The sequence below is a fragment of the Vibrio sp. 10N.286.51.C3 genome (genome assembly GCF_003050065.1).
In the GTDB taxonomy this organism is placed as follows: Bacteria; Pseudomonadota; Gammaproteobacteria; order Enterobacterales; family Vibrionaceae; genus Vibrio; species Vibrio crassostreae.
The window spans coordinates 1-115343 of the sequence record NZ_PIGC01000017.1 but is presented as its reverse complement, the minus strand read 5'-3'; the positions used below and the strand labels follow the sequence as shown (position 1 = coordinate 115343).

Here is a 115343-nt window from a genome sequence, read left to right as displayed (position 1 = left end):
TGTTGTTGATATGGTCGCTAGTGCCGTTCCGGGAATGAAAACCTCACGTATTACGGTAACCGATCAGCATGGTCGATTGTTGAGCTCAGGCTCTCAAGACCCAATGTCTGCAGCGCGTCGTAAAGAACACGAGTTAGAGCGCAATCAAGAACAGGCTCTACGTGAAAAAATTGATTCTATTCTGATTCCTATTCTTGGGTTTGGTAACTATACCGCTCAGGTTGATATTCAGCTCGACTTCAGTGCAGTGGAACAAACCCGAAAGCGTTTTGATCCGAATACACCTGCGACTCGAAGTGAATACACCTTAGAAGATTACAACAACGGTAATACTGTGGCGGGTATTCCTGGAGCTTTGAGTAATCAGCCACCTGCTGATGCCTCAATCCCACAAGATGTTGCTCAGATGAAAGACGGCGCAATGACGGGGCAAGGCTCGGTTCACAAAGAAGCGACCCGAAACTTTGAGTTAGACACCACCATCAGCCATGAACGTAAACAGAGTGGCACGGTGAATCGCCAGACGGTATCGGTAGCGATCAAAGACCGTCAATCGTTGAACCCAGATACGGGCGAAGTGGTTCATACTCCAATCCCTGCCAGCGAAATCAACGCGATTCGTCAGGTATTGATTGGTACTGTTGGATTTGATGAAAGCCGCGGTGATTTACTGAACGTGTTAAGCATGCAGTTCGCACCACAAGTGACAGATGTTGTGGCAGATGTGCCTATCTGGGAGCATCCAAACTTTAATGATTGGGTTCGTTGGTTTGCGAGTGCCTTGGTTATTATTGTGGTGGTATTAGTACTTGTTCGCCCTGCAATGAAGAAACTGCTTAATCCTGCAGCTGACAATGATGATCAAATGTACGGCCCTGATGGCATGCCAATTGGTGTCGACGGCGAAACCAGCTTAATTGGTGGTGATATTGAAGGTGGTGAGCTGTTTGAATTTGGTTCAAGCATTGACTTGCCAAACCTTCATAAAGACGAGGACGTGCTGAAAGCAGTACGTGCACTTGTAGCGAATGAACCAGAGCTAGCAGCTCAAGTAGTTAAGAATTGGATGGTAGATGGCTAACGAAATAGTTCCACAACAAACTGAAGGCGGTGAAGTGCTTGATGTCTCTAGCGTGGATATCGGCTCTATCTCAGGCGATGAGCGCGCTGCGATCTTGTTGCTCAGTTTAAACGAAGAAGACGCTGCTGGTATTATTCGTCACCTAGAGCCAAAGCAGGTTCAGCGTGTCGGTAGTGCGATGGCGCGAGCTACGGATTTATCTCAAGAGAAAGTCGGCGCAGTGCACCGTGCTTTCTTAGATGATATTCAGAAGTACACCAACATTGGTATGGGCAGCGAAGACTTTATGCGTAACGCATTGGTGGCTGCTCTGGGTGAAGACAAGGCGAATAACCTTGTCGATCAAATCCTTCTCGGCACAGGTTCGAAAGGTTTGGATTCGCTTAAGTGGATGGATCCTCGTCAGGTGGCGAGTATCATCATCAACGAACACCCTCAAATTCAAACGATTGTTTTGTCGTATCTCGATGCCGATCAATCGGCTGAGATTCTGTCACAGTTCCCAGAGCGTGTTCGTCTGGATCTAATGATGCGTATTGCGAACCTTGAAGAAGTTCAACCGTCAGCTCTTGCTGAACTGAACGAAATCATGGAGAAACAGTTTGCGGGTCAAGCGGGTGCTCAAGCTGCCAAAATTGGTGGCCTGAAAGCTGCGGCTGAGATCATGAACTACATGGACAACAACGTAGAAGGTGTCTTGATGGATCAAATCCGAGATCAAGACGAAGACATGGCAACCCAGATTCAAGATCTTATGTTTGTCTTTGAAAACCTAATTGAAGTTGATGACCAAGGTGTTCAGCGACTGCTGCGTGATGTTCCACAAGACATTCTACAGAAAGCGCTTAAAGGTGCTGATGATGGTCTACGCGAGAAGATCTTCAAGAATATGTCTAAACGTGCTGCCGATATGATGAGAGACGATATTGAGGCGATGCCGCCAGTGAAAGTCTCTGATGTGGAAGCGGCTCAGAAAGAGATTTTGGGTATTGCGAGGAAGATGGCAGACAGTGGCGAGATTATGCTGTCTGGTGGCGCCGACGAGTTCCTTTAATACAGAAACCTCAAAAGCCCCACACTGTTGGGGCTTTTCTTTATCCAATCTCGAACCACAGATTAACTCCGTTTAACTGTTTGAATTTACAATGCAGTTGGATGCACTCATAGATAGGTACTGATATGTCAGGTGATAGAAAACGCGGCTTCCTTCGCCCTGAAGAAGATAATACGGTTGCCCAACCTCAGAAATGGGGGCTACCTGACTATACCTCTGATGTGAATAAACAAGCCAAAGAAACGGCCTTTAACTACGATCCTGGTTGGATGCCAACGGTTGAAGAAGCCATTGAAGATGAAGAGCTGGTTCTAACTGAAGAGCAGATCGAGCTGATCAAACAAGGTGCTTATCAGGAAGGCCTTCATCAAGGGCAAGAGGCTGGTTTTAAACAAGGTTACGAAAAAGGCAAAGAAGAAGGGTTTGCCGCTGGCCATGAAGAAGGCAATCAAGCTGGTAAGCTTGAAGGCGTGACCGCTGGCCAAGAGTACATTCAGCAACAAGTGGCCATCTTTATGGGGCTTGCCAACCAGTTTGCTCAGCCACTAGAGCTGATGAATGCTCAGGTTGAGAAGCAGCTGGTAGACATGGTACTGACCATGGTCAAAGAAGTGGTTCATGTTGAAGTGCAAACCAATCCACAAATCATATTAGATACCGTCAAAGAGTCGGTAGAGTCCCTGCCAATTTCTGGTCATGCAATTACATTGAAGCTTAACCCGGAAGATGTGGCGATCATTCGCTCTGCATATGGTGAAACAGAATTGGATTGCCGTAATTGGACGTTAGTTGCGGAGCCCGCACTTAATCGTGGTGATGTACAAATCGAAGCGGGTGAGTCGAGCGTTAACTACCGCATGGAAGATCGCGTGAAAAACGTCATTCAAAACTTCTGCGGCGCAAACCGTCACCAAGGTCATGAGTAATGCTTGAGTTAGCGAACCGTCTCAGTCAGTACAAAGTCGAAGGGCTAAAATCGCGACCAATTGCATCTGGTAAGTTAGTCCGTGTTGTTGGCTTAACGCTTGAAGCGACTGGCTGTAAAGCACCAATCGGCAGTTTGTGTTTAGTTGAAACTATGTCTGGTCAGATGGAAGCCGAAGTTGTCGGTTTCTCTGGCGATAATCTATTCTTGATGCCGAGCGAACAAATCACCGGGATCTTACCTGGCGCTCGCGTCACGCCAATGACCACCGAAAGTGGTATCCCTGTCGGAATGGAACTGCTTGGTCGAGTGATCGACGGCGTCGGTAATCCACTCGACGGCCTAGGTCCAATCTATACCGAGCAACGTGCTTCATTCAATGCTGAGCCAATCAACCCGTTAGCACGCAAACCGATTTCTGAACCCCTTGATGTTGGGTTAAAAGCCATTAATGGATTGTTAACCGTGGGTAAAGGACAGCGTATCGGTCTGTTCGCAGGTTCTGGTGTCGGTAAATCCGTAACTCTGGGCATGATGACTCGAGGCACAACTGCGCAAGTAGTGGTCGTAGGCCTAATCGGTGAGCGTGGACGAGAAGTTAAAGAATTTATTGAAGAGATTCTTGGAGAGGATGGTCGTAAGCGATCTGTAGTGGTCGCGGCTCCTGCTGATTCATCGCCATTGATGCGACTGAAAGGCTGCCAAACCGCACTGGCCGTCGCCGAGTATTTCCGAGACCAAGGCTTAGATGTTCTGTTGTTGATGGACTCATTGACCCGTTTTGCTCAGGCTCAACGTGAAATTGCTCTGTCTGTGGGTGAGCCGCCAGCAACCAAAGGTTATCCGCCATCAGTATTCGCCAAGCTTCCTGCGCTGGTGGAACGTGCGGGTAACGGCAACGATGAACAAGGCTCTATCACGGCTTTCTTTACCGTGTTAACCGAAGGCGATGACTTACAAGATCCGATTGCGGATGCGTCGCGAGCGATTCTCGATGGTCACGTTGTATTGTCGCGTGAGATGGCCGATGCGGGTCATTACCCTGCGATCGATGTCGAGAAATCCGTCAGTCGTGTTATGCCGCAAATTACCACTGAAGAACATGTTTTGATGTCGAAAGCGGTAAGGCAAGTGCTGTCTATTTGTCGTAAAAACCAAGATTTGGTTTCGATTGGTGCTTATAAGCCAGGAACTGACCCTGCAATTGATAGTGCCTTCACTTTGAAGCCGAAATTGGACGAATACTTGCAACAGAAGATGAAAGAAACTGTCCCGTACGACATGTGTGTCAACATGTTGAAGCATGTATTGGGTGGCTAACGAGTGAATAAGGTTAGTCATGGATAACGCATTAGAATTTTTGCTCGATCAAGCTAAAGATCAAGAGAACCAAGCCGTACTTGCGCTTAACAAAGCGAACTCTGAGCTGCAAGGTTACTATGAGCAGGTTGCGCAGATTGAAAAGTATCGACTTGATTACTGCCAGCAGCTTGTCGACCGTGGTAAGGCTGGCTTAACGGCGAGTCAATATGGTCACTTGAATCGTTTCTTAACCCAGTTAGATGAAACATTATCCAAGCAGCGAGAAGCCGAGCACCACTTTAAAAATCAAGTCGACAATTGCCAAAACTACTGGATGGAGTTACGAAAAAAACGTAAATCCTACGAGTGGTTGATGGAGAAAAAGCAAAAAGAAAAAGCAAAGTTGCAAGACCTAAGAGAGCAAAAGCAAATGGATGAGTTCTCGACGCTGTTATACAGCCGAAAAAAGATGTGATCCTAAGCCACGAATGACGCAGGTGCTGCTCTCGATATTGTGAGAACAGAACTTATAGGCATGTTTCTTGCTCCGGTTTATATAAAATTGCGCGTTATGCCCACCAAAGGCATAAAAGCACCGACTTTCTTTTTGTTGTCTGATTCATGGCAGCAAAGCTAGTAGATAGAGCTCGTATATATGAATGTTAGTCTTTCCTCAAATTCAGCGGCCAACAAAACGTCATCGTTGTTGGACACCGGTTCTGCCTCTTCCAAGGTAGAAGAAACCGGAGACTCTAAAGGTTTCTTTGAATCCTTTAAGGAAGCGCTCGGCTTTGAAGAAAGTGACAGTAAAGCTGCAGTAAAAGACTCAGAAAGCACCACAAAATCTGATGCTAAACAGGCCTCTACCGAAGGTGAAGCGTCAGCTGAAGCGGATAAAGGTGATTCAGCCGAATCAAAGGCTACTGAGGAAGTGAGCGAAGCGCAAAGCAAGCAAGCAGCTTCAGGAGTAGAGGGTGACAAAGCCACAGATAAAACATCTACAGAGGCAGCGTCTGATTCCGCGGCTCAGCTCAAAGCCCATTCGAGCGCTGATAGCACTGTCGCTGATAACAATGTCGCAGATAAGGCGGTTGGTAAAGACGCGCAGGCTACGACTAACGATTCGAAAGAACAGGTTGCTCAACCCCAAGAGCAGGCTTCATCTGCGGTAGATGAGTCTAAGCAGGCATCGCAAGCAAGTGCCGCGATGAATGAAGGTAATAAGTTGCTTGGCCAGTTGGATGAGGCAAATAAAACGCTGAATCAGACTCCGAACGGCAAAGCCTTGCCACAACAGTCTCAGTTCAACCAAGCTCAAGGTAATATCCCAGGAGCTTCAGTTGCTGGTCTTTCAGTTGCAGGTGAAGCGGGTAAGCAAGTGAGCCAAGCCAATGCAGCGAATCAAGGTAGTGCGCTAGAAGTTGATTCTGAAATCGCTGTACTTACCGGAGGTAAGGGTGTTTCTCAGCTGACTGATGATGAAATCCGACAGTTGATGGATAAAGGCGTCACTCCAGAACAAATTGAAGCCAGTATGAGCCGAGAGCTGAGCCAAAAGAATGCAGCTAGTGCGGTTGCTGCCGATCAGAGTCAAGCATTGTCAGCCGCGGATATTGAACTGGCAAAGCAAGTAGATGCCCATACCAAAGCGCTAAACCAATTGAATGGACAAATCGAATCAGAGCAGTCTGTTGTCGATAGCTTGCTTCACAAGCAACAAAGTGGTGCTAAGTTGACGGTTGATGAGCAAGCCGCTTTGGCTAAAGCGACCTCTAACCTAGACCTGTTGAATCAACAGCTCGCAAACGTTCAACAACAAGCAACAGCTCTGCTAAGTCAAGCTCCGGCTGCGAACAGTGCGTCTGGTGAACCCGCTGCTATCGATTGGGATAATACGGATTCAAGCGAAACTAAAGCCTTAGCTGCGGCAGCATCAACAGCAGCTGTAGCGACGGCGGCACAACAAGTGTCAGCGCAGGCCGCTTCTCAATCAGCAAACAATGCTCTTACGGATAAGGCGGCAATGCTGCACGCCAATAATGCGCACGCGGCCCAACAGGCAGCGGCTCAACAAGCCAATCTTTCTTCACCTCAACAGCAAGCTGCGTTAGACCCTGCTTTAACTGCACAAGGGGTGGCGATGAATGCTGCGCCTGCCGCGACCAAAGCAGGTTCAACGGACATGTTACTTAAAGCCGGAGCTGGTGCAGCGGCACTGTCTGGTCTTGGAAAAGCGAGTGCTAAGGAAGATTCTAAAGATTCGACCTTTGCTCAGCAGATCGCTTCTGCTGCGGGTGTTCAAGGCGCTGCCACCGCGGGTTCTGCGCCAACTCGAGCTGAAATTCAAGCTGCTCAACAAGCGCCTTTGCAGCTTACTAAAGAACTCGCGAACGAGCAGGTAGCGGAAAAAGTACAAATGATGATGTCTAAGAACCTTAAGAACTTGGACATCCGCCTCGACCCACCAGAGCTGGGTCAAATGAAAATTCGAATGACCATGAATAATGACGTGGCAAACGTGCACTTTACTGTGAGCAATCAGCAGGCGAGAGATGTGATTGAACAAACCTTACCTCGGTTGAGAGAGATGTTGGCTCAACAAGGGATGCAGCTTGCTGATTCGTCAGTTCAACAACAGAACTCTGGTCAGGGGCAGGAGAGGTACAACAGTGGTGAGCAACAATCCGGCGCTAACCGCACAAATGATGGTCAAGGTGACGAAAACCTTGATAGTGGCAGCAATCTTGAATTGAATGTCTCATCAAAGCGTGATGGAATTAGTTATTATGCCTAGTATCAGGCTAAGAAGACTAAGTTAATAAAAACATCAGTTAATAGAAAGAACCGTTAGTTAATAGAAAGAACAGGAAGTTAGAGTAAGATATGGCCGAAGAACAAGATGCACCTAAAGGGAAGAGTAAGCTCCTCATCATCATTATAGCGGTAGTCGTTTTACTGCTTGGTATCGGTGGTGCGCTGTTCTTTTTCTTAGGCTCCGATGATAGTGCCTCTGAATCTCAGTCTCAGCCAGCCACTGCTGTGGTCGCTGCAGAGCCCGTTATGTATGTTAATATCCCTCAGCCCTTCTTGTTCAATGTGACAGGTGATAAAAAAGATCGCCTAGTGCAGATAAAAGCACAGCTGATGGTACGAGGCAGCAAGAATGAAGACTTGGCTCGCTATCACTCTCCTCTGGTAGAAAGTACGCTACTAGCAACGTTCGCTTCGGCAACGGTCGATCAATTGCGCTCTCCAACCGGACGAGTTGAACTGCGAAACAAGGCGACTGAAGATATTAAAGCAAGTCTGGCTCAAGCTGTTGGCCAGCCTGTGATTGAAAAAGTGTTATTCACTGACTTCGTAATTCAATAGGTAATTTGTGACCGATTTATTAAGCCAAGACGAAATTGATGCGCTGTTACATGGCGTTGATGATGTTGAAGACGTAGAAGATGTCTTAGAAACCGAGAATGACAGTGCGGTCAATTTCGACTTCTCATCTCAAGATCGAATCGTCCGTGGTCGAATGCCGACCCTTGAACTTATTAACGAGCGCTTCGCACGTCATATGCGGATTAGCTTGTTTAATATGTTGCGTAAAACGGCTGAAGTGTCGATCAACGGCGTACAGATGATGAAGTTTGGTGAGTATCAAAACACATTGTATGTACCCACCAGTTTAAACATGGTGCGTTTCCGTCCGTTAAAAGGTACGGCGCTGATCACCATGGAAGCACGTCTTGTTTTTATTCTTGTAGAGAACTTTTTTGGTGGTGATGGTCGTTTCCACGCCAAGATTGAAGGCCGTGAATTTACGCCGACTGAAAGACGTATTATCCAGCTGCTGCTAAAAATTGTTTTTGAAGATTACAAAGAAGCTTGGTCTCCAGTGATGGGGGTTGAGTTTGAATACCTGGATTCTGAAGTGAACCCAAGTATGGCGAACATTGTGAGCCCAACAGAAGTGATCGTCGTGAGTTCATTCCACATTGAGGTGGATGGCGGTGGTGGTGACTTCCACGTGGTTATGCCTTATTCAATGGTTGAACCGATCCGTGAATTGCTTGATGCGGGTGTTCAATCAGACAAAATGGAAACTGACGTTCGTTGGAGTACAGCACTGCGTGATGAAATCATGGATGTGCCGGTTAACTTTCGTGTGAACCTTCTAGAGCAAGATATTTCTCTGCGTGATTTGATGGAGCTGCGCCCCGGTGACGTCATTCCAATGAACATGCCTGAGCACGCAACGATGTTTGTCGAAGAACTGCCGACCTATCGTGTGAAAATGGGGCGCTCTGGTGAGAAGCTCGCAGTACAGATTTCTGAAAAAATTCAAAGACCCCATGTGGTTAAAACTGATCTCGCTTTTCTAGGCAAGGACTTAATGTCTGAACTAGAAAACAGCGATGATGACGAATAGAAAATAGATAAAAGTATAGGAATTGGTAATGGAACCTAGTGAAGATCAAAAGCTAGCAGACGAATGGGCTGCAGCACTTGGTGAAGATCCTTCAGCACCGTCAATTGATGTTGATGACGTGCTTGCGGCACCACTTGATGAGCTAACTGATTCATCATCTCCGATTTCTGAAGATGAGCGTCGTAAGCTGGATACCATCATGGATATTCCAGTGACTATCTCAATGGAAGTTGGCCGCTCTCAGATCAGTATCCGTAATTTACTTCAGTTGAACCAAGGTTCGGTCGTTGAGCTAGATAGAATTGCTGGTGAATCACTGGACGTAATGGTCAACGGTACCTTGATTGCTCATGGTGAAGTGGTTGTGGTGAACGACAAGTTTGGTATTCGTTTGACTGACGTTATTAGCCAAACAGAACGAATTAAGAAGCTGCGTTAATGAGCTTTTTGTCTCAAAGACTGGCGAGCTCTTCTCTCGGAATGACAAAGCTGTTAAGAGGGGGCTTGGGAGTAGGGCTATTAATTGTTCCCTCCATTGCCTTTGCTGCAACGCCGCCATCTCTCGATTTAGCGACCACTTTTGGGTCGCTAATTTTCGTTATAGCCTTCATCTTATTTATTGCTTGGCTACTCAAGCGCATGCAAGTGCCTGCAATGTCGAATCAGCAAGGCTTGGCGATTGTTAGGCAAATTCCTGTAGGTACTAAAGAACGCATCGCTATTGTTCAAGCGGGTGATGAGCAGTTCTTAGTCGGGATTACCACGCAATCTATTCAGCTAATTTCTAAGCTCGATAAACCTCTTACTCAGGAGATGCTGGAAAAAAGTACATTTTCAAGTCAGCTTTCCCAGCTAATAAAAAAAGATGCAAACAAGTAACGGACTTTTGAACTCATCTTACGTTTGCCAAAACGGAGCTTTCCGAATGGTTAAAGTGTTGTTGGTTCAGCTCACTCTTCTCTGCTCACTCGTATTCAGTATGTCGGTATTTGCACAGACTGAAGATGGCACCGTCATTCCGGCGAATACCGCTGGCTCAGAGTCGGTAACCATCAGCACGATGGAACAAGACCAAGCCAAATCGACAACCATGACCACGGGCAGCTTAACCGGCAATGGTGGCGGCATACCTGCCTTTACCATGACAACCAATGCTAATGGCGGTGAAGACTACTCGATAAACCTTCAGATCTTGGCGTTAATGACCATGCTTGGCTTCTTGCCAGCGATGGTGATTTTGATGACCTCGTTCACCCGTATTGTGGTGGTGATGTCTATTTTGCGTCAGGCGATGGGTTTACAACAAACACCGTCTAACCAAGTGATTATTGGTATCGCAATATTTTTGACCTTTTTCATTATGTCACCGGTAATCAATCAGGTTAACGAACAGGCGGTTCAACCTTATCTCAATGAACAGATATCGGCACGACAGGCATTCGATGTTGCCCAAGGTCCGATCAAGTCTTTCATGCTCAAACAGACTCGAATCAAAGATCTTGAAACCTTTGTTGAGATCTCTGGTGCGGAAGTGACCAACCCTGAAGATGTCTCTATGGCGGTTCTGATTCCTGCGTTTATCACATCGGAATTAAAAACGGCTTTCCAAATCGGCTTTATGTTGTTCTTACCGTTCCTAATCATCGACTTGGTGGTGGCATCGGTATTGATGGCCATGGGTATGATGATGTTGTCACCGATGATTGTATCGCTGCCGTTTAAGTTGATGTTGTTTGTTCTTGTTGATGGCTGGAACTTGATCCTCTCCACACTCGCCGGCAGTTTTGCCTTGTAGCTGGGGGAATAATGAATCCTGAAATATTCGTAGAGTTGTTCCGAGATGCCCTTTGGATGGTACTCATCATGGTTTGCGCCATTATCATCCCGAGCCTGCTGATCGGTTTAGTTGTCGCTGTATTCCAAGCGGCGACCTCTATCAATGAACAAACACTGAGTTTCCTGCCGCGTTTGATAGTAACTTTGTTGGCGTTGATGCTATTTGCACACTGGATGACCCAGATGATGATGGAGTTCTTTTTCGAACTCATCGAACGCTTGCCGCAAGTTCTGTATTAGACCGATATGGAATACCCAACGAGCCTTGTACTAGAGTGGTTAGCCAATTATTTTTGGCCATACACTCGCATCTCAGCGATGCTGATGGTGATGACGGTGACAGGGGCACGCTTCGTGTCGCCGCGTATTCGTCTGTATTTAGGTTTGGCTATCACCTTTGCCGTGATGCCCGCAATTCCTGCTGTTCCCAAAGAGATCGAACTGCTCTCTTTCCAAGGGTTCTTAACGGTGTTTGAGCAAATCGTGATTGGTGTTGCCATGGGCTTTGTTACTCAGTTTATGATTCAGACCTTCGTCATGCTCGGCCAGATCTTGGGTATGCAATCTAGCTTGGGCTTCGCCTCAATGGTTGACCCCGCTAACGGACAGAACACGCCAGTACTTGGTCAGTTGTTCATGTTGCTTGCGACCATGTTTTTTTTGGCGACCGATGGTCACTTGAAAATGCTGCAGTTGGTGGTGTTCAGTTTTAAGACTTTGCCGATTGGCAGTGGCTCTCTGACTTCGGTCGATTTTCGAGAACTCGCGTTGTGGCTCGGTATCATGTTCAAAACGGCATTAGCAATGTCGTTGTCGGGCATTATCGCGCTACTAACGATTAACCTTTCTTTTGGTGTAATGACGCGTGCTGCACCTCAGTTAAACATCTTTTCTTTGGGTTTTGCATTTGCGCTACTCGTGGGTCTGTTACTTTGTTGGTACATCCTTGGCGGCTTGTATAGTCACTATGAGCTATTCTGGATGCAAGGCGAACAACAGATATGTCGTCTAATCCGGTTAGATTGCTAGGAGACTGAAATGGCAGAGTCAGACGGTCAAGAACGCACAGAAGACGCCACGCCCAAACGCTTGCAACAGGCCAAAGAAAAAGGGCAGGTTGCAAGGTCGAAAGAGCTAGCGTCGGCGTCGGTACTGATAGTAGGTGCGATTGCATTAATGTGGTTTGGCGAATCGATGGCGAAGGCGTTGTTCGAGGCTATGCAACGTCTGTTTTCTCTGAGCCGCGACGAGATTTTTGATACCAATAAACTCTTCGAAATTGCCGGTGGTGCACTGGTGAATTTGCTGTTTCCGCTGTTTTTGATCCTGATAACCTTATTCGTTGCAGCAGTCATTGGTGCGGCGGGTGTCGGTGGGATTAACTTTTCAATGCAAGCCGCGATGCCAAAGGCGTCTAAGCTCAATCCACTCAGTGGTATCAAGCGTATGTTTGGCCTACAAAGTTGGGTTGAACTTCTCAAATCTATTTTGAAAGTAGCTCTTGTATCAGGCATGGCCATTTATCTGATTCAGGCCTCTCAGCATGATTTAATGCAGCTGAGCATGGATGTTTATCCGCAGAATATCTTTCATGCTTTGGATATCTTGCTCAACTTTATTCTTTTAATCAGTTGCTCTCTGCTTATTGTGGTGGCGATTGATATCCCGTTCCAGATCTGGCAACACGCCGATCAATTGAAGATGACCAAACAAGAAGTCAAAGACGAATTCAAAGATACTGAAGGTAAGCCGGAAGTGAAAGGGCGAATTCGTATGCTTCAAAGGGAAGCGGCTCAACGTCGAATGATGGCTGATGTTCCTCAAGCGGATGTGATTGTGACCAACCCAGAGCACTTTTCCGTGGCATTGCGCTATAAGCAGAATCAAGATAAAGCGCCGATTGTGGTTGCCAAAGGTGTCGACCACATGGCGATGAAAATCCGAGAAATTGCGCGCGAAAACGACATCTATATTGTTCCAGCGCCACCATTGGCGAGGGCGCTTTATCACACCACTGAGCTAGAACAACAAATTCCTGACGGTCTGTTTACGGCGGTTGCGCAGGTACTTGCATATGTTTTCCAGCTTAAGCAGTACCGAAAACGAGGAGGGGAGAGGCCAAAACTGCAAGATTCTAATATGCCGATCCCACCTGATTTACGTCATTAGATCAATTGCTTGAGCTCTGCGTGATGAACCTTGATAATAGCGATCTAGCTAATCTTCTTTTTATTGAGGTGATGGCGATAATTTGACGTGAGATGTTGGTACAGTGTTTGCTGTAGTAAGCCTGAACATTATAAGCCCATAGCAAAACAGCCCTGACTAAGATCTAATCCACTTCTTCAGAGAGCTACAACATAGCGAAACTGTCTAGATTTATGAAATTCTCCCTGCCTTTTGCGGACAAGCTACCTAAAATCCCTAACCGTGCCATGCCTGCGATTGGTGCGCCTGTTATGGTACTTGCCACGCTTGCTATGGTGGTGTTGCCCATTCCAGCTTTCTTGTTGGATATGTTCTTCACCTTTAATATTGCACTGTCTATGGTTGTGCTATTGGTTTCGGTTTATACCCGTAGGCCATTAGACTTCGCTGCATTCCCGACCGTGCTGCTGATTGCGACTCTGCTTCGATTGGCCTTGAATGTTGCTTCAACACGTGTGGTATTGCTCCATGGTCATGAAGGTGGTGACGCTGCTGGTAACGTGATTGAAGCCTTCGGTAACGTGGTTATCGGTGGTAACTATGCTGTCGGTCTAGTGGTGTTCTTGATTCTAATGATCATCAACTTCATGGTTGTTACCAAAGGTGCGGGTCGTATCTCGGAAGTAAGTGCGCGTTTCACCTTGGATGCGTTACCGGGTAAACAGATGGCAATCGATGCCGACTTGAACGCAGGTTTGATCGACCAAGACCAGGCGCGTCTGCGACGTTTTGAAGTAACCAAAGAAGCCGACTTCTACGGTTCGATGGACGGTGCATCTAAGTTTGTTAAAGGCGATGCGATCGCTGGTATCTTAATCTTGTTCATCAACATCATTGGCGGTTTGAGCATTGGTATGGCTCAGTTTGACCTTGGTTTTGGTGAAGCAATCGAAATCTACACGCTACTGACTATCGGTGATGGTCTGGTTGCACAAATCCCGTCACTGCTCCTTTCTATAGCAGCTGCAATGATGGTAACGCGTCAAAATACTGATGAAGACATGGGGCAACAGCTCGTCTTCCAGATGTTCGACAATCCAAAAGCCTTGATGATCACCGCCGCTATCCTTGGCATCATGGGTATTGTTCCGGGTATGCCACATTTCTCGTTCTTGAGCCTTGCTGTTATTGCGGGCGCGGGTGCGTATTACATCGATAAGAAAAACAAAAAGAAGGCGGAAGAACCTAATCTTCCGGCGACCGTTGAAGCGAATGGAGAAGCAGGCTCTCAGAAGGAGCTTTCTTGGGATGATGTTCAACCTGTCGATATTATTGGTTTAGAAGTGGGTTACCGTTTAATTCCTTTGGTTGACAGAGACCAAGGGGGCGAACTGCTTGAACGTGTTAAAGGTGTGCGTAAGAAGCTGTCTCAAGACTTTGGTTTCTTGATCCCAGCGGTACACATTCGCGATAACCTAGAGCTGACACCAAACAGCTACCGAATTACCCTGATGGGTGTCGCAGTAGGTGAAGCTGAGATCAAGCCTGACATGGAGCTCGCGATTAACCCGGGCCAAGTGTACGGTATGATCGATGGTGAGGCGACAATCGACCCTGCATTTGGATTAGAAGCGGTATGGATTCGTGAAGAGCAGCGTGAACACGCACAAGCTCTAGGTTATACCGTTGTCGATTCTTCTACAGTATTGGCGACACATCTTAGCCAACTGCTTACCAACAACGCATCACAGCTTATTGGTCACGAGGAAGTTCAGAACTTACTTGAGATGCTTAGCCGATCAACACCTAAGCTGGTGGAAGGTTTTGTACCGGATCAATTGCAGTTGGGTGTGGTTGTGAAAGTGCTACAGAACCTATTGAATGAAGCTATTCCAATTCGTGACATTCGAACTATAGTCCAAACTTTGTCGGAGTATTCAGGTAAGAGTCAAGAACCTGACATACTTACTGCGGCGGTTCGTATCTCATTGAAACGATTAATTGTTCAAGAAATCAATGGTATAGAGCCAGAGTTGCCAGTGATAACCCTAATTCCTGAGCTGGAACAAATCTTGCATCAAACCATGCAGGCATCCGGCGGAGAATCTGCTGGTATTGAACCTGGTTTAGCCGAACGTTTACAGACCTCCCTCAGCCACGCTACGCAAGAGCAGGAGCTGAAAGGTGAACCAGCGGTGCTACTGACCTCTGGTGTGTTACGCTCGACTCTGGCTAAGTTCGTGAAAAACACGATCCCAAGCTTGAGAGTCTTGTCTTACCAAGAGATACCGGACGAAAAACAGATACGTATAGTACAAGCTGTTGGTAATTAAGCCGCCTAATTAGAACGGACGATCGAATTGAAAATTAAACGATTTTTTGCAAAAGATATGCGAACGGCGCTGCTCCAAGTTAAAGAAGAACTTGGCTCAGAGGCGGTGATCATGTCTAACAAAAAGGTCGCAGGTGGCGTGGAAATTGTTGCCGCTATTGATGGCGAATCTAGCCCTTCAACAGCAAGCCAGAGACTAAATAAACCTCAGCAGCCTGCACAAAGCCAATATACGCAAATGGCCGCGCCCGCAGCTCCTGCAGGGCGACGTCAACTAGACGATGACAAGGTTAGCCTGCAGTCGAATGCTGAAGGTGGACGCTCAATGACTAAGCGCTTTGCGAATATGCTAAAACAATACAGTCATGGCGCCGAGGATGAACCACAACATCGTGCTGAAAATGAAGATTCATTGTCAGCATTGCTTAATCGCCAATCAAGCACGGGTCATAACCCTCATAGTCATCAGACTCAAAGCAATCTGCAGTCTCATGGCCATCAGCAGTCTCACGGTAACCAACAGTCTCACGGCAATCTTGATTCAGCATTTGCTCGTGAAACAGGTTTGTCTAAGTTGATTGCTGAAGACCGCAGAGTCGAGCGTCCAGCACCTCGCTTGGATCCTACTCGTTATGATCGCGGTCGTGAGAACACTCACTCGAAAGGCTCTGATTCTGAAATGGAAACGATGCGCGAAGAGATGACCTCAATTCGTCGTCTGTTAGAACATCAAGTATCTGGATTAATGTGGCAAGAAGTTGAGCGTCGTGAACCGCTCAGAGCGATGCTTATTAAGCGCCTTGAGCGTATGGGTGTTTCTGCAGAGCTGGCCGATCAGATGGCTTGTTACATTCCTGAAGATACCAAACCAGCGCGTGCATGGAAGGCTTTGTTAGCACTGGTTGCTGACCAAATCTCTGTCACTCAGAAAGATATTTTAAAACGCGGCGGTATTGTGGCTCTACTTGGCCCAACCGGTGTGGGTAAAACGACAACTGTTGCAAAGCTAGCTGCACGTGCTGCCATGGAATATGGCGCAGATAACGTCGCACTAGTGACAACTGACACATATCGTATAGGTGCACATGAGCAGTTATCGATCTATGGTCGAATTATGGGTTGTCCTGTAAGAGTTGCTAAAGATTCTAGCGAACTGGCCGATGTAATATATCAGTTACGTAATCGTCGCCTGATTCTGGTCGATACTGCAGGCATGGGACAACGAGATGTTCGCCTATCTGAGCAGTTAGACACATTGATGCAAGAGAGTGGTTCCGTTATCAATAGCTACCTTGTGTTGCCAGCAACTGCACAACGCAAAGTGCTACAAGAAACAATTGAACACTTTAGAAGAATCCCGTTGTCGGGATGCATCATGACTAAATTGGATGAATCCCTCAGTCTTGGTGAATTCATCAGTGTCGTAATACAAAATGCATTACCAGTTGCTTACATAGCAAATGGTCAACGAGTTCCTGAAGATATCGTTATAGCTCAGCCAAAGTACATGATTGCTAAGGCTAATGAGTTATTAGAAAAATCTACAGAGAATGAACCTCATTACTGGAATAGCGATTCTGAAGGGCTCTAGGCGGCGGATAAATATGAATGAAAATATGATACATGATCAAGCTAGCGGCCTCCGTCGCTTAACCAAGCCTTCACTCACAAAAGTTATCGCTGTCACCGGTGGTAAGGGAGGCGTTGGTAAATCCAATGTGACGTTAGGTATGGCTATTTGCATGGCGCGCCAAGGCAAAAAAGTCATGGTGTTAGATGCCGATTTAGGGCTAGCTAACGTCGATATCATGCTGGGTATTCGTTCTAAACGAAACCTTGGGCATGTGTTGGCTGGCGAATGTGAACTTAAGGATGCGATTGTCGAAGGGCCGCACGGAATTAAAATTATTCCAGCGACATCGGGCACACAAAGCATGACTGAACTTTCACACGCACAGCATGCTGGTTTGATTCGCGCATTTGGTTCGCTTGAAGACGAGATGGATATCTTGTTGGTTGATACCGCTGCCGGAATTTCGGACATGGTGATCAGTTTCTCAAGAGCGGCGCAAGACGTGGTTGTTGTGGTATGTGATGAACCTACCTCAATCACAGATGCATATGCTTTGATTAAGCTTTTGAGCAGAGAGCACCAAGTTCAGCGATTCAAAGTTGTTGCAAATATGGTCAGAAGCTACCGAGAAGGCCGAGAATTATTTGCAAAGTTGACTTTGGTCACAGAGCGCTTCTTGAATGTGAGCCTCGAACTCGTAGCATGTATTCCTTTAGATGATAAAGTACGTCAATCAGTCAAGAGACAGAAGATCGTAGTAGATGCGTATCCTCGCTCTCCAGCTGCGTTGGCAATCAGCTCTTTGGCTAATAAAGCATTGACCTGGCCAATACCAAAAACACCAAGTGGGCACTTGGAGTTCTTTGTTGAAAGGCTGCTGAATCGTACTGAATTTATAGAGGAACCATTTGGTGAATAAAGCGCTTACTTACGACCAACATGCTAATCACAATAGCCAACAGGCTTTTTTTGAGAAGTATTCTGTGTTGGTTAAACGTATCGCTCATCACTTGTTGGGGCGATTACCGCCTAATGTATTGGTTGATGACTTAATTCAAGCTGGCATGATCGGCTTGATTGAAGCGCAACAAAACTATGATGGTACCAAAGGCGCAAGCTTTGAGACGTATGCTGGTATTCGGATTCGTGGGGCAATGTTGGATGACATTCGCCGCGGGGACTGGGTACCGAGATCGGTTCATAAAAACAATCGAGAAATCAGCAGTGCAATCGCGGAATTAGAGGGTATCCTCAACCGCGACCCGAGTGATGCCGAAGTGGCAAAACATATGGGACTCACTTTGGAGCAGTACCACAGTGCTTTAACTGATATTAATTGCTCAAGACTGGTTGGGATCGAAGATTTAGGCGTCTCAGATGATGTAATATCTCCGAATGAAGACTCTCAAGATAACACGCCTTTTCAAGGGGTTGCTGATGAGTCATTCCGCCAAGCTCTGATCGACTCGATAAAACAACTTCCGGAAAGAGAAGGCCTTGTGCTTTCGCTTTATTACGACGAAGAACTCAATTTAAAAGAGATTGGGGAAGTGCTAGGTGTCAGCGAATCTCGTGTCAGCCAAATACTGAGCCAATCTATGCAGCGTTTACGCACTAAGTTAAGTGCTTGGACACAGAACGACTAACAACACTGATCCTATTCAGTGGAGGCTAATTTGAACAAAAACATGAAAATTCTCATTGTTGATGATTTTTCAACGATGCGCCGAATTGTTAAAAACCTACTTCGCGATTTAGGTTTCAACAACACTCAAGAAGCAGACGATGGCTTGACCGCGTTACCTATGCTGAAAAAAGGCGAATTTGATTTCGTGGTAACTGACTGGAACATGCCAGGCATGCAAGGTATTGACTTGCTTAAACACATTCGCGCAGATGCAGAACTTAAGCACCTTCCAGTGCTTATGATCACAGCAGAAGCGAAGCGTGAGCAGATCATCGAAGCAGCGCAAGCGGGTGTTAATGGTTACATTGTGAAGCCTTTCACTGCTGCAACGCTGAAAGAGAAACTTGATAAGATTTTTGATCGCTTATAAGCATCAATAAGTTTTAGGTACTTCTAGATAAACGCTGACTGATAAGTTATCTGTTTATCTCGATAGCCTAAGCGCACAAAGTATGCGGAGTAAGGCCGAACTCAGGATGATTTCATTAGAACAAGCAAAAAAATTAGTAGAGCTGCTTGAGAACGATGAGCAGCAAGATGCTGATTCTCTTGTTAGAAGCATTTATGAAGATAATTTTAGTCTTCAAGACAATCCAATGCTTCAAGAAATAGGAAGTCTGACTCGCGACCTCCATGACTCTTTGACTCAATTTAATTTCGATGAGCGCATTAGCGTTATCGCAAATGACGAAATCCCCGATGCAAGGGACCGCCTTCAGTATGTCATTGATAAAACGGAAGTTGCGGCAAATAAGACGATGGACGCTGTCGATCGCTGTATGCCAATTGCAGACAACCTACACGAGTGTTTACTTCAAGTAAGGCCTCAATGGAATGAACTGATGCATGGCCGCATTGAGCTGGCACAATTTAAAGCTTTATGTCACCGCATTGATGGATTGCTTGTCCAAGTAGAGGGCGATAGTACCGAACTACGTGGACAACTGACTGAAATCTTGATGGCTCAGGATTTCCAAGATTTAACTGGGCAGATAATTAGCAAAGTTATTACCTTGGTGAATGAGGTTGAAGGACGCTTAGTTGAGATTCTCACCGTATTTGGTGCGAATCAGACTGAGCCAACTCCAAAATCAGAGAAGAAAGCATCGATTGCTCCAGAAGGGCCAATCATGAATCCAGAAGAGCGCGAAGACGCTGTTGCTTCTCAGGATGAAGTCGACGATTTGTTATCCAGTCTTGGATTTTAAAGGTAACGTATGAGCTACGATTTAGACGAAGATATTCTTCAGGACTTTTTAGTCGAAGCAGGAGAGATCCTTGAACTTCTATCAGAGCAACTGGTAGAGCTTGAGAATAACCCTGACGACAAAGACCTATTAAATGCTATTTTCCGTGGTTTCCATACAGTAAAAGGTGGTGCTGGTTTCTTAGCATTAACTGAGCTGGTGGATACTTGTCATGGTGCCGAGAATGTGTTCGACATTCTACGAAACGGTCAGCGCAGCGTAACATCAGGCTTGATGGATACTATGCTGCAGGCGTTAGATACTGTTAATACACAGTTCCAAGCCGTGCAAGATCAGGAGCCTTTAGTACCAGCAGACCAAGCTTTATTGGATGAACTTCACCGCCTCTGCAAACCAGAATCAGCGGATGAAGTTGCACCAGTAGAAGCGCCAGCACCTGTTATCCCAGAGCCTGTCGTTACAGCCCCTGAACCGGTTGTCGAAAGTTCAAGCATCAGTGCCTCATCTGTGGATGATATCTCTGAAGACGAGTTTGAGCGCCTGCTTGATGAACTTCACGGTAAAGGTGGTTCACCAACAGCACCTTCTGCACCCACACCGCCGCCAGCACCAGTTGCACCTCAGCCTGTTGCTGACAGTGGTGATATTACTGATGACGAATTTGAGAAGTTGTTGGATGAATTGCACGGCGCGGGTAACAGCCCGACAGCGGCAAGTTCAACGCCTCCTCCTCCGGCAGCACCTGTTTCGGCGATGTCTGAAGGCGATGACCTGATGACTGACGAAGAGTTCGAGAAGTTACTGGACCAATTGCATGGTTCAGGTAACGGACCTTCGATTGAAGAGCTCGATGCTGCGACTAAGCCTGCAGAAGTGAAGTCTGCGGCAGTTGCACCACAAGCTGCGCCTAAGCCTGCTGCTCCGGTTGTGGTTAAAGAAGAACCGAAACCTAGTGCTCCAGCAAAAACTGAAGTTAAAGCGCCAGCGAAGAAGCAGCAAGCTGAAGCTACAGTTCGTGTCGATACATCAACACTGGATACCATCATGAACATGGTGGGTGAACTGGTATTGGTGCGTAACCGACTTGTCAGTCTTGGCCTAAACAGCAATGACGAAGAAATGTCGAAAGCTGTCTCTAACTTAGATGTTGTTACTGCAGACCTACAAGGCGCGGTAATGAAGACTCGTATGCAGCCGATCAAGAAAGTATTTGGTCGCTTCCCACGAGTTGTCCGTGACCTTGCGCGTAGCTTGAAGAAAGACATCGTTCTTGAAATGCGTGGCGAAGAAACTGACCTTGATAAAAACTTGGTAGAAGCACTTGCTGATCCCCTGATTCACTTGGTGAGAAACTCTGTCGACCATGGTATCGAAATGCCGAACGACCGTGTTGCTGCGGGTAAATCACAAACGGGTAAAGTGATTCTGTCTGCCTCTCAAGAAGGTGATCACATTGAGCTGGCTATCGTTGATGACGGTGGCGGTATGGACCCTGATAAGCTTCGTGCTATTGCGGTCAAACGTGGCCTGATGGATGAAGATGCAGCGTCTCGTTTATCAAATAAAGAGTGTTTCAACCTGATTTTTGCTCCTGGCTTCTCAAGCAAAGAGCAGATCTCGGATATCTCTGGTCGTGGTGTAGGTATGGACGTTGTGAAAACGGCGATCAACACACTGAACGGCTCTATTGATATTGATTCAGAAATGGGACAAGGCACCAAGATCACCATCAAGGTTCCACTAACCCTAGCTATTCTACCAACCTTGATGGTCGGTGTTGCGGGTCACCCATTTGCATTGCCATTGGCATCGGTTAACGAGATCTTCCACCTAGACTTAAGCCGCACAAATGTGGTTGATGGTCAGCTAACGATCATCGTTCGCGATAAGTCTATTCCGTTGTTCTACTTGCAAAACTGGCTTGCTCCTAAAGCGGGTATTGTTGAACTGCGTAAAGGGCACGGCCATGTTGTTATCGTACAACTTGGTAGCCAACGAGTTGGTTTTGTTGTCGATACGCTTATCGGTCAAGAAGAAGTCGTGATCAAGCCACTTGATAAGCTTCTGCAAGGCACGCCAGGAATGGCAGGCGCGACAATTACAAGTGACGGACACATTGCATTGATTCTAGATGTGCCGGACTTGTTGAAGCAGTACGCAGCTGCGTCAAGAATTTAATTTAAGGATAAATATGGCGATTAAAGTATTAGTCGTTGATGATTCGAGTTTCTTTCGTCGTCGCGTTAGCGAGATTATCAACTCAGAGGCTCGCCTAGAAGTCATTGATGTAGCAGTAAACGGTAAAGAAGCCGTTGAGAAAGCGAAACAGCTAAGACCTGACGTAATCACGATGGACATTGAAATGCCTGTCATGGACGGCATCACTGCCGTTCGTGAGATCATGGCCGCGTCTCCAACGCCTATTTTGATGTTTTCATCGTTAACGCATGATGGAGCGAGAGCAACGTTAGATGCATTAGATGCAGGTGCTCTCGACTTCCTACCTAAGAAGTTTGAAGACATCGCACGTAACCGCGATGATGCGGTTGCATTGCTTCAACAGCGTGTGATTCAGATTGCTGCAAAGCGTGCGTTTATGCGTCGTGCTCCTATTGCACCGAGAGCGACAGCAACGACTTCAACATCTACGCCATTACGCCAACCGATTTCAACAGCAGCTGCGACTTCGACAGCGAAGCCAGCGGTTGCATCAACGGCAAAATTCAGAGCGTCAGGTAAGAAATATCAATTAACGGCAATTGGTACGTCGACTGGTGGCCCGGTTGCGCTACAGAAGATTTTGACGCGCATCCCTGCTAACTATCCACATCCGATTGTGTTAGTTCAGCATATGCCAGCAACATTCACAGCTGCTTTTGCTAGTCGATTGAACACCTTGTGTAAGATTGAAGTCCGTGAAGCGCAAGACGGTGATGTGTTGAAACCAGGAGTGGCGTATCTTGCTCCGGGTGGTAAACAGATGATGGTTGATGGCCGTGCAGGGTCTGCACGTCTAAGAATTATCGATGGCGGCGACCGAATGAATTACAAGCCTTGTGTGGATGTCACATTTGGCTCTGCAGCGAAGATCTACGGTGACAAAGTGTTGTCTATGATACTGACCGGTATGGGCGCAGATGGTCGAGAAGGTTCGCGTATGTTGAAAACCGCGGGCTCGACGATTTGGGCACAAGACGAAGATAGTTGTGTTGTATATGGTATGCCTCAAGCTGTAGCAAAAGCTGGCATTTCTACTGAAGACCTACCTCTCGACCGCATCGCGGAAAGGATTTTGGTTGAAGTTGGGTTAGCTTAGGTAAATCGAAATGATTGTTTGGAGTGTTGCAAACCAAAAAGGTGGTGTTGGTAAAACGACCACGACCGTGACTCTAGCAGGTTTACTTGCGTTGAAGGGGCACCGTGTTCTGTTGGTTGATACTGACCCACATGCATCACTGACCACCTATCTGGGTTACGACTCAGATACGGTGGAATCGAGCCTGTTTGATTTGTTTCAGTTGCGTGAGTTTAACGCGCAGACAGTAAGACCTTTGCTTTTACAAACGGAAGTTGAAGGTATCGATATTATTCCTGCGCACATGTCTTTGGCCACATTAGACCGTGTAATGGGAAATCGAAGCGGCATGGGGTTGATCTTGAAGCGCGCTTTGGCCGCTTTGAAAGGTGACTATGACTATGTGTTGATCGATTGCCCGCCAATTCTGGGTGTGATGATGGTCAATGCATTGGCTGCGAGTGACCGTATATTGATTCCGGTACAGACTGAGTTTTTGGCGATGAAGGGCTTAGAGCGCATGATTCGCACTTTGACCATCATGCAGAAGTCTCGCAAAACACCGTTTAAGGTGACGATTGTCCCTACCATGTACGACAAACGAACCAAAGCCTCACTGCAAACATTAACGCAGCTCAAAGATGATTATCCAAACCAAGTTTGGACGTCTGCTGTGCCGATAGATACTAAGTTTCGAGATGCGAGCCTAAAACGCCTACCAGCATCTCATTTTGCATCGGGTAGCCGTGGTGTATTTGCTTATAAACAGTTGCTTATTTATCTCGAAAGGTTGGCGATAAATGAGCGCGAATAAAGAATCAGTATTGGCGCAGCCAAGTCTCTCCAGTGAACAAGCACTGGATGACTACTTTACTGCGTTATTAGGCGATGAAAGCTTTGAATCTGACGATTTTTTTGTTGACGAGTCGAGCGACGAATCACAATCTGAAGAGCCAGAGCCAGAGCCAGAGCCAGAGCCAGAGCCAGAGCCAGAGCCAGAGCCAGAGCCAGAGCCAGAGCCAGAGCCAGAGCGCCAATTTTCGAGTCACCACTCAAGTTACGCAGAAATACGCGCGGCTGAGTTTGAGGTTCCTAACCTTGAGGATGTTCAGAAGCTACTGAGTCGTTTAGAGGCGACCAATGTTGTTGATGAACTGAACCTTGATGAGTTGATGGATCAGAACACCCAGAAAATCGCCCAGCAAGCAGATATGCAAATGTTTGATGCCGCGGTTGAATCTGTTCAGGTGTTTGAAGAGCCAGAGATTCAAGATTGGAATCTTCCACAACCTGATTTATCAATTGCTGCAGAGCCACTGGTTGAAACGCAGCAATTTGAAGAGTTACAAGCTGAATCGCTGGAGATGGAACAAGTAGAAGTTAAGGCTGTTGAACCTGAACTTGACGTCCCTAAGCCCGAGACAGTTATTGAACCTGAAACTCAAGCAGGAGGTGCTGACCAGTTTACCTCTTGGGAAAGTACGGTTCGCACAGAAGACTTTCAAGTTTTGTATTTTGATGTAAACGGCGTGACCTTTGCGGTGCCACTTGATGAGCTTGGCGGCATCCATCGCCTTGAAGAGTTAAGCCATATCATTGGTAAGCCAGCTTGGTATTTAGGTTTACAAACCGACCGTGATAGTCAGCTAGATGTGGTCGACACCGCAAAATGGGTGATGTCTGAGAAACTATCGAGTGACGAATACAAAGAAAACTATCAATATATAGTGATGCTTGGAGAGAGCTTGTGGGGGCTTGCAGGTACCGAGTTAAAAGGCACCGAGCTACTTAATACAGATAAAGTACGTTGGCGAGAAATGGCAGGGAAACGCCCATGGCTCGCTGGTATGGTAAAAGAAAAAATGTGTGCTTTGATCCATGTTGAAGCATTAATCGCCATGCTAAACGCAGGGCTAGATGTAAAAGCATTAAGCTAGTCATAAGCATTAGGCTAACAATAAGCGTCAAGTTAATAATAGTGGTCGGTAACGACGGCAAGAGGATTATCTATGTCTCATATGAGTGAAGTTGAAGTAAGAAAAGATCCAACCAATGATGAAGTACTTCAATGGGTGACATTCCAGCTAGAAGAAGAAACTTACGGCATCAATGTAATGCAAGTACGTGAAGTACTGCGTTACAGTGAAATTGCTCCTGTACCGGGTGCTCCAGACTACGTTCTAGGTATTATCAACCTGCGTGGTAATGTTGTTACTGTTATCGACACTCGTTCTCGCTTTGGTTTGATGCAAGGTGAAATCACAGATAACACTCGTATCATCGTTATTGAATCTGAGCGTCAAGTTATTGGCATTCTAGTAGATAGCGTTGCTGAAGTGGTTTACCTACGTTCTTCTGAAATCGACACAACGCCAAGTGTTGGCACTGACGAAAGTGCTAAGTTCATTCAAGGTGTCAGTAACCGTGATGGCAAGCTGCTTATCTTAGTAGATCTAAACAAACTACTAAGCGAAGACGAATGGGATGAGATGGCTCACCTGTAATGTTTGAAGCGCTTCCTTTAACCCCTGTTGCTCTGATATCAGGCGTTGGGGTTTTTACGTTATTCATCGTGATTTTGATTAGCAAAGTAAAACGTGCGATTCAAAAGCAGCTCGATCAGTCACGTCTGCAAGTTCGTAATTTGGACAAAGAGCTTCAAAAATCGAGTAAGCAATTACTTGAGGTTCGCTCGGTTGTGGTTGGCCTGGGCCAAAAAGTAACTGAACAGCAAGATCTGATAAAGCACTTGAATGAGCGTATTGTTGAGTTGGAACATGCTGACACTGATGGCCGCTTGTACACACGTGCAACGAAAATGGTTCAGCTTGGTGCCGGGATAAACGAACTGATTGAAGAGTGTGAACTACCTAAAGCGGAAGCTGAGCTAATGATGTCTCTACAGAATAAGCTCGCGGGTAAGGAGAAAATCCCTTCGTTGAGAAGTAACCCTTCATCGTACGATGATCAACCCGATGCCTCTCGCGATCGCAGAGACCCGTCTCGACGTCGTTAAATTGAGCGCTTAATTCGTATTGAATAATTGATGTTTATTACGTATTCCTTTTAAAAGAAGCTTCGGCTTCTTTTTTTTATGCCTGTTCTATCTATATAGAACGATGTTTATAAGTGCTTGTATCTAAGGCAATATCTTGTTTGTTGATGAAAATGTGTAAATTGTGATGCGGTGGTAACAGTTTCTTACCGACTTTGTTCTATCGAAAACGCCTAGTCCTGTTTTGTCACCATGTTGGTGTGCTACTATAGCCCTCTCATTACTCGACTAAATTTACCTATGCTAGAAGTCTCAAATTTAACTGCTATTCGTGACGACAGGGTTCTATTTGAATCGTTGTCTTTTCAATTGAAACCAGGTGAACTGGTTCAGGTTGAAGGTCGTAACGGTACCGGGAAAACGACACTCCTTAGGATTATTACTGGCTTAGGTGATCGCGATGACGGCACTATCTCTTGGGATGGTGAGTCTATCGAATCGAGTCGAGACGTGTATCATCAAAATTTGCTTTTTCTTGGTCACCAAACTGGTGTGAAGCGCGAGCTAAGTGCCTATGAGAACCTGAGTTTCTATCAGTCGATTCACAGTGGTGGTACGAGCAAAGAAGAGCTTTACCACGCGTTGGCTCAAGTCGGGCTTGCGGGCAGAGAAGACGTACCTGCGGGGCAACTTTCAGCGGGGCAACAGCGCCGAGTCGCATTGGCTCGTCTTTGGTTGAGTAAGCAAATGTTGTGGATTCTCGATGAACCGCTGACTGCGATTGATAAGCAGGGCGTGAAAGTTCTCGAATCTCTTTTTTCTCAGCATGCAGACAACGGTGGCATTGTGTTATTAACCACGCACCAAGATATGTTTGCTGATAGCCCGAAACTAAGAAAAATAAAGTTGGGTGAGTAATATGATCTCTTCTATGACCACGATTATCCGACGTGAGCTGCTTATCGCATTCCGACGTCAAGCGGATATCTTTAACCCTCTGTGGTTCTTCATCATTGTTATCACGCTTTTCCCTTTAAGTATCGGCCCTGAGCCAAACCTACTTGCACGTATTGCTGCGGGTATTGTTTGGGTGGCCGCTTTGCTCTCGGCATTGCTCTCTTTAGAGCGCCTTTTCCGCGATGATTTTCAAGATGGTGCCCTTGAGCAGATGATGCTGATGCCCATCCCGTTGCAGTTGGTAGTCTTGTCCAAGGTCATAGCACACTGGTTGTTGACCGGGTTACCATTGATTTTAATCAGCCCATTGTTAGCTGTTTTGTTGTCTTTAGATTTTGATACATGGCTCTCAGTTGTGTTGACCTTGCTGGTAGGCACACCCGCATTGAGCTTTATTGGTGCGATTGGTGTTGCGTTGACCGTTGGGTTACAGAAGGGCGGAGTCCTATTAAGCCTGTTAATTCTGCCGCTTTACATCCCCATTTTGATTTTCGCGACGTCAGCTATTGACGCTGCGGCATTGGGCGTTGCATACAACGGTCAGTTGGCGGTGCTTGGGGCGATGTTAATGGGGGCGATGACTCTGACACCTTTTGCGATCAGTGCCGCACTTAGAGTGAGTGTGAACTGATAAGGGTTCCGTTATCGTATAGCTAATGTGAACCAAACGTGTCGATTGGACTCATAGAGTCAGTAAAACTGAAAGCAAGACAAATAAAATTATTATAATTATAGCTTTAATAGCTGTAAGCAATATGAAGTAAGAGTGAGATTACAACATGTGGAAATGGCTCCATCCCTATGCCAAAGCAGAAACCTCTTATCAGCTTGCTGGTAAACTTTTGCCATGGTTTTCGATCCTAGCGCTATTGTGTCTATCCGTCGGTACCGTGTGGGGGCTTGCATTTGCGCCTTCAGATTACCAACAAGGTGATAGTTTCCGAATCATCTACATCCATGTTCCGTCTGCCATCTGGTCGATGGGCGTTTACATGTCGATGGCGATTGCTGCCTTTATCGGTTTGGTATGGCAGGTGAGACTATCTGATATGGCCGCATTGGCGATGGCGCCGATTGGTGCTGTATTTACCTTCATTGCACTGCTAACCGGTGCGGTTTGGGGTAAACCAATGTGGGGTGCTTGGTGGGTTTGGGATGCACGTTTAACCTCAGAGTTGATTCTTCTATTCTTATACTTGGGTGTGATTGCACTTCACCACGCATTTGATGACCAAAAAACAGCCGCTAAAGCAGCAGGCATTTTGGCAATCGTTGGTGTCATCAACCTACCTATCATTCACTTTTCCGTAGAGTGGTGGAACACACTTCACCAAGGCGCGACGATCACTAAATTCGACAAGCCTTCTATATCAAGTGACATGCTATGGCCGCTTCTTCTTAACATCTTCGGCTTCGCCTTTTTCTTTGGTGCTGTGACTATGGTTCGTTTCCGTAACGAAATCATCAGTAAAGAGAGTCACCGTCCATGGGTTCGCAAGCTTGCGGCCGAAAAAGCGTAGTAGGGTAGGTAATTATGTATTTTGAATCTTTGAGTGATTTCTTTGCCATGGGGGGCTACGCCTCATATGTATGGAGTGCATTTGGAATCACATTTCTCGCGATGATCATTTTACTGGTCGTAAGCGTTCGTCGTGGTAAGCAATTACTAAATGAAGTACAAGCTAAGATTGATCGTCAGGCTCGTATCGATGCAGCAAAAAATATGGAGAACACTCTATGAACCCAAGACGTAAAAAGAGGCTGGGCATTGTCTTAGCGATCTTTTTTGGTATCAGTGCGACTGTTGGATTGATGGTTTACGCACTTAACCAGAACATGGATCTGTTCTACACACCAACTGAGCTGGTCAACGGCAAAGATGGTAAAAAACCTGAAGTTGGTCAACGCCTACGTATTGGTGGCATGGTCGTAGTCGGCTCTGTAAGCCGTGACAATGAATCACTACGTGTAAGCTTTGATTTGCAAGATGTAGGCCCTAAAGTAACGATTCTATACGATGGCATCCTTCCTGATCTTTTCCGTGAAGGCCAAGGTATTGTTGCTCAGGGTGTGCTTAAAAATGCAACGACAATCGAAGCGTTTGAGGTGTTGGCAAAGCACGATGAAGAGTACATGCCTTCTGAAGTTGCGGAAGCAATGAAGAAAACCCATGAGCCTTTGCAATACACGACTGAACAAAAAGAAGGAAATGCTCAATGATAGCCGAGATCGGCCATTTTGCGATGATCCTGTCCTTGGGACTTGCATTGCTGCTAAGCGTGCTCCCATTGTATGGAGCCGCTCGAAATAACACATTATTGATGAACAGCGCACGACCGTTGTCGTGGGGTATGTTCGGATTCTTAGCGATTTCGTTCTTTATCTTGTGTTACGCGTTCTACACCAATGATTTTACGATTCAATACGTAGCAAGTAACTCGAATAGCCAACTGCCTTGGTACTACCGAATTACGGCGGTTTGGGGCGCTCACGAAGGTTCATTACTGCTTTGGGTTCTTATCCAAGCGGGTTGGACAGTTGCAGTAGCGACGTTTAGCCGTGGTATGCCTCAAGAGTCTGTGGCTCGCGTACTGGCTATCATGGGTTTGATTACTGTCGGCTTCTTGCTGTTCATTATCGTAACGTCTAACCCGTTCCTACGTACATTGCCTTTCTTCCCTGTAGATGGCCGTGACTTGAACCCACTACTGCAAGATCCGGGTTTGATTATTCACCCGCCAATGCTTTACATGGGTTATGTAGGTTTCTCGGTAGCGTTCTCTTTCGCCATCGCTTCTCTAATGAGTGGTCGTTTAGATACGGCATGGGCTCGTTGGTCGCGTCCTTGGACAATCGCAGCTTGGTTATTCCTAACAGTAGGTATCGCACTAGGCTCTTGGTGGGCTTACTACGAACTTGGCTGGGGTGGCTGGTGGTTCTGGGATCCAGTAGAAAACGCTTCATTCATGCCTTGGTTGGCTGGTACTGCGCTGATGCACTCACTAGCGGTAACAGAAAAGCGTGGCACATTTAAAGCTTGGACAGTATTGCTGGCTATCTCTGCATTCTCGCTAAGCTTACTAGGTACATTCTTAGTTCGTTCAGGCATCTTGGTATCGGTTCACGCGTTTGCGTCGGATCCTGCTCGCGGTATGTTTATCCTAGGTTTCCTAGTCTTCGTTATCGGTGGCTCACTGCTGTTGTTTGCTGTTAAAGGCGCATCGGTTCGTGTTCGTGGTAACTTCGATCTGGTTTCTCGTGAAAACGCACTGCTTGGCAACAACATCTTATTGATTGCAGCCCTAGTGGTTGTGTTAGTAGGTACGTTATTACCACTAGTTCACAAACAGTTAGGCTTGGGATCGGTATCTATCGGTGCTCCATTCTTTGACATGCTGTTCTTTTGGTTAATGATTCCGTTCTCGTTCTTGCTTGGTATCGGTCCTCTGATCCGCTGGAAACGTGACAACCTGTCTAAGCTTGTTAAACCAATGCTGATTTCAGGTGCATTCTCACTGGGCTTGAGTGCGCTAATGGTTGCTCTATTGGCTGACCGCTTCAGTGGTACTGCGTTTGCTGGCTGGGTAATGGCATTCTGGATCATCTTCATGCACGGCTTTGAGCTGCATGAACGTGCGACTCACCGTCATACGTTTATGAAAGGTCTAACTAAGTTGCCTCGTAGTCACTGGGCGATGGTGTGTGGTCACATCGGTTTAGCTGTGACAGTGATTGGTATCGCGATGGTGCAAAACTACAGCATCGAACGCGATGTTCGTCTGGCACCTGGTGAAAGCTACCAGCTTGAAGAATACAGCTTCCTGTTTACAGGGGTTCGTGACAAAGATGGTCCTAACTACGATGGTTACATTGCTGACTTTGAAATTACTAAAGAAGGCAAATACATCAACACGCTTCACGCTGAAAAACGTTTCTACACCACCGCTAAGTCTATGATGACGGAAGCAGCGATTGACCGTGGTGTAACGCGCGATCTTTACATCGCGATGGGTGAACGTTTAGACGACAACAAATCTTGGGCTGTACGTATCTACTACAAACCATTTGTACGTTGGATCTGGGCAGGCTCTTTGATCATGTCGATTGGTGGCGCTATTGCTATCAGTGACCGTCGTTACCGTTTCCGTAAGCCAACCAAAAAGTCGGCTGAAGAGCAGGAGGCTTAATCCGAATGAACAAGAAGATTTTATTCATTCCATTGATTGCGTTCATGGTTCTAGCTGGAATCTTTGCAACGCAATTAATGCGCAACCAGTCGGGTGATGACCCAACTAAGCTTGAATCCGTATTGATTGGTAAGCCTGTGCCTGAGTTCGGTCTAGAAGACTTAGAGCAACCAGGTAAGCTGCATGATCAAGCTATCTTTAAAGGTGAGCCGTTGCTTCTTAACGTATGGGCGACTTGGTGCCCTACTTGTTATGCAGAGCACTCTTACCTGAACAAACTTGCTGGTCAAGGGGTTAAGATCATTGGTCTTAATTACAAAGATGATCGCAATAAAGCGGTTGGTTGGTTAAAAGAGCTGGGTAACCCGTACCTAATCAGCCTGTTTGATGGTAATGGCATGCTAGGTCTTGACCTCGGCGTGTATGGCGCACCTGAAACTTTCCTAATTGATGCTAACGGTGTGGTTCGTTACCGCCATGTTGGTGATGTGAACCCGACCAACTGGGCATCGACGCTTGAGCCGATGTATCAAGAGTTGTTGGAGGAATCGAAATGATTAGAAAGGCATTGATTACTCTATTTGCTACGTTCGCAATCTCAGCGACGGTTTCTGCTGCACCTATCGAATTTCATGAATTTGATACCGTAGATCAAGAGCAGCAGTTCAAAGAGCTAAGCAATACATTACGCTGCCCTAAATGTCAGAACAACACGATTGGTGATTCGAACGCTGAGTTAGCGGTCGACTTACGTCAAAAAGTGTACGAGATGACAAAAGACGGTAAGTCGAAGCAAGATATCATTGATTACATGATTGCTCGCTACGGTAACTTTGTGACTTACAATCCACCACTGACACTAGCAACATCGATCCTTTGGATTGGTCCGTTTGCGGTGGTTGTGTTTGGATTTGGTTTGATCATTTTGCGAAGCAGAAAGTCAAAATCGAAAGCGGCAGTAGAGTCAGATAAAGACTGGGATGCAGACAAAGAAGCTCGCTTAAAAGCGTTACTCGATGAAGAGAACGACGGAGATAAGAAGTAATGACTCTATTTTGGATTTCTACCATTATCCTTTCGCTAGCGGCAATTTTCTTAATTGTTCTGCCTTTCATTAACAAGAAGGCAAACAATGACGAAATGCTTCGCGACGAGTTGAACAAAGCATTCTATAAAGACCGTCTTGTCGAGTTAGAAGTAGAAGCAGAGGAAGGTCTTGTTGATAACCAACAAGAACTGATCGATGATTTGAAACAGTCTCTGCTTGATGATGTTCCTGCACAAGAAGAGATGAAGAAGACTCAAATCTCAACGGTTGGTGTGGTTGTACCGTCGATCATCCTTGTCGTCGTTGTGACTTATGGTATGTACTTTAAGTTCGGTGCGTTGGACAAAGTTCAACACTGGCAAGAAGTGAGCTCGAACCTTCCTGAATTGTCTAAAAAGCTAATGTCATCGGAAGGTGGTGCACTAACGGATGATGAGTTGGAAGATTTGACTCTAGCGCTTCGTACTCGTCTGCATTACCAACCAAAAGATTCAACAGGTTGGTTGCTACTCGGTCGTATTGCACTGGCTAACCGCGACGCTGAAACAGCAAAAGATTCTATGGAACGAGCTTACAAGCTTGAACCTAAGAATGAAGATGTTCAGTTAGGTTTCGCACAAGCACTGATGCTTTCTCCTGATGAAGCTGATCAAAACCAAGCTCGTTTGATTTTGAGCCGTTTGATTCAAAACGATTACGTTGACCTTCGTGTGTTCTCACTGCTTGCGTTTGATGCGTTTGAGCGTCAAGACTACCCAGGTGCGGTGAAGTACTGGAGCATCATGCAACAGATGATTGGTCCACAAGACAGTCGCTATGAAATGCTTTCGCGCAGTATTGAAAGTGCTCAGAAGAAAATGGGCGACAATATGGGTGTCGACCAAGGTAAGACTGTTGCTGTAACGCTCGATCTATCTGCAGACGTGAATGCTGACCCTAACTCAGTGTTAATTGTTTCAGTACACAGAGCAGATGGTTCTCCAATGCCTATCGCAGCCGCTCGTTACCCACTAGGGACTTTCCCTCGTACTGTTGTGCTAGATGACGGCAACAGCATGCTGGAAGGACAAGAGCTGTCTAGCCTTGAAACTCTGATGGTTAGAGCTAGGCTTGATACAGACGGCAACGTTTCAACTCGCGAAGGCGATTGGTACGGTGAAAGTGAAGTGGTTGAACTGGGTGCTCCAGTTACCATTGATATCAATAAGCAATATTAATCATCACTTTGCATAGGTGTTAGCTATTCCGATTTGCAGATAAACGGTATAGACTTAGCCAAACAATTGAGGCCAGCGATTGCTGGCCTTTTTTATTATTTGAATTCCTTATGGAAAAGGTGATATGTCTGTCAGTGTTTTAAGACTCTCGAGTTTACTTTTTATCGCAAGCTTAACGGTTGGGTGTTCAAGTGCGCCGGACGAAAGTGTTAACGATGATAACCTCGAAACCTCTGAATACGTCGAAGAGTCCCACCCGAATGATCCTTTTGAAGGCTTCAACCGAGCGATGTGGGATATCAACTACGAATATCTAGATCCTTATTTAGTTCGCCCTGTTTCCCTCGCTTATGTTGACTACACCCCTGTGCCAGTACGTTCTGGTATATCCAATTTTCTAGCCAACTTAGACGAACCATCAAGCATGGTGAATAACCTTATTATGGGCAATGGTGAAAAAGCACTCGACCATTTCAATCGTTTTTGGATTAACTCAACGATTGGTTTGTTAGGCTTAATCGATATTGCCAGCGAAGCGGGGATCACTAAGTACGATGATAAGTCGTTCTCTGATGCGATTGGTCATTACGGGGTAGGGAATGGTCCCTACTTCATGGTGCCGGGTTATGGCCCAATAACAACGCGTGAAGTAACTGAAACCGTTGATGGCTTGTATGTGCCTCTGTCGTTTCTGAACTTTTGGGCTAGCTTAGGCAAATGGGCATTTGAAGGCATGGAAACACGTGCTCAATTAGTGTCACAAGAAGCGCTGTTGGATGATTCCCCAGATCCATACGCATTAACCCGTGATGTTTATATTCAACGTCGTGACTTCAAAGCGGAGATTGAACCTGAAGAGGTCGATCTTGAAGAAGAGGACTTCATCGATGGTTATCTAGAAGATTACTAGAAAATCGATAAAAGAAAGGCTCGATGTTGAAAACAACATCGAGCCTTTTTAATGCTTTCTACTTTCAGAGGAGTAGATTAGAAACGGTAGTTAGCTTGGATACCAACTAACCAGATGCTACCTGTCACTTCACCTTCGAAGTTGCCACCAAATAAATCCGCTGCAGCATCGGTTTCATGCATTTTAGCGTCTTTCGCTAGGATGTAAGTGAAACCAGCATCTAGAGTTAGCTGCTCAGACCATTGGTAGCCTGCACCAATACTCAGCCAAGTACGATCTGTTTCAGGGATAGTCGCAGTGCGGTGCTCTTCGCTTACTGCCGAAGTGTCGTAAGCAATACCAGAACGCAGAGCCAGTTTTGGTGTCATTTGGTAAGTCGTACCAATTGCAAAGCGGTAGTTGTCTTCCCAGTTCTCTTGTTTGATCTCAACGCTGTTTTCACCAGGGAAATCCGCTACAAGTTCTTTAAAGCTGCTCCAGTTTGTCCAGTTAACACTCGCGTGAACTGCAACTTTTTCTGTTAGCTGGTGGAAGCTCGCAAGTTCTGCTGTTGCTGGAAGTGCAAGATCCATTGAACCATTTTTGTGCGCCGCCGGGTTTGCCTGGTTGAAACCAAAGCCTTGTGCATAACCTTCTAGAGTTAGATCAACTTCTGACTTGTAAGTAAAGCCAAGGCGGTTGTTTTCATTAATCTGCCACGCTGTACCAATTTGCCAGCCCCATGCAGTGTCATCACCTTCCATATATTTTAAAGGAGTACCTGCTGGTAATGGAACAAGCGAGTTTGCTGTAGATACCGCACCAAAGCTACCTTCAGCCATGATGTAGCGAATACCGCCACCTATAGATACACTTTCAAGTACTTGGTATGCAGCGTTTAGGTTTAGCTCCATTGTAGTAACACTTGCTTCGTTACCATGGTTAGCGCCACCAAAGTCTTTCCCTAGGTCTGTTTCCATACCGTAGTTAGTACCCGCAGCAAAGCCTAATGCGAACTTGTCGTTGTACTTATGAGAAACATAAAAGTTTGGAATTACTGCGCTATGTGCAAAATCGCTAGAGTTAGATGAGGACTTAGCGCCAGTAAAAGCAGACGTAGAAGTGCCATCGATATCAATGTTAGGGTCAACATAGATAGCGCCAACAGAAACTTGTGTGCCTTCTAGATAAGTCAGCATTGCAGGGTTACGCCATTGAGCATCTGCACCGTCAGCCATTGCTGCTTCACCAGCGTATGCGCGGCCTAGGCCTGTTGCCGAGTATTCTGCTAGTTGAAAACCTGCCGCGTGAGTTACGGTAGAAGTCGAAAGTAGTCCAACTGCCACAGCAGCAGATAGAAGAGTCTTATTCATTTTCATTATTATGTTCGCTGAATCATAAGTATTTAGTGGCGTGATTCTACTTTTAGAGTCATTACTTTAAAAATGAAATTCGAATAAAACAGTGTTTTAGGGATTTAATGAGTAAATGTGTTTAATTATTAGAGAAATAATCTAAATGTTTCGGCTGTGTTGCGAAGTTTGAGCGTACACTTGTAGTCATATATTGACCTTGCAGGCTACAGTTGTAAGCTTAAATTGATTTGAGTCAGTGGTTTAGGCAATAAAAAAGGGTCGCATAATGCGACCCTTTTAGACTAGTTTTAGCAGAAGCTAGAAGCTAGAAGCTAGAAGCTAGAAGCTAGAAGCTAGAAGCTAGAAGCTATAGCTGTATTGAATACCAGCTAGGATTGCGTCTGCGTGAGTAGTTGCTGTTAGAGCACCATTACCCTCGTTTACATCTACATCTTCACCTAGTAGGTAAGTAAAGCCGAAGTCAACTGTATGCTGTTGTTGGAATGCGTATGTGAAACCTGCAGAGAACCATTGACGATCTGAATCAGGTACAGAAATCGAAGTTACTTTATCTTGAGCTGCTGTGTCGTACATGTAACCAGCTCGTAGAGTCCAAGCATCATTTAGGAAGTAAGTACCACCAATAGCGTAGTGCCAACCGTCTTGCCACTGGTAGTTACCAATTTCTTGCTTACCAGCAACAGAATCCGCTTCAAGGGTGTCAAATGTGTTCCAACCAATCCATTGTACAGAGTAGTGAACCGCAAATTTAGTATCTTTAATCTCATGGTAACCAGAGAACTCAGCCATGCTTGGTAACGATAGGTATAATGTGTCTAGCGGAAGAGCTCCACCTAACGTCATGTCCCCGTCTGCTTCAATTTCAGGACTGTAGTGGTAAGAAAATCCGAAGCGGTTTGCTGAGTCTACTTCATATACTGCACCAATGTTCCAACCCAAACCAATACCATCAGCATCGATAGATGCTAAGTTAGTTGTACTAGTAACACCAGTAGCAGGGTTAGTGGTTGTTAGATTTCTCTCTAGTTTACCGCTACCTTGAATGATATCTAAACCAGCACCAACAGAGAATTGCTCATTTACACGGTACGAAGCTGATAATGCATAGTTGATGCTTTTGATTTCAGTAGTACCGCCATATGCTGATAGACCTGTGTGTGCACCACCTAAAGCGCTGCTTGAACCAAAGTTGCTATCAAAATTATTGGTTGTACCAAAATTTGAATATATACCAGCACCAAATGCCCATTGGTCATTTAGTCGGTGGATATAGTAGATATTAGGAACCGGAGTACCACTGCTATTATTCGCACTATCTACAGGCACTGCACCGCCAGCGGTTACATTTGTTACATCGATGTCAGTCTCGATATAGTTGATACCAGCAGAGAACTGAGATGAATCAAACAAAGCCATTGCTGCTGAGTTACGAGCCATAACAGAAGCATTATCTGCGATTACCGCATCACCAGCAAAAGCACGACCAAGGCCGGTTGCTGATTGTGAGTTAAGTTGGAAACCTGCTGCCATCGCTTGCGAAGACGCCAGTGTAATTGTTACTGCTAAAAGAGACTTTTTAAACAGACGCGTGTTGTTGGTAGTCATTCATTTATTCCTTTATATATCCGCCTCTACAGGGCGATTAATTTGAGCAATTGCTCAATGGTGGCTGATCCTATTCGGAAGTATACGATATACAAATCCGACCATTGAGAAATTTGAGTGGAAAATTATGGAAATGACGCCTATCTGGCACGAAAATGGTGCGAAATGCTATTTTTTAGAGTTTTAACTCTAGAGTTATTGGTTTTGTGAATGGTTTGGTGGGTTATTTATAAACAAAGCCCAGCAATATCAGTGATATAATTGCTGGGCCTTTTATGACGGGGCTTTAAGAGCGAATTAGCTCATCGGTTTGATCATTTTTGTCAGCTTTTCGGCGATTTTGGAAACATCCTCACCATTTTCACCAACAAGGATTAAGCTGCTGCCATCTACGGGTGTTACCGAGCCGGACATGCCTTTTTCATCAAAGTCGATAGGTTTGTCTGTCGGAATACCGGTTAAAAACAACGTTACTTTGCCTTTTGCGCCTTGGAAGACCATATGCACTGCGTTGGATTTACCAAAGCCACAGTGGTTTAGGTAATAGACGTGGTAAGGGAAAGCATCATCAAACTGAAAAGCAAATGGGTTCATTTTTGCGTTGATTTGCTGCGATGTGACCTGTTCATCGATGGAACTAACAAAACTCTTTTCATCAACAACATGCTTCATCGCTGTATCAACCAAACTAGCTTGAGCTGGTGAAACGAATGCGTTGCCCCAATTTACTTGGCCAACTAATAAGCCTGCAACGAATGCTACCGAGGCAGCCATTGCCATTGCTCTTCTCGCAAACGTAGGTCTTACCACTTTGCTTTCTTCGCTTGAGGTCTGATTGAACAGAATGCGATCAGCAAGATCGTCTGGCACATCCACATTCATCGCAGAGTGGATCTGTTTATCTAGCGCTAATACATCGTCTAAGAAATTACTATTGGCTTCGCTATTGGCGGTTGCATCAACAATATCTTGTGTACGTTGTTTAGGTTCCGACAATACACGACGACGAAATTCCAAATCATCCATTATGTTGCCCCCTCTCTGCCTCTTCTGTATCCAACAGCTCTTTCAACTGATTTCGAGCTCTGAATAAACGTGTCATCACCGTGTTTTTGTTGAGATCGAGAATATCGGCAATCTCATCACCACTAAAACCACCAATCACTTGCAAGAAGAGCGGTTCACGGTAATCGATTTCAAGTTTCATGATCTGCGCTTGCAACCACTGATGCTGATGGTGCGGGTCATCGCTGACACTAGCATCATTACCGTGATCGTCGATATCAACCAGATCAAACTGTTTGCGTTCAAATCGTCGAGCGTTCTCGCGTCTCAAGATAGTAATCAACCAAGATTTAGCGGCTTTTTCATCTTGAAGGCTATCGAGTGACTTCCATGCACGAAGGCAAGTTTCTTGAACTAAGTCTTCGGCAATGCTTTTGTCTTTGCATAACCAATAGGCGTAGCGAAAGAGGTCACGATGATAGGCACGCACGAGTGCTTCGTATTTTCTTTGTTTGTCCATATCAGAGTTGACCGGACGCTTGGCTGTTTTCTTTCCAAACATTTTTATTATTGACACACGAGCCTCCATAATTGCTCTGCGTATAGCTGTCCTCTATACGTTGTGCTTTGTTTTTATATTTTTAGAGCTAACGATCGGCAGGAAATCGTAAAATCACATTAAAATTGATCTACTTCAAAATCTAAGGCCTCGAACAAGCTATAGTACACCTTGTCGTCTAGTTAGTCATTCGTGGCTAGCATGTTGAGCAAGACGACACTTCCTTTTGAAGGCTGACTTTACTTTCTCCTAATCAGGAAACTGATTATTTCAATTGGCGTTAAGTTAATTGCTTTATATACATTCCGACCACACAGCTTTGTGTGGTTTTTTTTTACCTCAAGAAAACCATTCCCTACAAAGCGATAACAGTATTTACTTACAATAGTTTAGTCTCTTACGACAACCTTTCCCCCAAAAAGGTTCGCCTGAATGTGCAGTTATATTTTCAAACAGTGAGATACTCGTATCACGTTTATTTAAACGCTCGTTTGATTTAATTAACAACTTCTTTACAATGCTTCAGGTCAGACCTCTTAACTTTAAGGAGAAACCATGGGCAAACAGGAAGTCAAAACGCGTTCTGGAGAACGTGTTGCCGTTGTCGCTGGATTACGAACCCCATTCGCTCGTCAGAGCACAGAATTTAGCCAAGTGCCTGCGGTTGACCTAGGCAAAATGGTTGTGAGCGAAATGCTTGCAAGAACGGATGTCGATCCTGCGCTTATCGAACAAGTTGTGTTCGGCCAAGTCGTGCAAATGCCAGAAGCGCCGAACATTGCGCGTGAAATCGTGTTGGGCACAGGCATGGACATCAATACCGATGCCTACAGTGTCACACGAGCATGTGCGACCAGCTTCCAAGCGGCAGTTAACGTGACCGAAAGCATTATGGCTGGCACGATTGATGTCGGTATTGCGGGCGGAGCGGACTCTTCTTCTGTATTGCCTATCGGTGTTTCGAAAAAGTTAGCGGCAAATCTATTAGCGCTGAGTAAAACGAAAACTATGGGTCAAAAGCTGAAGATTCTTAAAACGCTTTCAGTAAAAGATTTGATGCCAGTGCCGCCTGCTGTTGCAGAGTACTCGACCGGTTTATCCATGGGACAAACGGCTGAGCAGATGGCGAAGACACATGGTATTACTCGCGAAGCTCAAGACGCACTTGCTCACCGTTCTCACTCTTTGGCTTCTCAAGCATGGAAAGAAGGCAAGATCAAAGACGAAGTGATGACAGCATTCCCGGCGCCTTACAAAAAGTACCTAGCGGAAGACAACAACATTCGCCACGACTCAACAGTTGAAGGCTACGCTAAGCTGCGCCCTGCTTTTGACAGAAAGTACGGCAGTGTAACGGCAGCCAATGCTACGCCCCTTACCGATGGCGGCGCAGCAGTGATGTTGATGCGCGAAGGCAAAGCGAAAGAGCTAGGCTTAGAAGTGCTTGGCTATATTCGTGGCTACGCATTCTCAGCGATTGGTGTTGAAACGGATATGTTGATGGGGCCGACTTACGCGACCTCTCAAGTATTGAAGAACACGGGTCTAGAGTTGTCAGACCTAACACTGATCGAGATGCATGAAGCGTTTGCAGCGCAAGTTCTTGCGAATGTAAAAATGTTTGCGAGCGATGAGTTTGCTCAGAAGAATCTTGGCCGTGACAAAGCGATCGGTGAGATTGATATGGAGAAGTTCAACGTGCTGGGTAGCTCAATTGCTTACGGACACCCGTTTGCGGCAACTGGTGCGCGAATGATGACTCAAACATTACGTGAACTGAAACGTCGCGGTGGCGGCTTGGCACTTAACACAGCGTGTGCGGCTGGTGGTTTAGGTGCAGCAATGATCTTGGAGGTAGAATAATGTCTACGACTCTTGATGCAACAACAGAAAAAGAAACAGTCGCTCAACCAGATTCAACGTCTGCGACTGAATCAACCCAAAAGAAAACGACAGCATTTTCTCTTAACATCGATGACCAAGATATTGCTTGGTTGGCGATTGATGTGCCAAACGAGAAAATGAACACGCTACAAGCGGCTTTTGCTGAAGAAATGAAAGCGATCTTCGAGCAACTCAAAGAAAAGCAGAGCCGAGTTAAGGGCTTAATCGTTCATTCTCTTAAGCCAGATAACTTTATCGCTGGCGCTGATGTAAGAATGCTGGATGCTTGTAAAACCGCTGATGAAGCGCAGTCTTTAGCTCGCCAAGGTCAAGAGATGTTCCAAGCATTATCTGATCTTCCATACCCAGTTGTTGCAGCGATTCACGGCCCATGTTTAGGTGGTGGCTTAGAGCTCGCACTGGCGTGTGATTACCGTGTATGTACTGATTCAGATAAGACGCGTCTTGGTCTACCTGAAGTGCAACTAGGTTTATTACCAGGTTCTGGTGGTACGCAGCGTCTTCCTCGTTTGATTGGTTTGCTACCGTCACTCGATCTAATCCTAACGGGCAAGCAACTGCGCGCTAAGAAAGCGAAATCACTTGGTGTTGTGGATGCTTGTGTCCCTGATACCATTTTGCTTGAAGTAGCAAAAAGCTTTGTTGAAAAGAATACGGGCAGTAAAAAAGGTAAGCGTCTGGCGTCGAAAAGCCAAGCGTCGACTAAAGAAAAGCTGATTTCACGCACGGGTCTTGGTCGCAAAGTGATTTTTGAACAGGCTTCAAAGAAGACGAATCAGAAAACACGCGGAAATTACCCAGCAGCAGATGCGATTCTAGACGTCATTCGTTATGGCCTAGAGAACGGCTTTGATAAAGGCCTTCAGTACGAAGCGAAGCGTTTCTCTGAACTAGTGATGACCTCTGAGTCAAAAGCCCTTCGTTCGATTTTCTTTGCAACCACCGAAATGAAAAAAGAACATGGCGCAGACGCAGAGCCAAAGGCCGTTAAGCGTGTTGGTGTACTGGGTGGCGGCCTTATGGGCGCAGGTATTAGTCATGTAAGCGTTGCAAAAGCGAAAGTACCGGTTCGTATTAAAGACGTATCAAATGAAGGCGTTCTGAACGCGCTGAACTACAACTTCAAGTTGTTCGATAAGCAGCGTAAGCGTCGCATTCTGAGCCGAGCTGGTCTTGAAGGTAAGATGCTTCAGCTTTCTGGTGGTATCGACTTTACAAGCTTTAACCACACCGATGTGGTGATTGAAGCGGTATTTGAAGATCTCGACCTTAAGCAATCAATGGTTGCGGACATCGAAGCCAATGCCAAGCCAGACACGATTTTCGCGACGAATACTTCATCACTGCCAATCCATAAGATTGCAGAGAAGGCGCAGCGACCAGAAAATGTGGTTGGTCTTCACTACTTCAGTCCTGCTGAGAAAATGCCACTGGTTGAGGTTATTCCTCATGAGACAACCTCAGAAGAGACGATTTCAACGGTTGTAGCATTAGCGAAGAAGCAAGGCAAAACGCCGATTGTTGTTAAAGATACGGCAGGTTTTTATGTGAACCGCATTCTTGCTCCGTACATGAATGAAGCTGCGCATTTGTTACTAGCGAACGAGCCGATTGAAAAGCTCGACAGCACGTTATTGGACTTCGGTTTCCCGGTTGGCCCAATTACCTTATTAGATGAGGTCGGTGTGGATATCGGCGCGAAGATTATTCCTATTCTAGTGAATGAACTTGGCGATCGTTTCCAAGGCCCAGATGTGTTTGATATTCTATTGAATGACAACCGTAAAGGTCGTAAGAGTGGTAAAGGTTTCTACACCTACAAGGGTAAGAAGAAGGAAGTCGATAAGTCAGTTTACAAGCTGCTTAAACTGCAACCTGAACCTAAGTTGAGCGATAACGATATCGCAATGCGCTGTGTGTTACCGATGCTAAACGAAGCGGTTCGTTGTCTAGATGACGGCATTATCCGTAGCGCTCGTGATGGCGATATTGGTGCTATTTTTGGTATCGGTTTCCCTCCGTTCTTAGGTGGTCCGTTCCGTTACATGGACCAAATCGGTATTAAGTCACTGGTTGAGATGATGAACGACTTTGCTGTGAAGTACGGTGATCGTTTCGCGCCATGTGATGGCCTACTGACACGTGCTGGTTTGGATGAGTCTTTTTACAAGTAACTCTCTAGTTCGCTAGTTATTGAGCCCGTATCAAGCAATTGATGCGGGCTTTTCTGTTTAATTGGCGAGTGAAAGGAATGAGATTCCCGACTCAGTCATTCTTCCTTCTCGGGAATGACGAAAGACAGATGAAAGTAAGCTATTAGTGTTAATAGGGAAATCATGGCTAAATGCATTGCAATTGAAACTAACGTCATCTCCTAAAGCGACGAAGGAGCGTAATAGGAGATCTGCTTTTATGTTCGACCAATAAAAAAGGTTGATGCTTTCACATCAACCTTTGATTTCTAAAACACTCTTATCAACCAAGCTCAGTATCTTTCGGGCGCAACTGAAACTCATCAATAGAGCCAATCTCCACACCTGCCGACAACTTCTCTTCCTCATAATGGGCATTACCGTGCGCATGCATAATCAGACGATTTGCGGTGCGTGGTTTTAGTTGGCTCACCACAAAACGCATCATGTCTGAGCGAGTTAACCCTTTAAGATCTTCCAACACACGCTCTCTCTGATTGAATTCCAAGTCCTTGTTGCCTATCGCAACCCATAAGCGTTGAGCACGTCCTCGCAAAGTCGTATCTGGTGTCGAAATCTGATTCCAGAGACCGCGTTTACTGCTGTGCCATTGGTAGTCGTTAAGCTCTAACAACACCATATAGAAGGCATTGAGGAACTCATCTATCGAGGCTAATAAGTCTGCTGGAGCAGCATTCGGTGATTGTACATACAACACAATACCTGGGTGTCGGTTGAGTGGCATATTACCTGTGCCGACCATGTAACCTAGCTGCTGCTTGGTACGGATCTCATGGAAGAAGGTGGCTGACATCAAATGGTTCGCCAATGAATACAGCGCAATGTTTTTAGGAGAAATATCAGCGCACTGGTAATAAACCACGATTGCCGAATCATCTTGGTTACACACCACTTCACGCTGGAAGCTGCCGTTTTCACCTAGCATAATTAACGGGCGCAATGACTCTTCGTAGGCTTGGTCTTGAACGCGTAGGGCATCTTTTAGCGTTTTCGCCATTTTATGTGCGTCGGCTTTTTTCCAGTCGCCATACACAAACATTTCTACGTGCAGTTCAGCCAAGATTGCTTGAACAAAAGAAGAGAGTTCATCGACCTCTATCGTTTCCAGCGCTTCAATTAATACAGAATAGGGCGGGTTATTTGGCTGAAGTATCCCTGTCATCGCATTAAACAGCTGCGAAATAGGGCGGTCTTGCGACGCATTATTCCAGTTTCTTAGCAATTGATGCTTAATCGTTTCGAAGCGTGTTGGACTAAAGTCGCGTGCTTGAAAGCGTTCAAGGATCATATTGAGCAATTGTGGTTGCTTCTCGCTGAATCCAGAAAGTGTGAGTGTAACGCCGCCCTGATGGGTATACATGTTGTAACCCATTCCGGCGATTTCAGCTTGATAGGTATCTTTTTCGAGCGAGTCTAAGAACATTTCTACACACAAGCGCGTTTTAACGATATTTCTTGGGCTAGCGACTGAGTGTGGGCTGTCGATAGCAACATACACCACCCCTTTCGGTACTCGAAATTGATGGTCTTGCAGGTGCCATAGCTTAAAGCCATCGAGCTCTTCTAACAGTTGTGGGAACTTAGCGTCACCTTCGAGTTCAGTTGGGTCTAGATCGTAGCAAATAAACGGGTTTTTGCTTGGGAGTTCAAACTGCCAACCGGGGTTAATGCATGCAAAGCATTGAACTTGTTCAGCGCTAAATGGTGTGACCGAGTAGGGCGTAAAATACCACTTCGCTTCTCTGTCATACTCGAATCCCTGAGCAACAATGGTCGCACGCATGTTGTCGACGGTTAAGTTAGGAAGCAAAGAGCGTTGCAACTCGTCATCGAAATGCGACATCTTGTAATCGCCATACACCACATCTTGCTCTTGATAGTGCTGCATGTTGATAACAAGGTGGCTAACCACATCTAGTGGCCTTGCTGGCTCTTGAAAGCGGAAAGCAGACTCTAATACGGCACGTTTTTCTAGGTAGCGCCACTCTTCTATGCCTTGTTGCTCGATTAATTTGATGTACTGAAATATCGCTTGGATGATGTTATCGGTTTTGGTTAAACCTTCAATGGTCAACGAGCAACTGACTGTGAAATCACGGTAGTTACTGCCGCTCGCGCCACCACCCGCAGAGAGGGATGTTATCCAACCTTTCTCTTTAAGTTGCATCATCAAACTGCCTTCACCTTCGTAACCTAAAAGATGGGCAAAGAACGACAATGGTTTAACGCCATAGTGCTCGTCCATGCTTGGCATAGGGAAGGTTAAGATCAGTTTGCGAACTTCTTTAATTGGCTCAACGCGGACTTGAACGCCGGTGCTTAACTCACCAACAATGGGTACTTCAACCTTCTTGCCTTGTAGGTTGTGATTGGTGATCGAGCTAAAGCGACCCTCAACCCAGCTTTGCATTTCATCTAAAGACTGATTGCTAGACAGTGTTAGCGTCATTAAGTCAGCCGAGTATTGTTGCTGGTGGAAAGCTAAGATCTCTTGTCGAATCGTCTCGCCGTTTCTGTCGCCCAACGTATCGATATTACCGACAGAAAACTTCGAGAATGGGTGATTGTGATTCACCAGTTCTTTGGTAACTTGGTACAGGCGTCGCGAATCGTCGTTGAGTTTCATCTTGTATTCGGAATCAACGGCTTGGCGTTCTTTATCTAATGCTTCTTCGTTGAACAGCGGAGCGGTAAAAAATTGGCTAAAGCGATCGAGTGCGGTTTCAAAGGCATTCAATTCAACATCAAAAAAGAAGCAGGTGTGTTCTGTTCCTGTCCAAGCATTGTTACTGCCGCCATGTTGGCTGATAAAACTTTGGAACTCTCCGACCTTTGGATACTTTTCAGTTCCTAGAAATAGCATATGCTCTAAGTAGTGAGCTAAACCCTCTCGGTCTATAGGGTCATCAAAATGCCCCACATTGACGGCTAATGCGGCTGCTGCTTTTTGAGCATTTTGATCCTGAACTAACAGTACACGTAACCCATTATTTAAGGTTATGTAGCGGTATTGATGTTCATCATTTGGGCTTAAGTGCACAGGAGCATCTCCAGAGAAGGTGGTTTTTAAATTATGTACCCGATGATTCGGCGTGCAAACCTTGTGATCATATTTTGGGATATGAAGTGCTTTTTGGTGATTTCTAAATCACTTTTATCGATTTTTATCAGTAATTTATTTTCTTTTAACAAGATTGTTAAGAAAGTCGAACTCTTTAGCAAGTGACTTGATATAATTATTTATATAGACTGCGGCTCCCTCTGGATTGAGGGCCAAACGCTAAGTAGCGTATCGCTGATATGGGATATATCGACTTTCGAAATGTTACGTAGACAGGACTGAACATGAAAATATTCATAATGCGCCACGGTGAAGCAGAACATTTTGCTAACTCGGATGCAGAACGAGCGTTAACTAAGCGCGGTAAGATGGCGTCTCTTGCGGTGGCTCAAGCTGCAAACGAGCAGGGCATCAGCCAGTTCGATAAAGTACTTGTGAGCCCATATTTGAGGGCACAAGAAACGTGGTTAGAGATCTCTCAGGTGTTTTCTGGAAAGAAAGTAGAAACCTGTGATGATATTACGCCTTATGGAATGTCCGACGATGTGTTTGATTTGACCGTGGCAATGGCTGAAGTAGAAAAACTAGAGACCATTTTATTTGTTTCTCATTTACCTCTAGTGGGCTACCTAACAGCAGAGTTTGCAACAGGCATGGCACCGCCTATGTTTCCAACTTCTGGCTTAGCGTGTATCGACTTCAATCTTGAGACACAAAAAGGCGAGTTACTTTGGAATATCAATCCATAGTCGACGCTTAATCTAAGTTGTCTCTCGTAAGCAAAATGAAAAGGGCACCTCAAATATTTGAGATGCCCTTTGTTGTTTTTGACGTCGAGCGGATTCGAAAACCAGAATTATTTCTCAGGAATCGACAACAGAACCAATAGTGCGCCATTGCCGCCGAACTCTAACGGCGCTTGGTGGAAAGCCATCACATCAGGGTGTTGTGCTAGCCACAACGGCACTTTCTGTTTAAGGATGTGTTTACCGATACCATGCTGAACACAGGCACACGCTACGCTTTCTTTCACGCAGTGCGCAATCATCGCGCCAAGCTCACGTTTAGCTTCTTGTTGAGTCATACCATGCATATCGAGATACACATCAGGAACGTAGACACCACGACGTAAGCGCTTTACCTCATATTTCGAGACATCATCGCGAGCATAGCGTGTCGGACCCTCTTCGCTAAGGTGTGGAATGAACTCATCCGAGAAATAAAACTCGCTATCACTGGCTTGTCTTGCCGTTCGAGTAATTTCTTTTTGCTTGGGATTTCTTTTTGGCTGCTGGACTATGGTATCCTGTTGCAACTTTTTAACGCCCTTTACTGCATCGTTGAACAGGGCGAAATCGTCATCGAAGTCGGTGTCTTTTTTGCTCATCAGGTTATGAATTCTAATTAGAAACGTAATTAGCAGTATTGTAGCGCTTTTCGGAGACAATTTTGGATAAGATTTTTGTAGAAGAAGCGGTATCAGAACTACACACGCTTCAAGATGTGATTCGTTGGACTGTTAGCCGCTTTAACGCAGCGGGCCTATTTTATGGTCACGGCACTGATAACGCGTGGGATGAGGCAGTACAACTTATCTTACCTACTCTTTATCTGCCGATTGATGTTCCTTCGCATGTGATGAACTCTCGTCTAACGAGTAGCGAGCGTCTGCGTATTGTTGAGCGCGTAATCAAGCGTATTAATGATCGTACACCAACAGCTTACCTAACCAACAAAGCTTGGTTCTGTGGTCTTGAGTTCTTCGTTGATGAGCGCGTTCTTGTGCCTCGTTCTCCAATTGGTGAGCTGATTGAAGCTCAGTTCCAACCTTGGTTAACTGAAGAGCCAACTCGCATCATGGATATGTGTACGGGCAGTGGTTGTATTGCTATTGCATGTGCTCACGCATTCCCTGACGCTGAAGTAGATGCGATTGATATCTCTACAGACGCACTGCAAGTTGCAGAACAGAACGTTCAAGATCACGGCATGGAGCAGCAAGTGTTCCCAATCCGTTCAGATCTTTTCCGTGATCTGCCAAAAGAGAAATACAACCTGATCGTATCGAACCCGCCTTATGTGGATGAAGAAGATATGAACAGCCTGCCAGATGAGTTTACTCATGAGCCAGAACTTGGCCTAGCTGCGGGTACAGATGGTCTGAAATTGGTTCGTCGCATCTTAGCTAACGCACCAGATTACCTAACTGATGACGGTATTCTTATCTGTGAAGTGGGTAACTCAATGGTTCACATGATGGATCAGTACCCAGAGATTCCATTCACTTGGATTGAATTCTCTAACGGTGGCCACGGCGTATTCATGATCACTCGTGAGCAGCTTGTTGCTTGCGCCGATGAGTTCTCTATCTACAAAGACTAGGTTGTGTCGGCTATTGAGTTGTTGACCCGATCATCGGGTTGTAAGCTTAGAGACTGAAATCTAGTAAGACGTTCGATTTGAAACGTTTTTATTTAAACGCCGTGCAGCAATGCATGGCGTTTTTTATTGCCTAGATTAAGGATGTTTGTATTTATATCGAAGACGTTCAGCTCAATATTTAGTTGATTAATATGATAGGTTATTAGATATTGATGCTTAATGTTTGGTCGTTTTAGTGAGTTAAGGAGAATTCACGATGAGCTTAGATACATGGATTTATTACTTATTAGCGGTGCTGATCTTAACGGCATCACCAGGCCCAAGCTCTTTGTTGTGCATGACTAAAGGCGTGCAATCAGGCTTTAAATTATCGATATTTACCGCGCTGGGCAGCTTAACTGCGATTACTGGTATTCTAACCCTATCGTTTACCGGCTTAGGGGTGATCATTGCGTCGTCTGAAGTGGTGTTTAACGTTATTAAATGGACCGGTGCCGCTTACCTAATCTACCTTGGTTGGAAGTCTCTGCGTTCCAGTCAGCAAGATTATGACAAGCTATCTAGTCAACAAGCCGATTCTAAATCTGTTAAAGAAAGCGCTGCGCAACATTACCTAAGTGGCTTTATTGTTGGCGCGAGTAACCCCAAAGCTATCCTGTTTTTTACCGCACTTTTCCCTCAATTTATTGACCCGTCGATCGCTCTGCTTCCCCAGTTTACCGTGTTTGCTTTAACCTTTGCTGTGATGGAGTTGTCTTGGCTATTGGTGTACGCGTATTTAGGTGCGAAGTCGTCAAACTGGCTATTTGCGAAGGGCAGAGCTAAGGTCTTCAATCGTGTTACAGGGGGCGTGTTTATTGGTGCAGGCGCGCTGCTTTCGACGACAAGCCGAGCATAACTTTTTTATTTATCAAAGGGCTGAATAGTTACAGAAAATTCTTAATGCTGTCATAAAAGGTTAATATTAATGTGCTTGCCGCTTTTGGTGAAAAGCCGATATATTGTAGTTACACCATCACGTTCTCAAGGAGAGACATATGCAGCATCAAGAAATGATTCAACACAGTAATTTTGGCGTAATCAGTCGTACTTGGATTTTCTCTACCCTTTCTCTTCTGGGTATTCTTGCTCTAATGTAGCCTATTTTTCGGCTCTATATTTTCAGTTTTTATTATGAATACACTTTTCAAAAAGTCTTCAAAGTCAGAACTCTTACTCTCGTAAATGTGGCTCTTCTCATCAGTCTAGCCACTTAGCTTTTTCCCTTCGTAAAACAGCTAAGCAATCTTCTCTAACAAGTTCATCACGTAACCTCATCTGAAGTTGTTATCAAACTGTGATAATCTTAAATCATCTTTTATCTACAGTGTACCGCTCATGTCTCTCTGGGATTCTATTTCATTTAACAATCGATTTACGGCATTACCTCGACTGTTCTATACCCCAATTCAACCTACACCGCTAAACAATGTTCAATGGCTTGCATGGAATCATAACCTTGCGGATGAACTCGGTTTTCCGTCATTTGATGACGCCTCCGAAGAGCTGCTTGAGACGTTATCTGGCAATGTTGAACCTGAGCCGTTTTCGCCTGTAGCAATGAAATACGCAGGCCACCAGTTTGGCTCTTATAATCCCGACTTAGGTGATGGAAGAGGGCTACTTTTGGCACAAGTTGTCGCTAAAAGCGGTGAAACGTTCGACTTACACCTTAAAGGTGCAGGCAAAACGCCATATTCACGTATGGGCGATGGCCGTGCGGTTATTCGTTCAACGGTTCGTGAGTATCTGTGTAGCGAAGCAATGGCAGGGCTTAATATCCAAACCACACGTGCATTAGCCATGATGACCAGTGACACGCCGGTTTACCGAGAGAAACAAGAATGGGGCGCATTACTGGTGCGTGCTGCAGAATCTCACATTCGATTTGGCCACTTTGAACATCTTTTTTATACCAATCAGTTAGCTGAGCATAAGTTGTTGGCTGATAAAGTCATCGAATGGCACTTCCCAGAGTGTCTTGACGAAGAAAAGCCATACGCAGCCATGTTTAATCAAATTGTCGATCGTACCGCGGAGATGATTGCGTTGTGGCAAGCAAATGGTTTTGCTCACGGCGTGATGAATACGGATAACATGTCAATCATCGGACAAACCTTCGATTACGGCCCGTTCGCTTTCCTTGATGAATATGACCCTCGTTTGATCTGTAACCATTCGGATTACCAAGGTCGTTACGCGTTCAATCAACAACCTAGAATTGGTATGTGGAATTTATCTGCATTGGCACACTCGTTGTCACCGTTGATAGAGAGGGCTGACTTAGAAGCGGCACTTGAACAATACGAACCGCAAATGAATGGTTACTTTAGTCAGCTGATGCGTCGTAAGTTGGGGCTACTTTCGAAACAAGAAGGTGACAGCCGCTTGTTTGAATCTATGTTCGAGTTAATGTCGCAAAACAAAGTTGATTATCCAAGGTTCTTTAGAACGTTGTCGAACTTGGACACCTTGCCACCACAGGAGGTGATTGATTTAGTTATCGATCGTGATGCTGCGAAGCTGTGGGTGGATAACTACTTGCAACGTTGTGAACTTGAGGAGTGTTCAGTTGTAGAGCGCTGCGAAAAGATGAGGCAGGTAAACCCGAAATACATCCTCAGAAACTACCTAGCTCAGCTTGCAATAGATAAAGCAGAGCGTGGTGATAGCAGTGATATTGACGCATTAATGGTGGTGTTGGCCGATCCTTATGCGGAACACCCTGACTACGAACATCTTGCCGCGTTACCACCAGAGTGGGGTAAAGCGATGGAGATCAGCTGCTCGTCTTAAATCGGCTTATCAATGCAATACCAACAGATAGCGGTCGCTTAGTTGTGATCTCTATCTGTTTGTTCTTCTAATTTTATCAACATATCAATAATCAAATACTCGACCTGCCTATACACTATGTGAATAAGTTGTAAATTTAATAGGTTTGGGCGATGCCAACAAATACTCGAATTCTCGTGGTGGATGATGATCAAGAAATCCGCGAGCTGCTGGAAGAGTACCTGACAAAATCGGGTTTCGATGTCTCTTCTGTAGGAGACGGTGTTGAACTAGAAACTCACCTGCAAAACCAAGGTTACCCGGATCTGATTCTGCTTGATGTGATGCTGCCCGGTGACGATGGCTTTACCTTGTGTCAACGTGTCCGTAAGCAATCGAATGTGCCTATTATCATGCTGACTGCGGTGTCGGATGAAACCGACCAGATTATCGGGTTGGAAATTGGTGCCGATGATTATATTGCCAAGCCGTTTAGTCCACGTCAGTTAATGGCGCGTATCAAAGCGTTATTGCGCCGTGTTCAAGTGGTGGATGACAAGCCGAGTGATGCACTGCCAAAGCAGATTATTTTTGGTGATTGGACGCTTGATACGCTCGCACATCGAATTTCCCACAATGAACACTCAGAAGAGATGGACTTGTCGGGCAGTGACTTTTCTCTGTTGATGCTGTTCTTAACTCGTCCTAACGAAGTTCTCGACCGTGACACCATCTCTTTCGCTACCAGAGGCCGCGAAGCGTTGCCTTTTGAACGAGGCATTGATGTGCAGCTTAGTCGTCTGAGAAGCCGATTGGGCGACAGCGGCAAATACCCTCACTACATCAAAACCATGCGTGGCAATGGCTATATTCTCGCTGTGCCTGTTCAGTATGAGCACTGAGCATGATCTAATGTTTATTAAGTAATGCTAATGAAGTATCTCGTATGAAATGGTTAAGTCGATTAAAACCAAATTCCTTGGTCGCAAGAACCTTGTTGTTGACTCTGTTAGCGGTGGTGATTGCTCAAGGTATCGCAACCTCTATTTGGTATAGCGAATCTAAACATAAAGAACTGGAAGGGATTCGCTCAGCCTCATCTAGCATGGCGAACATGTTTGCTTCAACGGTGACTTTCTTTCAGTCTTTACCCGTCAAATATCGCCACATCGTGTTAGACCAAATTCGAAATATGGGTGGCACGCGATTTTTTGTCTCTTTCAATAAAGAGGCTTTGATTATTGAATCGATCCCCGATACTCGCTTAAAAACCGCCTCGATTGAAGCGATAGAAAGTGTTTTGAGTAGCAAGCTCAATAAAGTGGAATCAGTCCGTGTTGATTTCTCTCGCCCTGAACATCTCCGTTTGCTTAAAAATGACATATATTTAAGCGATCTCCCGCGATCGTGGGCACATCATACTTTAACGTTGGAACCTCTTAATCCACCTATTTTGGTCGTTCAGATAGAGCTAGCCAGTCACGAATGGGTGTATATTGCCGCACTGTTACCAGCTCCCTATGTAAAACTTGATGACACCATTCTTGGTCGTGAACAGGTGATCTTCTTGCTCTCTTCAACGCTGATTCTATTGGTGTTGACCTACTTAATGATTCGCCGCCAAGTGCGCCCGCTTAAAAAGCTAGCAAGGGCAGCCAACGAAATGAGCATGGATATTCAGCAGCCTCCACTTAACGAAGAAGGTGCGACAGAACTGGTTACCGCAACCCGAGCCTTCAACCGCATGCAGCAGCGGATTCGCCGTTATGTTGCCGACCGTGAGCACCTTTTCTCTGCTATTTCTCATGATTTAAAGACACCAATAACACGTCTTAGATTGCGGGCTGAATTGTTGGAGAGTGAAGTAAAGAAAGACAAATTCAATAAAGACTTGGATGAGCTGGAGATGATGGTCAAAGGTGCATTACAAGCGGTTAGAGATACTGACCTTCACGAAAACAACGCTATTATCGACCTCAATGAGATGATGCTCTCTGTGATTGAATTGCACAACCAACATCAAACCTTGGTTGAGTTTGAGCCCACTGTGGTTGAACCGCTAGTCGCCAAACCTTTAGCGATTAAACGCGTGCTCACCAATCTTATCGACAATGCTGTGAAATATGGACAATCCGCCGAAGTCGATATCAGCAGTGATTCAGTGTGGGTCATTGTGACGATTCAGGATCACGGTAAAGGTATCCCTGAAGACAAGTTAGAGTTGGTTTTTGAACCCTACTTTAGGCTGGCAACCGACGACCAAGGACACGGTTTAGGACTCGGGATCTGCCGAAATATCCTGCACGGACACGGCGGAGATCTCATTATTCGCAACTCCTCTCAAGGTGGCTTAGAAGCCAAAGTCTATATACCAAGAGGCTTAGAAGTATAATGTAACAATTGTGTTACATAGGGCTTACCTTTTGTTTCAATCTTATAAATCAGAATAAGTAGACTCTTTATTGAACCGGACGTCGAGTCCCCTAAACATGGAAGATTATAATGAAAATCAATAAAACCCTACTTACTCTATCTCTTCTTGCTGCCTCAACATTTTCTCAAGCTGGTGAAGTGGAAGTGCTTCACTGGTGGACTGCCGGTGGCGAAGCGAAATCCGCGGCGGTACTGAAAGAGATGATTGAAGAACAAGGCCATACGTGGAAAGACTTTGCTGTTGCTGGTGGCGGCGGTGAAAGTGCGATGACTGTTTTGAAAACTCGAGCAGTATCGGGCAATCCACCATCTGCTGCGCAGATCAAAGGTCATGATATTCAAGAGTGGGGTGGTTTAGGTTTTCTGACGTCTCTCGATGCAACAGCAAAACAAGAACAGTGGGATGAGTTACTGCCAGAGGTTGTCACTAAAGTGATGAAGTGGGACGGAGAATATGTGGCGGTTCCTGTCAACGTTCACCGTGTTAACTGGCTTTGGGCTAACCCTGTTGTTTTAGAAAAATCAGGTGTTACGGTTCCAACTACGTTAGATGAGTTCTTTGTTGCTGCAGACAAGATTAAAGCGGCTGGTTTCATTCCATTGGCTCATGGTGGTCAGCCTTGGCAAGACGCGACGGTATTCGAAGCCGTGGCACTTGATGTACTAGGCAGTGAAGACTACAACAAAGCGTTCGTTGATCTTGATATGGACGTGTTATCTGGCGACAAAATGGTGGAAGTGTTTACCAAGTTCAAAAAGATGCGTGATTACATCGACAGCAACTCTCCAGGTCGTGATTGGAACGTCGCAACTTCAATGGTTATCAATGGCGAAGCCGCGATGCAAATCATGGGTGACTGGGCGAAAGGTGAATTTACTGCGGCAGGCAAAGTGCCGGGTAAAGATTACATCTGTGCACCAGCACCGGGCACTGATGGCCAGTTTACTTTCAATATCGATAGCTTTGCGTTCTTTGAGTTAAGCGACAAAGAAAACCAAAAGGCGCAGCAAGACCTAGCGAAAACCATTCTTACCAAAGATTTCCAAGAAGTCTTCAACCTTAACAAAGGTTCTATCCCCGTACGTCTAGATATGGACATGTCTAAATTCGACCAATGTGCGTTGGATTCAATGGCTACCTTCAAAGCGAGTGCTGAATCGGGCGATCTTGTTCCGAGTATGGCTCACGGCCTAGCGACAACAAGCTACGCTCAAGGCGCTATTTATGACGTGGTGACCAACTTCTTCAACGAGAAAGATGCCGATCCGAAACAAGCGGCAGCTAAGTTAGCAAAAGCAGTGAAAGCGGCTATCTAATCTAACTTGGTCTAACACCAAACCCCCAGGGTGGGTAGGCTCGTAGGGAGCCTATCTACTCTTCACTCCCAATTCTGATATGCGTGATGCTGATGTGGTGCCGAGAGGCAAGCCATTGGCTCGATTGTGCAACAAGGATAAGTTATGGAGCATGTTTTGACTGAGTCGACTCCAAAACCCACAAGGAGCCAGCCTGCACCGAAACCGAGTTTTGCTGACAGGTTGCAACATTGGTTACCTAAAATAGTACTGGCGCCGACCGCGTTAGTGACCGTGGTGTGTATCTACGGCTACATTTTTTGGACGGCAGCGTTGTCGTTCACCAACTCTCGATTTTTGCCGAGCTTTAACTTCGTTGGTTTAACCCAATATGAAAAGCTGATGGATAACGATCGCTGGATCACCTCAATCACCAACCTCGGTGTGTTTGGTTTTCTATTTATGGCGATTGCAATCTTACTTGGTGTTGGTTTAGCGGTATTGCTTGACCAGAATATCCGTCAAGAAGGGGCGATTCGTACCATCTATCTCTACCCAATGGCGTTGTCATTCATTGTGACTGGTACTGCGTGGAAATGGATTCTTAATCCGGGTCTTGGCATTGAAAAGCTAATGCAAGACTGGGGATTTACTGACTTCAAATTTGATTGGCTAGTCGACTCTGAAATGTCGGTCTATACCTTGGTTATCGCGGCACTTTGGCAGTCTTCAGGGTTTGTGATGGCGATGTTCTTAGCGGGTTTGCGCGGTATCGATTCTTCAATCATCAAAGCGGCGCAAATCGATGGGGCAAGCTTACCTACCATCTATATCAAAATCATTCTGCCTTGCTTGCGCCCTGTGGTTTTCAGTGCGGTGATCATTACGTCGCACATTGCGATTAAGAGCTTCGACCTTGTGACCGCAATGACGGCTGGTGGCCCCGGTTATTCATCGGATCTTCCTGCACTATTCATGTATGCACACTCCTTTACTCGCGGTCAAATCGGCCTTGGTGCTGCCAGCGCCATGATGATGCTTGCTGGTATCTTAGCGATTCTCGTGCCTTATCTTTACTCTGAACTTAGGGAGAAAAAGTCATGATGAATAACATCAATTTTGCTCGAATCTTTATTTATTCAGCACTGCTTTTCTTCTGCTTGGTGTATCTAATGCCATTGTTTGTCATGGCGCTGACCTCATTCAAAACTCTGCCAGACATCAAGGCAGGTAACTTGATGAGCTTACCGAAAGAGTGGGTGTTTGATGCTTGGTATAAAGCGTGGGACACCGCCTGTACGGGCGTGAAATGTGAAGGCATCAAAGGCTACTTCTGGAACTCGTTCCAAATGGTGATTCCTGCGGTTGCGATTTCAACATTGCTCGGTGCATTCAATGGTTATGTAGTGACGAAATGGCAATTTAGAGGTTCAAACCTGTTCTTTAGCTTGTTGTTGTTTGGTTGCTTCATCCCATTTCAAGTGGTGTTGTTACCAATGGCAACCATGCTCGGCAAGATGGGGCTAGCGAACACAACTATCGGCTTGGTGATTGTGCACGTTATCTATGGCATGGCGTTTACCACACTGTTTTTCCGTAACTTCTACATCTCGATTCCTGATGAATTGATCAAAGCGGCAAAACTTGATGGTGCAGGTTTCTTTACGATTTTCTTCAAGATCTTATTACCGATCTCAACGCCAATCATCATGGTGACGGTGATCTGGCAATTCACCGCAATTTGGAACGATTTTTTGTTCGGGGTGGTGTATTCGGGCTCAGAGACTCAGCCTATCACCGTGGCATTAAACAACCTAGTCAACACCAGTACGGGTGTTAAAGAATATAACGTCGACATGGCTGCCGCGATCATCGCCGCACTGCCAACGTTGTTGGTGTATGTCTTCGCAGGAAAATATTTTGTTCGTGGCCTAACGGCAGGATCAGTAAAAGGATAATTACCCATGGCAACATTAGATTTAAAACAGATCCGTAAAACTTATCGCAACGCGGACAACGAAACGTTAAAGGGCATCGACATTAGTATCGATTCGGGGGAATTTTTGATACTTGTCGGCCCTTCGGGGTGTGGAAAATCCACCCTAATGAACACCATTGCTGGGCTAGAAAATATTAGCTCGGGTGAGATTGTAATTGATGGTGTAGACGTGGCGCAGGTTGAACCTAAAGACCGCGATATTGCGATGGTGTTTCAGTCGTACGCGCTTTACCCAAACATGACGGTACGCGGTAATATCGCCTTCGGTTTGAAGATTCGCAAGATGCCACAAGACGAGATTGATGCAGAGGTAAACCGAGTGGCGGAAATGCTGCAAATCGAACAGTTGCTGGATCGTAAACCGTCGCAGCTTTCTGGTGGTCAGCGTCAACGTGTCGCGATGGGACGTGCTCTAGCTCGTCGTCCTAAGCTGTATCTGTTTGATGAGCCGCTTTCTAACTTGGATGCCAAGCTGCGTGTTGAAATGCGCCATCAGATTAAACGTCTGCACCAGAAGCTGAATACCACGATTGTTTATGTAACCCATGATCAGATCGAAGCTATGACTCTTGCGGATCGCATCGCAGTAATGAAAGACGGTGAGCTACAGCAACTCGGTACGCCACAAGAGATCTACACCAAGCCAAACAACATGTTTGTGGCGGGCTTTATGGGTTCACCATCAATGAACTTCATTAAAACTATGGTGGACTTGGATGAGGAACAGAATCCGATAATTAAAGTGGTTGGTACCGCAGATCAAGAACACCACATTCGTTTGCCACAAAGTATGCGCGACCAAGATGGCAAAGAGTTGGTGATTGGGTTGCGTCCAGAACACATTACCGAACAAGAAAGCGATGATGTCTCTGCCTCAACAAAGCTAGACTTACAGCTAGAGGTATTGGAACCGACAGGGCCCGATACCATCGCGATGGTCAAAGTGAACGATCAAGAAGTCGCGTGTCGCTTGTCACCGGAATTTGAGGTATCGGTTGGTCAAATGGCACCACTGCATTTTGACCTATCCAAAGCAGTATTCTTTGATGCTCAGACGGAAGCGAGAATTGATTTCTAAGTGTTGCTAGCAAGTTAGTTTCACCAAACACCTCATCATTGGATGGGGTGTTTTTGTATCAGGACAGCTCAGCTGTCATATTAGTGATAAAAAACTCATTAGCGCCTATGCTTTATGAGATATTAATTTTTGGAAAAAGGATGTCTATAATGAGAGTCCAAATATTTGCAGGAGCAATGTCACTTGCTCTTCTTTCCTCTCCTGTATCTGCTGTTGTTAATCATGATTTGAGAGACAGTTATATTGTCGTTTTAAAAGAGAGTGTATCGGAATCTCGGGCGAATGATATCGCGCGTGAAGTTGCTAAAGGACACGGTGTGATCGGCCATCAATATAGCCACGCCTTGAAAGGGTTTTCTCTTAAGGTCCCAGAGCAAGCTCTCAAAGGTCTTAAAAATAGGTTCCCCGAGATTGATTACATTGAGCCTGATATCGTCATGTACGCTTTGCCACGAGGGGGGAAACCTAATCGAGGCGGAGGTGGAGATAGTGTTGAGCGGGCTGTTCAACAGGTTCCTTGGGGTGTAACCAGAGTCAAAGGTGGTACTGTTGATATGAGTAATTCCTCATCTGTTGCTTGGGTTATAGACTCGGGTATTGACAGTAACCACCCAGATTTAAATGTAAACAAATCTCGAGGGGCAAACTTTACTCGCGGTAAGAAAAATAATACTAGCGATGGTAATGGTCACGGCACGCATGTAGCAGGAACGATAGGAGCTTACGACGATGGCTTTGATGTCATTGGTGTTGCGCCCGGTGTGGAAGTGATCCCTGTTCGAGTTCTGGATAATAGTGGTAGTGGTTCAATGTCCGGAGTTATTGCTGGTGTTGATCATGTTGCTCGCTATGGTGACTCTGGTGACTGTGCCAATATGAGTTTGGGAGGAGCCGGATATTCAGCCGCCTTGGATAGCGCGATTAAAACAGCCGCTACCCAAGGGATATTTTTCTCAATCGCAGCGGGTAATTCAGGGCAGGATGCCAGTGGGTTTACGCCAGCGAGTACCAACGGCACGAATATATTTACTATTTCCGCATTTGGCGAATCTAACGATAATTTCGCTTACTTTTCCAATTATGGCTCTGATGTAGATTACGCTCAACCTGGAGTCGATGTGTTATCGACCAAAACGGGCGGAGGAACGGTTTCTTACAATGGTACCTCAATGGCGGCTCCTCACTTTTGTGGAGTACTGTTAGCCACCGGAGGCTCATTCTCTTTGGATGGAGATGTGAATAATGATCCCGACGGATCTCCTGACCCTATTGCAGTGAGTAATTAACTTGTTTGATAGTTTAAGTAGGTATAAAAATGCCGTTGTAGGCAATAAAAAGCGACCTGATGGGTCGTTTTTTATTGTGAATAATCATCGAGTAGACAGTTAATTATCATCAAAGCTGATATTTAGTGTGATGTGGCTATATAAAGCTGACGTAGAAACGCGTAGGATCGACTCAACTTTAGACCAAATACTAGGTTGCACTTTGGTGCATAAACAGAAGAATACATGAAACTAACAGCAAAACCCTCAGCTAGTAACGCTTTACTTATTTCTATTACGACACCGGACTTCAAAGGTGACGAAGCAAAAGAGTCTCTTGCCGAACTTGCTCGCTTAGTAACAACCCTAGGGTTTAAAGTGGTTGGTACTCAATCGCAGCACCACAGTTCAACTCAACGACAAAACGTGTTGGGTGCTGGTAAGCTTGCGGAAATTGCTCATCTAACCGGTTACCAAGGTTCGATTGAAGAAGCAGAAGATGAAGACTTCCTTGATGAATCGGGCCTGTTTGATTCAGAAATCGACGAGTTAGATTTTGATGATCTTCCAACGGGCGACTTTCAATACGGCGCTGCCGATGTTGTTGTCTTTGACTGTGATTTAAGCCCATCTCAACTGCGCACTGTTGAGGCTAGTTTGGGTGTGGAAGTATTTGACCGTACTGGCATCATCATCGAAATCTTTAGCCGTCACGCTCGTACTCGTACTGCTCGCCTGCAAGTTGATATCGCTCGTCTAAACTACTTAGTGCCACGACTTCGTGAAACGGCTGAGGGTGATAAAGAGCGTCAAATGGGTCAGGGCGCAGGTGAAACTTCATTAGAGCTAGACCGTCGTAACGTACGTGACCAAATTGCTGCGCTTAAGCGTGAGCTAGTAAGCGTACAAGATGAAATGAAGACCCGACGCACAAGGCGCGCGGAGCTTTTCACTGTTGCTTTAGTTGGCTACACCAATGCCGGTAAATCTTCGATGATGCGTGCAATGACCGCAACCGAAGTGGTGGGTGAGGATAAACTGTTCGCAACGCTAGACACCACGGTGCGTGCGCTGCAACCAATTACTCAGCCGCGTATTCTGGTTTCGGATACAGTGGGTTTCATCAAGAAATTGCCACACGATCTGGTTGCTTCGTTCCACTCTACGCTAGCAGAAGCGCATGATGCTTCATTGCTGCTATATGTCGTTGATGCTTCTGATGTTTCATTCCGCGCACAACTTGATGTGGTACACGACGTATTAGCTCAAGTGGGTGTAGAAGGCAGCGAAAAACTATTAGTGCTGAATAAGTGCGATAGATTGACTGAAGAGCAGCAATTAGAGCTTATCGAAGAATTCCCAGATGCGATGCTAACATCAACTCGTGATCCTCTGGATATCACGAAACTGCACAAGTACATCGTTGGTGTTGCTGAAGAAGGCATGATCGAAGAAGAGATCACGATTCCTTATTCTGGCCAAGGCATCATTGGTGAGATTCGCTCAAACATGAGTGTGGTAAAAGAAGAGTACGACTACGAGTGTATTAAGTTGACCGTTCGCTCAAGCGCGATTGATTTGGCACGCTTGAAAAAGCGTATGCAGAAATCTTAATCTTTTAGCTAGCTTAAGAAGAATGACCAAAAGAAAAGCGACCCGATAAGGTCGCTTTTTTTATTCGTTGAGTTTAATTAACTCTGTATTGAAATGCCTATGCCATTCTTTGCGTCGGCTTCCAACGTGCTAGCTCTGGATCAAGCTTGATACCTTGTGAGGTAAGAAGATTAACACGAGCCAAGTACGCAGCACCGTGCATCAAATGCTTAGCAAGATCGACGGCATTACGCTGTTGGTAATCGTCTAGGTAGCTGTCTTTCGCCCACGCGTTGAATGCGCCAAGTGCCGGGCCTGCCCATACTTGGTAATCCATCTCACGACCTTGTTCGCCTGTGTTTGACCAACGGCTAGAAAGACCCAAGTACCAACGGAAGATCAACGCCATTTTGCGTTTTGGATTGCCTTCAGCGCGTTCGATCTGTTTAGGGTCGCGCTCGTTAAAGTGCGCCACAGTACCAGCCCAAATATCATCCAGTGTTGAACGGAATACTTGCTTCTCTAGCTTTTGACGCTCTTCAACTGGAATCGCTTCAATCGAGTCGTAACGTGTGTAGATCTCGTACAGCTTGTTCGCACGCATTGGGAATAAGGTACCGCGCTTAACCACTTGCAGCTTCACGCCCATTTCGAACATGTCTGCTGCTGGAGCCATAGTCACGTCAGCCATTTCAGTTGTCGAAAGCAGCTTACGTGTGTGTTCGCTCGCGCCAGCCTCAACACACGCTTGGTTGATTGAACCGGTAACAATGTAAGCAGCACCCATGTTAAACGTCGCTAGAGCAGCGTCAGGCGTACCTACGCCACCACCACAACCGACACGTAGCGGAGTTTTGAATTGGTACTGTGCTTGGATTTGCTCTTTCAGTGCAAGAATCGTTGGCAGTAGCGTAACCAGTGGACGGTTATCGGTGTGACCACCAGAATCGGCTTCTGCGGTAATGTCATCAGCCATAGGAACCAGCTGTGCTAGCTCCATCTGTTCTGCTGTGATTCGACCTTCTTCAACCAAAGCTTGCAGCATTTTCACAGGAGCCGGCTGCATGAATTTGCTTGCGACTTCAGTACGGCTCACCTTTGCGATGACTTTGTTACCGATCTGGATTTCACCTTGCGCATCACGGCTAAGGCCAGCGGCACGGTAGTGAACGATTTGCGGAGTTAAACCTAAGAAGGCTGAAGCCTCAACGGTTTTCACTTTGTGCTTCAAAAACAGCTCTACACTGCCGCGCTCTAGAGCGGGTTCGCTTGGGCTGTGAATCAGGTTAAACGCATAAGGACCGTTTGGCAGTGCTGCTTGAATACGGTTGATCGCTTGCTCAACGCGAGACGGGATTAAGCCCGCCGCGCCAAATGAACAAAGAATGCCTGCCTGGCCAAGCGCTATCACCAACTCTTCTGATGAGATACCGTTTGCCATTGCACCTGCGTAGTAAGCGTATTTTACGCCGTGGCAGCGACGAAAATCTTCGTCGCCTAGGCTTTGAGTACCAAGAGCCGGAGCAAATGCGCTAACAGGTTGGCTGTTAGCAGAGCTTGCTGAATTGCCCGATGTAATCTCTGCTTGTTGGCTAACGCCTAAGCCTTTTTCTGGGTGGTTCACGACGTAACAAGCAAGGCTTAGATCTTTCAAGATTGTCGACATTGCCGCGCTATCGAAACGCGTTGTGTTCTCTTCGATCTGCCAAGGCCACGGAGATAGCTTTTCGTTATTGATAGTAGTTTGAGTTGTCATACTAAATTCTTTCCTAATTCTCTGTCTCTAATGGCGGCTTATGCTTCTTCGATACAAATCGCGATGTCTTTCACTTCGTAAATACGCAGACCATCTTTGCTCAGGTTTGCGTCGCCAACGATGATACGTTTGCCGTCTTCGTCTTTAATCGCAGTGATGTGTACATCCAGAGACATTTGCTTGTTCAGAGGGTTAATCTGACCACGGTATTTCCACTTCACTTCAGATTGGATTTGACCAAATTTCGGATTGCGGAAGCCAGCGCCAAGATCTTTGTTTAGCGCGTAGGTTTGCATCAGTTCGATGATCGCTTCGACACCTAGAGAACCAGGCATTACCGGATCTTGATGGAAGTGGAACTGGAAGAACCAATCGCTTGGGTCAATCGTACGCTCAGCGTATAGGTAACCTAGACCGTCTTTACCACCATCGCTTGTGATCTGCACAGTATCGATAAAGTTCAAACGACCGCCAGCCAGTTGGTAGTGTTCTTGCACTTCACCAGTAGCAGAAACAGGTGCATTGAAGTAACGAGTCGTTTTGTCTAGCAGGTTGATGTTTACATCCGGTGTGCGGTTGTTATCAACGTGCCAAGGGTGAGTCACTTTACCGTTGTCCAAACCAAGCTGATCTTTCAGTGCTGCGCCTTTGAAGTAACCAAATACCGCTGTACCTTCGTAGAAAGGCACGCCGTCAGTGCTCAGTTCGAAGCTAAAGCTCTGTACGATGTTAGTGCCCATCATTACGGTTGAAAGCAGACGAGAATCGTTGGTAATCGTTTTGCCACGCAAGTCGACGTTACGCAGCATTTTGCCGCTGCCGTCTAGGTTACGGAAAAACAGCTCTTCACCTGGGAAGCCCAATGTGGTGCCCATGTAGCCAGAGATGAAGCCGTTTGGCTGCAATGAGATCTCCATCAATACCGAGTAAGGCATCAAGGTGTGATGGCTGTTTTCATCAAAGTACCATGCATTTTCTGGCACTTCGTATTCTGCGATACACGATGAAGGTTTCTTGAAGTCGCCACGCTTACCGTCGATTTCAACCACACGTGTAGTTAACTGTAGGTCGCCACATGGAGTACGTGGTGGAATCATCCCGCGATAGATTGAGAAATCAGGGCCGAAACATTTCTCGATATCGCCAGTCGCGAATTCGAACATATGGTAAGGCGTGAATGGAACCGTATCGGGTGTGCGGTTCGGGTAATCAGGCGTTACCGGAGCTTCAACGTGTTGAAGAGGAATCACGCCTTTATTTGGCGTTGTTTCTAGGTCTTCAATTTGCGCCATAAGTGGCGCATTTGCTGAAGCTTGTTGATTCACTGCTGGCGTATGGCCCAAGCTTTTATGGTCCAAGTTTTCGATAACAGGGGTTGCGACAGCTGTTTCTAAAGAAGGCAGGTAACGAGTACATTCGTCGTCTTCTTTGATCATTACACCTAAGTTTTGGAAATCAACAATCACTTTGCCGTTCAGCAAGATATCGATGTTAGCTTTTGCGTATGGGCGAGGGCTTAAACCAATCTCGGTCACTTCCATGCGGTAAGTCAGTTCTGCCGATTGTGGTAGAACTTGACCACGACAGCGTACTTGTTGAGGGGCATTTTCAAGCGGTTGGAAACGACCATTTTGAACAAGTGTGTGCATGCCAAGGTGCATCATGAAGAATTGCAGCAGTTGACCACAACCTTCTGCCATCAAAGAACCAGCCATTACTGAGTCATCTTTGAAGTGACAAGGGAAGTACCAGTGCTCAGGCTCTAGCTGCTTATGACCTTCAATCAGACCAAGCCCCCATGTGCCGCCTTGCGGTTCAACACGGCTGACCTTTTCGATCATCATGAACTTCTCTGAGCTGAAGCATAGAGAAGGCTGGTGGCGATCAGATTGGTGAGTCGGGCCAAAACACTCGGCAATGTTTGCAGTCAGTAGGTGGCGCAGTTCTTGGTGGTTAAACTGTGTTTTAGGGCAGTGCAGCATAGGGTCGAAGCGTTGCTTAGTTGCAAGCTTACGAGCCTTGATTTCATCTTCAGTGTGAATCACACCTTTGCCATCTGCTAGCTCTTCATCAGTGAAGAAACCTGCACAACCGTTATCCATTTTCAGGATCATCTTGTCGCCAACGAAACACTCGTACGAGAAGAAGAACAGGAGCGTGTCGCCATTGCGAGCAAAGCTGTTGATTGAGATGTCGTAACGCAGTGTGTCGCCACCACGAGGCAAGTCGCCAAGGAAGGTCAGCGTGCAATCAAGCAAGCGATAAACGCGCTCGCCTTTGTTTTCAAAATCAATGCCTAAGTAGCTGATCAGCATTAGGTCACATTGACCAGATTCAACCGCGACAGCCCAAGGGATCTGACCATCAACAAGATACGGTGCATCAACAGGGATGTCGTATTCAGTGGTCATGGTGCTTGGCTTGTACTCGTTTACTGTCGCGTTGAGCTTGGTCACACGAGATACCAATAGGTAGTCGGTGGTTGGTAAGCGAACGCGGCGCGAGTAGCTATCGATGATCGCGTAATCAGGGCCAAATACATTGGCGATATCGCCTTCGGCGTATTCAACCAGATCATCGTAATCCCAAATACATGGTTTACGGATAGGTTTTACTGGTGCTGGCGTCGCAAGTACGTTTACTGGCGTTGACTGAACCTGAGTCGGTTGAGCTTGAACAGGCTGAGCTGACGTTTGTTGATCAGTTGTTTGTTGACCATTTGTTTGTTGGCTAGTCGTTTGTTGAATCAGGGCATTGCTATCTAAACCAGACGTCACTGCGTTTAACTGTGCTTTCAATAGTGCATCAGCCATTTGCATGCCTTGGGCACGAGTGTGCAGGAATGCTTTGTGTACCTGTTGCGCCGTTTGCTGATTTTGAGCAAAAGCTTGGTTTTGGCTTACCTGATTTTCGCTTAGATTTTGCGGCTGCTGTGAAGCTGCGTCGATGTGAGACGCGCCATTTTTAGCGGATAGGACATGAGTCATATTGCTGTGGTTACCTGTTAGCTGACTGTGGCGAGTTGGCGCCAGAGTAGGGGATACTGATGTAGGAGTTTCGATGACTGGCTCTAGCGCGTTTTGCGCTAATGCTTTCTTCTCTAACTCTTTTTCCGCAAGGGCTGCCTGAATGTGTGCAGTCGTTGGGACAGAAACGATTCGCGCCGCTTGCTTACCAGAAGCTTTTTGTTGAATGTGCGCTAGGTCAGCGATTGGTGTCTCTGCGATGTGTTGATAAATATCGCGGCCACCTAATGTCACTTGCTTAACCAATTGGCGCTTAGCATCACTCGTCAGTTCATTGTTCAAACGAACGGACAGTGACTGAGATTCAACACTCGATTGGCTCAGCAGCAGCTGTGAACATTGTCCTTCGCTGATGTTGGCAACAATCGCGCTCTTAGAGCTGACATTTGGATTCAGAGACTCAAGGTTCAGATTGAGCAGACCGTGTAGCAGGCTTGCCATACCAGAGGCTGCAGAGCAGTGACCTACACGCTGACTCGCTTGAGTCGTCTTTGTGTTCCCTAAACTTAGAGATGAAGACTGATATGATGAAGATTCTGGTGCATGGTTAAGTTCAAGCAGAGAAACATCGTTCGAGCTCATACCGACTTGAGTCAGTAACTCATCAACAACGGCGTTGTTACGCTCACTTGAACCAAAGGCTAAGGCGTTGATGCTGCCGTAAGCTGTGCCTTGGTTGCTCGCTATTCGACCTTCTTCCACAAGAACAATTGCACCTGCGCCTTCGCCCACATTCCAACTGCCGTCTTGCGGTTGTCCGAATTTTGGATCAAGTGACACTGGGCTCACGCTGTTCTTCAGAATCACATGTTCTGCGCTGCCGCTAAGGTCAACGGCTGCAATCACGACTGCATCCATGGATTCTTGCGACATTAGGTTTTGTGCGACATCGATACAACGAGCAACCGACTGTTCAGCGGCTGAAATCGTAAAGGCAGGGCCGTTAAAGTCCCACAATGAAGAGATGCGCGAAGCCATGATATTACCGATGAAACTGGTGTACTGGTTCAGCTTGGCTGCGTCCATCACACTGTCCATCGCAATGGTTTCTAGCGCTTGGTATTCGTCTTGTGTCAGCTCAATCCCCATGTTGGTAAAGCTGTCAGCCAATTGGCTATGCAGGTTTACGCGTCCACGGAATTGGTGCATCTCAAGCTCTGTTTCCATAGCGACGAGTACTGCTACCTTTTGGCCAGCTACAAGCTTGGCATCTTTGATGGCTTCGTCTGCAACTTTCATCAGTAGCAACTGCTGAGAGATCAAACGGTCATCTTCATTAGGCGGCACTTTGAAGCGTAGGAAATCGAGGTCGAATTGATCGATGTACGCGCCATTTGGAATGCCGTGTAAACCAAACTGATTCAGCAGTTCTGGATGTTGGTCTAAGCCTTTCCAGCGTTTCTTCGGCAAGGTAATGAAAGCATCGCTGTTAGTCTCAATCGCAGTGCTTAGTGCATTGATGCTTTGCAGAGAACCGAAGTGAGACGCGAGACCAGTAATGCTTAAATTAGGCGATTGTAGGCTTGGAGATGCTGACTCTAGAGTCTGGTTTGCATGACCCGTACCTGAATACGCTTCAAGCAGTAAGTGAGCATTACAACCACCGAAACCAAATACAGAAACACCCGCACAGCGCTCTTGGTTGCCCGCTTTACTTGGCCAAGGTTGCACTTGTGTTGGCAGAGTCTGTGAGCCAAATAAACCTTCTGGCGACGATAGTGGCTTGTCCAAGTTAATACTTGGCGGAAGCACGCCTTCTTTCATCGCGAAGATCATCTTCATGATCCCAGGCATACCTGCTGCCGTCAGTAAGTGACCGAGATTTGACTTGGCAGAGCCAATCAATGGCGGGTTAGAACCATTCAACTTGTCAGCAAAGAAACGTTCCATTGAGGTTAACTCAACCTTGTCACCTAACGGTGTGCCGGTTGCGTGGCACTCAATCACTTCAATGCTGTCTGGTGATAGGTTTGAAGCCTCGTAAGCGCGTTCAAAGGCTTGGACTTGTCCCTTGCTATTTGGACTTAATACGAACTGGCCACGGCCATCGTTCGACAAGCCAATACCGCTGACGACTGCGTAGATGTTGTCGCCATCACGCTCTGCATCAGCTAAGCGTTTTAGGACTAAAACCCCCGCACCTTCGCCAGCAAACAGACCTTTACTGTTGCTATCAAACGGAACCGACACACCGTGGTCAGGGTAAGCGTGGAAGATGGAAAAACCCATGTTGATAAAGAATGGGTCAGCACCGGATACCGCGCCTGCCAACATCATGTCGGCTTTTCCCGTGTTCAAGTAATCACACGCTAACTTCAATGAATACACAGAGCTTGCACATGCGGCATCTAGACTCAGTTGTACGTTACCTAAACCCAATGCATCAGCCACTAACTTAGAGGCATTGTGTGCCGCTGCACCATTGATAGGATTGAGGTCTTGAGCAGTTTCATTGGTTGGTAGCAGTGAAAACTGGTCATTAGCCAATTTATCTTTAAGTGCCTTTTCGACCACCGAGTGATACATCGGCAAAAACAAGTCGTTTGAACGGGTGGTTGGGAACGAAAGGGCACCCATGATCACGCCGGTACGCTCTAAAACATCGGCATTTAAATCAATGCCGGCGTCGACTAACGCCTTACGACTGGTATCCAAAGCCCATAGGAAGCTTTGATCTACGCCGTTGAATGATTCTGCTGTTAAGCGGTAGCCATTGCCATCGAAATTGAAGTTTTCAATGTAGCCACCTTTATCACAGTAAAAGCGGTCTGACTCACCTTGCACACCCTGATAGCTTTCAGGTTTAGCACCTAACTTTTCAGCGCTTAATGTGGTTCGAGAATCTTTTTTGTTCAGCAAGTTTTGCCAAAAATCTTTTGGCGTATCAGCTTCCGGGTATTGGTTGGCAATACCGACAATCGCGATCTTATTGCACTTCACTTGCTGCTTATTCTGAGCCTGATATTGAGAACTCATACTAGCTCTCCTTGATGATTTACTGCGCTGCCTTGAGACACTCCACTTAATTGCTTAGCGGTGGTGATCTGTTGTTCTAACCCTTGAATAAGTGGCTCGACAGACAGTGGAATTTGATGAGTAATGAGCTGACCAATGCATTTGATGAGCGTGACAACATCGTCACCGCCTTTGGCATTGGAAGCGATTGTGCAGTACTGGTCTGCTACGTTGTCGCTACGATTGATCTTGTCGATCAATGTGCTGGTTTGACGATCGGCACCTACTTCTATAAACAGACGAGCACCTTGTTGACGCGCACTCTGGATCAACGCGGTGAAATCCAGCGTTGAACAGAAAGTGTCGGCAATCGAAAGGGCGATACTATCGCTGTCGATATTGATTGGTGCGCCAGTCGGTAGACCTGCTGCGCTGATAAAGCGGATATGCTTTGGCAACTCGTCGAACAGTGGTTGAGTGTAAAACTCCTGCACTTGGCTATGCTGGCTCAACGCTGGCGTGGTGTGCATCGCAGTAACACGGTTCGCGGCAATGCCACGTTTACCCAGTTTCTTGAGCAGAGCACGACAGGTACTTTCACAACCTGCCAGTACGCAAGTGTCACCTTGGATAATGGCAAGATAAGCACGTGGAAACTCTGGTAGCAGAGCCTCAATCGCTTGTGCATCACTGCGAACCACAAAGCTGTTCCAGTGGATGTTTTCGCCGCCATTCAGTTGCCAATCTTGACGTACTGCGGTGAGCTCGCCAGAAATAGCCGTCGTGAAAATAGGGCTAGTTTGAGTCATCTCGATCAGCGCATGTGGGTTTTTCCAAACATTTAAGCTCGCCCACATGGAAGCTTCACCCTTGGAGTAACCCAAAGCGAAGTCTGGCTGCACTTTGAATTCATCACATAGCAGTTGTGTTAACAGATAACTACTGCCGACACCTGCAATTGCCAATTCACTGAGCGACATTTCTTGCGACTCGTCAGCGTAGGTTTTGTCAGCTTGCAGCATCTCTTTCAAGTTACCTTCGCGCTCTAAACGAGCAAATAACTGTGGGAAATGGTGATGAAATTCGCGCAACATGCCGGGATAAACCGTGCCAACACCAGGGTAAACAAATGCAACGCCACCTTTGCTTTGAGGCTTCGGTGAGAAACAACTACCCGCAGGCGTTCTGTATTGGCTATTGTCAGCCATTACTTTTGGCAACGCATTTTCTAGCGCTGTGATCTCTTGTATTGCAGCCTCAATTGAAGCTGCCTGAATCACGATATTCGCGCCAAGGTCAACATTGTGCTGAACGCTTTGGAAGTGACTTAGGTTTGAATGCATCAAGCTGGCGATAGCAAGTTCGCTGTCCGCCGAATCGTTAACGCATTTAAGCTCTTCTCTTAACGAGATTAACTGAGAAACCAACTCGGCTTGTTCGTTGCCTGAAACCACAAACATCAAACGCTCGCTGGATAGCAGGGGCTTTGGCTCTTGCAAACCGGTCGCTTGAGTCAATATCAGGCTGGTGGATTGTTGGCTATCGTCATTGAAGGTCAATGACGCAACACGAGCTTTGTTTGGCTCAGTGAACCAGTAATAGTTAGGTAATGAATGGCTCGGTAATGAACGGCTCGATATCGCATTAACCATATTCAACAATTGACCAAACTGCTGCGAAACAGATAGTGAAGAGTATTGCTGTTGATGGCTTAGATCTGTAGCGGGGCGGCGAGCAATATCCAGAGCAAGCTGAACGCTATCTCCGGTAGTTGTATCTACAAAACCCGCTAGATAAGCGTGTGGATGAATCTTGTTTTGAGCAGCCGTCAACGCACTCAACATCAACAATGATGGTGAGTGAGAATCCAAACAAAGCTTAACAGCACTGCCTTGATTGACTGCCTCAATCGCTTGAGTAAGTGCTTGATTAAAATTGCCATCAACCACAACAGTCATCATTTCTGGAAGCGAAGATGATAAGTCGGCAGAAAGCTCAGCCGCGTTTGCTGGCTGAGCTAAAAGAGCGATGCGCAATGGCATCGCTTTATTAGTAGGAACAGTCACTATGACAATTGCTCCTTTTCTGCGTTCTTATTAGACTCTTTCTTCGATACTGTTGAGCTAGACTTCGGCAAAAATGCGTCATTTAAACTCTTGCTGATGGTGACTTTGGCACCTTTCATTACTGTGCTTAAACGACCATCTTGATGGTAAAGCGAGATATCAGCTTGCAGTGAACGAGCCGTGCTTTTTATCACGCTCAGTTCTAGCCAACCTTGGTCACCATTGTGCATCGGTGCGTAACAAATAAACTCACCAATTGCAGACGGTAGGCTTGCTGCGCCGTATTTCAATCGAGCCCATACCAGCATGGCTTGCAGCAAATAATCTTCCGCGAATGGCTGGCTATCACCAAAACCTTGCTTCGGAATAAATGATCCGCAGTCGCTGTTTTCAATCTGAGGCAACTGGCATTGAGCCAATAAGCCTAAGTCGTCAAAGCGCTCGACTGAAGTAATACCTTGCAATCTTGGTCCGTGAAACAGAGTGCCATCACTGTATAGAGCTTGCGCCGTTGTTACTGGTGTTGAAGAGTTAGCTTCAAAGCGTTTTGTCGACGCTTGTTGAACATCTTCAGACACTTGCACAGAGGCAACTTGCAACTGAGCTTGATACTGTGGTCGTCCTTGGCAACTGATCACTGCTTTTAGCTGATCTTTTGATTTAGCATCAGAAGAAAGAACCAGTTTTAGCTCTTGCACTTCATCAGTATCAAAAATCACACCCTTAAGCAGTTTGTAGTTGTGAACGCTAACGTTCACCCCTAACAGTTGCTCCGCCACTTCACGCATCCATTGGATGGCACACACTGTCGGTAACACGGGGTTACCGGCAATGCAGTGATCTTGAATGAAAGGCAATGCTTTAGGATCAAGATGACGTGTCACAGTAATGCTTGTATTCAGCGGACTCTCTGCAAGATGCACAGACTCCGCATTAAGCTTTTTTACAGCAGCTTCCTTGTTGTCATAACCTTGCATGCTCGTACCAACCAGCAGTTGAATGCCAGTTTCGTTCAGTAGTTGAGAGCTAAACAGTTCTGCACCTGCCTGAAGAGGAATTACGTACACACCACGCTCTGTAAACATACGTTTCAGTGCTGCGTTTACCATGCCGCCGTCCCACGGTCCCCAGTTGAAGCTCATTACTTTCGCTTGAGGGTTACGCGCAGACAGTTGTAGAGCCGCTTTGTTTAGGATCTCGTTAGACATCGAGTAATCGCTTTGGCCTGTGTTTCCATAGAAACCCGCCGCCGAAGAGAACATCGCAATCAGTTTTAACTTGCCGCTATCAAGACCACTAAGAACCGCTTCTAGTCCACCCACTTTGGTGCCGTAAACTATGTTCAGTTCATCAAGCGTTTTGTCTTGAATGTGTTTGTCAGCCAATACACCTGCGCCGTGGATTAGCCCCGTGATGCCGTCGAAATTCGCCAGTGTTTTCGCTACAGACTCATGGTTCGATACATCTAGGCTTAGGTATTCAGCGCTCGCGCCAATCTCGTTGAAAGCGGCAAGTGCTGCGTTGATTTCAAGGCTGCTCAATACCGGTTTTAGCAAGGCATCAACTTTTTTCGGTGTTGGTTTGTCACCTGTTGCTTGTAGGTGAGCGATAGCCGCTGGTTTTAGCTCTTTCTCTTGCTTGCCCTGTGCCCACTGAGGTAGCTCAGCTGAAGTAATATGCTTACTACGACCTGCAAGAATGAAATGAGATTTACATTGCTTAGCAAGCGTCAGTGCACATTCAAACGTCACGCCTTTAGCGCCACCAGTTACCAGAACTTTATCGCTCTTGGTGAGTTGAGCGCCTGTGTTTTTAGTTTGTGCAGCACCTGGTGTTGCAGCAATCAATGTTGCACGACCAGATTCACCGTTTTCCGCATGGCTAAGGCCGATTTCAACCGTGTTGGTATCGATATCGAACAGTTCGCCTGTGATAGCTTCAGCAAGGTGACGAGCATCAATCGAAGCGTCAGCATCCAATGCACGGCAGAACACGTTTGACCATTCATGGCTCAGTGTCTTAGTGAGACCAGACAACGCGGCTTGGTTAAGTTCTGCATTCGCTAGTTGCTTAGTATCTAGGTAACCAAAGCCACCATCGATACGGCTTAGCGTGAAGAACACGCTGCGACCAGAAACAGCATTCAGTTGGCCATTTAGGTGCTTCGCGAACAAGAACGCTGTGGTTAGCGAAGCTCTTGAGTCTGCATTCAAGTTAACCGCTTGCTCGTTGCTTTGTTTAGCATCAACGATAGCTTGTAGGTGAATGAAGCCAGCAATCACTTTGTTCGACGTTTTAAGGTCTACTTCGATGTCGTTAATAACCGCAGTCACACCAGCATCATCGACGCTGTTGAGCGTGTAGCTTGCGATTTCACTGTTTAAAGGTGACGCGGCAGAAAGAGCACTACGCACTACAGCAACTTGAATGCCGTTAGCGGTCAACTTTTCTGCTAGAACACCGGCGTTGTGACCATCATCTGTGATCACGACACAAGCATCTTTTGAGAAACAATCGACGAGTTTATCTGCCGCTGGTAGCTTTTTTAGCGCTACCTCATTGTGTGGAGGAAGTTCCGCTGTCGCTGTTTCTACGATAGGCGTTACTGATTCAGCTTTTGGAGTCGCTACGGGTGCAGCAGCGGATAGCTTACTTTGCATGTAGGTAACGATTTCACCAAGCGTACGACACTCAGCTAAGTCTTCAGGGTTTAGCTCCGGCAGCGTTGGTAGCTGGTCTTGAACCGTACCTAGAATCTCAACGCGTTTGATTGAGTCGATGCCAAGGTCTGCTTCCATGTCCATCGCTAGGTCGAGCATTTCTGCTGGGTAGCCTGTTTTGTCGGCAACCACTTCCATCATTGTGGATTGAACATGCGCAGGGTTTAGGTCGTTGCTCGTGCTTTCTGCGGCGGCTGTAGCTGCTACTGTCGCAGTTGCTGCGTTAGGAGCTAACTTGCTGTTCATGTAGTCAACGATTTCGCCAAGAGTACGACACTCAGCCAGGTCTTCAGGATTCAGCTCTGGTAATGTTGGTAGCTGGTCTTGAACCGTACCAAGGATCTCAACACGTTTGATTGAGTCGATGCCAAGGTCAGCTTCCATGTCCATTGCTAGGTCGAGCATTTCTGTTGGGTAGCCCGTTTTATCAGCTACTACGCTCAACATTGTGCTTTGAACTTGTTCTGCGCTTAAACCGTTTGATACTGCTTGCGCTGGTGCAGATACTTGAGCCACTACTGGAGCAGAAGCTGGAAGCTTACTGTTCATGTAGTCTACGATTTCGCCAAGAGTGCGACACTCAGCAAGGTCCTCAGGGTTTAGCTCTGGAAGAGTCGGTAGCTCGTCTTGAACCGTACCTAGGATTTCAACACGTTTGATTGAATCGATACCAAGGTCAGCTTCCATATCCATTGCTAGGTCTAGCATTTCAGTCGGGTAGCCCGTCTTCTCTGCCACTACTTCTAACATGGTTTTTTGAACGACAGCCGCATCTAGACCGCTGTTAGCTGCTGCTGGCGCACCTACTTCCGTTTGTACTGCAACTGGTGCAGAAGCTGGGAGCTTGCTGTTCATGTAAGCAACAATTTCGCCAAGAGTGCGACACTCAGCTAAATCTTCAGGGTTTAGCTCTGGAAGAGTAGGCAGTTCATCTTGAACCGTACCAAGAATCTCAACACGTTTAATTGAGTCGATACCAAGGTCTGCTTCCATATCCATTTCTAGATCAAGCATTTCCGTTGGGTAACCGGTCTTCTCAGCAACCACTTCTAGCATGGTTTGTTGAACGACTTTTGCATCAAGACCGTTAGCAGCTTGAACAGGAGCAGTTGCGCTTGGTTGTGCTGCCACAGGCGCTGATGCTGGCATCTTGCTGTTCATGTAGGTAACGATTTCACCAAGAGTACGACATTCAGCTAAATCTTCAGGGTTCAGCTCTGGTAGGTTCGGCATTTCGTCTTGAACGGTACCAAGGATCTCTACGCGCTTGATTGAGTCGATACCAAGGTCTGCTTCCATGTCCATTTCTAGATCAAGCATTTCCGTTGGGTAACCCGTTTTCTCAGCGACCACTTCTAGCATCACTTTTTCAGCATCGGCTGATTGTACTGCCACTGGTGCAGCCACAGGAGCCGGTTGCGCTTTAACTGGCACAGGTTGAGCTGCAACAGGCGCTGCCGCTTGAGCCGCTACTTGTGGTGTAGGAACGGCTTTCTGTACTGGAGCTTGCTGAGCTGCTGTCTTTTGAAGCGGTGCAGCTTGAACTGGCGCAGCTTGTACAGGAGCAGCTTGTACTTGAGCTACAGGCTGTTGGACGATAGCTGCTGGAGTAGTTGGAGCTTGAATCACTGGTTGAGCATTTACTGGCGCAACGAAGGTTGGTTGTGCCGTTTGTACTGAACCTTGCGTCAGCATATTAAGTGCTGAGTTGTTGCTGTGCGCTTGCATTTCTAGGTAATGAGCGTGAGCTTTTAGCGTTTCAGCTTGGTGCTGGTGGAACATTTCCATAGAACGCTGTAGGTTATCAGGAATTGCTACGCCTGCTGTTGCCATTTTCGCTTGCTCAGACATTAGGGTGTTGAATGTGTCACCGTATTGCTGAGGAATCGCCAAGAATTGCTGATGTACTTCTGCTGCTTGTTGTTGAGCATTGAAGAACGATTGCAGTGAAGATTCATCAACGGTTACTTGAGCTGCTGGCTGAATAGTTGCTGGGGCAGTTTGAACCACTTGTGATTGTGGAGCAGCTGTTGCTACTTGTGCACTTGGTGCTGGAGCAGTTGACTGTTGTACATTTGAAGCTTGAGGAGCAGCCACAGGTACTTCAACGATTTCTGTTTTAATCACTTCTTTTTCCACGATTTTCTCGACTTCAACTTTCACTTCAACAATCTCAGTCTTTTCGGTGACGTTGCCCGAAGCCAATGATTGATCCATTTTCTTACGAGTAGCAGGGCTGATGTAGTTGGTTGCATTCAGCTTGATGTTCATTGGTGATGCCTTCGCAGGTTCAGCAATGTCAGCTTGGTAAGGGTCAATGTTGTCTAATGAAACACCTGCCACGCATAGTTGAACTGCAGCTAAACGAAGCTGTTGGTCACTGTCGCCTTTAGGGCTTGGGTTGATACTGATTGCGTAAAGCTCTTCGTTCTTATTAGCCAATGTTTTCTCAACCAGCTTTTGAAGAATGTTTTTCGGACCGAACTCAACGAATACGCGCGCGCCTGCTTCATACATCGCTTCAATTTGCTCGCTAAAACGAACCGATTGCAGCATGTGTTGCTTGAACGCTTTCTTGATCGCTTTCGCGTCTTTGCTGTGCAACTTGCCCGTTGCATTTGAGTAAAGCGGCAGTGTTGGAGCGCTGAATGAAGCTTTATCAATTGCAGAAGCAAATGGTTTTTGAGCGTGAGCAACAAGCGGTGTGTGGAAAGCGCCAGAAACTGGCAGAGCAATCGCTTTGAAGCCTTGCTCAGTTAGCGCTTGTGCTGCTTGTTGAACCGTCGCAGTTGGACCTGCAATAACCAGTTGAGTCGGAGCGTTGTAGTTAGCAATACTCACGCCTTCAAATTGGCTGATGCAGCTTTCAACAGCTGGAAGTTTGTCTGCATCTAGGATGACTGCAAACATAGTACCGCTGTCGCCTTGTTCAGGTGTCGCTGCCATCGCATCGCCACGAGCGAAAGCTAGCTGGTAGTAATCGTCTTGCGAGATAACACCCGATGCACATAGTGCACTTAGTTCACCAAAGCTGTGGCCTGCCACCATGTCTGCTTTGAAGCCAGCTTGAGTCATGATGTCGAACTGACCCATAGACACAGTACCAATCGCACTTTGCGCGTTGGCCGTGTTGGTTAACACAGCTTCTTGAGCTTTGGTTGCTTCTGGTGTGAAGGTTGGAATTGGGAACAGAATTTGCGACAGAGCCGTTTTCTTGTGCTGACCAAATACCTGATCCGCTTGAGCAAGCTGTTGACGCATCTCTGGGTAATGACAAGCAAGCTCGCGACTCATGTTGAGGTATTGCGAACCTTGACCTGCAAATAGTGCTGCCACTTTACCTGCACCATTTTCTGCAATCAGTGCCGACTCACGGTAGCTAGTACCGTTTGGCATCTGCCAATGTGTTTTGGTTTGGCTCTCAAGCATAGAAACCGCTTGAGTCAGTTGCGCTTGAAGGTCTGATTGGTCAGTGACAACTAAACCAAGACGAGCGTGCTTAGCGTCTACTTCGCGCAGAGCGTGCTGCTCAGCAAGCGCTTCTAGTTTGAATGCCGCATCTGCAGCTTGAGTTGAAACCTGCTTGAGCTCATTGATCAGTGCTTGACGAGATTCCGCGCTGAATAACAGAGTTTGCGGTACTTGGCGTTGACGGTATTTGTCACCGCGAACGTGTTCTGGTGTGTACTCTTCTAATACAACGTGGAAGTTAGTGCCACCAAAACCAAATGAGCTGATACCTGCACGGCGTGGTGTGCCGTCGACACGTTTCATCCAAGGACGCGTTTGTGTGTTTAGGTAGAACGGTGAGTTCTCGATATCCAACTTAGGATTCGGAGCCGATACGTTGATCGTTGGCGGCAGTACTTTGTGGTGTAGTGCTAATGCAGCTTTGATTAAACCTGCAGTACCCGCAGTTGATTTAGTGTGACCAATTTGAGATTTCACAGAGCCTAACGCAATGTGTTGCTTCTCTTCATTGTTCTCACTGAATACCGAGTTTAGGCCACCAAATTCAGCAACATCACCTGCTGCTGTACCTGTGCCGTGCGCTTCTAAAAGGCCAAGCGTGTGTGGTGCGAAACCAGCATCATCGTAAGCGCGTTTTAGTGCTTTTGCTTGTCCTTCAGGGCGAGGCGCGTAGATACTCTTGAACTTACCGTCCGAAGAAGAACCGACACCTTTAATCACTGAGTAGATTCTGTCGCCATCGCGCTCAGCATCTTCAAGACGCTTAAGAGCAACCATGCCGATGCCTTCACCAATCATCATCCCTTTTGAATCGATGTCGAAAGGTTGAATGGTTTCATTGGTGGTAAATGCAGGTGTTTTAGAGAAACTCATGTACATGGTTGGCGAGTTATCAGTACACACGCCACCAGTGATCATCATTTCACTGCGGCCTTCAACCAGCTCACTCAGAGCCATACGCATTGCGGCTAGAGAACCTGCACACGCAGCATCTACGACACAGTTGATCCCACCAAGGTCAAAGCGGTTAGCAATACGACCTGATATTACGTTACCCAATGAACCAGGGAATGAGTTCTCTTCCCAGTGGATATATTGGTCTTGGAATTTTTTGATCAGCATTTCGCTGTCGTCGTCGCTGATACCACTGCTCTTGAAGACTTTTTTCAAAACAGGGTATTGAAGACGTGCATTTAGGCTTTGAGCGATCTTCTGACCACCACCAACACCGAGCGTGATACCGATCTTATCGCGATCGTAGCCTTCAGGAAGTTTCGCATCTTCAAGTACTTCTTTTGCCACGATCAGAGAAAGCAGCTGTGACGTATCAGTCAGTTCAAGGATATTTGGCGGAAGACCGAACTCCATAGGGTTGAAGTCAACTTCGGGGATGAAACCACCGCGCTTACAGTAAGATTTGTCTGGCGTTGTACGATCTGAATCGTAGTAATCTTCTGGACGCCAGTGCGTATCAGGCACTTCGGTAATTGCATCGATCTTTTCGCTGATCAAATCCCAGAACTTGTTTAAGTAACGAGAGTTCGCAAACATGCTTGCCATTCCAACGATAGCAATAGGCATGTCTTTAAGACGTTTATTAAGTCGAGTGTCGTCGACTGATTCCGGGGTATTTTTTTCGGGTTGGCTCATTATGAGTCTCCACTTGAAATCACTGAGGGCGATGTCGTGTTTTGAGGCTGCGCTTTTAAAGCTATAGAAAGAAAATCTGAAACAGATTTAGGGAAGCGCAGCTGAAAATTCAGGTTGCTGAGTGACGGCAACCAGATAGAAATTAGGCTTTCGAAGTGCGTTGACTTACGAGAGTAGGGGAGGTGTTTCATGCGCGACGGTGGCATTCAAATGTTGAGGCGATGTCCATTAAAATCCTGTTCAAAGTCTGACTAAACGACAAGTCGGTATCCGCAAAGAAAACGTGTGAATTTGTTTAATGGTTGAGCAGGCTACCCGAGGTGAGTGGTCGATACAATGCTCCCAGAGGCCACTATGATCTGTTCAGACCAGATGAATTTGGCATGGTTTTGATTTTTGTATTTTTAATTTAATTAACTTATTGATAATTAATGGGTATGAGTTGTTTTTTAGTGTTTTTGCTCTATATTTTGAGTTGGTGAGATCTATGTCATATTTTTGTAAGTAACATTTAATGGATGCCTCTTGTGCAAGGCTAAGTGTGATCTGTGTTTTAATTTGTTATTATTTGAAAAATTAGTTTTAAGTCCTCATATGAAGGGGGTTTCCCTCCCGTATTCTCTAGGTTCCACTTAATTCATAGGTGAGTTAAATTTGTTCGATTGGGTTGTTCCAATCGTGTTTTGAAGAGTGATTTATAGAAGTGAGTTCGAGTTAAATGAAAACTCCCGTTGTTGATTTGTGGCTATGTTCTCTGGGTAACTTGAATGACCAGCCAGATATTGTATCTCAGCTCAAAAAGAGACTGACGGCCGACGAGATAGCCAAAGTTGAGCGCTATCGAATGCCTTCATCTCAAATTCAGGCCCTGTATGTTCGCAACTACCTAAGAAAGGTGCTGTCGAGCTATTCTGATTTGATGCCTGAAGCGTGGTGCTTTGAATATGGTGAGAAAGGGAAGCCAAGATTAATTGAGAAACAACAAATAGAAACCGGCCTGAATTTCAATATCAGTCATAGCAAAGAACATTTGTTAGTCGCGGTTTGCCAGAGAGAAGGGAAGCGAGTTCAACTGGGTGTCGATATCGAACATGCAAGAAGCTCGACCAATATCGATTCAATCATGAAGCACTATTTTTCAGATAAGGAATTGGCGGATTTACTTAAACTTAGTAAAGAGCTGCAGAGAGAGCGCTTTTTCGATCTATGGGCGCTGAAGGAGTCGTATATCAAAGCGACGGGCAGGGGGCTAGCCACATCGTTGCGAAGCTTTTCGTTTGATTTCTCCAATCTGACGGAGCAAACATTGCCAATTCACCCTTCGAATTTTCAACCAAAGTTGCAGGATGAAATTAGATTTCATGGTGAAATCAGCATATACAGTGGAGTTGGGTTGGATGTTACTGAGCAAACCGATATTTCTACAGATTGGCAATGTTGCTTAGGGCGGTTGGATGAGCAGTATCGCTTTGCGGTTACGCTCGGCGGAAATTTGCTACCGATGCAGATAGAGATGAGAACCTTTCCATCATCTCATCTCTTTTAAGCTAGCTTGGTGAGGTGAAGTTAGCTCGTTTCGCCAAGCATCGCTTTTAATACTTCAGCGGGTACAGGCTGAAGTTGCTTGTCTTTATCAAGGCAGACCATTTCAATATCACCAATCACAGCAGGCTTAGTGGCATCTTTGCGCCACACTTCTTGTCGCCATAGCGTTTTGTATTTTCCATCGAGTTCAAAAGAGGTTCTGATATCGCAAATCTCAGCGAACTCAACCCCATCTTGGAAAGTCATGTTGGCTTTATACACCGCAAAACCTAATCCGTGCTCATTCCACAAGGTCGCCAGTTTATCGCTGCCCAAGACATGTTCGCGCGCACGCTCGAAGTATTTAAGAAAGTTAGGGTGATAAACCACACCTGAGTGATCGGTATCTTCATAGTAAATTTGTACTGGGTGATGGTAGACCTGACTCATTGGTAGCAACTCTTGGTAAGTAGTGGATCAGTAAATCTGACTAAGTTGTGCAGCACTTTACAGGATAGGTCGAAATTACTTCAAGGCATCATCGGTAATGTGGCTTTTGGTCAGACCTCATTCGGCCTTATTCATTACTAATACGTTGGTCAACTCCCACCCATTTACAAATATTCTATGTGTCATTTCCCACCCATTGATTTTCGCAGCGAGTTGGTGATTGCAGCAGGCAGATATCATGAAGCCTTATAGTTAAAGGGTTGTTAATGATTTGTGTCAATGTGGCGCGCTAATTGCCTTAGTGAAAGCACGCAGTTCCCATTGAAGGGCTGCTTTGTTTACTAAGGAGAATAATAATGTTTAAGCCTCTTACCCTGCTGTCTGTATCTGCTCTGGCGCTCACAAGTTTTAATGCTGCTGCAAACTGTGACCCTGGTGAAATCGTGATTAAATTCAGTCACGTAACCAATACCGATAAGCACCCGAAAGGCATTGCCGCTTCTCTACTAGAAGAGCGAGTAAACACTGAAATGAATGGTAAAGCTTGTATGCAAGTTTTCCCTAACTCGACACTTTACGATGATAATAAGGTACTGGAAGCCCTGTTAAATGGTGATGTTCAAATGGCGGCACCTTCGCTGTCTAAATTTGAGAAATTCACTAAGAAATACCGCATTTTTGACCTTCCTTTCCTATTTGAAGACGTAGAAGCCGTCGACCGTTTCCAAAACTCAGAATCTGGTGAAAAACTGAAGAATGCGATGAAGCGTCGTGGTCTTCAAGGCTTAGCATTCTGGCACAACGGCATGAAACAAATGTCGGCGAACAAACCTCTTATCAGCCCTGAAGATGCAAAAGGTTTGAAATTCCGTGTTCAAGCATCAGACGTATTGGTAGCTCAGTTTGAACAACTAGGCGCTAACCCACAGAAGATGTCTTTCAAAGAAGTGTACGGTGGCCTGCAAACCAAGGTTATCGATGGCCAAGAGAACACATGGTCAAACATCTACGGTAAGAAGTTCTTTGAAGTACAAGACGGCGTGACTGAAACCAATCACGGTATCTTGGATTACCTAGTGGTAACGTCAAACGACTTCTGGAAAGACCTACCTGAAGATGTACGCACACAGCTTGGTACTATCGTTCAGGAAGTGTCTGAGACGCGTAACGCAGAATCTTCAAAAGTTAACCTAGCGAACAAAAACAACATCATCGAAGCTGGTGGTGAGGTTCGTACACTTACGCCTGAACAGCGTGAAGCATGGGTAGTTGCGCTTCAACCTGTATGGAAGAAGTTTGAAAAAGACATCGGTTCAGATCTTATCGATGCAGCGTTAGCTTCAAACCAATAATACCGCTAAGGGAGTGGCGAGTATTCGTCACTCCTTATTAAAACAATTATAAGCGGAGTCAATTATGGAAAAGCCTCAAATGGAACAACCAAATTCTAGCGAATCAGCACTGGAAACCTCTCTTTTTTCCAAAGTCGGAAGAGTTACGGATGTGATTGAAGAGTCATTAATCGCATTTTTCCTTGGCGCAATGACGCTACTTACTTTTGCCAATGTGGTATTTCGATACGCATTCAATGACAACATATTATGGGCACTGGAATTAACGGTGTTCATGTTTGCTTGGATGGTGTTGGTCGGCGCATCTTATGGTGTTAAAAAACATTTCCACATTGGTGTTGATGTGATCATCAACCTTGCCCCAGAAAAGCTACGCAAAGTGTACGCGCTAATCGCCGTGACAAGTTGCCTAGCATTCTCAATCCTACTTCTTATCGGCTCTTGGAATTATTGGTACCCATTCGCGACCGATCGCGCATGGTACGAGACCGACGATATTCCAATGCCAGAGATGCTTCAGTTTCTTGCTGACTGGCTGAATGAAGGCGAGCGATACGAGAAACTGCCACGTTTTATTCCTTATATGGCGTTGCCGATTGGTATGGCAATGCTGACGTTCCGTTTTGCTCAAGTTGCTTACCAAGTCGTAACAGGCAAGCTTGACCGTATGATTGCAGGACACGAAGCCGAAGAAGAGCTGGATGCATTGAAAGCTGATGTTTTAGCGGGTTCTGATGAAGACGCGACAGCAGTATTGGATTCGACTAAGCAGAACAAAGCGAACGAGTCGGGTACAAAATCTAACGGTAAGGAAGACTAATCATGGCAATGTTATTTCTATTTTTAATGGTAATTGCTTTCATGTTGGTCGGTGTACCAATTGCAATTTCCCTCGGTTTATCGAGCGTAATATTCTTATTGATGCATTCAGATGCGTCATTAGCTTCAGTCGCACAAACGCTGTTTAATGCATTTGCAGGCCACTACACACTCTTAGCGATTCCTTTCTTTATCTTGGCCTCTAGCTTCATGTCTACGGGTGGTGTGGCGAAGCGGATTATTCGTTTTGCTATCGCGATGGTGGGCTGGTTCCGCGGCGGTTTGGCTATGGCATCGGTTGTGGCATGTATGATGTTCGCAGCCCTTTCTGGTTCATCTCCTGCAACGGTAGTGGCGATCGGTAGTATTGTTATCGCAGGTATGATCAAAAACGGCTACACAAAAGAATTCGCTGCAGGGGTTATCTGTAACGCAGGTACCTTGGGTATTTTGATTCCACCGTCAATCGTGATGGTGGTTTATGCTGCAGCGACCGATGTATCGGTAGGTCGTATGTTCCTAGGCGGTGTGATTCCTGGCCTGTTGGCGGGCGTGATGTTGATGATAGCTATCTACATTGCGGCACGTATTAAGAAGATTCCGGCACAGCCGTTTGTGGGTTGGGGCGAGATGTTCGCAGCAGCGAAAGATGCGAGTTGGGGCTTGCTACTGATTGTCATCATTCTGGGTGGTATCTACGGCGGAATCTTTACACCAACAGAAGCGGCGGCTGTTGCAGCGGTTTATGCCTTCTTTATAGCCAACTTTATCTATAAAGATATGGGACCTTTCGCTGACAAGAGTAATACCAAGCCTGCGCTGGTGAAAGTGTTCCAAACCTTTTGTCACAGAGACACCAAAGACACGCTCTATGATGCGGGTAAGCTGACTATCATGCTGCTGTTTATCATTGCCAACGCATTGATTCTTAAGCATGTTCTAACAGAAGAGCGTATTCCTCAAATGATCACTGAGTCTATGCTTTCTGCTGGCTTAGGACCGATCACCTTCTTGATTGTGGTGAATGTTCTACTCTTGATTGGTGGGCAGTTCATGGAGCCATCAGGTTTGCTGATCATCGTAGCGCCGTTGGTATTCCCAATTGCCATTGCACTCGGTATCGACCCAATTCACTTAGGTATCATGATGGTGGTGAACATGGAGATAGGGATGATAACGCCGCCTGTCGGGCTCAATTTGTTTGTGACCGCAGGTGTCGCGAAGATGTCGATGATGAACGTGGTAAAAGCCGCACTGCCTTGGGTAGGCGTAATGTTCTTGTTCTTGATTATCGTCACTTACGTGCCTTGGGTGTCAACATGGTTACCAACCACCTTGATGGGGCCGGAGATCATTACCAAGTAGTTGGCGGTTTAGATACACGGCTAGTCTAACGAACGGTTTCATTCTCAATGTAAATAACAGCGATAGATGAAGAGTTATACTTTTTCATCTATCGCTTTCTTTTTCCCGCGCCGTAAAGTACCGCTTATGCGTCTGTCATAGCCTTTCCAGCGCAGTTTTTTCTTTCTTCGATCGCGCCCAGATCTTCTTTCTACTTCATAATGGTCATCAATAAGCACTGTATCTACAATGACAGGAATGGTCGTTTTTTCGTTCATATGCAACTTATCCTTAAAGTCGACATATGAATTATGGAAGATGAATCTTATCTCTGCCAGTTTCGATAGACATTCAGATCAAGTTGCGCTTTGCGTTTTGTTTCGTTGTTGATTCTTTTATTTCGTAGCTTAATTTTCACTTCAAAATCTATTGTTTACTTAAAATTATCTTTGTCGATTTGATAGCGTTGCATTTTGTCGTAAAGCGTTTTTCTTGGGACATTTAATTGAGACATGGTTAATTTTATACTCCCTTCATTCTCAATCAACGCGCGCTCGATCACTGCTTTTTCGAACTCTGACACTTGGTCCGATAGGCTAATACTGGCGTCTGAATGGATCTCTGAGTTCGCACCATCCCCCAATTGAGCTAGTTTTCCGAGTAAGATGAAGCGTTCAGCGCTGTTACGTAGCTCACGTACATTCCCTGGCCAATCATGAGCCAAAAGTGCGTGCAGTTCCTTTTGTGGAAGGGCTGGGGCTGTCTTGCCATAACGCGCCGCAGCAACCAGTAAGAAGTGATGGAACAGGGCTGGGATGTCTTCTTGTCTGCTTCTTAACGGCGGCAAGTCTAAGGTCACAACGTTAAGTCGATAATAGAGATCTTGGCGGAAAGTGCCTTCTTCAGCGGCTTTCTTTAAGTCGACTTTAGTGGCCGCAATCACTCGAATGTCCAGAGGGACTAAACCATTAGATCCAACCCTTTCGATGACTCGCTCTTGCAAGACGCGCAACAGGCGAATTTGTGCTTGCATCGGCATGGACTCAATTTCATCCAAGAATAGAGTTCCGCCTTGAGCAAATTCAAATTTACCCACTCGCTTGCTTTCTGCGCCAGTGAATGCGCCTTTTTCATGGCCGTACAGTTCACTCTCAATCAGGTTTTCAGGGACCGCGCCGCAGTTGACCGCGACGAAGTTTTGTTCTCGTCTGCTGCTTTGTTCATGTAGAGAACGTGCAACTAATTCTTTGCCTGTGCCAGTTTCGCCAAATAACAAAATATCGGCGTTGGTGTCGGCAACGTGAGTGATGATAGACCGCAGTTCTGTCATTGATTGTGTGTCACCAATGATCCTTGGGCCAAGCGCTTGGCTGGCCTTGAGTGAACGTTTTAACTCAAGGTTCTCGAGGGTTAGTTGACGTTTTTCTATCGCTCGCTTGGTGGTTTCGATTAGGCGCTCATTGGCGAACGGCTTTTCGATGAAGTCATAGGCGCCGTATTGGATTGCTTGAACGGCCATCGAAATATCGCCGTGACCAGTAATCATAATTACGGGGATCTCTTTGTCTTTGTGCATCACGGTGTTGAGCAGATCATGCCCAGACAGACCCGGTAAACAGATATCAGTGATGATCACGTGAGGTAAGCCGTTTTCTTGAATCGCGAGCAGAGCTGACTCCGCATCGGGAAAGAATTCGGCATCAATATCGGCGAGCTCGAAGCTCTGTTCAATAGCCATTCTCAGATCGGATTCATCATCAATGAAATAGACGTGACACATAGTTATTCCTTTACTTCTTTGTATTCTGGTTATTGCTGCGTTTTTGCTTGCTGTTCTTGTTCAACAAGGGGTAACTCTATGCTGAATCGAGCACCACCTTGAGGGCTGCTTCCTGTAACGAGCTTGCCATTTATTCCGCTGATTATTTGTTGAGAAATCGATAGCCCAAGTCCAAGTCCGTTTTTCTTGGTGGTATGGAAGGGTTCAAAAAAGTTTCCGTTCGAAGGGGAGGTGAAGCCGGGACCATTATCATCGACATGAATCAGCAAGGTCTGGGCTTGTTGATGGTCGGACTCCCTAATCTCTAACAGAATAGCTAATTGTTTATCATCTTGTTGTTCCATCGCCTGAATCGCATTAGTCAGCAGGTTAATGATCACCTGTTCCAGTTGAATAGCGTTGGCGAGCACGCAAGCATCAAAGATTTCAGGGAGTTCGTTGACCTTAACTCGTTCACTCTTGAGCTGTGGCTTCATCAGCTCTTTCGATGAATGTAAGATAGGGAGTATTTGCAAGGTGTGCAGTTCTTCCGCGGTGGATTTCTTTGCAAAGGAGCGAAGCTGGTGGCTGATTTTCGCCATGCGATCAGTGAGTGCCGAGATTCGCGATAGATTGTCATCGACACGATCGGTTTTTTCTTTGGCAAGAAACAGTCGGCCATTGTCGGCATAACTGCGAATCGCAGCGAGCGGGTTATTTAGTTCGTGACTGATGCTCGCCGACATTTGACCTAGCACCGCCAGTTTGGCGGCTTGGATGAGTTCGTCTTGGGTTTGCCTCAATACATGTTCGGTTTCGATACGATGTTTAATTTCGACATGCAGCTCTGATGTGCGTTCGAGTACTTGAAATTCGAGCTTTTGCTTGGCTTCGGATTGCAGCCTATCTATCTGAGCGCGTCTTTGTTGTCGATGGTGGTTGAGCTGCATTGTGAGGTAAATAATCGCAAAGATAAGGCTGAGAACCACAAGGTAAGCAACCAAGTCCCACCAAACTAAGTGGGTCGGAGAAAATACCCGTATGGTGAGTTTTGGCTCGGCTAAGAAGCGAGAGGAGCTAAAGAACTGTTCTTGGACGAGCTTGTGCTGAGACTCAATATTGCTAGTAGCGCTCTCGAAATCACCGGAGAAGTGTAGGCTTTCTATTTTTGTATCGAGATACTGTCTGCTTTCTTGAATTTGAGAGTGCTGTTCTTCGCTTAGTGGTTGAAGGCTTTTGAACAGCCATTCAGGGTTACTCGACATAAATACGATTTGGTCTTTATCGTCAGCAACGAAAAAACTCTGTTTGCCTTTCCAACTTGCTTCAATCAGCGATAAATCCATCTTTACAACAATGACGCCAATAATCTCGGCGGCATAGGAGACGGGGTAAGAATAATAATAGCCTCGCTTCCCAGAAGTTGATCCTAGCGCAAAATATTGATTTTCATTGCCAAGAATCGCTTCTTGAAAGTAAGGGCGGAAAGCAAAATTACGACGAATAAAAGAACGCGGTTGATTCCAATTACTGGCTGCGATGGTGGTACCGATACTGTCTAGTAGGTAGGTGTCGGATGCTTGAATCACCGAGTTTACGTGCTCTAGATAACGATTAGTGAGTTCGATTTGCGCAGAGTTACTTGGAGAGTGCAGGGCATCGACCAGCTCTTTGTCTTTTGAAAGCAGTTCTGGAATGTGCGCGAACTTGTCCAATTGACTTGAAATATGAACTGAAAAACGGTCTAGCTTAGATTGATGATCATTTAACAAACTTTCATGGCTTGTGCTCCACACCCAATGACCGCCAAACACCATCAGTAAACTGTATGTGACCATTAATAGTATTGGGATTCTAAAAGCTTGAAACATGAAGGCTCTCCGCTAATTTCTTTGGTAAACAATCAAGCCTGTCTTCTCTCGTTTATGGTAGCAAATAGCGGTAGTTTTTGCTGAAAGCAGAGAGTGAACAGATGGGTGTAGGTTAAGGGTTTGTAACGGGGATTGTTGAAAAAGTTATCGACTCTGAGGGGTAAAACAAGAGCAAGATCTCTTTTTAAGGTTTTTAGCAAAAAAAGCCCTCGATTCCCTTGAAAAAGTCGCTATTGTCCCCATTTCTGTTGTGCTAAGTGATGATTTGATCGTTTTTGTATCACTTAGTTGGACGAATTTAGAGCATTCATCATCATGCAGAGGTGAACGGCTCGACAGAGATTAAACAGATCGCTAGAATGTCGCGTCTAAAATTTCTGTCCTGAGGCTAATCGGAGATACCTTTCTTGTTTCTGAAAACAAGCTTTATTGCGTTTTAATCGACGTGTGAAGAACGAAGATATCGCTGATTAGTCTGGTGTTTGGTTGAATAATCAATTCAGACATCAATGCTCGATTTTAAATTAGGTGTTCGGATAGAGCACTACACAAGGATGCAGCCAACAACGTCGGCTTTTGAATTAAAGCTAAGTTACGGCTCATATGCTCAGATTACTGAGCCAGTTTTGAGGTTTATATAATGCAAGTTACTGTTGAAACGCTAGAAGGCCTAGAGCGCCGTCTTAATATTACTGTTCCTGCTGCTAACATCGAAGATGCAGTTACAGCTGAACTACGCAACATCGCGAAAAACCGTCGTTTCGATGGTTTCCGTAAAGGCAAAGTGCCAATGAAGATGGTTGCTAAAATGTACGGCAAAGCAGTACGTCAAGACGTGATGGGCGAAGTAATGCAACGTCACTTCATCGAAGCGATCGTTAAAGAGAAAATCAACCCAGCTGGCGCTCCAACTTTCGCACCAGTTGAAAACAACGAAGGCGCTGACCTAGTATTCAACGCAACTTTTGAAGTTTACCCAGAAGTTGAGCTGAAAGGTCTAGAAAACATCACTGTTGAGAAACCAGCAGTAGAAGTTAAAGAAGCTGACGTTGAAGAGATGATCGAAACTCTACGTAAGCAACAAGCGACTTGGACTGAAGTTGAAGCTGCTGCTGACGCTGGTTCTCGTGCAACTATCGACTTCGTTGGTTCTATCGACGGTGAAGAGTTTGAAGGCGGCAAAGCTGAGAACTTCCCACTAGAGATGGGCGCTGGTCGCATGATCCCTGGCTTCGAAGACGGTATCGTTGGTAAAACAGCAGGTATGGAATTCGAAATCGACGTAAACTTCCCAGAAGATTACCACGCTGAAAACCTAAAAGGTAAAGCAGCTAAGTTCTCTATCAAGCTGAACAAAGTTGAAGCTCGTGAACTTCCAGAACTAAACGAAGAATTCGTTTCTAAGTTCGGTGCTGCTGACGGCGTTGAAGGTCTTAAAGCTGAAGTTCGTAAGAACATGGAGCGTGAGCTTAAGCAAGCTGTTAAGAACCGCATCAAAGAGCAAGCTATCGACGGTCTAGTTAACGAAAACAACATCGACGTACCTTCTGCTCTTATCGATCAAGAGATCGGTGTTCTACGTCAACAAGCTGCTCAACGTTTTGGTGGCAACACTGAAGCTGCTGACCAACTTCCACGTGAGCTGTTCGAAGAGCAAGCTAAACGTCGCGTAGTTGTAGGTCTTCTTCTTGGTGAAGTAATCAAGACTGAAGAGCTAAAAGCTGACGACGAGAAAGTTAAAGCTATCATCGAAGAGATGGCTACAGCATACGAAGATCCAACAGAAGTTATTGCTTACTACGAGCAAAACGAGCAAATGATGAACAACATGCGCAATGTTGCTCTAGAAGAGCAAGCTATTGATGCAATCATCGCTAAAGCTCAAGTTTCTGATAAAGAAGTTAGCTTCAACGAGCTAATGAATCAGCAACCTGCTTAATATAGTAATATCTGACGTAGAAGGTTGACGTACGGTCAACAATTCTGCTAACAATGGTCCGTATGATTTAATCATTCGGGCCATTTATTTTAGGGACATAAGAATATGAGCTACCAAGAAAAAAATACAATGCCATCGATTATGGACGCACTAGTTCCTATGGTGGTTGAACAGACTTCCCGTGGTGAACGTTCTTACGATATTTATTCTCGTCTATTAAAAGAACGTATCATTTTCTTAACAGGTCAAGTGGAAGACCACATGGCAAATCTTGTCGTGGCTCAACTGCTTTTCTTGGAATCAGAAAACCCAGACAAAGATATCTATCTTTACATCAACTCACCTGGCGGTAGCGTAACAGCAGGCATGTCTATCTACGACACAATGCAGTTCATCAAGCCAAACGTGAGCACAGTATGTATGGGTCAAGCTTGCTCTATGGGTGCATTCTTACTAGCGGGTGGTACTCCTGGTAAGCGTCACGTGCTTCCAAACTCACGTGTAATGATTCACCAGCCACTTGGCGGCTTCCAAGGCCAAGCGTCTGATATTCAAATTCACGCGCAAGAGATCCTAACGATCAAACAAAAGCTAAACAAACTATTGGCAGAGCACACGGGTCAGCCTCTAGAAGTTGTTGAGCGCGATACAGATCGTGATAACTTCATGTCTGCTGATCAAGCAGTAGAATACGGCTTAGTGGATTCAGTTCTTAATCACCGCGGTCAATAATTGCAGGGCAATTGTTTAACGCAAAGTGATTCAAATTGATATACACTCAAGCATAGAGAGTTAAGGCTAAGAGGTTAGCGAATGACAGATAAAAGCAAAGAGGGTGGTAGCGGTAAACTGCTTTACTGCTCTTTCTGTGGCAAAAGCCAACACGAAGTTCGCAAGTTAATCGCAGGTCCTTCTGTTTACATTTGTGATGAATGTGTCGATCTTTGTAACGACATTATTCGTGAAGAAATTAAAGATGTTCTTCCTAAGAAAGAATCGGAATCGCTGCCAACGCCGCGTGAGATTCGTGAGCATCTTGACGACTATGTAATCGGTCAAGAATACGCGAAGAAAGTGCTAGCAGTTGCAGTTTATAACCACTACAAGCGTTTACGTAATGGTGACACGACAGCTGAAGGCGTAGAGCTAGGTAAGAGTAACATTCTTCTTATCGGTCCTACTGGTAGTGGTAAAACACTACTTGCTGAAACATTGGCTCGTTTCCTAGACGTTCCTTTCACTATGGCTGATGCAACAACACTAACCGAAGCGGGTTACGTGGGCGAAGATGTTGAAAACATCATCCAGAAGTTGCTTCAGAAATGTGATTACGACGTAGCGAAAGCGGAACGCGGCATTGTTTACATCGATGAAATCGACAAGATTTCTCGTAAAGCTGAAAACCCATCAATCACGCGTGACGTGTCTGGTGAAGGTGTACAGCAAGCTCTACTAAAACTTGTTGAAGGTACAGTTGCTTCAGTTCCACCTCAAGGTGGTCGTAAGCATCCACAGCAAGAGTTCTTGCAAGTGGACACGTCTAAGATCCTATTTATCTGTGGTGGTGCGTTTGCAGGCTTAGATAAAGTGATTGAACAACGTGTAGAAACAGGTTCAGGTATCGGCTTTGGCGCAGAAGTGCGTTCAAAAGACGAAACCAAAACTATCGGTGAATTGTTCACTCAAGTAGAACCTGAAGATCTAGTGAAGTATGGTCTGATTCCAGAATTCATTGGTCGTCTACCTGTGACAACAACACTGACAGAGCTTGATGAAGAAGCGCTAATCCAAATCCTATGTGAGCCAAAGAATGCACTGACAAAACAGTACGCAGCATTATTTGAGCTTGAGGATACAGAATTAGAATTCCGTGAAGACGCCCTACGTGCAATTGCTAAGAAAGCAATGAACCGTAAAACAGGCGCTCGTGGTCTACGTTCTATCTTGGAGGGTGTTCTACTAGAAACTATGTACGAACTGCCATCTTCAACTGATGTAAGCAAGGTTGTGATTGATGAGTCGGTAATTAATGGTGAGTCAGAACCACTATTGATTTACAGCAACTCAGATAACCAAGCAGCTGTTGCAGAGTAGGTCTTTTTTAGACAAGTCACTCAAATTGAAAAAGGAGGTAAGCAATTACCTCCTTTTTTTTATTCTTCCATTGAATCCAGTCGTTTAAGCCCCATATACTGCTTTATAAGTTAAAGCGGAAGAGAGAAATATATGAACTTGGAACGTTCCGAGCGTATCGAAATCCCCGTGCTACCTCTACGTGATGTAGTGGTTTACCCACACATGGTTATTCCATTGTTTGTTGGTCGTGAAAAATCGATTACATGCCTTGAATCGGCAATGGAAGCTAACAAACAAGTACTACTTGTAGCGCAGAAAGAAGCGGACACTGATGAGCCTTCAATCGACGACCTATTTAACGTAGGTACAGTCGCTACCATTCTTCAGTTACTCAAGCTCCCTGATGGTACGGTTAAAGTACTTGTTGAAGGTCAGCAGCGTGCAAAGATTCACCAATTCAAAGAAAGTGAATTCTTCTTAGCGGACGCCGAATACGTTGTTACCTCAGAACTTGACGAAAAAGAACAAGAAGTGGTTGTTCGTAGTGCGATCAATCAATTCGAAGGCTTTATTAAGCTAAACAAAAAGATTCCACCAGAGGTTCTAACATCTCTGAACGGTATTGATGAGGCAGCTCGCCTTGCTGATACGATTGCTGCGCACATGCCACTTAAGTTGGTAGACAAGCAGCACGTTCTAGAAATCTTAGATGTGACAGAACGTCTGGAATTCTTGATGGGCCAAATGGAGTCAGAAATTGACATCCTGCAAGTTGAAAAACGTATCCGTGGCCGCGTTAAGAAGCAGATGGAAAAATCTCAGCGTGAGTACTACCTGAATGAGCAAATGAAAGCGATTCAGAAAGAACTTGGCGAGATGGACGACGCACCTGATGAATTCGAGACTCTGAAGAAGAAGATCGAAGATTCTAAGATGCCTCAAGAAGCTCGTGAGAAAACTGAGCAAGAACTTCAAAAACTGAAAATGATGTCGCCAATGTCTGCTGAAGCAACAGTAGTACGTAGCTACATTGATTGGATGGTTGGTGTTCCTTGGGCTAAGCGTTCAAAAGTTAAAAAGAATTTAGCTAAAGCGGAAGAGATCTTAAATGAAGATCACTACGGCTTAGAGCGTGTTAAAGAACGTATTCTTGAGTACTTGGCAGTACAAAACCGTATCAACAAGCTAAAAGGTCCAATCCTTTGTCTTGTAGGTCCTCCTGGTGTTGGTAAAACCTCACTAGGTCGTTCGATTGCTGCGGCAACGGGTCGTAAGTACACACGTATGGCGCTAGGCGGCGTTCGTGATGAAGCTGAGATTCGTGGTCACCGTCGTACGTACATCGGTTCACTTCCGGGTAAATTAATCCAGAAGATGTCTAAAGTTGGCGTTAAGAACCCACTGTTCCTATTAGATGAAATCGATAAGATGTCTTCTGATATGCGTGGCGACCCATCTTCAGCGCTTCTAGAAGTACTAGACCCAGAACAAAACAACGCATTTAACGATCACTACCTAGAAGTCGATTACGATCTATCTGATGTGATGTTTGTTGCAACGTCTAACTCGATGGACATCCCTGGCCCACTATTGGACCGTATGGAAGTGATTCGCCTGTCTGGTTACACAGAAGATGAAAAGCTGAACATCGCTAAGAGCCACCTATTGGACAAGCAAGTTCAACGCAACGGTCTTAAGCCTCATGAAATTGAGATTGAAGACTCTGCAATCATCGGCATTATCCGTTACTACACGCGTGAAGCGGGTGTACGTAGCCTAGAGCGTGAAATCTCTAAGATCTGTCGTAAAGCTGTGAAGAACATCTTGCTAGACAGCGACCTTAAGTCTGTAACGGTTAATATTGATAACCTGAAAGAGTACTTAGGCGTTCAACGTCATGACTTCGGTAAAGCGGATGAAAGTAACCGTATTGGTCAAGTGACTGGTTTAGCTTGGACTCAAGTTGGTGGTGATCTACTGACTATCGAAACTGAAGCAATGCCGGGTAAGGGTAAGCTAACGCAAACCGGTTCACTTGGTGATGTGATGAAAGAATCGATTCAAGCGGCAATGACCGTGGTTCGTTCTCGTGCAGAAAAACTGGGTATTAACTCAGATTTCTATGAGAAACGTGATATTCACGTTCACGTACCAGAAGGTGCTACACCGAAAGATGGCCCGAGTGCGGGTATCGCAATGTGTACTGCATTAGTGTCTAGCTTGACGGGTAACCCTGTTAAAGCTGAGGTCGGTATGACAGGTGAAATTACCCTTCGTGGTGAAGTTTTACCTATCGGTGGCTTGAAAGAAAAACTGCTTGCAGCACACCGTGGCGGCATCAAAACTGTACTGATTCCTAAAGACAATGAGCGTGATTTGGAAGAGATTCCAGACAACGTAATCGCTGACTTGAAGGTGATCCCGGTTCAGTGGATTGATGAAGTACTCAAAGTAGCGCTAGAACGAGATCCGTCTGGGGTCGAGTTTGACGTGAAAAAATAGTGATGCATAGCAAAAATAAGTAAAGAATTACGCTGATAGGCCCGAAAAGGCTTGTCAGCGTTTTTTTTGGACGCTAAGTTATTGATCAAAGCGGCAGCCCTTTTGCAATAAGGCTTGCGGCTAAATTAAAACCAAAATGGAACGTACAGTCATCAAGAAGTAGTCACAGATGACACATAGGGGAAAAACAGTGAATAAAACACAACTAGTAGAATCAATCGCAGAAAACGCAGACATCTCTAAAGCTTCAGCTGGCCGCGCTCTAGACGCATTCATCGAAGCAGTTGGCACAACGCTACAATCAGGCGACCAAGTTGCACTTGTTGGCTTTGGTACTTTCAGTGTTCGTACTCGTGCTGCTCGTACAGGTCGTAACCCAAAAACTGGTGAAGAGATCCAAATCGCAGAAGCTAAAGTACCTGGCTTCAAAGCGGGTAAAGCACTTAAAGACGCATGTAACTAATTTCTACGGCTGAAACCTCGGTTTTGCGAGGGGAAGGCTGTAAAATGCGTTTACTGTTTGAAAAATGATGTTTCATTTTTAAACAGTATGTGTACAAAGCACATTGAACTTATTTAAATTATGCGCATCCTACTGATGCGCATTTCTTTTTCTGATAATATCGCGTGAATAGATTTTTATTTTGAAGCCAATGCTTCATATCCGGAGAGCACTTAAATTATGATGGATCGATTACGCGAAGGCGTGAATAGCATCGCGGTAAAAATTATCCTTGGGTTGATTATCCTGTCATTCGTATTCGCAGGTGTAGGCAGCTACATCACCGGTGGCGGTAACAACGCAGCAGCTAAAGTTGGCAACACAGAAATTGCTCGTGGTGAGTTCGAACAGGCTTACCAAAACGAACGTAATCGCATGCAGTCTCAACTTGGCGATTACTTCGCTCAAATGCTTGCAGACCCTGCATACGTAGAGTCTTTCCGTAAATCAGTACTTGATCGCATGATCAACGATGTACTGCTTGAGCAGCAAGCTGAGTCTTTAGGTCTACGAATCAGTGATTCTCAAATCCGTACCATGATTCTAGAAATGCCTCAGTTCCAAACAGCTGGTCAATTCGACCAAGAAGTTTACCAATCGGCACTACGTCGTGCAGGTTTCAGCGCAGAGAGCTTCGCTGAATACATGCGTCGTGACCTAATGCGCAACCAGCTTGTGACTGCACTTCAAGGCAGTGAATTCGTTCTTCAAGGTGAAATCGATACTCAGAGCAAGCTTATCGCACAAACTCGTGACATTCGCACAGTGACACTGTCTGTTGCTGACCTTGCGAAAGGCATCGAGCTAACTGACGAACAGATCGAACAGTACTACCAAGAGAACCCTGCAGCTTACACTCGTCCAGAGCAAGCGAAGGTATCTTACATTGAGCTTTCTGCTGAAGCACTTAAGTCTCAGCTTGAAGTAAGCGATGAAGAAGCGCAGAAGTACTACCAAGAGCACCTAGACAAGTACTCAACTGAAGAGCAACGTAAAGTTAGCCACATCTTAGTTCAAGGCGATGACGAAGCGAAAGCTCAGTCTATCCTAGACGAACTAAATGCAGGCGCTGATTTTGCTACGCTAGCGGAAGAGAAATCTGACGACTTCGGCAGTGCTGACGTTGGCGGTGACCTAGGTTGGATCGAACGTGATGTGATGGACCCAGCATTCGAAGACGCGGCTTTCGCTCTTGAGAATATTGGTGACACGACTGGTCTAGTTAAATCTGATTTCGGCTACCACATCATCAAGCTCGACGAACTAAAAGCGTCTCAAGCTCAGCCTTACACTGAAGTAGCGGCAGAGATTAAGCAAGAGCTTCTAGACCAGCACGCTGTAGACCAGTTCTACGAGCAACAAACTGAGCTAGAAAAAGTAGCGTTTGAATTCCCAGATTCTCTTGATGATTCTGCAGAAGCTATCAATGCGAAGATCACAACAACAGATTTCATCTCTCAAATTGACGCTCCAGAAGTTCTGATGACGCCTGCAGTTATGCAAGCTATCTTGAGCCCTGAAGTGAAAGAAGACGGTCTAAACTCTGAAGTTATCGAAGTGGCTCCTGAGCACGTGATCGTTGTTCGTGTAGAAGAGACTCGCGACGAGACAGTTCTTCCTCTAGCTGAAGTGAAAGATCAAGTTGTCGCTGCATTGTCTGCTGTACAAGCTGAGCAACAAGCGGTTGAACTAGGTGTTTCTCTAGTGAACGAACTAAAGCAAGGCAATGAAGCAGTGCTAGCGGACAACAATCTTGAGTTCACTGAACTTGAAACGATTGACCGCAACTCTCCGTTAGCAGCATCTGTATTCGCTCTAGCGAAACCAGAAGCAGGCCAAGCTGTGTTCGGTCAATCTAAAGACCAAGACGGTAACATCGTTGTTGTTGAGCTTTCTAAGGTAACGGCTGAAATCAACCCAGCTTACAGCACTCAAATTGGTGCACAGTTGGAACGAGTTGGTAACCAACAAGATCTGACTAACGTACTAAACGTACTTCGTAAAAACGCTGACGTTGAATACTACGTAGTAGGCCAAGGTCAGTAAGCATCGATTAGCCCGGTAGTTAAGCCTGTTTGGTTACTGACTACCGAGAGTCACATGCGATGGTTGTTGTTTTGCAAATTAGGTTTATTCGATAAATCAGATTTGTGAGCCAACAAACACACTGATGAAAACAAGATGTATAACGAAGCGGGTCACTTAGGTGACCCGCTTTATTTTTGTTTGGTGATTGTGTTATCTAGTGCGGCAAATGCATAAGTTACCTTTTTTTGTACAAAGGAACGATTTATGCGCACGATATATTCAACACTACTTCTTTCATTTCTGATGCTCTTAAGCCCTGCAGTGTTTGCAGACAGCCCAACTAAAGCTGAGCTTTACGATGGCATTGAGATTACGGTTAACATCAATACCGCGACAGCAGAAGAGCTATCAGCACTACTGGTTGGTGTTGGTGACAAAAAAGCCCAAGAGATTGTCGACTACAGAGAGCAGAACGGGGCGTTTACAACTGCTGATGGCTTGGCGAGTGTCAAAGGGATAGGTGAAGCGACAGTTAAAAAGAACCGCGAAAGAATTCAGCTTTGATCCGTTTCTTTATTGGTTAGGTATAAAACGATAGCTATGAAGCCCCCGGCCAGAGCACCTGCTAGGTGGGCTTCAATTGCGACACGAGCGTTAATCAGTTCGCCAGTCGTGCTAGAGGGGCCAACAAGCTGCTCCCAAGCGATTTTAGCTATTAACCCCAACACTAATAGCCAACTAGATTTCCTGCCGTTTAAAGCCTCTCTGAGCGCGAATAAGCCAAACAACCCATGCAAAGTGCCAGATAGGCCAACATAGATCTGAATACTCGAAAACAACAGAGCGATCCCAGTCACTAGACTAATCACAAGCAGAGCAAGAACAAGCTGTTTTTTACTCGGTTGAAACAGATAGCTGATGATCCATAAGCCTGCTAGATTCATCAGAAGGTGCGAGTAGTTGGTATGTGAAAAGTTTCCTGTTAGGATCCGCCACCATTGCCCCTCGGCAATCGCATTGCTATCCCATACGACCCAAGCTTGTATTGGCTCAAATTGGAATAAGACGCATAAAAGTGAAGTGAAAATTAAAACAGGGTACACATTAAATCCATGTCTCGTTATTGCCCCCAATGCAGCAAGGCTTTGAAAGCTTGTATTTGTCAGTGGGTTACACCACTCGAATCGAATGTTGAGCTTATCATTCTTCAGCACCCATCAGAAGAGCACCGTCCGATGGGAACCGCGCGTATTCTCTCGTTATCTCTAAAAAACAGCGTGACGCTTGTTGGTGAAGACTTTTCAGACAACGAACAACTGAACGCATTGCTGGCCGATGAACAGTACCAACATGTGATTTTATACCCAAGTGAAAATTCTGTGCCTGTTGAGTCGGCAACATACCCAAGCAAGAAGCTACGTGTGATTTTATTGGATGGGACGTGGAAGAAAGCATTCAAGGTGTGGCAAGTGTCGAATAACTTGCATGCGTTGAACACGGTCCACTTACCCAAAGATCTCAAGGGTAATTACCGAATTCGCAAAGCACCCAGTGAAAACAGCCTTTCAACCGTTGAAGCTGGCTATCATTTGCTTAGCTTGTTAGAGAGTGATGGCGAATTTAGCCCTTTGCTAACGGCATTTGATCAAATGATTCAGTTTCAAATCAATCAAATGCCGCCGGGTGTGTTTGAGAAAAACTACTTAGATTAAGCCGTTTCAGTAAAATGAGTCAGGAATTAAAACTCGGTATGAGCCGAGAATAGTTGCTGATGCATTTTCTGCGCAAGATCATCAGTCATTGATGAAATGTAATCCGCAATCACGCGCATTTTTCGAGACTCATCTTGATGCTGTAGCCATTGCTTCTTGATGGGCAGTGGCAGCAAGCGTTCAGGATCAGCGCTGAATGTTTCAAACATATCCATGATGATCTGTTGGCCTTTGTATTCGATGACTTGAACCTGAGGCACTTGAATCACAAACTCGCTGACAAAGTGTTTCAGTTTATCAAGCGTGCCGTCCATGCTTGGTTCAAGCACCGCATTGTAAGCCAAAAGCACATTCTCAAAGCTAGCATCCACTCGCTTAATTGAAATACTGGTCAACAATGCGTTGACGATTCCACCAATCGCATCCTTTCGACGATACTGTTCACCAGAGAAAAGCATCTCTGTAATTGAATCTAGGTGTTCACAAATCCAAGGGTCGGCCATCTCTTTCAGCTGAGGGTAAGCCGATTCGATCCACTGAGCTTTGGTCACAGAACCAAGCACAATCGCATCTTCTAAATCGTGCACGCCATACGCGATGTCATCAGCCAGCTCCATGATCGAACAGTCCAGTGACTTATATTTGGTCTTATTGTGCTCAAGTGGCTCGGTATGCGTTTTTCTTTTCTGTTTTAGGAGCTGTTGGTCGCTGCTTGAAAGCGGTTCAAGCACCCAGTTAAACAACTCTTCATCATGATCGTAGATGCCTTTTGCCGGCATCCAATCTTTGGCTCGGAGCTGTCGTTGATGCTTTACCGGTTCAGACTGTAATCTCGCTTGGACTTGACTGAGCAGCGAAGGGTACTTAATTAACCCCAGTAGCGTGCGTCGAGACAGGTTCATCCCGTGATTCTCAGTGTAAGGTTCTAGCTGAGTGACAATGCGAAACGTTTGAGCGTTGCCTTCAAAGCCGCCGTGGTCGCGCATCATATAGTTGAGTGCGACTTCGCCGCCATGTCCGTATGGTGGATGACCGATGTCGTGAGCCAAACACAGTGAATCAATTAAACTGTCTGAGGGTAATAGGTCTCGAAACTCGGGTTGCTTTTTCTTCAGTTGAGCAACGATACCTGTGCCAAGCTGGGCGGCCTCAAGAGAGTGAGTAAGGCGTGTTCGATGAAAGTCATTCACCATGGTGCCATGAATCTGGGTTTTCGCTTGTAAGCGACGAAAAGCAGCAGAGTGAAGCACGCGCGCTCGGTCACGTTGATATGGGCTACGGTGATCATCTCGTCTTATTTTATGTTCATCGTCATTTCGATGCTGCCATTCTTGTTCGAGTACAAAGGGTGGTTCGAGTAGAGAATTCAAAATAGCACCTATCAAATTGATTTTATTTAGCTAATTAAAAACAACTTATACCCAGCTAGCTTATCTCGTCTAGTGATAATTCAAAGCTTGGCGCAAATGTGGTGAGAAAGTAGTCCATTTCTGGGCTTTTGCGTTGTTCGAGTGTCTCTTCCAGTCGGCGCTTGGCTTGCTCGTATTCATGATTGCCCGCACTGAGCTCTTCCAAGCATTTCAGGTAAGCACAGATGGTGTCGGCCTGCTTGACGATGCTTTGCTCTTCTTTACTCGCTGTTCCAGATATTAAAAATGGGGCGAAGTCGTCTCGGAACTCCTCTGGCAACATAGAAAGCAGTCTTTGCTCTGCTGCGGCTTCTATCTTCTTATATTCTTGGGCGATATCCGGGTTGTAGTATTTAACTGGCGTTGGCAAATCGCCTGTCAGTACCTCACTGGTGTCGTGGTACATGCCAAGCAGAGCAATATGCTCAGGATTAAGTTGACCATCAAACTTCTTGTTTTTGATCAGCGCCAAAGCGTGGGCAACGAAAGCGACCTGTAGGCTGTGTTCTGAAATGTTCTCGCTTGAAACAGATCGCATCAGGGGCCAACGTTGAATCAGCTTCATGCGTGCGAGATGGGCGAAGAAATGGCTCTGTTTCATAAGTGTCCTATCTAGAGAGTGCTCCACTCGTACCTTGTGTTTGCCACAAACTGTACGAGACAGCGGATACAAAAAAGGCTCCTAAACAGGAGCCTCTTAAGCATAGAAGTGAATGAATACAAGTTAAAGTCTTTTAAAACAGCAAATTGTAGTCATCTCTCGTTGTGTTTATTTAGCGTCGATAAGATCGTCTTGGCTGTAAGTTTGCAAGAAGCGCTCTAGGCGGCCAATCGCCACTTCAAGGTCTTCAATGTGTGGCAAAGTCACAATACGAAAGTGATCAGGTTTAGGCCAGTTGAAGCCTGTACCTTGAACCAATAACACCTTCTCTTGTTTCAGGAAGTCGAGTACGAACTTCTGATCGTCTTTGATGTTGTACATCTTGGTGTCGATCTTAGGGAACAAGTACATTGCGCCTTTCGGCTTCACACAAGAAACGCCAGGGATCTTGTTAATCAGTTCCCATGCTCGGTCACGTTGCTCAAGCAGTCGACCACCAGGAAGAATCAACTCATTGATACTCTGATAGCCGCCTAATGCCGTTTGGATAGCGTGCTGCATTGGTACGTTGGCACACAAACGCATCGAGGCAAGCATCTCTAGCCCTTCGACATAACCTTTTGCTAGGTGTTTAGGACCTGTTAAGAACATCCAGCCACCACGGAAACCACATACACGGTAAGCCTTAGATAGACCGTTGAACGTGACCATTAATACGTCTTCAGCAAGCGTTGCAACAGAGGTATGCACTGCACCATCGTAAAGTACTTTATCGTAAATCTCATCAGCGAAGATGATTAGGCCGTGCTCACGTGCAATTTCGACAACTTGTAGTAGGAAATCACGGCTGTAAACTGCACCTGTTGGGTTGTTCGGGTTGATAAGAACGATGCCGCGAGTCTTTGGAGAGATTTTCGCGCGCATGTCGTCTAAATCTGGATACCAATCAGCATCTTCATCACACATGTAGTGAACCGGTGTACCACCAGAAAGCGCAACAGACGCTGTCCATAGTGGGTAGTCCGGAGCGGGAACTAAGATTTCATCACCATTATCCAGTAGCGCCTGCATAGACATAACGATAAGCTCTGATGCGCCGTTACCAATGTAAACGTCTTCTACATCAAGGTTACGTAGGCCTTTTTTCTGGTAGTGCTGAACAACCGCTTTGCGGGCTGAATAGATGCCTTTTGAGTCGCAGTAACCTTGAGATGTCGGTAGATTACGGATTACGTCAACAAGGATTTCATCAGGGGCGTCAAAACCAAATGGGGCGGGGTTACCAATATTAAGCTTTAGTATTTTATGCCCTTCTTCTTCCATGCGCTTAGCATGTTTGAGTACAGGCCCCCTGATTTCGTAGCATACGCTGTTGAGTTTTGACGACATCCCGATATTTTGCATTGCCGATTTCCTGAAATTAATTTAAATACTTTATTAAAGTACCGCAAAATGGCGTTTGATAGAATAAAAATCTGATGAATGTCGCATTTCAGTGTCACGTTTGGTCTTTTTGTTGTCACTATTTTCTAAATTTTAATTAATCGCTTTCTTGGTTATTGGCTAAGATGAATAAAGGGGCGGGATCGCTTAAAATCACAGGAATGTTGAAAAGATATAGTACATTCTTGATCTAAGTGGGTACTGCCCATAAAGTATCAAACTAATATAATAATAATTTAGATGTGAACGAGGTCGATTTGTCACATTTCCAGCAAACTATCTCCGCTTTGATTGAGCGAGTACAAAATGCCCAAGCAAGCGAAGTTCGTTGTGTTGAAGTTCTAACGCAAAAACCATCGTTTGCATTTATTGAATGGCTTCATGCTCAACCGCTCTTTCCTAAGTTCTACTGGCAGTCACGCGACACTCGTGAAGAGGTTGTTGCGCTCGGACAGTTACATACGTTTTCAGACCCGGCACCCGCCTACGCGATTCTTGGTGAAGACCAACGAATCTGGGGGGGACGATCGTTTGACGGGCACACCGCAAAGAACCGTCGCTGCATGGAATCGTTTTTCTTCCTTCCTCAGGTTGAATTAATTCGCTTTGACAATACTTGGTCGCTGGCCGTCAACTTGTCTCCTGATCGCGTTGCTTCTATCAATGCCTTAAATAAGTTATCCGTTGAAGCGGCGATATTGGCGCCTTTGTCTGCCCATATTGAACAGATCAATCACGTTCCAGAAAGAGAGCAGTGGGGCAACCTTGTCGATAAAGTGCTGCAAGGCATTAGCGACGAAGAGTATAAAAAAGTCGTTTTAGCGCGTAAAACCACGCTACAACTCGATGCGCCTATTTGTGCGGCTCAATTACTTAAAGCCAGCTATCTGCAAAATCATCACAGTTTCCACTTTATGTTGGTGCTGGACTCTAAACACAGCTTTATTGGCTCGACGCCAGAGCGCTTATATAGCCGACATGGTACTGAGCTCGATACCGAAGCGCTTGCTGGAACCATTGGTCGTGGAGAGAACGCTACTGAGGATATGGAACTGGCCAACTGGCTTTCTCAAGACAGCAAAAACCTCAATGAGAACCAGTATGTGGTTGACGACATCATTGAGCGTCTCACTCCTCATTCTCAAACGGTCCATGTTGAAAAGTATGCCCGCTTAGTGCGCTTGCGTAAGGTGCAGCATTTGAAGCGCAATATCCATGCTCAACTTAATAATGGTGTTAATGGTGTGCAGTTGCTTGCTGCCTTACAGCCAACTGCAGCGGTAGCGGGTTTGCCACGTAAAGTAGCGATGGATTTCATTCTTGAACACGAACCGTTTGCTCGAGGCTGGTATGCAGGCTCTGTAGGCTATATCAGCCATCAGAGAGCGGAATTCTGCGTGGCGATTCGAAGCGCCTTGATTGTAAACGATCAAGTACAGCTGTTCGCTGGAGCAGGGATCGTGCCGGGATCGGTTGCTGAACATGAGTGGCAAGAGCTGAACAAGAAGATGTCGACTCTGCTCAGCCTAATTTCCGATCATCCACCACTGGGTGTGGCGTCATGAATCACGACCAAGCCGTATTAAATAGAGTTTGGTGTCACACATTACTTGAAGAGCTAGCACGCAACGGTGTTGAACATGTTTGTGTTGCACCGGGTTCTCGCTCAACACCGTTAACTCTCGAAGCTGAAGCTAATCCCAAGTTAACCTTACACACGCACTTTGATGAGCGCGGGCTTGGATTTTTAGCTTTAGGTTTAGCTAAGGCGAGTAACAAGCCCGTTGCGGTGATTGTGACATCGGGAACAGCTGTCGCGAACCTTCTTCCTGCGACCGCTGAGTCTGGGTTAACACGAGAGAAGCTGATTTTACTGACCTCAGATCGACCTATCGATTTAGTGGATTGCGGCGCTAACCAAGCGATCCAGCAACAGGGTATCTTTTCGTCTCACGTTGAAACGGCGCTTAACCTTCCAAGCCCTACGATACAAGTTTCTTTGAATTGGCTGCTAACATCGGTTGATAGTGCGCTTGCGAAACAATGCAATGTTGGCGGCGCGATTCATATCAATTGTCCGTTCCCAGAGCCGCTCTATTCTAAGAACAGTGCTGAAATGTATGCGGATTACACTAAAAGTATCGCAGGGTGGAGCTCGTCAGCCACCCCGTATTCTAATACTTGTTTACCCAATCATTTGACTGTACAGCCAGTAGCGCCAGGCGATTACCTAGAGCGTAAAGGTGCGGTGATTATTGGTTCTATTGATAAAGAAGCGGCAACAAAAGCACAGCAGTTTGCTTCTGCTTTGGGCTGGCTAATCTTCTGTGATCCTCAATCGGGCGTGAACAGTGATTGGAAGCATTATGATCTGTGGTTACAGAGTGACTCAGTTAAAGAGCAACTCAACCAGTGTGATTTTATTCTTCAGTTTGGTGAGCGCATCGTTTCTAAACGACTAAACCAATGGATTAAGTCACAAGCGGCTTCGTTCGATTCCACGCAATATGTAGTGGTTTCACCTGATGCGCACCGTATAAATCAAGATCATCTACCTCAAACTCATATTGTTGCCAATATTGAGTCATGGATAACCGATCAACATCTGCCAACATTGTTAGGCAAACACTCTGGTTGGGCGACGCCTTTAATCGAGGTCGCAAATACCGTTCAGCAACTCGCACTCGCACAAATATCCAATAATGACCAACTGACAGAGTTGAGTGTTGCGGTTGACTTGTCGTCTAGACTTAAAGACAGAGAGTTGTTTGTGGGAAACAGCTTGATGGTAAGGCTGGTGGATATGTTGTCGTCAATATCTGCGAATCGAGTTTACAGCAATCGTGGTGCATCGGGCATTGATGGCTTGGTGGCGACGGCTGCGGGCGTGGTGAAAGCTAACCAGAATCCTTTATTGATGTTGATTGGCGATACTTCTTTGCTTTACGACATCAACTCACTGGCTCTGCTGACTCATAATTTAACGCCGATGGTTATTGTTGTGACCAACAATGATGGTGGTGCGATCTTTGATTTATTGCCGGTGCCAGAGCAGCAGAAACAGTCACTTTATCAAATGCCTCATGGTTTCAGTTTTGAACACGCTGCTGCGCAATTCCAGTTGGGATACGCTGCGCCAGAAACCTTGAATTGCTATCAAACCATTATCGAACAACATTTCGAACAGGGTCAGGGTACCTTGCTCGTGGAAGTTAAGACGCCTCCCGAACAAGCGTCTACTTTGCTGAAACAATTCAGTTCAATGCTCACCGAGGCATTAGCCTAAGGACTTTACATGCTTTACTCCGATTATTACCCAGCTGTACAAGATTCTTCTGACAAACCTTTGCTTGTTTTTTTACATGGTTTACTCGGAAGCGGGGATGATTGGAGTGCATGCCATCCATTCCTCGAGGATTTTCCTCTCCTTTGCATTGATTTACCCGGACACGGACAAAGTCGCTTTATCGATCCGGTAGGGTTTGATCATTGCTGCAAGAAAATTGTCCAGTGCATCACATCTCAACTGGCGCTCAACGATCTTCCTGCTAATTACCCTATCGTGGTGATCGGATATTCTATGGGCGGCAGACTCGCTATGTATGGGGTGACAAGCCCTTGCTTCGAGACGCTTAACCTAGAGAAAGTCATCATTGAAGGTGGCAACTTTGGTTTGGAATGTGATGAAGAAAGAGCACAAAGGTTAGTACATGATACGCAGTGGGCTGTTCGCTTTGCACAGCAGTCGATTGAAGATGTTTTAGACGATTGGTATCAACAAAGCGTCTTTTCTTCACTAAATCATGAGCAAAGACAAACTTTGGTCATAAAGCGTAGTGGTAACCTTGGAGTATCCGTAGCAAATATGTTGTTATCTACTTCGTTAGCTAAGCAACCGGATTTACGTGCCACATTGAAATCTCATGAGCACTTATTGCATTATGTGTGTGGAGAAAAAGACCGTAAATTCATGGAGCTAGCTGAGAATAGTGGCTTTGAATATAGTCAGGTGGATTACGCTGGTCATAATGTTCATTTTGAGCAACCAGAACTGTTTTCCAACCTGATAATCCAATGTATCGCCAGTCGTCGTTAATCTGACTGAGCGATTCTCTCGTATCAAGCACTATCAAAAGCAGAGCAACACCGTCACGACTACTCGTTAGTCGTGGTCTCTAATAGAACAATGGGAATCACCATGGCTAAAACAGTAGGCATCACAGAAGAAGAACTTTACGCGGCAGTTAACTGGAGCGATGAAAGCAGTCAATACGAAGATATTCAGTACCACAAGTCTGACGACGGTATTGCAAAAATCACGATTGCGCGTCCTCAAGTCCACAATGCGTTCCGTCCACAAACCGTAAAAGAGATGATCAATGCATTGGCTGACGCTCGTTACGACGAGAAAGTAGGCGTGATCATTTTGACGGGTCTTGGTGAGAAGGCGTTCTGTTCTGGTGGTGACCAAAGTATTCGCGGTGACTACGGCGGCTACCAAGACGATTCAGGTACACATCACCTGAACGTACTGGATTTCCAACGTCAAATTCGTACTTGTCCAAAACCAGTAATCGCAGCGGTATCGGGTTGGGCTGTCGGTGGCGGTCATGTACTTCACATGATGGCAGACCTTACGATTGCTGCTGAAAACGCGCAGTTCGGTCAGACGGGTCCTAAAGTAGGTTCATTCGATGGCGGCTGGGGTGCTTCTTACATGGCTCGTATCGTTGGCCAAAAGAAAGCGCGTGAAATCTGGTTCCTATGCCGTTTCTACGATGCTCAAGAAGCATTGGATATGGGCTTGGTGAACACGGTTGTGCCTGTCGCTGACCTAGAAAAAGAAACCGTTCGTTGGTGTCGTGAAGTGCTGCAACACAGCCCAATGGCTCTACGTTGCTTGAAAGCCGCTCTTAATGCTGACTGTGATGGTCAAGCCGGTCTACAAGAGTTGGCTGGTAACGCAACCATGATGTTCTACATGACAGAGGAAGGTCAAGAAGGCCGCAACGCATTCAACGAGAAACGTCGACCGGACTTCGACAAGTTCCCGCGTAACCCATAGTCTTTCTCCTTTTCAAAATGAGTCGCTAATAGCGGCTCGTTTTGTTTTGATGTTCCCCGTTTTTTAGGAAGCTTTATGAACTCAGTGAATTCTCAGCGTCACGCTAAACTCTACCGTTATCAATTACCTATGGATAGTGGAGTGGTTCTTCGTGACAATAAGTTGAACGAACGCGTTGGCTATGTCATCCAACTAGAGTGTGACGGTAAAACAGGTTTTGGTGAAGTTGCGCCTCTGCCAGGCTTCAGCCAAGAAGATGCTGAACAAGCCGGTATTCAACTGCAACATGAATTAGAGCTTTGGAGTCACAACAACCCTCAAACGCCTTTTAATGAGCTATATCCTTCTGTTGCCTTCGGTTTTTCGATGGCGATGATGGAATTACGAGGCGAACTCAACACTGAAGGTAATTACCAGGCTGCGCCTTTGTGTACAGGTGATCCAGATGAACTGATCCCTGTACTAAATGAAATGGAAGGCGAGAAGGTCGCAAAAGTGAAAGTCGGCCTCTACGAAGCGATTCGCGATGGCATGCTGGTTAGCTTATTACTTGAATCGATTCCGGATTTGACTCTAAGGCTTGATGCCAACCGTGCGTGGAAGCCTGAAAAAGCGAAGCAGTTCATCAAGTACATTTCGCCTTCATTGCGTCAGCGTATCAGCTTTATTGAAGAACCTTGCCAAAAGCCGGAAGACAGCTTGGCATTTGCTATTGACCACGGCGTAGCGATTGCTTGGGATGAAACACTGCAAGAAGCTGTGCGTAATCCAGAGTTTGATCTTAGCGACCTTACTGGTGTTAAAGCTGTAGTTATCAAGCCAACTCTCATTGGCTCTGTAGAACGTTGTGTGGCAATCATTGAGCGTGCACAACAACTTGGAATTAAACCTGTATTGAGTTCAAGCATTGAGTCGAGCCTAGGTCTGACTCAGATTGCTCGTCTGGCGCAGCAATATCTGCCAAATGAAGTGCCGGGGCTGGATACGATTGGCTTGTATCAGCAACAGTTGGAAGTTTCATGGCCGGGTTGTCAGCTTCCGGTTTCTACCCTTGAACAGCAGCAATTGATTTGGTCTTCTTAGGCTGTTCGTTTGATTGGCTTAGACACTTTTCAATCTATAACTTGGTTATCTTATGATGCGCCCACAATCTAATTATCACCCACTTTGGGAACAGTGGGCGCAGCAAAAACCACTTCAACCAGCGCTAGTGACTACTCACCGCACTTATACTTGGCAACAAGTGTTTGTGTTGGTTAGTGAGTACCAACAACAGCTATCTCATCAAGGCCTATCTGAAGGTGATGTACTGACGATTGTAGGTAAGAATCAATCTGAAGTGATCCCTGTTTACCTTGCCGCACTCAATTTAGGTGTGGTTTGTGCGTTTACGATGCCTCAGCCTAGTTTACGCCTGAAGCAAAAGCTCGATTCCTTATATCAAGCAGATCAACAGAGCTACCTTTGGCTTTTGGACAATTATGGAATAGAGCAATCAGAGACTGCCGATTTGAATACTCAGTTGGTGACCTTGCCTTGCTTAAATGAAGTTAAGGTCGATGGTGATGACAATCGGCTCTCGACATCTCAAGACTCTAACTTCAATCCGAAAAATCTAGCGAGCATCGTATTCACTTCAGGTTCTACTGGAAACCCCAAAGCGGTCGCCCATACACTTGAGCAGCACTTATGTTCTGCGTCTGGGTTACTTGAGGTGTTTCGTTATCAACAAGGTAACACTTGGTTACTGAGTTTACCTATGTACCATGTGTCGGGATTGGCGATTGTCCATCGCTGGTTAACTGCGGGTGGCTGCATCAAAATAGGTTCTGGCCAGCTTGAAACCGATATAGAAGGTTGCAGTCATGCCTCATTGGTGGCTACTCAGTTACATCGATTGTTAAAGAGTAAGCAAGCACTTACTTTAACTCATGTACTTTTGGGTGGTAGCCATATTCCAGAGGCGCTTGGCCTTGAAGCTCAGCAAATGGGGATTGAGACTTGGCTTGGTTATGGCATGACGGAAGCAGCCTCTACGGTGACGGCAAAGCCTGTTGATGCTAGCAGCACTGCAGGGTTTGTCCTTAATCATCGCCAGCTAAAAATTGAAGAACAACGCATCTTTATTGGCGGCGAGACGCTCGCTTCTGGTTACTACTATCAAGGCACCTTAACCCCATTAGTGGGTGAGAATGGCTGGTTTGATAGCAAGGATCTTGGGGAGTGGGTTGGTGAGCAAGTGTCGATTATTGGCAGAGCCGACAATCAATTTATTTCTGGCGGTGAGAATATTCACTGTGAAGAAATTGAGCGTGCACTCAATCAGCTGCCCGAAGTTAAGCAAGCCTTTATTGTGCCCATAGAAGACAGCGAATTTGGTTTTAGACCAGTAGCTATTGTGGACTGTGATGAAGTTCTAACCAAAGAATGGTTTGCAGAGCAGCTACAAGGAAGCCTAGAGCGATTTAAGTTCCCTATTGAGTACTATCGCATGCCTCAACAAGAACAGTTAGGTATTAAGGTATCGAGAGCGGGATTAGCGCAGTGGTTGTTGCAACACCGGCGCTCTAACTAATTGAGTCGGAGGTTTTTTGTTCACTTGGCCTGCAGTTAGTTAATTTAGCAATTAGATAGTTCAAAACAGAATTTATTATCTTTATAACCATCCATCATAATAAGCCATATAAATAACGGATTATAGAATAAGGTCTTATTATGAAAATTGCCCTCATCATTGCGGTATTACTGCAGATAGGCCAAGCCATCACATCGTCGGGGCTGACGCGTTCGTTAGCTGAACTTACTGCATTTGTGTTAGTTGTGGTTCTGGTTTTGATGAAAAGAGAGAGTAAGAAGAGTGATAAGCCCCTGTTTGAATAGTAATTTAGTCAATGTATATGACAAACGATAAGGCAAAGCCCATACGAGCTTTGCCTTTTTGTTTTGTGCTTCGCTATGTTTTTAGAGATTCAACTCCCTAGAGGTTATGCGAGGGTCAGCCAAGCTAGCGAACCGGTAGAAATCATCACCCACATAGTAATGCCGAACATCAATGGCTTTGGCCCTGCCGCTTTTAACTTCTCAACTGAAATACCACAGCCAATTAAGAACAAACACACTACCAGTGCTCGCTTAGACACATCAAAGATTCCTTGATAAACCATCTCAAATTGTGGCAGTAAGTCACTCACTGCGATAGCAGCGCAATAGAAGAAAATGAAGTAGGGAACCGTAATCTTCTTTTGATCGTTCTTGAAGATCATCGCGCTGACTAAAGCGATTGGGATGATCCAAAGTGCCCGAGCGAGCTTCAATGTGGTCGCTGTCGTCAGGGCTTCTTCGCCATACGCTGAAGCTGCGCCGACAACTGAAGACGTATCGTGAATCGCAATAGCTGCCCAAGTACCAAATGTTTGTTGGCTGAGTTCAAGCGCGTGACCAATCATAGGGAATAAGAATAGAGCAACCGAGTTCAACACGAATACAGTGGCTAATGCCAAGCCAATCTGTTCATCGTCTGCTTTGATCGCGGGTGCCACTGCTGCTATCGCACTACCACCACAAATCGCGGTACCAGAAGAGATAAGATAGCCCGTTGTGCGGTCTAGCCCCATTCTCTTAGCCAAGAACCAACCAATGACTAATGTACCGATAATCGTCGTTACAATGAGACCAATACCATCGCCTGTTACCGCTAATGCTTTTTCAAACTGAATGCCAAAACCCAAGCCAACAATCGAGTAAGCAAGTAGCTTTTTGGTGAGTTTGCCGACTTCCAAGTGTTCAGGGACTAAACCTAAACTAGCAAGTAGGAAACCGATAACCAGGGCTGTCGGTGAGCTGACCCAAGGCGTTAAGCAAAACAGCGCAGCAAGATAAAACGGAACGGACTTTTTTAGGTTCATTGTATTTAGAGTCTTGTTTTGTAGTGATGTTATTGTAATGAGACCACTATACGTTCAATAAAATGATAAGTAAGTCTAAATGAATTGAACAAACGTTAAGGAAAACTTAACGCTTGTTCAGCTGATATGAATAAAGGGCTGGTTAGCTAGCGTAGTGATCCGCGAAGATTGGACACCGACTGTCGAAGAGTTTCACAAGAGGCTTCTTTAGGTGTAATAGGCTCGCCAGCTTCTATCTCTAATTTAGTCCAGAAGCGAGTGGGTAACCCTTTGCAGGCACGGCCTTTGTAACGGCTAAAGTAACTGCCCCATAACCCTTTGAGAGCCATAGGAATCACAGGGACAGGGGAACGTTTGATGATCAGTTCCATACCACGCATGAACTCAGCCACTTCGCCATCAGAGGTTAGCTTTCCTTCTGGGAAAATACACACGATGTGACCTTCATGCAGGGCTCGCTCTACTTCTTTAAAAGCGTTTCGTATCGAACTGCGGTTGGTTGCTGAGATTGGAATCACCCCAGCTCTTTTCAAGAAACGTCGAATCGGCGGCAACTTGGTGTATTCCTCTTCCATCACGAAACGGATAAGACGAGGGCAAACCGCACTCAGCAGCAGTGCATCCATATAACTTACATGATTGCAGACAATTAACGCACCGCCTTTTTCTGGCAGGTGATGTAAGTTTTTATGCCTAACTCGGTACATGGTGTGAGTGACCACCCACGTAAAGAAACGGAAAGCGTAGATAGGAACCTGATAAAACAGGTACAGCATCACCAAAGTGTTTCCCAACGCGAGCAACACAAACAGCTGTGGAATCGAAAGCTCTAAAACGCTAAGGCAAACAATACCTAAAACCGCACTTCCTACCATGAACAGTGAGTTGTAGATATTGAGCCCGGCGATCACTTGGGCACGTTCGTCTGGTTTCGCGCGTAGCTGCATCAGTGAATACAGAGGAACAATAAAGATACCGCCAGAGACACCCAATAGTAGAAGGTACGCAAAGAGTGGCCATAGTTCTGAATAGGTTACGAATTGATGGAAAGAGCTAAAGTGAGGCAAAGACTCCGGGATGGATATCGCCATCAAAAGACCGAAGATCGAGATACCTAAGCTGCCCATTGGAACGATGCCGATTTCAATGCGGTGATTAGATAACTTATCGCAAGCTAAAGAGCCGATCGCGATGCCTACTGAGAACAGTGCCAGTAAAAAGGCGACTGAGCTTTCAGTACCGTTTAGATGCAGTTTGGTGAAGTTGGGAAACTGAGTTAGGTAAGCTGCACCAAGGAACCAGAACCAGCTTATAGACATCAGAGCTTGAAAGGTTGGGCGGTCTCTTTTGGCAATCGCCAGTGTTGCACGGGTGAGCTTTACAGGTTGCCACTTCACTTTCAGGCCTGGTGCATTACTTGGCGCTTGTGGAATAAAGCAGCTTGATACATAGCCAAGCACGGCGAACGAAACAATACACACTGCGGCAATGAGCTTTGCGCCTTCTTCAGATGCAATGATGCCTGCGCCTAGAGTACCGATCAGGATCGCTAAGAATGTACCTGTTTCGACGAGAGCATTACCAGATACCAGTTCTTTTGTTTCTAACTGTTGTGGAAGCAGGGCGTATTTCACAGGGCCAAAGAAAGCACTTTGTGTTCCCATAAGGAACAGAAGCAGAAGTAATATTCCGTAGCTTTCATAGATAAATCCGATCGCACCCAGTGACATAATCACCACTTCAAGGAGCTTAACTTTACGGATAAACCACGATTTTTCGTATTTATCAGCCAGTACACCGGCTAAAGCTGAGAATAGGAAGAAGGGCAGAATAAACAGGCCAGCGGCCAAATTAATGAATAGATTGCTAGAAATAGGCAGCGTGTCTACGCTTGCGAAAGCAACAAACAGTAACAGGACATTTTTGAATATGTTGTCGTTAAAGGCTCCTAGAAATTGGGTAATAAAGTAGGGTAGGAACCTTTTTTGCGTTAACAGCGAAGATTGGCTGCTGTTGTTCATTGTCTTTCCTTGGATGATTACCAGTTGGTTAAGTAGTTTGAGACTAGGTTATTGATCAACTCTTTACCATCGATTGGCTCAGCGGCGAAAAATTTATCATCAACGCTGAGTAGAGTAATTCCATGTACTCCAGACCATAATACACGGCTAGCTTTAATGACTTCGCTTTTAGTATGTTCAGGGGCAATAGCTATTAATAGTTGCTCTAGCATACCTGTCATTCTATCGATGCGGTTTGATTGCCATTCAGGAAGGTTTTCACCGTTCATGTTGTGCTCAAAGATAAGCTGCCAACGGTGAGGGTGTTTTTGTGCAAAATCGTGGTAACAGTATGCAAGGTTGAATAGAGCTTGTTGAGGGTTGCTCGATTGTTCAACCGCTGCAGCAGATTCTGACGCCAGTTCATCTAATGTTTGAGCGACCACATGTAATAGCAATAGGTTGTAGTTACCAAATACATTCACCAAGGTACTTGGAACGTAACCAATCATATTGGCGATTTTACGTAGACTTAACTCGTGATAAGAGTGCTCTTCTAAGAAGTCGGTCACCGTTTTTAAGGTTAATTGCACTAATTGTTCGCGAGTATGATCGTTTCGTCTTGCCATGGGTACTTTCTATTAAATGAACATCGTTCAATATTTTAATGCTGCCCCAGAGTGCCGTCAATCCCTTCGCTAGTTTAGTAATCAATTAATAGCCGCAATATTATGATACATGTGTAAAGGCCGTGAATATTTCATTGTTCTTTGTTAACGAGTATGATTAAGGTGTCGAAAGATAAAGAACCCTATAAAGGATAATAATGAAACGATTTTTCTCACTAGTCGCGATCCTGTTGGTAACAGTCGCGGTGACGCCAATCGCGGAAGCGAAAAAGTTTGGTGGTGGTAAGTCATTTGGCAAAAGCTTTAAAACGGCTCCAGCACCAAAACAACAAAACACGAATTCGATCCGACAAGATCAAACGGGTAAGAACACAGCAGCTAACTCTAGCAAGAAAGGCCTTATGGGCGGTCTACTAGGTGGTTTACTTGCTGGTGGTCTTTTAGCAGCATTCTTTGGTGGCGCATTTGAAGGTATCCAGTTTATGGATATTCTTATCATGGGTCTGATTGCGTTCCTAGCGTTTAAATTCCTACGTGGAATGTTGGGTGCGAAGCAGGGCTCAATGAATCAGCAGAATGCACGTGGCCAGCAGCCAGCATTCGGCGGAATGGGTCAGAACAAGTTTGAACAACCTAAGCAGCAACCAAACGTTCATAACTTCGAACAAGCACAGCCTCAATCACAAGGCGCTGCTGGTGGTTTCGGTTTTGGTGCACAAAGCGATGTTCCACATAACTACCCACCAGGCTTTGATCAAGCGGCATTCATCAATGGCTCTCGTGAGCACTACCGTACACTGCAAGGTGCATGGAACCACAACGAGCTAAACACGATTGAAGAGTACGTGTCTCCAAGCCTATTTGAAGATCTAAAAGTTGAGCGTAATAAGCTGGACGGTGATCAGCACACAGACGTAATGTACGTTGATGCTGAAATCGTTCGCGCAGACCACGATGGTAGCAAAGCACAGCTAAGCCTTCAGTTTAGCGGTCGTTACCGTGACACAGCGGATGGCGTTGAAGAAGATATCACTGATATCTGGCACCTAGAGCGTGACCTAACAACTAACAATGCACCTTGGTTAATTGTTGGTATTCAAGGTTAATCTCGATAGTTAACTAAAAATGAGTTAACTTGACATTACTTTGATTATTGAAAGCCCTTACGGAGAAATCTGTAGGGGCTTTTTTGTGTCCGGTTGTTTGGAACTGTAAATTCTAAGAAGGGCGTTTGCCTTCGGCTTACAGAAGATGCGGTTCTTTAGATATTCGCGTTGCTAGAAAACAGTACCATCACGACAATTATTTAGAGTGATACTTTGTGCTAACAGTGAGTTAGGCTGAACGCAAGTTACTCATTTTACTTAGATATTCAATCGAGGCTATCTAACCAAGATAGAGGTATTAATCGTGACGACTGAGTTTTTCGAGCCGATACTAGAACCTGAAACATCACTACAGCAGAAACAACAAATAGCGGACGAGTGTGAGGAGCATGTATCTACAAACTGCTTAGGTTGCGCTGCTTACTTGGTATGTGGACGCCACATGGAAGCCTGGAGAGACTGAGCGCTCAATGATCTTTAAGAGATTCAATCTTGTTGTGAGATCTACGGATAGAAGTTTGAAGTGTTGAACTTAGACAGAAGCGGTTTCAACTTCTGTCTTGATAAAACAGGGTTTTTCAATAACGCGTTCAGAAACGAAAAAAGCCAACTCAATGAGTTGGCTTTTCGATTTTCCAATTAAGGAGAATATGGTGGAGGGAGACGGATTCGAACCATCGAAGGCAGTGCCGGCAGATTTACAGTCTGCTCCCTTTGGCCACTCGGGAACCCCTCCAGGGTGTGTCTTACTCTTCACAAAGTAAGCCTAAGTTGATGTTTTCCCATAAGCCCATCAACTAGGTTGTTCTCTTAACTCTCAAAGGAGGTAAGAAGAATATGGTGGAGGGAGACGGATTCGAACCATCGAAGGCAGTGCCGGCAGATTTACAGTCTGCTCCCTTTGGCCACTCGGGAACCCCTC

Annotated in this window: 92 protein-coding genes, 1 tRNA gene and 1 pseudogene (1 of these 94 running past the window's edge); 71 read left to right on the top strand and 23 right to left on the bottom strand. The window is 45.8% G+C overall.

Annotation, left to right across the window (positions count from 1 at the left end; all coding sequences use genetic code 11):
- The 36 genes from fliF to CWO27_RS17535 form a co-directional block, all read left to right on the top strand.
- Nucleotides 1-1081, top strand: the 3' portion of a protein-coding gene (gene fliF / locus CWO27_RS17710; protein ID WP_048664320.1) for a flagellar basal-body MS-ring/collar protein FliF. The gene continues 662 nt to the left of window position 1, outside the view; only the last 1081 of its 1743 coding nucleotides appear in the window; the start codon falls outside the window, past its left edge; its stop codon occupies nucleotides 1079-1081.
- A complete protein-coding gene (fliG, locus tag CWO27_RS17705; protein WP_048661520.1) occupies nucleotides 1074-2135 on the top strand; it encodes a flagellar motor switch protein FliG in 1062 nt (353 codons plus the stop codon). Before fliF ends, fliG begins: the two co-directional genes overlap by 8 nt.
- A gap of 125 nt (nucleotides 2136-2260) precedes the next feature.
- Entirely contained in the window at nucleotides 2261-3061 is an 801-nt protein-coding gene (fliH, locus tag CWO27_RS17700; protein WP_048661519.1) for a flagellar assembly protein FliH, read from the top strand.
- Nucleotides 3061-4380, top strand: a complete 1320-nt coding sequence (gene fliI / locus CWO27_RS17695) for a flagellar protein export ATPase FliI (RefSeq protein WP_017060680.1) — start codon at nucleotides 3061-3063, stop codon at nucleotides 4378-4380. Before fliH ends, fliI begins: the two co-directional genes overlap by 1 nt.
- Before the next feature lie 19 nt (nucleotides 4381-4399).
- Nucleotides 4400-4837, top strand: coding sequence for a flagellar export protein FliJ (fliJ, locus tag CWO27_RS17690; RefSeq protein ID WP_107899308.1), 438 nt, complete (start codon nucleotides 4400-4402; stop codon nucleotides 4835-4837).
- Nucleotides 4838-5017: 180 nt separating this feature from the next.
- On the top strand, nucleotides 5018-7156 hold the full coding sequence (locus tag CWO27_RS17685; RefSeq protein ID WP_107899307.1) for a flagellar hook-length control protein FliK: 2139 nt from the start codon (nucleotides 5018-5020) through the stop codon (nucleotides 7154-7156).
- A gap of 89 nt (nucleotides 7157-7245) precedes the next feature.
- Entirely contained in the window at nucleotides 7246-7734 is a 489-nt protein-coding gene (gene fliL / locus CWO27_RS17680) for a flagellar basal body-associated protein FliL (protein ID WP_107899306.1), read from the top strand.
- Nucleotides 7735-7741: 7 nt separating this feature from the next.
- Nucleotides 7742-8785, top strand: a complete 1044-nt coding sequence (gene fliM / locus CWO27_RS17675; protein ID WP_048661515.1) for a flagellar motor switch protein FliM — start codon at nucleotides 7742-7744, stop codon at nucleotides 8783-8785.
- 28 nt (nucleotides 8786-8813) lie between these two features.
- Nucleotides 8814-9224 (top strand): flagellar motor switch protein FliN, encoded by a 411-nt coding sequence (gene fliN, locus CWO27_RS17670; protein WP_004739851.1) that lies wholly within the window; start codon nucleotides 8814-8816, stop codon nucleotides 9222-9224.
- A complete protein-coding gene (fliO, locus tag CWO27_RS17665; protein ID WP_048664311.1) occupies nucleotides 9224-9664 on the top strand; it encodes a flagellar biosynthetic protein FliO in 441 nt (146 codons plus the stop codon). The genes fliN and fliO overlap by 1 nt, the downstream gene beginning before the upstream one ends.
- Nucleotides 9651-10580, top strand: coding sequence for a flagellar type III secretion system pore protein FliP (gene fliP / locus CWO27_RS17660; RefSeq protein ID WP_170960824.1), 930 nt, complete (start codon nucleotides 9651-9653; stop codon nucleotides 10578-10580). The genes fliO and fliP overlap by 14 nt, the downstream gene beginning before the upstream one ends.
- 11 nt (nucleotides 10581-10591) lie before the next feature.
- Nucleotides 10592-10861, top strand: coding sequence for a flagellar biosynthesis protein FliQ (gene fliQ, locus CWO27_RS17655; RefSeq protein ID WP_029235191.1), 270 nt, complete (start codon nucleotides 10592-10594; stop codon nucleotides 10859-10861).
- 6 nt (nucleotides 10862-10867) lie between these two features.
- Nucleotides 10868-11650 (top strand): flagellar biosynthetic protein FliR, encoded by a 783-nt coding sequence (gene fliR, locus CWO27_RS17650; protein ID WP_017060672.1) that lies wholly within the window; start codon nucleotides 10868-10870, stop codon nucleotides 11648-11650.
- 9 nt (nucleotides 11651-11659) lie between these two features.
- Nucleotides 11660-12790, top strand: coding sequence for a flagellar biosynthesis protein FlhB (flhB, locus tag CWO27_RS17645; protein WP_048661512.1), 1131 nt, complete (start codon nucleotides 11660-11662; stop codon nucleotides 12788-12790).
- A gap of 212 nt (nucleotides 12791-13002) precedes the next feature.
- Nucleotides 13003-15102 carry a flagellar biosynthesis protein FlhA gene (gene flhA, locus CWO27_RS17640; RefSeq protein WP_048661511.1) on the top strand — a complete coding sequence of 700 codons (2100 nt, stop codon included), beginning with the start codon at nucleotides 13003-13005 and terminating at the stop codon, nucleotides 15100-15102.
- Nucleotides 15103-15129: 27 nt separating this feature from the next.
- Nucleotides 15130-16692 carry a flagellar biosynthesis protein FlhF gene (flhF, locus tag CWO27_RS17635; RefSeq protein ID WP_048661510.1) on the top strand — a complete coding sequence of 521 codons (1563 nt, stop codon included), beginning with the start codon at nucleotides 15130-15132 and terminating at the stop codon, nucleotides 16690-16692.
- Nucleotides 16693-16705: 13 nt separating this feature from the next.
- A complete protein-coding gene (locus CWO27_RS17630; protein WP_048661509.1) occupies nucleotides 16706-17593 on the top strand; it encodes a MinD/ParA family protein in 888 nt (295 codons plus the stop codon).
- Nucleotides 17586-18320 carry an RNA polymerase sigma factor FliA gene (locus CWO27_RS17625; RefSeq protein WP_048661508.1) on the top strand — a complete coding sequence of 245 codons (735 nt, stop codon included), beginning with the start codon at nucleotides 17586-17588 and terminating at the stop codon, nucleotides 18318-18320. Before CWO27_RS17630 ends, CWO27_RS17625 begins: the two co-directional genes overlap by 8 nt.
- 42 nt (nucleotides 18321-18362) lie before the next feature.
- Nucleotides 18363-18731: a chemotaxis response regulator CheY gene (gene cheY / locus CWO27_RS17620; RefSeq protein WP_016767062.1), complete on the top strand. Its 369-nt coding sequence runs from the start codon at nucleotides 18363-18365 to the stop codon at nucleotides 18729-18731.
- Nucleotides 18732-18837: 106 nt separating this feature from the next.
- Entirely contained in the window at nucleotides 18838-19569 is a 732-nt protein-coding gene (locus tag CWO27_RS17615; protein WP_048661507.1) for a protein phosphatase CheZ, read from the top strand.
- A gap of 9 nt (nucleotides 19570-19578) precedes the next feature.
- Nucleotides 19579-21747, top strand: a complete 2169-nt coding sequence (locus tag CWO27_RS17610; protein WP_107899305.1) for a chemotaxis protein CheA — start codon at nucleotides 19579-19581, stop codon at nucleotides 21745-21747.
- Between the two features lie 13 nt (nucleotides 21748-21760).
- Nucleotides 21761-22885 carry a protein-glutamate methylesterase/protein-glutamine glutaminase gene (locus CWO27_RS17605; protein ID WP_048616090.1) on the top strand — a complete coding sequence of 375 codons (1125 nt, stop codon included), beginning with the start codon at nucleotides 21761-21763 and terminating at the stop codon, nucleotides 22883-22885.
- A gap of 10 nt (nucleotides 22886-22895) precedes the next feature.
- Nucleotides 22896-23678, top strand: a complete 783-nt coding sequence (locus CWO27_RS17600) for a ParA family protein (RefSeq protein ID WP_048661505.1) — start codon at nucleotides 22896-22898, stop codon at nucleotides 23676-23678.
- Nucleotides 23665-24801 (top strand): chemotaxis protein CheW, encoded by a 1137-nt coding sequence (locus CWO27_RS17595; RefSeq protein ID WP_107899304.1) that lies wholly within the window; start codon nucleotides 23665-23667, stop codon nucleotides 24799-24801. The genes CWO27_RS17600 and CWO27_RS17595 overlap by 14 nt, the downstream gene beginning before the upstream one ends.
- Nucleotides 24802-24873: 72 nt before the next feature.
- Nucleotides 24874-25368 carry a chemotaxis protein CheW gene (locus CWO27_RS17590; RefSeq protein ID WP_017056895.1) on the top strand — a complete coding sequence of 165 codons (495 nt, stop codon included), beginning with the start codon at nucleotides 24874-24876 and terminating at the stop codon, nucleotides 25366-25368.
- Nucleotides 25368-25880, top strand: coding sequence for a DUF2802 domain-containing protein (locus CWO27_RS17585; RefSeq protein ID WP_048668497.1), 513 nt, complete (start codon nucleotides 25368-25370; stop codon nucleotides 25878-25880). Before CWO27_RS17590 ends, CWO27_RS17585 begins: the two co-directional genes overlap by 1 nt.
- Nucleotides 25881-26159: 279 nt before the next feature.
- Nucleotides 26160-26777 (top strand): cytochrome c biogenesis heme-transporting ATPase CcmA, encoded by a 618-nt coding sequence (gene ccmA, locus CWO27_RS17580; RefSeq protein ID WP_048607846.1) that lies wholly within the window; start codon nucleotides 26160-26162, stop codon nucleotides 26775-26777.
- A gap of 1 nt (nucleotide 26778) precedes the next feature.
- Nucleotides 26779-27447: a heme exporter protein CcmB gene (ccmB, locus tag CWO27_RS17575; protein ID WP_004736228.1), complete on the top strand. Its 669-nt coding sequence runs from the start codon at nucleotides 26779-26781 to the stop codon at nucleotides 27445-27447.
- Nucleotides 27448-27595: 148 nt separating this feature from the next.
- Nucleotides 27596-28336: a heme ABC transporter permease gene (locus tag CWO27_RS17570; protein ID WP_017064107.1), complete on the top strand. Its 741-nt coding sequence runs from the start codon at nucleotides 27596-27598 to the stop codon at nucleotides 28334-28336.
- A gap of 14 nt (nucleotides 28337-28350) precedes the next feature.
- Nucleotides 28351-28557 (top strand): heme exporter protein CcmD, encoded by a 207-nt coding sequence (gene ccmD / locus CWO27_RS17565; protein WP_009848525.1) that lies wholly within the window; start codon nucleotides 28351-28353, stop codon nucleotides 28555-28557.
- On the top strand, nucleotides 28554-29036 hold the full coding sequence (gene ccmE / locus CWO27_RS17560; protein WP_017064106.1) for a cytochrome c maturation protein CcmE: 483 nt from the start codon (nucleotides 28554-28556) through the stop codon (nucleotides 29034-29036). The genes ccmD and ccmE overlap by 4 nt, the downstream gene beginning before the upstream one ends.
- Nucleotides 29033-31003, top strand: a complete 1971-nt coding sequence (locus tag CWO27_RS17555) for a heme lyase CcmF/NrfE family subunit (protein ID WP_048661502.1) — start codon at nucleotides 29033-29035, stop codon at nucleotides 31001-31003. The genes ccmE and CWO27_RS17555 overlap by 4 nt, the downstream gene beginning before the upstream one ends.
- A 5-nt stretch (nucleotides 31004-31008) precedes the next feature.
- Complete coding sequence (locus tag CWO27_RS17550) at nucleotides 31009-31560, top strand: DsbE family thiol:disulfide interchange protein (RefSeq protein ID WP_107899303.1); 552 nt, start codon at nucleotides 31009-31011, stop codon at nucleotides 31558-31560.
- Nucleotides 31557-32048 (top strand): cytochrome c-type biogenesis protein, encoded by a 492-nt coding sequence (locus CWO27_RS17545; protein WP_017066364.1) that lies wholly within the window; start codon nucleotides 31557-31559, stop codon nucleotides 32046-32048. The genes CWO27_RS17550 and CWO27_RS17545 overlap by 4 nt, the downstream gene beginning before the upstream one ends.
- Nucleotides 32048-33268, top strand: coding sequence for a c-type cytochrome biogenesis protein CcmI (gene ccmI / locus CWO27_RS17540; protein WP_048661501.1), 1221 nt, complete (start codon nucleotides 32048-32050; stop codon nucleotides 33266-33268). Before CWO27_RS17545 ends, ccmI begins: the two co-directional genes overlap by 1 nt.
- A 124-nt stretch (nucleotides 33269-33392) precedes the next feature.
- Nucleotides 33393-34178, top strand: coding sequence for an MlaA family lipoprotein (locus tag CWO27_RS17535; protein WP_102432850.1), 786 nt, complete (start codon nucleotides 33393-33395; stop codon nucleotides 34176-34178).
- A 77-nt stretch (nucleotides 34179-34255) separates the two neighbouring features.
- Here CWO27_RS17535 and CWO27_RS17530 read toward each other — a convergent pair whose 3' ends face one another.
- The 4 genes from CWO27_RS17530 to CWO27_RS17515 form a co-directional block, all read right to left on the bottom strand.
- Nucleotides 34256-35536: an outer membrane protein transport protein gene (locus tag CWO27_RS17530; protein WP_107899302.1), complete on the bottom strand. Its 1281-nt coding sequence runs from the start codon at nucleotides 35534-35536 to the stop codon at nucleotides 34256-34258.
- A 336-nt stretch (nucleotides 35537-35872) separates the two neighbouring features.
- The gene (locus tag CWO27_RS17525; RefSeq protein WP_102503978.1) at nucleotides 35873-37138 is read right to left on the bottom strand and encodes an outer membrane protein transport protein; all 1266 of its coding nucleotides are present in this window, start codon (nucleotides 37136-37138) and stop codon (nucleotides 35873-35875) included.
- Between the two features lie 297 nt (nucleotides 37139-37435).
- Nucleotides 37436-38164, bottom strand: a complete 729-nt coding sequence (locus CWO27_RS17520; RefSeq protein ID WP_017060647.1) for a DUF3379 domain-containing protein — start codon at nucleotides 38162-38164, stop codon at nucleotides 37436-37438.
- Nucleotides 38157-38705 (bottom strand): sigma-70 family RNA polymerase sigma factor, encoded by a 549-nt coding sequence (locus CWO27_RS17515; RefSeq protein ID WP_017060646.1) that lies wholly within the window; start codon nucleotides 38703-38705, stop codon nucleotides 38157-38159. The genes CWO27_RS17520 and CWO27_RS17515 overlap by 8 nt, the downstream gene beginning before the upstream one ends.
- A gap of 552 nt (nucleotides 38706-39257) precedes the next feature.
- On the opposite strand from CWO27_RS17515, the gene fadI reads away from it, so the two are divergent.
- Nucleotides 39258-40565: an acetyl-CoA C-acyltransferase FadI gene (fadI, locus tag CWO27_RS17510; protein WP_048607862.1), complete on the top strand. Its 1308-nt coding sequence runs from the start codon at nucleotides 39258-39260 to the stop codon at nucleotides 40563-40565.
- Entirely contained in the window at nucleotides 40565-42781 is a 2217-nt protein-coding gene (gene fadJ, locus CWO27_RS17505; RefSeq protein WP_107899301.1) for a fatty acid oxidation complex subunit alpha FadJ, read from the top strand. Before fadI ends, fadJ begins: the two co-directional genes overlap by 1 nt.
- 301 nt (nucleotides 42782-43082) lie before the next feature.
- On the opposite strand, the gene CWO27_RS17500 is transcribed toward fadJ, so the two are convergent.
- Nucleotides 43083-45860, bottom strand: coding sequence for an insulinase family protein (locus CWO27_RS17500; protein ID WP_102432846.1), 2778 nt, complete (start codon nucleotides 45858-45860; stop codon nucleotides 43083-43085).
- A gap of 305 nt (nucleotides 45861-46165) precedes the next feature.
- Here CWO27_RS17500 and sixA point away from each other — a divergent pair, with 305 nt between their 5' ends.
- Nucleotides 46166-46630: a phosphohistidine phosphatase SixA gene (gene sixA, locus CWO27_RS17495; RefSeq protein WP_048664281.1), complete on the top strand. Its 465-nt coding sequence runs from the start codon at nucleotides 46166-46168 to the stop codon at nucleotides 46628-46630.
- 107 nt (nucleotides 46631-46737) lie between these two features.
- Here sixA and smrB read toward each other — a convergent pair whose 3' ends face one another.
- Nucleotides 46738-47268 carry an endonuclease SmrB gene (gene smrB / locus CWO27_RS17490; RefSeq protein ID WP_102432845.1) on the bottom strand — a complete coding sequence of 177 codons (531 nt, stop codon included), beginning with the start codon at nucleotides 47266-47268 and terminating at the stop codon, nucleotides 46738-46740.
- A gap of 62 nt (nucleotides 47269-47330) precedes the next feature.
- Here smrB and prmB point away from each other — a divergent pair, with 62 nt between their 5' ends.
- From prmB to hflX, 11 genes are all read left to right on the top strand, one after another.
- Complete coding sequence (prmB, locus tag CWO27_RS17485; protein WP_017060640.1) at nucleotides 47331-48263, top strand: 50S ribosomal protein L3 N(5)-glutamine methyltransferase; 933 nt, start codon at nucleotides 47331-47333, stop codon at nucleotides 48261-48263.
- A gap of 256 nt (nucleotides 48264-48519) precedes the next feature.
- The gene (locus tag CWO27_RS17480; RefSeq protein ID WP_102432844.1) at nucleotides 48520-49161 is read left to right on the top strand and encodes a LysE family translocator; all 642 of its coding nucleotides are present in this window, start codon (nucleotides 48520-48522) and stop codon (nucleotides 49159-49161) included.
- Between the two features lie 479 nt (nucleotides 49162-49640).
- On the top strand, nucleotides 49641-51098 hold the full coding sequence (locus CWO27_RS17475) for a protein adenylyltransferase SelO (RefSeq protein WP_107899300.1): 1458 nt from the start codon (nucleotides 49641-49643) through the stop codon (nucleotides 51096-51098).
- A 152-nt stretch (nucleotides 51099-51250) separates the two neighbouring features.
- Nucleotides 51251-51979, top strand: coding sequence for a response regulator (locus CWO27_RS17470; RefSeq protein ID WP_048661490.1), 729 nt, complete (start codon nucleotides 51251-51253; stop codon nucleotides 51977-51979).
- A gap of 44 nt (nucleotides 51980-52023) precedes the next feature.
- The gene (locus tag CWO27_RS17465; protein WP_107899299.1) at nucleotides 52024-53469 is read left to right on the top strand and encodes an ATP-binding protein; all 1446 of its coding nucleotides are present in this window, start codon (nucleotides 52024-52026) and stop codon (nucleotides 53467-53469) included.
- Nucleotides 53470-53579: 110 nt separating this feature from the next.
- Nucleotides 53580-54827, top strand: coding sequence for an ABC transporter substrate-binding protein (locus tag CWO27_RS17460; RefSeq protein WP_004736057.1), 1248 nt, complete (start codon nucleotides 53580-53582; stop codon nucleotides 54825-54827).
- 144 nt (nucleotides 54828-54971) lie between these two features.
- Nucleotides 54972-55910: a carbohydrate ABC transporter permease gene (locus CWO27_RS17455; protein WP_102432841.1), complete on the top strand. Its 939-nt coding sequence runs from the start codon at nucleotides 54972-54974 to the stop codon at nucleotides 55908-55910.
- Complete coding sequence (locus CWO27_RS17450; protein ID WP_009848502.1) at nucleotides 55907-56764, top strand: carbohydrate ABC transporter permease; 858 nt, start codon at nucleotides 55907-55909, stop codon at nucleotides 56762-56764. The genes CWO27_RS17455 and CWO27_RS17450 overlap by 4 nt, the downstream gene beginning before the upstream one ends.
- 6 nt (nucleotides 56765-56770) lie before the next feature.
- On the top strand, nucleotides 56771-57883 hold the full coding sequence (locus tag CWO27_RS17445; protein ID WP_019824809.1) for an ABC transporter ATP-binding protein: 1113 nt from the start codon (nucleotides 56771-56773) through the stop codon (nucleotides 57881-57883).
- 140 nt (nucleotides 57884-58023) lie between these two features.
- Nucleotides 58024-59169, top strand: a complete 1146-nt coding sequence (locus tag CWO27_RS17440; protein WP_107899298.1) for a S8 family serine peptidase — start codon at nucleotides 58024-58026, stop codon at nucleotides 59167-59169.
- Nucleotides 59170-59394: 225 nt separating this feature from the next.
- A complete protein-coding gene (hflX, locus tag CWO27_RS17435; protein WP_048661485.1) occupies nucleotides 59395-60762 on the top strand; it encodes a GTPase HflX in 1368 nt (455 codons plus the stop codon).
- A gap of 97 nt (nucleotides 60763-60859) precedes the next feature.
- Here the strand turns inward: hflX and pfaD are convergent, their stop codons facing one another.
- From pfaD to CWO27_RS23920, 5 genes are read right to left on the bottom strand one after another with little or no spacing between them, the layout of a single operon-like run.
- Nucleotides 60860-62497, bottom strand: coding sequence for an eicosapentaenoate synthase subunit PfaD (gene pfaD / locus CWO27_RS17430; protein ID WP_107899297.1), 1638 nt, complete (start codon nucleotides 62495-62497; stop codon nucleotides 60860-60862).
- A gap of 38 nt (nucleotides 62498-62535) precedes the next feature.
- Nucleotides 62536-68499 (bottom strand): hotdog fold thioesterase, encoded by a 5964-nt coding sequence (locus CWO27_RS17425; RefSeq protein ID WP_107899296.1) that lies wholly within the window; start codon nucleotides 68497-68499, stop codon nucleotides 62536-62538.
- On the bottom strand, nucleotides 68496-70544 hold the full coding sequence (locus tag CWO27_RS17420; protein WP_107899295.1) for a PfaB family protein: 2049 nt from the start codon (nucleotides 70542-70544) through the stop codon (nucleotides 68496-68498). Before CWO27_RS17420 ends, CWO27_RS17425 begins: the two co-directional genes overlap by 4 nt.
- On the bottom strand, nucleotides 70544-78385 hold the full coding sequence (locus tag CWO27_RS17415; RefSeq protein ID WP_107899294.1) for a type I polyketide synthase: 7842 nt from the start codon (nucleotides 78383-78385) through the stop codon (nucleotides 70544-70546). Before CWO27_RS17415 ends, CWO27_RS17420 begins: the two co-directional genes overlap by 1 nt.
- Nucleotides 78385-78576, bottom strand: coding sequence for a hypothetical protein (locus CWO27_RS23920; RefSeq protein ID WP_107899293.1), 192 nt, complete (start codon nucleotides 78574-78576; stop codon nucleotides 78385-78387). Before CWO27_RS23920 ends, CWO27_RS17415 begins: the two co-directional genes overlap by 1 nt.
- Nucleotides 78577-79103: 527 nt before the next feature.
- On the opposite strand from CWO27_RS23920, the gene CWO27_RS17405 reads away from it, so the two are divergent.
- Nucleotides 79104-79931, top strand: coding sequence for a 4'-phosphopantetheinyl transferase family protein (locus CWO27_RS17405; RefSeq protein WP_107899292.1), 828 nt, complete (start codon nucleotides 79104-79106; stop codon nucleotides 79929-79931).
- 20 nt (nucleotides 79932-79951) lie between these two features.
- On the opposite strand, the gene CWO27_RS17400 is transcribed toward CWO27_RS17405, so the two are convergent.
- Complete coding sequence (locus CWO27_RS17400) at nucleotides 79952-80359, bottom strand: thioesterase family protein (protein ID WP_048661480.1); 408 nt, start codon at nucleotides 80357-80359, stop codon at nucleotides 79952-79954.
- A gap of 356 nt (nucleotides 80360-80715) precedes the next feature.
- Here CWO27_RS17400 and CWO27_RS17395 point away from each other — a divergent pair, with 356 nt between their 5' ends.
- The 3 genes from CWO27_RS17395 (at nucleotide 80716) to CWO27_RS17385 (ending at nucleotide 83895) form a co-directional block, all read left to right on the top strand.
- Nucleotides 80716-81711, top strand: a complete 996-nt coding sequence (locus tag CWO27_RS17395) for a TRAP transporter substrate-binding protein (protein ID WP_048661479.1) — start codon at nucleotides 80716-80718, stop codon at nucleotides 81709-81711.
- Nucleotides 81712-81775: 64 nt separating this feature from the next.
- Nucleotides 81776-82531, top strand: a complete 756-nt coding sequence (locus CWO27_RS17390; RefSeq protein WP_048661478.1) for a TRAP transporter small permease — start codon at nucleotides 81776-81778, stop codon at nucleotides 82529-82531.
- A gap of 2 nt (nucleotides 82532-82533) precedes the next feature.
- Nucleotides 82534-83895 carry a TRAP transporter large permease gene (locus CWO27_RS17385; RefSeq protein WP_102432835.1) on the top strand — a complete coding sequence of 454 codons (1362 nt, stop codon included), beginning with the start codon at nucleotides 82534-82536 and terminating at the stop codon, nucleotides 83893-83895.
- A 74-nt stretch (nucleotides 83896-83969) separates the two neighbouring features.
- Here CWO27_RS17385 and CWO27_RS17380 read toward each other — a convergent pair whose 3' ends face one another.
- From CWO27_RS17380 to CWO27_RS17370, 3 genes are all read right to left on the bottom strand, one after another.
- Nucleotides 83970-84152: a hypothetical protein gene (locus CWO27_RS17380; RefSeq protein ID WP_017106218.1), complete on the bottom strand. Its 183-nt coding sequence runs from the start codon at nucleotides 84150-84152 to the stop codon at nucleotides 83970-83972.
- A 155-nt stretch (nucleotides 84153-84307) separates the two neighbouring features.
- A complete protein-coding gene (locus CWO27_RS17375; protein WP_048664260.1) occupies nucleotides 84308-85654 on the bottom strand; it encodes a sigma-54-dependent transcriptional regulator in 1347 nt (448 codons plus the stop codon).
- A 29-nt stretch (nucleotides 85655-85683) separates the two neighbouring features.
- Nucleotides 85684-87504: a sensor histidine kinase gene (locus tag CWO27_RS17370; protein ID WP_102432834.1), complete on the bottom strand. Its 1821-nt coding sequence runs from the start codon at nucleotides 87502-87504 to the stop codon at nucleotides 85684-85686.
- Between the two features lie 163 nt (nucleotides 87505-87667).
- Here CWO27_RS17370 and CWO27_RS23915 point away from each other — a divergent pair.
- The 8 genes and pseudogenes from CWO27_RS23915 to CWO27_RS17335 form a co-directional block, all read left to right on the top strand.
- Nucleotides 87668-87850 (top strand): annotated as a pseudogene (locus CWO27_RS23915) (hypothetical protein); the annotation flags it as partial.
- A gap of 294 nt (nucleotides 87851-88144) precedes the next feature.
- Nucleotides 88145-89443, top strand: a complete 1299-nt coding sequence (gene tig, locus CWO27_RS17365; protein WP_017106221.1) for a trigger factor — start codon at nucleotides 88145-88147, stop codon at nucleotides 89441-89443.
- A gap of 105 nt (nucleotides 89444-89548) precedes the next feature.
- Nucleotides 89549-90175, top strand: coding sequence for an ATP-dependent Clp endopeptidase proteolytic subunit ClpP (gene clpP, locus CWO27_RS17360; RefSeq protein ID WP_004736080.1), 627 nt, complete (start codon nucleotides 89549-89551; stop codon nucleotides 90173-90175).
- Nucleotides 90176-90256: 81 nt separating this feature from the next.
- Nucleotides 90257-91537, top strand: a complete 1281-nt coding sequence (clpX, locus tag CWO27_RS17355; RefSeq protein WP_009847283.1) for an ATP-dependent protease ATP-binding subunit ClpX — start codon at nucleotides 90257-90259, stop codon at nucleotides 91535-91537.
- Nucleotides 91538-91669: 132 nt separating this feature from the next.
- Nucleotides 91670-94021 carry an endopeptidase La gene (gene lon / locus CWO27_RS17350; RefSeq protein ID WP_019824784.1) on the top strand — a complete coding sequence of 784 codons (2352 nt, stop codon included), beginning with the start codon at nucleotides 91670-91672 and terminating at the stop codon, nucleotides 94019-94021.
- 169 nt (nucleotides 94022-94190) lie between these two features.
- The gene (locus CWO27_RS17345) at nucleotides 94191-94484 is read left to right on the top strand and encodes an HU family DNA-binding protein (protein WP_012604504.1); all 294 of its coding nucleotides are present in this window, start codon (nucleotides 94191-94193) and stop codon (nucleotides 94482-94484) included.
- A gap of 219 nt (nucleotides 94485-94703) precedes the next feature.
- Nucleotides 94704-96569 (top strand): peptidylprolyl isomerase, encoded by a 1866-nt coding sequence (gene ppiD, locus CWO27_RS17340; protein WP_048661474.1) that lies wholly within the window; start codon nucleotides 94704-94706, stop codon nucleotides 96567-96569.
- Nucleotides 96570-96815: 246 nt separating this feature from the next.
- The gene (locus CWO27_RS17335; protein ID WP_048661473.1) at nucleotides 96816-97115 is read left to right on the top strand and encodes a ComEA family DNA-binding protein; all 300 of its coding nucleotides are present in this window, start codon (nucleotides 96816-96818) and stop codon (nucleotides 97113-97115) included.
- On the opposite strand, the gene rrtA is transcribed toward CWO27_RS17335, so the two are convergent.
- Complete coding sequence (rrtA, locus tag CWO27_RS17330) at nucleotides 97106-97654, bottom strand: rhombosortase (RefSeq protein ID WP_107899291.1); 549 nt, start codon at nucleotides 97652-97654, stop codon at nucleotides 97106-97108. The two genes, CWO27_RS17335 and rrtA, sit on opposite strands and share 10 nt — an antisense overlap.
- Before the next feature lie 9 nt (nucleotides 97655-97663).
- Between rrtA and CWO27_RS17325 the strand changes: the two genes are divergently transcribed.
- Nucleotides 97664-98263, top strand: a complete 600-nt coding sequence (locus CWO27_RS17325) for a tRNA-uridine aminocarboxypropyltransferase (RefSeq protein WP_102478429.1) — start codon at nucleotides 97664-97666, stop codon at nucleotides 98261-98263.
- Between the two features lie 26 nt (nucleotides 98264-98289).
- On the opposite strand, the gene CWO27_RS17320 is transcribed toward CWO27_RS17325, so the two are convergent.
- The 3 genes from CWO27_RS17320 to CWO27_RS17310 all read right to left on the bottom strand — a co-directional run bounded on the left by CWO27_RS17320 (nucleotide 98290) and on the right by CWO27_RS17310 (nucleotide 101677).
- Nucleotides 98290-99633, bottom strand: coding sequence for an anti-phage deoxyguanosine triphosphatase (locus CWO27_RS17320; RefSeq protein ID WP_048661470.1), 1344 nt, complete (start codon nucleotides 99631-99633; stop codon nucleotides 98290-98292).
- Nucleotides 99634-99688: 55 nt separating this feature from the next.
- The gene (gene yfbR / locus CWO27_RS17315; RefSeq protein WP_017060613.1) at nucleotides 99689-100273 is read right to left on the bottom strand and encodes a 5'-deoxynucleotidase; all 585 of its coding nucleotides are present in this window, start codon (nucleotides 100271-100273) and stop codon (nucleotides 99689-99691) included.
- 168 nt (nucleotides 100274-100441) lie between these two features.
- Entirely contained in the window at nucleotides 100442-101677 is a 1236-nt protein-coding gene (locus tag CWO27_RS17310) for a pyridoxal phosphate-dependent aminotransferase (protein WP_107899290.1), read from the bottom strand.
- 296 nt (nucleotides 101678-101973) lie between these two features.
- On the opposite strand from CWO27_RS17310, the gene CWO27_RS17305 reads away from it, so the two are divergent.
- From CWO27_RS17305 to CWO27_RS23615, 7 genes are all read left to right on the top strand, one after another.
- Entirely contained in the window at nucleotides 101974-103281 is a 1308-nt protein-coding gene (locus CWO27_RS17305; protein WP_107899289.1) for an isochorismate synthase, read from the top strand.
- Complete coding sequence (menD, locus tag CWO27_RS17300) at nucleotides 103278-105002, top strand: 2-succinyl-5-enolpyruvyl-6-hydroxy-3-cyclohexene-1-carboxylic-acid synthase (RefSeq protein ID WP_107899288.1); 1725 nt, start codon at nucleotides 103278-103280, stop codon at nucleotides 105000-105002. The genes CWO27_RS17305 and menD overlap by 4 nt, the downstream gene beginning before the upstream one ends.
- A 9-nt stretch (nucleotides 105003-105011) precedes the next feature.
- Complete coding sequence (menH, locus tag CWO27_RS17295) at nucleotides 105012-105812, top strand: 2-succinyl-6-hydroxy-2,4-cyclohexadiene-1-carboxylate synthase (RefSeq protein ID WP_102432828.1); 801 nt, start codon at nucleotides 105012-105014, stop codon at nucleotides 105810-105812.
- A 102-nt stretch (nucleotides 105813-105914) separates the two neighbouring features.
- Entirely contained in the window at nucleotides 105915-106781 is an 867-nt protein-coding gene (menB, locus tag CWO27_RS17290; protein ID WP_017060170.1) for a 1,4-dihydroxy-2-naphthoyl-CoA synthase, read from the top strand.
- Nucleotides 106782-106856: 75 nt separating this feature from the next.
- Complete coding sequence (gene menC / locus CWO27_RS17285; RefSeq protein ID WP_107899287.1) at nucleotides 106857-107864, top strand: o-succinylbenzoate synthase; 1008 nt, start codon at nucleotides 106857-106859, stop codon at nucleotides 107862-107864.
- A gap of 52 nt (nucleotides 107865-107916) precedes the next feature.
- A complete protein-coding gene (gene menE / locus CWO27_RS17280) occupies nucleotides 107917-109356 on the top strand; it encodes an o-succinylbenzoate--CoA ligase (RefSeq protein WP_107899286.1) in 1440 nt (479 codons plus the stop codon).
- Between the two features lie 140 nt (nucleotides 109357-109496).
- The gene (locus tag CWO27_RS23615) at nucleotides 109497-109661 is read left to right on the top strand and encodes a hypothetical protein (protein WP_008220662.1); all 165 of its coding nucleotides are present in this window, start codon (nucleotides 109497-109499) and stop codon (nucleotides 109659-109661) included.
- A gap of 104 nt (nucleotides 109662-109765) precedes the next feature.
- Here CWO27_RS23615 and CWO27_RS17275 read toward each other — a convergent pair whose 3' ends face one another.
- The 3 genes from CWO27_RS17275 to CWO27_RS17265 form a co-directional block, all read right to left on the bottom strand.
- Complete coding sequence (locus tag CWO27_RS17275) at nucleotides 109766-110686, bottom strand: YeiH family protein (RefSeq protein WP_107899285.1); 921 nt, start codon at nucleotides 110684-110686, stop codon at nucleotides 109766-109768.
- Nucleotides 110687-110832: 146 nt separating this feature from the next.
- Nucleotides 110833-112707: an MFS transporter gene (locus tag CWO27_RS17270; protein WP_107899284.1), complete on the bottom strand. Its 1875-nt coding sequence runs from the start codon at nucleotides 112705-112707 to the stop codon at nucleotides 110833-110835.
- Between the two features lie 17 nt (nucleotides 112708-112724).
- Complete coding sequence (locus tag CWO27_RS17265) at nucleotides 112725-113315, bottom strand: TetR/AcrR family transcriptional regulator (RefSeq protein WP_107899283.1); 591 nt, start codon at nucleotides 113313-113315, stop codon at nucleotides 112725-112727.
- A gap of 197 nt (nucleotides 113316-113512) precedes the next feature.
- Here CWO27_RS17265 and CWO27_RS17260 point away from each other — a divergent pair, with 197 nt between their 5' ends.
- Entirely contained in the window at nucleotides 113513-114421 is a 909-nt protein-coding gene (locus CWO27_RS17260) for a Tim44 domain-containing protein (protein ID WP_107899282.1), read from the top strand.
- Between the two features lie 651 nt (nucleotides 114422-115072).
- On the opposite strand, the gene CWO27_RS17255 is transcribed toward CWO27_RS17260, so the two are convergent.
- Nucleotides 115073-115157, bottom strand: a tRNA-Tyr gene (locus CWO27_RS17255).
- Nucleotides 115158-115343 lie beyond the last annotated feature (186 nt).

What these genes read in the sequence shown, in the direction of transcription:
- CWO27_RS17270 (WP_107899284.1), bottom strand. Translation starts at nt 112,707, where the DNA reads ATGAACAACAGCAGCCAATCTTCGCTGTTAACGCAAAAAAGGTTCCTA.
- CWO27_RS17415 (WP_107899294.1), bottom strand. Translation starts at nt 78,385, where the DNA reads ATGAGCCAACCCGAAAAAAATACCCCGGAATCAGTCGACGACACTCGA.
- CWO27_RS17335 (WP_048661473.1), top strand. Translation starts at nt 96,816, where the DNA reads ATGCGCACGATATATTCAACACTACTTCTTTCATTTCTGATGCTCTTA.
- menC (WP_107899287.1), top strand. Translation starts at nt 106,857, where the DNA reads ATGAACTCAGTGAATTCTCAGCGTCACGCTAAACTCTACCGTTATCAA.
- CWO27_RS17605 (WP_048616090.1), top strand. Translation starts at nt 21,761, where the DNA reads ATGGCGATTAAAGTATTAGTCGTTGATGATTCGAGTTTCTTTCGTCGT.
- sixA (WP_048664281.1), top strand. Translation starts at nt 46,166, where the DNA reads ATGAAAATATTCATAATGCGCCACGGTGAAGCAGAACATTTTGCTAAC.
- CWO27_RS17590 (WP_017056895.1), top strand. Translation starts at nt 24,874, where the DNA reads ATGTCTCATATGAGTGAAGTTGAAGTAAGAAAAGATCCAACCAATGAT.
- CWO27_RS17325 (WP_102478429.1), top strand. Translation starts at nt 97,664, where the DNA reads ATGTCTCGTTATTGCCCCCAATGCAGCAAGGCTTTGAAAGCTTGTATT.
- CWO27_RS17525 (WP_102503978.1), bottom strand. Translation starts at nt 37,138, where the DNA reads ATGACTACCAACAACACGCGTCTGTTTAAAAAGTCTCTTTTAGCAGTA.
- tig (WP_017106221.1), top strand. Translation starts at nt 88,145, where the DNA reads ATGCAAGTTACTGTTGAAACGCTAGAAGGCCTAGAGCGCCGTCTTAAT.
- ccmI (WP_048661501.1), top strand. Translation starts at nt 32,048, where the DNA reads ATGACTCTATTTTGGATTTCTACCATTATCCTTTCGCTAGCGGCAATT.
- fliR (WP_017060672.1), top strand. Translation starts at nt 10,868, where the DNA reads ATGGAATACCCAACGAGCCTTGTACTAGAGTGGTTAGCCAATTATTTT.
- CWO27_RS17265 (WP_107899283.1), bottom strand. Translation starts at nt 113,315, where the DNA reads ATGGCAAGACGAAACGATCATACTCGCGAACAATTAGTGCAATTAACC.
- cheY (WP_016767062.1), top strand. Translation starts at nt 18,363, where the DNA reads ATGAAAATTCTCATTGTTGATGATTTTTCAACGATGCGCCGAATTGTT.
- CWO27_RS17465 (WP_107899299.1), top strand. Translation starts at nt 52,024, where the DNA reads ATGAAATGGTTAAGTCGATTAAAACCAAATTCCTTGGTCGCAAGAACC.
- menD (WP_107899288.1), top strand. Translation starts at nt 103,278, where the DNA reads ATGAATCACGACCAAGCCGTATTAAATAGAGTTTGGTGTCACACATTA.
- CWO27_RS17450 (WP_009848502.1), top strand. Translation starts at nt 55,907, where the DNA reads ATGATGAATAACATCAATTTTGCTCGAATCTTTATTTATTCAGCACTG.
- CWO27_RS17385 (WP_102432835.1), top strand. Translation starts at nt 82,534, where the DNA reads ATGGCAATGTTATTTCTATTTTTAATGGTAATTGCTTTCATGTTGGTC.
- CWO27_RS17570 (WP_017064107.1), top strand. Translation starts at nt 27,596, where the DNA reads ATGTGGAAATGGCTCCATCCCTATGCCAAAGCAGAAACCTCTTATCAG.
- menH (WP_102432828.1), top strand. Translation starts at nt 105,012, where the DNA reads ATGCTTTACTCCGATTATTACCCAGCTGTACAAGATTCTTCTGACAAA.
- ccmD (WP_009848525.1), top strand. Translation starts at nt 28,351, where the DNA reads ATGTATTTTGAATCTTTGAGTGATTTCTTTGCCATGGGGGGCTACGCC.
- CWO27_RS17470 (WP_048661490.1), top strand. Translation starts at nt 51,251, where the DNA reads ATGCCAACAAATACTCGAATTCTCGTGGTGGATGATGATCAAGAAATC.
- fliN (WP_004739851.1), top strand. Translation starts at nt 8,814, where the DNA reads ATGGAACCTAGTGAAGATCAAAAGCTAGCAGACGAATGGGCTGCAGCA.
- CWO27_RS17480 (WP_102432844.1), top strand. Translation starts at nt 48,520, where the DNA reads ATGAGCTTAGATACATGGATTTATTACTTATTAGCGGTGCTGATCTTA.
- fadI (WP_048607862.1), top strand. Translation starts at nt 39,258, where the DNA reads ATGGGCAAACAGGAAGTCAAAACGCGTTCTGGAGAACGTGTTGCCGTT.
- ccmE (WP_017064106.1), top strand. Translation starts at nt 28,554, where the DNA reads ATGAACCCAAGACGTAAAAAGAGGCTGGGCATTGTCTTAGCGATCTTT.
- pfaD (WP_107899297.1), bottom strand. Translation starts at nt 62,497, where the DNA reads ATGACAACTCAAACTACTATCAATAACGAAAAGCTATCTCCGTGGCCT.
- CWO27_RS23615 (WP_008220662.1), top strand. Translation starts at nt 109,497, where the DNA reads ATGAAAATTGCCCTCATCATTGCGGTATTACTGCAGATAGGCCAAGCC.
- CWO27_RS17405 (WP_107899292.1), top strand. Translation starts at nt 79,104, where the DNA reads ATGAAAACTCCCGTTGTTGATTTGTGGCTATGTTCTCTGGGTAACTTG.
- CWO27_RS17380 (WP_017106218.1), bottom strand. Translation starts at nt 84,152, where the DNA reads ATGAACGAAAAAACGACCATTCCTGTCATTGTAGATACAGTGCTTATT.
- CWO27_RS17550 (WP_107899303.1), top strand. Translation starts at nt 31,009, where the DNA reads ATGAACAAGAAGATTTTATTCATTCCATTGATTGCGTTCATGGTTCTA.
- CWO27_RS17390 (WP_048661478.1), top strand. Translation starts at nt 81,776, where the DNA reads ATGGAAAAGCCTCAAATGGAACAACCAAATTCTAGCGAATCAGCACTG.
- CWO27_RS17275 (WP_107899285.1), bottom strand. Translation starts at nt 110,686, where the DNA reads ATGAACCTAAAAAAGTCCGTTCCGTTTTATCTTGCTGCGCTGTTTTGC.
- CWO27_RS17445 (WP_019824809.1), top strand. Translation starts at nt 56,771, where the DNA reads ATGGCAACATTAGATTTAAAACAGATCCGTAAAACTTATCGCAACGCG.
- flhB (WP_048661512.1), top strand. Translation starts at nt 11,660, where the DNA reads ATGGCAGAGTCAGACGGTCAAGAACGCACAGAAGACGCCACGCCCAAA.
- CWO27_RS17535 (WP_102432850.1), top strand. Translation starts at nt 33,393, where the DNA reads ATGTCTGTCAGTGTTTTAAGACTCTCGAGTTTACTTTTTATCGCAAGC.
- CWO27_RS23920 (WP_107899293.1), bottom strand. Translation starts at nt 78,576, where the DNA reads ATGAAACACCTCCCCTACTCTCGTAAGTCAACGCACTTCGAAAGCCTA.
- fliH (WP_048661519.1), top strand. Translation starts at nt 2,261, where the DNA reads ATGTCAGGTGATAGAAAACGCGGCTTCCTTCGCCCTGAAGAAGATAAT.
- hflX (WP_048661485.1), top strand. Translation starts at nt 59,395, where the DNA reads ATGAAACTAACAGCAAAACCCTCAGCTAGTAACGCTTTACTTATTTCT.
- fadJ (WP_107899301.1), top strand. Translation starts at nt 40,565, where the DNA reads ATGTCTACGACTCTTGATGCAACAACAGAAAAAGAAACAGTCGCTCAA.
- fliI (WP_017060680.1), top strand. Translation starts at nt 3,061, where the DNA reads ATGCTTGAGTTAGCGAACCGTCTCAGTCAGTACAAAGTCGAAGGGCTA.
- CWO27_RS17460 (WP_004736057.1), top strand. Translation starts at nt 53,580, where the DNA reads ATGAAAATCAATAAAACCCTACTTACTCTATCTCTTCTTGCTGCCTCA.
- yfbR (WP_017060613.1), bottom strand. Translation starts at nt 100,273, where the DNA reads ATGAAACAGAGCCATTTCTTCGCCCATCTCGCACGCATGAAGCTGATT.
- ccmB (WP_004736228.1), top strand. Translation starts at nt 26,779, where the DNA reads ATGATCTCTTCTATGACCACGATTATCCGACGTGAGCTGCTTATCGCA.
- CWO27_RS17260 (WP_107899282.1), top strand. Translation starts at nt 113,513, where the DNA reads ATGAAACGATTTTTCTCACTAGTCGCGATCCTGTTGGTAACAGTCGCG.
- CWO27_RS17375 (WP_048664260.1), bottom strand. Translation starts at nt 85,654, where the DNA reads ATGTGTCACGTCTATTTCATTGATGATGAATCCGATCTGAGAATGGCT.
- fliJ (WP_107899308.1), top strand. Translation starts at nt 4,400, where the DNA reads ATGGATAACGCATTAGAATTTTTGCTCGATCAAGCTAAAGATCAAGAG.
- CWO27_RS17400 (WP_048661480.1), bottom strand. Translation starts at nt 80,359, where the DNA reads ATGAGTCAGGTCTACCATCACCCAGTACAAATTTACTATGAAGATACC.
- clpP (WP_004736080.1), top strand. Translation starts at nt 89,549, where the DNA reads ATGAGCTACCAAGAAAAAAATACAATGCCATCGATTATGGACGCACTA.
- CWO27_RS17425 (WP_107899296.1), bottom strand. Translation starts at nt 68,499, where the DNA reads ATGAGTTCTCAATATCAGGCTCAGAATAAGCAGCAAGTGAAGTGCAAT.
- CWO27_RS17630 (WP_048661509.1), top strand. Translation starts at nt 16,706, where the DNA reads ATGAATGAAAATATGATACATGATCAAGCTAGCGGCCTCCGTCGCTTA.
- CWO27_RS17600 (WP_048661505.1), top strand. Translation starts at nt 22,896, where the DNA reads ATGATTGTTTGGAGTGTTGCAAACCAAAAAGGTGGTGTTGGTAAAACG.
- CWO27_RS17515 (WP_017060646.1), bottom strand. Translation starts at nt 38,705, where the DNA reads ATGTTTGGAAAGAAAACAGCCAAGCGTCCGGTCAACTCTGATATGGAC.
- fliO (WP_048664311.1), top strand. Translation starts at nt 9,224, where the DNA reads ATGAGCTTTTTGTCTCAAAGACTGGCGAGCTCTTCTCTCGGAATGACA.
- CWO27_RS17345 (WP_012604504.1), top strand. Translation starts at nt 94,191, where the DNA reads ATGACACATAGGGGAAAAACAGTGAATAAAACACAACTAGTAGAATCA.
- CWO27_RS17555 (WP_048661502.1), top strand. Translation starts at nt 29,033, where the DNA reads ATGATAGCCGAGATCGGCCATTTTGCGATGATCCTGTCCTTGGGACTT.
- CWO27_RS17685 (WP_107899307.1), top strand. Translation starts at nt 5,018, where the DNA reads ATGAATGTTAGTCTTTCCTCAAATTCAGCGGCCAACAAAACGTCATCG.
- CWO27_RS17395 (WP_048661479.1), top strand. Translation starts at nt 80,716, where the DNA reads ATGTTTAAGCCTCTTACCCTGCTGTCTGTATCTGCTCTGGCGCTCACA.
- CWO27_RS17440 (WP_107899298.1), top strand. Translation starts at nt 58,024, where the DNA reads ATGTCTATAATGAGAGTCCAAATATTTGCAGGAGCAATGTCACTTGCT.
- CWO27_RS17530 (WP_107899302.1), bottom strand. Translation starts at nt 35,536, where the DNA reads ATGAAAATGAATAAGACTCTTCTATCTGCTGCTGTGGCAGTTGGACTA.
- fliP (WP_170960824.1), top strand. Translation starts at nt 9,651, where the DNA reads ATGCAAACAAGTAACGGACTTTTGAACTCATCTTACGTTTGCCAAAAC.
- CWO27_RS17370 (WP_102432834.1), bottom strand. Translation starts at nt 87,504, where the DNA reads ATGTTTCAAGCTTTTAGAATCCCAATACTATTAATGGTCACATACAGT.
- fliQ (WP_029235191.1), top strand. Translation starts at nt 10,592, where the DNA reads ATGAATCCTGAAATATTCGTAGAGTTGTTCCGAGATGCCCTTTGGATG.
- CWO27_RS17595 (WP_107899304.1), top strand. Translation starts at nt 23,665, where the DNA reads ATGAGCGCGAATAAAGAATCAGTATTGGCGCAGCCAAGTCTCTCCAGT.
- CWO27_RS17585 (WP_048668497.1), top strand. Translation starts at nt 25,368, where the DNA reads ATGTTTGAAGCGCTTCCTTTAACCCCTGTTGCTCTGATATCAGGCGTT.
- clpX (WP_009847283.1), top strand. Translation starts at nt 90,257, where the DNA reads ATGACAGATAAAAGCAAAGAGGGTGGTAGCGGTAAACTGCTTTACTGC.
- CWO27_RS17610 (WP_107899305.1), top strand. Translation starts at nt 19,579, where the DNA reads ATGAGCTACGATTTAGACGAAGATATTCTTCAGGACTTTTTAGTCGAA.
- fliL (WP_107899306.1), top strand. Translation starts at nt 7,246, where the DNA reads ATGGCCGAAGAACAAGATGCACCTAAAGGGAAGAGTAAGCTCCTCATC.
- ppiD (WP_048661474.1), top strand. Translation starts at nt 94,704, where the DNA reads ATGATGGATCGATTACGCGAAGGCGTGAATAGCATCGCGGTAAAAATT.
- CWO27_RS17475 (WP_107899300.1), top strand. Translation starts at nt 49,641, where the DNA reads ATGTCTCTCTGGGATTCTATTTCATTTAACAATCGATTTACGGCATTA.
- lon (WP_019824784.1), top strand. Translation starts at nt 91,670, where the DNA reads ATGAACTTGGAACGTTCCGAGCGTATCGAAATCCCCGTGCTACCTCTA.
- CWO27_RS17615 (WP_048661507.1), top strand. Translation starts at nt 18,838, where the DNA reads ATGATTTCATTAGAACAAGCAAAAAAATTAGTAGAGCTGCTTGAGAAC.
- CWO27_RS17520 (WP_017060647.1), bottom strand. Translation starts at nt 38,164, where the DNA reads ATGGATGATTTGGAATTTCGTCGTCGTGTATTGTCGGAACCTAAACAA.
- flhA (WP_048661511.1), top strand. Translation starts at nt 13,003, where the DNA reads ATGAAATTCTCCCTGCCTTTTGCGGACAAGCTACCTAAAATCCCTAAC.
- menB (WP_017060170.1), top strand. Translation starts at nt 105,915, where the DNA reads ATGGCTAAAACAGTAGGCATCACAGAAGAAGAACTTTACGCGGCAGTT.
- CWO27_RS17545 (WP_017066364.1), top strand. Translation starts at nt 31,557, where the DNA reads ATGATTAGAAAGGCATTGATTACTCTATTTGCTACGTTCGCAATCTCA.
- smrB (WP_102432845.1), bottom strand. Translation starts at nt 47,268, where the DNA reads ATGAGCAAAAAAGACACCGACTTCGATGACGATTTCGCCCTGTTCAAC.
- menE (WP_107899286.1), top strand. Translation starts at nt 107,917, where the DNA reads ATGATGCGCCCACAATCTAATTATCACCCACTTTGGGAACAGTGGGCG.
- ccmA (WP_048607846.1), top strand. Translation starts at nt 26,160, where the DNA reads ATGCTAGAAGTCTCAAATTTAACTGCTATTCGTGACGACAGGGTTCTA.
- fliG (WP_048661520.1), top strand. Translation starts at nt 1,074, where the DNA reads ATGGCTAACGAAATAGTTCCACAACAAACTGAAGGCGGTGAAGTGCTT.
- CWO27_RS17310 (WP_107899290.1), bottom strand. Translation starts at nt 101,677, where the DNA reads ATGCAAAATATCGGGATGTCGTCAAAACTCAACAGCGTATGCTACGAA.
- CWO27_RS17455 (WP_102432841.1), top strand. Translation starts at nt 54,972, where the DNA reads ATGGAGCATGTTTTGACTGAGTCGACTCCAAAACCCACAAGGAGCCAG.